Origin of the sequence: Streptomyces sp. WAC05374, from assembly GCF_004353505.1 — a bacterium.
In the GTDB taxonomy this organism is placed as follows: Bacteria; Actinomycetota; Actinomycetes; order Streptomycetales; family Streptomycetaceae; genus Streptomyces.
Genome location: NZ_SMNQ01000003.1, coordinates 284726 through 397027, shown reverse-complemented (window position 1 = coordinate 397027; position 112302 = coordinate 284726). Strand labels below are relative to the sequence as shown.

Annotated in this window: 104 protein-coding genes (2 of these 104 only partly in view); 57 read left to right on the top strand and 47 right to left on the bottom strand. The window is 73.8% G+C overall.

Annotation, left to right across the window (positions count from 1 at the left end):
* On the bottom strand, window positions 1-207 hold the beginning of the coding sequence (locus E2B92_RS09425; protein ID WP_235023744.1) for a helix-turn-helix domain-containing protein. 612 nt of this gene lie to the left of the window's left edge; 207 of the gene's 819 nt are visible here — the first part of the coding sequence; it begins with the start codon at window positions 205-207; its stop codon lies off the left edge, out of view.
* 82 nt (window positions 208-289) lie between these two features.
* Between E2B92_RS09425 and E2B92_RS09420 the strand changes: the two genes are divergently transcribed.
* On the top strand, window positions 290-700 hold the full coding sequence (locus tag E2B92_RS09420) for a hypothetical protein (RefSeq protein WP_126887394.1): 411 nt from the start codon (window positions 290-292) through the stop codon (window positions 698-700).
* 102 nt (window positions 701-802) lie between these two features.
* On the top strand, window positions 803-1705 hold the full coding sequence (locus E2B92_RS09415) for a hypothetical protein (RefSeq protein ID WP_126887395.1): 903 nt from the start codon (window positions 803-805) through the stop codon (window positions 1703-1705).
* Between the two features lie 12 nt (window positions 1706-1717).
* Here the strand turns inward: E2B92_RS09415 and E2B92_RS09410 are convergent, their stop codons facing one another.
* From E2B92_RS09410 to E2B92_RS09400, 3 genes are all read right to left on the bottom strand, one after another.
* Complete coding sequence (locus tag E2B92_RS09410; protein ID WP_126887396.1) at window positions 1718-3091, bottom strand: S41 family peptidase; 1374 nt, start codon at window positions 3089-3091, stop codon at window positions 1718-1720.
* Window positions 3092-3288: 197 nt separating this feature from the next.
* Window positions 3289-4833, bottom strand: coding sequence for a N,N-dimethylformamidase beta subunit family domain-containing protein (locus tag E2B92_RS09405; RefSeq protein ID WP_185923666.1), 1545 nt, complete (start codon window positions 4831-4833; stop codon window positions 3289-3291).
* A gap of 165 nt (window positions 4834-4998) precedes the next feature.
* The gene (locus tag E2B92_RS09400; protein ID WP_126887397.1) at window positions 4999-5685 is read right to left on the bottom strand and encodes a GDSL-type esterase/lipase family protein; all 687 of its coding nucleotides are present in this window, start codon (window positions 5683-5685) and stop codon (window positions 4999-5001) included.
* Window positions 5686-5744: 59 nt separating this feature from the next.
* On the opposite strand from E2B92_RS09400, the gene E2B92_RS09395 reads away from it, so the two are divergent.
* Window positions 5745-6746 (top strand): WD40 repeat domain-containing protein, encoded by a 1002-nt coding sequence (locus E2B92_RS09395; protein WP_126887411.1) that lies wholly within the window; start codon window positions 5745-5747, stop codon window positions 6744-6746.
* 57 nt (window positions 6747-6803) lie between these two features.
* On the opposite strand, the gene E2B92_RS09390 is transcribed toward E2B92_RS09395, so the two are convergent.
* On the bottom strand, window positions 6804-8309 hold the full coding sequence (locus tag E2B92_RS09390; protein WP_126887398.1) for an MFS transporter: 1506 nt from the start codon (window positions 8307-8309) through the stop codon (window positions 6804-6806).
* A gap of 139 nt (window positions 8310-8448) precedes the next feature.
* On the opposite strand from E2B92_RS09390, the gene E2B92_RS09385 reads away from it, so the two are divergent.
* The gene (locus E2B92_RS09385; protein WP_126887399.1) at window positions 8449-9171 is read left to right on the top strand and encodes a TetR/AcrR family transcriptional regulator C-terminal domain-containing protein; all 723 of its coding nucleotides are present in this window, start codon (window positions 8449-8451) and stop codon (window positions 9169-9171) included.
* On the opposite strand, the gene E2B92_RS09380 is transcribed toward E2B92_RS09385, so the two are convergent.
* Window positions 9168-10001, bottom strand: a complete 834-nt coding sequence (locus tag E2B92_RS09380; RefSeq protein WP_126887400.1) for a TetR/AcrR family transcriptional regulator — start codon at window positions 9999-10001, stop codon at window positions 9168-9170. The genes E2B92_RS09385 and E2B92_RS09380 overlap by 4 nt on opposite strands.
* Window positions 10002-10118: 117 nt before the next feature.
* On the opposite strand from E2B92_RS09380, the gene E2B92_RS09375 reads away from it, so the two are divergent.
* Window positions 10119-11066 (top strand): ATP-binding cassette domain-containing protein, encoded by a 948-nt coding sequence (locus tag E2B92_RS09375; protein WP_126887401.1) that lies wholly within the window; start codon window positions 10119-10121, stop codon window positions 11064-11066.
* A complete protein-coding gene (locus E2B92_RS09370; protein ID WP_126887402.1) occupies window positions 11063-11893 on the top strand; it encodes an ABC transporter permease in 831 nt (276 codons plus the stop codon). Before E2B92_RS09375 ends, E2B92_RS09370 begins: the two co-directional genes overlap by 4 nt.
* A 76-nt stretch (window positions 11894-11969) precedes the next feature.
* Here the strand turns inward: E2B92_RS09370 and E2B92_RS09365 are convergent, their stop codons facing one another.
* From E2B92_RS09365 to E2B92_RS09330, 8 genes are all read right to left on the bottom strand, one after another.
* Window positions 11970-12632 carry a DUF4360 domain-containing protein gene (locus tag E2B92_RS09365; RefSeq protein ID WP_126887403.1) on the bottom strand — a complete coding sequence of 221 codons (663 nt, stop codon included), beginning with the start codon at window positions 12630-12632 and terminating at the stop codon, window positions 11970-11972.
* A 201-nt stretch (window positions 12633-12833) separates the two neighbouring features.
* Window positions 12834-13952, bottom strand: coding sequence for a phosphoserine transaminase (gene serC / locus E2B92_RS09360; RefSeq protein WP_126887404.1), 1119 nt, complete (start codon window positions 13950-13952; stop codon window positions 12834-12836).
* An 81-nt stretch (window positions 13953-14033) separates the two neighbouring features.
* The gene (locus E2B92_RS09355) at window positions 14034-15254 is read right to left on the bottom strand and encodes a cytochrome P450 family protein (RefSeq protein ID WP_126887405.1); all 1221 of its coding nucleotides are present in this window, start codon (window positions 15252-15254) and stop codon (window positions 14034-14036) included.
* The gene (locus tag E2B92_RS09350) at window positions 15251-16468 is read right to left on the bottom strand and encodes a cytochrome P450 (RefSeq protein ID WP_126887406.1); all 1218 of its coding nucleotides are present in this window, start codon (window positions 16466-16468) and stop codon (window positions 15251-15253) included. The genes E2B92_RS09355 and E2B92_RS09350 overlap by 4 nt, the downstream gene beginning before the upstream one ends.
* Window positions 16465-17064: a GTP-binding protein gene (locus tag E2B92_RS09345; protein WP_126887407.1), complete on the bottom strand. Its 600-nt coding sequence runs from the start codon at window positions 17062-17064 to the stop codon at window positions 16465-16467. The genes E2B92_RS09350 and E2B92_RS09345 overlap by 4 nt, the downstream gene beginning before the upstream one ends.
* Window positions 17045-17413 (bottom strand): DUF742 domain-containing protein, encoded by a 369-nt coding sequence (locus tag E2B92_RS09340; protein WP_126887408.1) that lies wholly within the window; start codon window positions 17411-17413, stop codon window positions 17045-17047. The genes E2B92_RS09345 and E2B92_RS09340 overlap by 20 nt, the downstream gene beginning before the upstream one ends.
* Complete coding sequence (locus E2B92_RS09335; RefSeq protein ID WP_126887409.1) at window positions 17410-17817, bottom strand: roadblock/LC7 domain-containing protein; 408 nt, start codon at window positions 17815-17817, stop codon at window positions 17410-17412. Before E2B92_RS09335 ends, E2B92_RS09340 begins: the two co-directional genes overlap by 4 nt.
* On the bottom strand, window positions 17814-19310 hold the full coding sequence (locus E2B92_RS09330) for a sensor histidine kinase (protein WP_133087463.1): 1497 nt from the start codon (window positions 19308-19310) through the stop codon (window positions 17814-17816). The genes E2B92_RS09335 and E2B92_RS09330 overlap by 4 nt, the downstream gene beginning before the upstream one ends.
* Window positions 19311-19482: 172 nt before the next feature.
* On the opposite strand from E2B92_RS09330, the gene E2B92_RS09325 reads away from it, so the two are divergent.
* The 10 genes from E2B92_RS09325 to E2B92_RS09280 all read left to right on the top strand — a co-directional run bounded on the left by E2B92_RS09325 (window position 19483) and on the right by E2B92_RS09280 (window position 33591).
* On the top strand, window positions 19483-22272 hold the full coding sequence (locus E2B92_RS09325; protein ID WP_126884308.1) for an FAD-binding and (Fe-S)-binding domain-containing protein: 2790 nt from the start codon (window positions 19483-19485) through the stop codon (window positions 22270-22272).
* Window positions 22273-22382: 110 nt separating this feature from the next.
* Window positions 22383-23339, top strand: coding sequence for an EamA family transporter (locus E2B92_RS09320; protein WP_126884309.1), 957 nt, complete (start codon window positions 22383-22385; stop codon window positions 23337-23339).
* A gap of 78 nt (window positions 23340-23417) precedes the next feature.
* On the top strand, window positions 23418-24323 hold the full coding sequence (locus E2B92_RS09315; protein ID WP_133087462.1) for a TIGR03084 family metal-binding protein: 906 nt from the start codon (window positions 23418-23420) through the stop codon (window positions 24321-24323).
* The gene (locus tag E2B92_RS09310; RefSeq protein WP_126884310.1) at window positions 24320-25996 is read left to right on the top strand and encodes an acyclic terpene utilization AtuA family protein; all 1677 of its coding nucleotides are present in this window, start codon (window positions 24320-24322) and stop codon (window positions 25994-25996) included. The genes E2B92_RS09315 and E2B92_RS09310 overlap by 4 nt, the downstream gene beginning before the upstream one ends.
* Entirely contained in the window at window positions 25993-27591 is a 1599-nt protein-coding gene (locus E2B92_RS09305) for an acyl-CoA carboxylase subunit beta (RefSeq protein WP_126884311.1), read from the top strand. The genes E2B92_RS09310 and E2B92_RS09305 overlap by 4 nt, the downstream gene beginning before the upstream one ends.
* A 10-nt stretch (window positions 27592-27601) precedes the next feature.
* Window positions 27602-29500, top strand: coding sequence for an acetyl/propionyl/methylcrotonyl-CoA carboxylase subunit alpha (locus E2B92_RS09300; RefSeq protein ID WP_126884312.1), 1899 nt, complete (start codon window positions 27602-27604; stop codon window positions 29498-29500).
* Window positions 29497-30660, top strand: a complete 1164-nt coding sequence (locus E2B92_RS09295) for an acyl-CoA dehydrogenase family protein (RefSeq protein ID WP_126884313.1) — start codon at window positions 29497-29499, stop codon at window positions 30658-30660. The genes E2B92_RS09300 and E2B92_RS09295 overlap by 4 nt, the downstream gene beginning before the upstream one ends.
* 35 nt (window positions 30661-30695) lie before the next feature.
* Complete coding sequence (locus E2B92_RS09290; RefSeq protein WP_126884314.1) at window positions 30696-32273, top strand: 4-coumarate--CoA ligase family protein; 1578 nt, start codon at window positions 30696-30698, stop codon at window positions 32271-32273.
* Window positions 32270-33007, top strand: coding sequence for an enoyl-CoA hydratase family protein (locus tag E2B92_RS09285; RefSeq protein ID WP_126884315.1), 738 nt, complete (start codon window positions 32270-32272; stop codon window positions 33005-33007). Before E2B92_RS09290 ends, E2B92_RS09285 begins: the two co-directional genes overlap by 4 nt.
* A complete protein-coding gene (locus E2B92_RS09280; protein ID WP_126884316.1) occupies window positions 32995-33591 on the top strand; it encodes a TetR/AcrR family transcriptional regulator in 597 nt (198 codons plus the stop codon). Before E2B92_RS09285 ends, E2B92_RS09280 begins: the two co-directional genes overlap by 13 nt.
* Window positions 33592-33651: 60 nt before the next feature.
* Here the strand turns inward: E2B92_RS09280 and E2B92_RS09275 are convergent, their stop codons facing one another.
* Window positions 33652-34752, bottom strand: a complete 1101-nt coding sequence (locus E2B92_RS09275) for a citrate synthase 2 (protein ID WP_126884317.1) — start codon at window positions 34750-34752, stop codon at window positions 33652-33654.
* Window positions 34753-35022: 270 nt separating this feature from the next.
* On the opposite strand from E2B92_RS09275, the gene pdxH reads away from it, so the two are divergent.
* Window positions 35023-35649, top strand: a complete 627-nt coding sequence (gene pdxH / locus E2B92_RS09270; protein ID WP_126884341.1) for a pyridoxamine 5'-phosphate oxidase — start codon at window positions 35023-35025, stop codon at window positions 35647-35649.
* A 10-nt stretch (window positions 35650-35659) separates the two neighbouring features.
* On the opposite strand, the gene E2B92_RS09265 is transcribed toward pdxH, so the two are convergent.
* Window positions 35660-36013: a hypothetical protein gene (locus E2B92_RS09265; RefSeq protein WP_126884318.1), complete on the bottom strand. Its 354-nt coding sequence runs from the start codon at window positions 36011-36013 to the stop codon at window positions 35660-35662.
* Between the two features lie 433 nt (window positions 36014-36446).
* Between E2B92_RS09265 and E2B92_RS09260 the strand changes: the two genes are divergently transcribed.
* Window positions 36447-37766 (top strand): PAS domain-containing protein, encoded by a 1320-nt coding sequence (locus tag E2B92_RS09260; protein WP_126884319.1) that lies wholly within the window; start codon window positions 36447-36449, stop codon window positions 37764-37766.
* A gap of 19 nt (window positions 37767-37785) precedes the next feature.
* Here the strand turns inward: E2B92_RS09260 and E2B92_RS09255 are convergent, their stop codons facing one another.
* The gene (locus tag E2B92_RS09255) at window positions 37786-38541 is read right to left on the bottom strand and encodes an SIS domain-containing protein (protein ID WP_126884342.1); all 756 of its coding nucleotides are present in this window, start codon (window positions 38539-38541) and stop codon (window positions 37786-37788) included.
* A gap of 163 nt (window positions 38542-38704) precedes the next feature.
* Between E2B92_RS09255 and E2B92_RS09250 the strand changes: the two genes are divergently transcribed.
* Both E2B92_RS09250 and E2B92_RS09245 read left to right on the top strand, forming a co-directional pair.
* Complete coding sequence (locus E2B92_RS09250) at window positions 38705-39397, top strand: metal-dependent transcriptional regulator (RefSeq protein WP_126884320.1); 693 nt, start codon at window positions 38705-38707, stop codon at window positions 39395-39397.
* 390 nt (window positions 39398-39787) lie between these two features.
* On the top strand, window positions 39788-40651 hold the full coding sequence (locus tag E2B92_RS09245; RefSeq protein WP_126884321.1) for an alpha/beta fold hydrolase: 864 nt from the start codon (window positions 39788-39790) through the stop codon (window positions 40649-40651).
* Here the strand turns inward: E2B92_RS09245 and E2B92_RS09240 are convergent.
* The 3 genes from E2B92_RS09240 to E2B92_RS09230 all read right to left on the bottom strand — a co-directional run bounded on the left by E2B92_RS09240 (window position 40638) and on the right by E2B92_RS09230 (window position 43833).
* Window positions 40638-42248, bottom strand: a complete 1611-nt coding sequence (locus E2B92_RS09240) for a transporter (protein WP_126884343.1) — start codon at window positions 42246-42248, stop codon at window positions 40638-40640. The two genes, E2B92_RS09245 and E2B92_RS09240, sit on opposite strands and share 14 nt — an antisense overlap.
* Window positions 42227-43045, bottom strand: a complete 819-nt coding sequence (locus tag E2B92_RS09235) for an ABC transporter ATP-binding protein (RefSeq protein ID WP_126884322.1) — start codon at window positions 43043-43045, stop codon at window positions 42227-42229. The genes E2B92_RS09240 and E2B92_RS09235 overlap by 22 nt, the downstream gene beginning before the upstream one ends.
* Before the next feature lie 92 nt (window positions 43046-43137).
* Window positions 43138-43833 carry a bifunctional DNA primase/polymerase gene (locus E2B92_RS09230; RefSeq protein WP_126884323.1) on the bottom strand — a complete coding sequence of 232 codons (696 nt, stop codon included), beginning with the start codon at window positions 43831-43833 and terminating at the stop codon, window positions 43138-43140.
* Window positions 43834-44188: 355 nt separating this feature from the next.
* Here E2B92_RS09230 and E2B92_RS09225 point away from each other — a divergent pair, with 355 nt between their 5' ends.
* Complete coding sequence (locus tag E2B92_RS09225; protein WP_126884324.1) at window positions 44189-45571, top strand: transcriptional regulator; 1383 nt, start codon at window positions 44189-44191, stop codon at window positions 45569-45571.
* Window positions 45572-45710: 139 nt separating this feature from the next.
* Window positions 45711-47234, top strand: a complete 1524-nt coding sequence (locus tag E2B92_RS09220) for a hypothetical protein (protein ID WP_185923540.1) — start codon at window positions 45711-45713, stop codon at window positions 47232-47234.
* 16 nt (window positions 47235-47250) lie between these two features.
* On the opposite strand, the gene E2B92_RS09215 is transcribed toward E2B92_RS09220, so the two are convergent.
* A complete protein-coding gene (locus E2B92_RS09215) occupies window positions 47251-48522 on the bottom strand; it encodes an ABC transporter substrate-binding protein (RefSeq protein ID WP_399431179.1) in 1272 nt (423 codons plus the stop codon).
* 169 nt (window positions 48523-48691) lie between these two features.
* Here E2B92_RS09215 and E2B92_RS09210 point away from each other — a divergent pair, with 169 nt between their 5' ends.
* Together E2B92_RS09210 and purU are read left to right on the top strand one after the other, a co-directional pair.
* Window positions 48692-49138: an SCO4402 family protein gene (locus E2B92_RS09210; protein ID WP_126884345.1), complete on the top strand. Its 447-nt coding sequence runs from the start codon at window positions 48692-48694 to the stop codon at window positions 49136-49138.
* A gap of 46 nt (window positions 49139-49184) precedes the next feature.
* On the top strand, window positions 49185-50036 hold the full coding sequence (purU, locus tag E2B92_RS09205; protein ID WP_126884326.1) for a formyltetrahydrofolate deformylase: 852 nt from the start codon (window positions 49185-49187) through the stop codon (window positions 50034-50036).
* 69 nt (window positions 50037-50105) lie between these two features.
* Here the strand turns inward: purU and E2B92_RS09200 are convergent, their stop codons facing one another.
* Both E2B92_RS09200 and E2B92_RS09195 read right to left on the bottom strand, forming a co-directional pair.
* A complete protein-coding gene (locus E2B92_RS09200) occupies window positions 50106-51320 on the bottom strand; it encodes a zf-HC2 domain-containing protein (RefSeq protein WP_126884327.1) in 1215 nt (404 codons plus the stop codon).
* Window positions 51317-51880: a sigma-70 family RNA polymerase sigma factor gene (locus tag E2B92_RS09195; RefSeq protein WP_126884328.1), complete on the bottom strand. Its 564-nt coding sequence runs from the start codon at window positions 51878-51880 to the stop codon at window positions 51317-51319. Before E2B92_RS09195 ends, E2B92_RS09200 begins: the two co-directional genes overlap by 4 nt.
* A gap of 218 nt (window positions 51881-52098) precedes the next feature.
* Between E2B92_RS09195 and E2B92_RS09190 the strand changes: the two genes are divergently transcribed.
* Entirely contained in the window at window positions 52099-52473 is a 375-nt protein-coding gene (locus E2B92_RS09190) for an STAS domain-containing protein (protein WP_126884329.1), read from the top strand.
* A gap of 31 nt (window positions 52474-52504) precedes the next feature.
* Window positions 52505-53032, top strand: a complete 528-nt coding sequence (locus tag E2B92_RS09185; protein WP_126884330.1) for an EF-hand domain-containing protein — start codon at window positions 52505-52507, stop codon at window positions 53030-53032.
* On the opposite strand, the gene E2B92_RS09180 is transcribed toward E2B92_RS09185, so the two are convergent.
* Window positions 53020-54516, bottom strand: coding sequence for a class I adenylate-forming enzyme family protein (locus E2B92_RS09180; RefSeq protein ID WP_235023742.1), 1497 nt, complete (start codon window positions 54514-54516; stop codon window positions 53020-53022). The genes E2B92_RS09185 and E2B92_RS09180 overlap by 13 nt on opposite strands.
* Before the next feature lie 133 nt (window positions 54517-54649).
* Here E2B92_RS09180 and E2B92_RS09175 point away from each other — a divergent pair, with 133 nt between their 5' ends.
* The 4 genes from E2B92_RS09175 to E2B92_RS09160 all read left to right on the top strand — a co-directional run bounded on the left by E2B92_RS09175 (window position 54650) and on the right by E2B92_RS09160 (window position 58742).
* Window positions 54650-55840 (top strand): amidohydrolase family protein, encoded by a 1191-nt coding sequence (locus tag E2B92_RS09175; protein WP_126884332.1) that lies wholly within the window; start codon window positions 54650-54652, stop codon window positions 55838-55840.
* Complete coding sequence (locus E2B92_RS09170) at window positions 55840-56973, top strand: acyl-CoA dehydrogenase family protein (protein ID WP_126884333.1); 1134 nt, start codon at window positions 55840-55842, stop codon at window positions 56971-56973. Before E2B92_RS09175 ends, E2B92_RS09170 begins: the two co-directional genes overlap by 1 nt.
* Window positions 56974-56975: 2 nt before the next feature.
* Window positions 56976-57872: an acyl-CoA dehydrogenase family protein gene (locus tag E2B92_RS09165; protein ID WP_133087461.1), complete on the top strand. Its 897-nt coding sequence runs from the start codon at window positions 56976-56978 to the stop codon at window positions 57870-57872.
* A gap of 396 nt (window positions 57873-58268) precedes the next feature.
* On the top strand, window positions 58269-58742 hold the full coding sequence (locus E2B92_RS09160) for an ATP-binding protein (RefSeq protein ID WP_126884335.1): 474 nt from the start codon (window positions 58269-58271) through the stop codon (window positions 58740-58742).
* Window positions 58743-58993: 251 nt separating this feature from the next.
* Here E2B92_RS09160 and E2B92_RS09155 read toward each other — a convergent pair whose 3' ends face one another.
* Entirely contained in the window at window positions 58994-59920 is a 927-nt protein-coding gene (locus E2B92_RS09155) for a cyclase family protein (protein ID WP_126884336.1), read from the bottom strand.
* Window positions 59921-60020: 100 nt separating this feature from the next.
* On the opposite strand from E2B92_RS09155, the gene E2B92_RS09150 reads away from it, so the two are divergent.
* Genes E2B92_RS09150 through E2B92_RS09140 form a run of 3 tightly spaced genes read left to right on the top strand, consistent with a single transcriptional unit; the run spans window position 60021 to window position 63174 of the window.
* The gene (locus E2B92_RS09150; protein ID WP_126884337.1) at window positions 60021-60932 is read left to right on the top strand and encodes an SDR family oxidoreductase; all 912 of its coding nucleotides are present in this window, start codon (window positions 60021-60023) and stop codon (window positions 60930-60932) included.
* A gap of 8 nt (window positions 60933-60940) precedes the next feature.
* Window positions 60941-62068, top strand: coding sequence for an acyl-CoA dehydrogenase family protein (locus tag E2B92_RS09145; RefSeq protein ID WP_126884338.1), 1128 nt, complete (start codon window positions 60941-60943; stop codon window positions 62066-62068).
* Entirely contained in the window at window positions 62065-63174 is a 1110-nt protein-coding gene (locus E2B92_RS09140) for a Zn-dependent alcohol dehydrogenase (protein WP_126884339.1), read from the top strand. Before E2B92_RS09145 ends, E2B92_RS09140 begins: the two co-directional genes overlap by 4 nt.
* Here E2B92_RS09140 and E2B92_RS09135 read toward each other — a convergent pair.
* Window positions 63129-64121 carry a GlxA family transcriptional regulator gene (locus E2B92_RS09135; RefSeq protein WP_133087460.1) on the bottom strand — a complete coding sequence of 331 codons (993 nt, stop codon included), beginning with the start codon at window positions 64119-64121 and terminating at the stop codon, window positions 63129-63131. The two genes, E2B92_RS09140 and E2B92_RS09135, sit on opposite strands and share 46 nt — an antisense overlap.
* 59 nt (window positions 64122-64180) lie before the next feature.
* On the opposite strand from E2B92_RS09135, the gene E2B92_RS09130 reads away from it, so the two are divergent.
* Complete coding sequence (locus tag E2B92_RS09130; RefSeq protein ID WP_133087459.1) at window positions 64181-65506, top strand: MFS transporter; 1326 nt, start codon at window positions 64181-64183, stop codon at window positions 65504-65506.
* On the opposite strand, the gene E2B92_RS09125 is transcribed toward E2B92_RS09130, so the two are convergent.
* The 4 genes from E2B92_RS09125 to E2B92_RS09110 form a co-directional block, all read right to left on the bottom strand.
* Entirely contained in the window at window positions 65496-66080 is a 585-nt protein-coding gene (locus E2B92_RS09125; protein ID WP_126887753.1) for a flavin reductase family protein, read from the bottom strand. The two genes, E2B92_RS09130 and E2B92_RS09125, sit on opposite strands and share 11 nt — an antisense overlap.
* Window positions 66081-66099: 19 nt before the next feature.
* Window positions 66100-66897, bottom strand: a complete 798-nt coding sequence (locus tag E2B92_RS09120; RefSeq protein WP_126887751.1) for an enoyl-CoA hydratase/isomerase family protein — start codon at window positions 66895-66897, stop codon at window positions 66100-66102.
* Entirely contained in the window at window positions 66888-69110 is a 2223-nt protein-coding gene (locus tag E2B92_RS09115; protein WP_126887750.1) for an acetate--CoA ligase family protein, read from the bottom strand. Before E2B92_RS09115 ends, E2B92_RS09120 begins: the two co-directional genes overlap by 10 nt.
* Window positions 69111-69201: 91 nt before the next feature.
* A complete protein-coding gene (locus E2B92_RS09110; protein ID WP_126887749.1) occupies window positions 69202-69747 on the bottom strand; it encodes a hypothetical protein in 546 nt (181 codons plus the stop codon).
* Between the two features lie 117 nt (window positions 69748-69864).
* Here E2B92_RS09110 and E2B92_RS09105 point away from each other — a divergent pair, with 117 nt between their 5' ends.
* Entirely contained in the window at window positions 69865-70320 is a 456-nt protein-coding gene (locus E2B92_RS09105) for a DoxX family protein (protein WP_126887748.1), read from the top strand.
* On the top strand, window positions 70317-70739 hold the full coding sequence (locus E2B92_RS09100) for a Zn-ribbon domain-containing OB-fold protein (RefSeq protein WP_126887747.1): 423 nt from the start codon (window positions 70317-70319) through the stop codon (window positions 70737-70739). Before E2B92_RS09105 ends, E2B92_RS09100 begins: the two co-directional genes overlap by 4 nt.
* A 56-nt stretch (window positions 70740-70795) precedes the next feature.
* Here E2B92_RS09100 and E2B92_RS09095 read toward each other — a convergent pair whose 3' ends face one another.
* The 4 genes from E2B92_RS09095 to E2B92_RS09080 all read right to left on the bottom strand — a co-directional run bounded on the left by E2B92_RS09095 (window position 70796) and on the right by E2B92_RS09080 (window position 73431).
* The gene (locus tag E2B92_RS09095; RefSeq protein WP_126887746.1) at window positions 70796-71461 is read right to left on the bottom strand and encodes a hypothetical protein; all 666 of its coding nucleotides are present in this window, start codon (window positions 71459-71461) and stop codon (window positions 70796-70798) included.
* A gap of 59 nt (window positions 71462-71520) precedes the next feature.
* On the bottom strand, window positions 71521-71829 hold the full coding sequence (locus E2B92_RS09090; protein WP_126887745.1) for a hypothetical protein: 309 nt from the start codon (window positions 71827-71829) through the stop codon (window positions 71521-71523).
* A 21-nt stretch (window positions 71830-71850) separates the two neighbouring features.
* Complete coding sequence (locus E2B92_RS09085) at window positions 71851-72510, bottom strand: GOLPH3/VPS74 family protein (protein WP_126887744.1); 660 nt, start codon at window positions 72508-72510, stop codon at window positions 71851-71853.
* A gap of 69 nt (window positions 72511-72579) precedes the next feature.
* On the bottom strand, window positions 72580-73431 hold the full coding sequence (locus tag E2B92_RS09080; RefSeq protein WP_126887743.1) for a helix-turn-helix domain-containing protein: 852 nt from the start codon (window positions 73429-73431) through the stop codon (window positions 72580-72582).
* Between the two features lie 148 nt (window positions 73432-73579).
* On the opposite strand from E2B92_RS09080, the gene E2B92_RS09075 reads away from it, so the two are divergent.
* Window positions 73580-74182, top strand: a complete 603-nt coding sequence (locus tag E2B92_RS09075; RefSeq protein ID WP_126887742.1) for an NADPH-dependent FMN reductase — start codon at window positions 73580-73582, stop codon at window positions 74180-74182.
* Between the two features lie 9 nt (window positions 74183-74191).
* Here E2B92_RS09075 and E2B92_RS09070 read toward each other — a convergent pair whose 3' ends face one another.
* Together E2B92_RS09070 and E2B92_RS09065 are read right to left on the bottom strand one after the other, a co-directional pair.
* Window positions 74192-74848, bottom strand: coding sequence for a pyridoxine/pyridoxamine 5'-phosphate oxidase (locus E2B92_RS09070; protein ID WP_126887741.1), 657 nt, complete (start codon window positions 74846-74848; stop codon window positions 74192-74194).
* Window positions 74849-74855: 7 nt separating this feature from the next.
* The gene (locus E2B92_RS09065) at window positions 74856-75983 is read right to left on the bottom strand and encodes a thiolase C-terminal domain-containing protein (RefSeq protein ID WP_126887740.1); all 1128 of its coding nucleotides are present in this window, start codon (window positions 75981-75983) and stop codon (window positions 74856-74858) included.
* 291 nt (window positions 75984-76274) lie between these two features.
* On the opposite strand from E2B92_RS09065, the gene E2B92_RS09060 reads away from it, so the two are divergent.
* Both E2B92_RS09060 and E2B92_RS09055 read left to right on the top strand, forming a co-directional pair.
* Entirely contained in the window at window positions 76275-77432 is a 1158-nt protein-coding gene (locus E2B92_RS09060) for an acyl-CoA dehydrogenase family protein (protein WP_126887739.1), read from the top strand.
* On the top strand, window positions 77429-77968 hold the full coding sequence (locus E2B92_RS09055; RefSeq protein ID WP_185923687.1) for a nitroreductase family deazaflavin-dependent oxidoreductase: 540 nt from the start codon (window positions 77429-77431) through the stop codon (window positions 77966-77968). Before E2B92_RS09060 ends, E2B92_RS09055 begins: the two co-directional genes overlap by 4 nt.
* Before the next feature lie 22 nt (window positions 77969-77990).
* Here the strand turns inward: E2B92_RS09055 and E2B92_RS09050 are convergent, their stop codons facing one another.
* Window positions 77991-78638 (bottom strand): TetR family transcriptional regulator, encoded by a 648-nt coding sequence (locus E2B92_RS09050; RefSeq protein ID WP_126887738.1) that lies wholly within the window; start codon window positions 78636-78638, stop codon window positions 77991-77993.
* 356 nt (window positions 78639-78994) lie between these two features.
* On the opposite strand from E2B92_RS09050, the gene E2B92_RS09045 reads away from it, so the two are divergent.
* Both E2B92_RS09045 and E2B92_RS09040 read left to right on the top strand, forming a co-directional pair.
* On the top strand, window positions 78995-79777 hold the full coding sequence (locus E2B92_RS09045; protein ID WP_126887737.1) for a VOC family protein: 783 nt from the start codon (window positions 78995-78997) through the stop codon (window positions 79775-79777).
* A gap of 138 nt (window positions 79778-79915) precedes the next feature.
* A complete protein-coding gene (locus tag E2B92_RS09040) occupies window positions 79916-82315 on the top strand; it encodes an outer membrane protein assembly factor BamB family protein (RefSeq protein WP_133087458.1) in 2400 nt (799 codons plus the stop codon).
* A gap of 19 nt (window positions 82316-82334) precedes the next feature.
* On the opposite strand, the gene E2B92_RS09035 is transcribed toward E2B92_RS09040, so the two are convergent.
* Window positions 82335-83054, bottom strand: a complete 720-nt coding sequence (locus E2B92_RS09035; RefSeq protein ID WP_126884982.1) for a hypothetical protein — start codon at window positions 83052-83054, stop codon at window positions 82335-82337.
* 155 nt (window positions 83055-83209) lie between these two features.
* On the opposite strand from E2B92_RS09035, the gene E2B92_RS09030 reads away from it, so the two are divergent.
* The gene (locus tag E2B92_RS09030) at window positions 83210-83746 is read left to right on the top strand and encodes a hypothetical protein (RefSeq protein ID WP_126884981.1); all 537 of its coding nucleotides are present in this window, start codon (window positions 83210-83212) and stop codon (window positions 83744-83746) included.
* Window positions 83747-83770: 24 nt separating this feature from the next.
* On the opposite strand, the gene E2B92_RS09025 is transcribed toward E2B92_RS09030, so the two are convergent.
* Genes E2B92_RS09025 through E2B92_RS09015 form a run of 3 tightly spaced genes read right to left on the bottom strand, consistent with a single transcriptional unit; the run spans window position 83771 to window position 86127 of the window.
* Window positions 83771-84538, bottom strand: coding sequence for an enoyl-CoA hydratase/isomerase family protein (locus E2B92_RS09025; protein WP_126884980.1), 768 nt, complete (start codon window positions 84536-84538; stop codon window positions 83771-83773).
* Complete coding sequence (locus E2B92_RS09020) at window positions 84535-84951, bottom strand: Zn-ribbon domain-containing OB-fold protein (RefSeq protein WP_126884983.1); 417 nt, start codon at window positions 84949-84951, stop codon at window positions 84535-84537. Before E2B92_RS09020 ends, E2B92_RS09025 begins: the two co-directional genes overlap by 4 nt.
* Before the next feature lie 24 nt (window positions 84952-84975).
* A complete protein-coding gene (locus tag E2B92_RS09015; RefSeq protein ID WP_126884979.1) occupies window positions 84976-86127 on the bottom strand; it encodes a lipid-transfer protein in 1152 nt (383 codons plus the stop codon).
* A 54-nt stretch (window positions 86128-86181) separates the two neighbouring features.
* Here E2B92_RS09015 and E2B92_RS09010 point away from each other — a divergent pair, with 54 nt between their 5' ends.
* Window positions 86182-87741, top strand: coding sequence for a FadD3 family acyl-CoA ligase (locus E2B92_RS09010; RefSeq protein WP_126884978.1), 1560 nt, complete (start codon window positions 86182-86184; stop codon window positions 87739-87741).
* Between the two features lie 189 nt (window positions 87742-87930).
* On the opposite strand, the gene E2B92_RS09005 is transcribed toward E2B92_RS09010, so the two are convergent.
* A complete protein-coding gene (locus E2B92_RS09005) occupies window positions 87931-88209 on the bottom strand; it encodes a hypothetical protein (protein ID WP_235023741.1) in 279 nt (92 codons plus the stop codon).
* 177 nt (window positions 88210-88386) lie between these two features.
* Entirely contained in the window at window positions 88387-91344 is a 2958-nt protein-coding gene (locus E2B92_RS09000) for an AfsR/SARP family transcriptional regulator (RefSeq protein ID WP_126884977.1), read from the bottom strand.
* 144 nt (window positions 91345-91488) lie between these two features.
* Between E2B92_RS09000 and E2B92_RS08995 the strand changes: the two genes are divergently transcribed.
* The 10 genes from E2B92_RS08995 to E2B92_RS08950 all read left to right on the top strand — a co-directional run bounded on the left by E2B92_RS08995 (window position 91489) and on the right by E2B92_RS08950 (window position 102131).
* On the top strand, window positions 91489-92715 hold the full coding sequence (locus E2B92_RS08995; protein WP_126884976.1) for an amidohydrolase family protein: 1227 nt from the start codon (window positions 91489-91491) through the stop codon (window positions 92713-92715).
* A 111-nt stretch (window positions 92716-92826) separates the two neighbouring features.
* Window positions 92827-93123: a hypothetical protein gene (locus tag E2B92_RS08990; protein WP_126884975.1), complete on the top strand. Its 297-nt coding sequence runs from the start codon at window positions 92827-92829 to the stop codon at window positions 93121-93123.
* A gap of 57 nt (window positions 93124-93180) precedes the next feature.
* Window positions 93181-93594, top strand: coding sequence for a PaaI family thioesterase (locus E2B92_RS08985; protein WP_126884974.1), 414 nt, complete (start codon window positions 93181-93183; stop codon window positions 93592-93594).
* A gap of 85 nt (window positions 93595-93679) precedes the next feature.
* Window positions 93680-94600 (top strand): LLM class F420-dependent oxidoreductase, encoded by a 921-nt coding sequence (locus E2B92_RS08980; RefSeq protein WP_126884973.1) that lies wholly within the window; start codon window positions 93680-93682, stop codon window positions 94598-94600.
* Between the two features lie 10 nt (window positions 94601-94610).
* Window positions 94611-95372, top strand: coding sequence for an SDR family NAD(P)-dependent oxidoreductase (locus E2B92_RS08975; RefSeq protein ID WP_126884972.1), 762 nt, complete (start codon window positions 94611-94613; stop codon window positions 95370-95372).
* Window positions 95373-95467: 95 nt separating this feature from the next.
* Window positions 95468-96592 carry an LLM class flavin-dependent oxidoreductase gene (locus tag E2B92_RS08970; protein WP_126884971.1) on the top strand — a complete coding sequence of 375 codons (1125 nt, stop codon included), beginning with the start codon at window positions 95468-95470 and terminating at the stop codon, window positions 96590-96592.
* A gap of 161 nt (window positions 96593-96753) precedes the next feature.
* Window positions 96754-98484, top strand: coding sequence for an N-acyl-D-amino-acid deacylase family protein (locus E2B92_RS08965; RefSeq protein ID WP_126884970.1), 1731 nt, complete (start codon window positions 96754-96756; stop codon window positions 98482-98484).
* On the top strand, window positions 98481-99926 hold the full coding sequence (locus E2B92_RS08960; protein ID WP_126884969.1) for an aldehyde dehydrogenase family protein: 1446 nt from the start codon (window positions 98481-98483) through the stop codon (window positions 99924-99926). The genes E2B92_RS08965 and E2B92_RS08960 overlap by 4 nt, the downstream gene beginning before the upstream one ends.
* Before the next feature lie 215 nt (window positions 99927-100141).
* Complete coding sequence (locus tag E2B92_RS08955; protein ID WP_126884968.1) at window positions 100142-101713, top strand: APC family permease; 1572 nt, start codon at window positions 100142-100144, stop codon at window positions 101711-101713.
* A 100-nt stretch (window positions 101714-101813) separates the two neighbouring features.
* Window positions 101814-102131: a cupin gene (locus E2B92_RS08950; protein WP_126884967.1), complete on the top strand. Its 318-nt coding sequence runs from the start codon at window positions 101814-101816 to the stop codon at window positions 102129-102131.
* A gap of 6 nt (window positions 102132-102137) precedes the next feature.
* Here E2B92_RS08950 and E2B92_RS08945 read toward each other — a convergent pair whose 3' ends face one another.
* From E2B92_RS08945 to E2B92_RS08935, 3 genes are read right to left on the bottom strand one after another with little or no spacing between them, the layout of a single operon-like run.
* A complete protein-coding gene (locus E2B92_RS08945) occupies window positions 102138-102467 on the bottom strand; it encodes a putative quinol monooxygenase (protein WP_126884966.1) in 330 nt (109 codons plus the stop codon).
* Window positions 102468-102504: 37 nt separating this feature from the next.
* On the bottom strand, window positions 102505-103272 hold the full coding sequence (locus tag E2B92_RS08940) for an IclR family transcriptional regulator (RefSeq protein WP_133087457.1): 768 nt from the start codon (window positions 103270-103272) through the stop codon (window positions 102505-102507).
* Window positions 103273-103282: 10 nt separating this feature from the next.
* A complete protein-coding gene (locus E2B92_RS08935; RefSeq protein ID WP_126884964.1) occupies window positions 103283-104743 on the bottom strand; it encodes a CehA/McbA family metallohydrolase in 1461 nt (486 codons plus the stop codon).
* Between the two features lie 91 nt (window positions 104744-104834).
* Here E2B92_RS08935 and E2B92_RS08930 point away from each other — a divergent pair, with 91 nt between their 5' ends.
* The 4 genes from E2B92_RS08930 to E2B92_RS08915 all read left to right on the top strand — a co-directional run bounded on the left by E2B92_RS08930 (window position 104835) and on the right by E2B92_RS08915 (window position 111953).
* Window positions 104835-105662, top strand: coding sequence for a TIGR03619 family F420-dependent LLM class oxidoreductase (locus E2B92_RS08930; RefSeq protein WP_126884963.1), 828 nt, complete (start codon window positions 104835-104837; stop codon window positions 105660-105662).
* A 27-nt stretch (window positions 105663-105689) separates the two neighbouring features.
* Window positions 105690-108269, top strand: a complete 2580-nt coding sequence (locus E2B92_RS08925; RefSeq protein WP_185923570.1) for a bifunctional FO biosynthesis protein CofGH — start codon at window positions 105690-105692, stop codon at window positions 108267-108269.
* Window positions 108270-108288: 19 nt separating this feature from the next.
* On the top strand, window positions 108289-110724 hold the full coding sequence (locus E2B92_RS08920; protein WP_126884961.1) for a tetratricopeptide repeat protein: 2436 nt from the start codon (window positions 108289-108291) through the stop codon (window positions 110722-110724).
* 107 nt (window positions 110725-110831) lie between these two features.
* A complete protein-coding gene (locus E2B92_RS08915) occupies window positions 110832-111953 on the top strand; it encodes an ADP-ribosylglycohydrolase family protein (RefSeq protein ID WP_126884960.1) in 1122 nt (373 codons plus the stop codon).
* On the opposite strand, the gene E2B92_RS08910 is transcribed toward E2B92_RS08915, so the two are convergent.
* Window positions 111938-112302: the end of a sodium:solute symporter family protein gene (locus tag E2B92_RS08910; protein ID WP_126884959.1), read on the bottom strand. It continues 1159 nt past the right edge of the window; only the last 365 of its 1524 coding nucleotides appear in the window; the start codon falls outside the window, past its right edge; its stop codon occupies window positions 111938-111940. The genes E2B92_RS08915 and E2B92_RS08910 overlap by 16 nt on opposite strands.

The following is a 112302-nucleotide window of genomic DNA, read 5'->3' as shown; positions in this document are numbered from 1 at the left end:
CTGTGCACCCAGCAGAGAATCAGCGACCTCCACGAAGTTGCCCCTCGGCCTGCGCTCGCCGCGCTCGATCATGGCCACTTGGGACTTGGAGTATCCGGTCTCCCGGCCCAGGGCCTCCTGGGACACCCTGGCCCTCTCGCGGTGGAACCGCAGCAGCCTGCCGAACGCCTTGGCGGCGCCCGGAGTGCCGTTGTTTCCGATGTTCACGCCCGTCCTCCCCAGGTGCACAACGCGGCACAAACAGCTTGTGGCGCTGGTCACAGTAGAGCCGGGCCGCAAAGCTGGCCGCATGAATCCGCGCTTTTCACTTGACAGGGTTCCGTCCTGGATTCCCGCGTCCGGCCATGCCCTCCGGCACGCCGGTATCCACTTCGACGCGGTACGCGTCAGAGGGGTGCTCGGTGAGGAAGTGGCCTACCGGCTCATGGAGTTCACGGACTTCCAGGCCGGTCCGATCGTCCGGGAGCTGGCCGGGGAGCAGAACCTGTACTTCCTGGTGCCACCCCGGACGGCGGCGGGGTTCGCGTGGCCGGCGGGGGCGCGGGCGCTGAGCCGGGACGCGCGCAGTGCCGCGTTCGTGGGCATCCCGGCGCTCGACGGGCTGACGTGGCCGCTGGACTGGAGGTCGCGGCCCACGGACGAAGTCCCGTTCGTGGAACCGGACTTGTTGCACGAAATGGTCGAACATGCGGTACGGTGACCGCGTCATCACGCTCCGTGTGCACACATGGAGCGGTCCCCGGCGGTGCGCCAACACCGTCCGAGGACCTTCACCACCAGTGGAGCTAGAGGTCCACCAGAAATGCTTCGGCATGCTATCGCGCCCACTCGGCGCTTCACCAAGGTCTCGCACGATCTCGTACGGCACCGTCGCCTCGGCAGCGACGCGAAACTGCTGGTCATCTACGTGCAGGGGCTTCCCGAATCCGAGGCCGCCAAGCCGCTCGGCGAGCACGCCGACGCGCTGGGCATGAAGCCCCGGGCGTTTCAGCGGGCAAAGGAAGAGCTGCTCGCGAACGGGTTCTTCCACCACTGGCGGTGGCAGAGCGGCCGGGGTCTGTGGATCACCGACCAGTTGCTGTCCAACGTCACCCTCACGGGCGAGGAGGCGAGCCGTGTGCGTGACGGGGTGGCACCCGAGCCGCCCGCCCCGCCTGCCTCGCCCCCGCCTCCGCCGCCTCCGAGTGCCCCGAAACCGACGGTCGGTGATCCGGGGCCCCCGGTGGTCGTCGGCTCTCCTCCGGAAGAAGAAGACCGGGAGAAGAACACTCCCCACCCCCCACCCGAAGTGGTGCGGGCCGAGCGTGTGTTGCTGTCGCTGCGGCACACGAACCGGGACCTGTGGCTGGGAGTGCGGGAGGCCCGGGGCCTGGCCGACGCGGCGGCGGAGTGGCTGAGGCGCGGCTTCTCGACGGCGGACCTGCACCACGCGCTGACGACCGGTCTGCCACCGGGCGGTGTGCGCTCGGTGGTGGGCTTCCTCCGCCACCGGCTCGTCGAGAAGCTCCCCGTACCGCTGGAGCCCCGCCCCGCCGCACGGCCCCTCGTCGTCTGTGAGGGCCCGGGCGACGATCACGTCTTCCGCCCGGTCGGCGACGAGACCCACTGCGGCCCCTGCCGCCAGGCAGCCGCCGCCTCCCCACCCCCGACCCCGCGCACCGGTTCCTGGCGGACACTCGCCGAGCAGGTGTCGGTGTCGGCATAGCCGTCGCCGTCGTCAGTTCGCGGCGCCGTCGTTCCGCAGGACGTGCAGAGCCCTGTCGAAGGCCGAGTCCTTCTTCTTGTCGAACTCCTCCTTCGTGAAGACCGGCTCGGTGAGGTGCGGTGGAATGCCGGTGCCGTCGAAGGTCCTGCCCGACCGGGTCAGGAACTCCTCGTTCGGCAGCCAGGCCGACATGCCGTTGGGGAGCTTGCGCTGCATGACGTCCGAGAAGACGCCCTGTGTGGGCTGCCCGATCCGGACCGTCCTGCCGGGCCGGTCCATGAGGGCCTGGGCGAAGGTCTCCCCCGCGCTGACGGTCGAGCCGCCGGTCAGCACGGCGACCGGCCCGGTGTACCGCGGGCTCTGGGCGGGCGTGACGTGCACGGGCTGGGGGCGGGTGTGCCGGGTGGGGTCGGCGGGGTCGTTGCGGGCCCGCTTGGAGTAGGCGACGTAGGGGATGTCGGTGAGGCGCTCGGCGATGTGGATTCCCAGGGCGTCGGAGCCGCCGCCATTGATCCGGAGGTCGACGATCAGACCCTTCAGGCGCTGGACGCGCTCCTGGCTGAGGACCGTGCCCAGTGCCCTGTCGAGCTCGGCGAGCTGGGCGGCGTAGGGGGCGCCCTGGCCCGCGTATCCGCCGAAGCCGGAGATCCGCAGATAGCCCTGCCCGCCGGGCAGGTCGGCGTATGTGATCCGCCCGTTGGCGAAGTCGCTGAGGTTCCGGGCGCCCTTGAGGTCACGCTCCAGGACGAACTCCTTGACCTTGGTGTCCAGCTCCTCGGTGGGCGGAACGGTGCCGGGGCGAACCTGCGCGAAGACGCGGTCACCGTCCTGAACGGCGACATGGGAGTCGTGCAGCGGCCGCACCATCTCGCTGAAGAGGGCGAAGAGCTCGTCCTTGGTCGTCTTCGTGTGGACCCTGGGCCGGTATTGGTCGCGTACGGCGTGCCAGTCGACGCCCTTGGCGGAGAAGAAGGGGTAGTTCTCCTCGAAGGACTGCCAGAAGACGTCAAAGACGGCGAGCGGCCCCGTGGGGGCCGGACGCGTGCAGGCGTCGGGCAGCTCCTTCATCCGGCGCAGGTTCCGATCGCCGACGGAGCCGTCCGCCCGTATGGACCCGAGGTCGCCGCCTCCTCGGGTGCGCACGGTGAGGACAGTGCCGTCAGGCGTGGTGTAGGTGCCGGGACCGGTTCGCCGCGCGGAGTCGCCCTTGAGGCAGCTCACGGCGGTGGTCTGGTACTCCTGCAACGTTCCGTTCCGGATGGACAGCACGGTGCCGTAGCCGTCCATGCGCCACGTTCCATCGGTGCTCGGCTGCTGGGCGGTGGCTGCCGGCGCGGCTCCAGCGGCGAGGGTCAGTGCGACGGCGGTGGCCGTGACAATGCGCACGATCTGGCCTTCTCTGTAGGCGACTTGCTCGGGACAGTCCCACGGTCGCCGATAGGGCGTCGTCCCGGCCATCCGGCTGCCCGGTTGATCAGAGGTGGGGCCAGCCCCCCGGGCCACCGGCAGTCGTCCGAACGGCCGAGCCCCGCCACCCCGGGGGAGAGCGGCGGGCCGGCTGCCGCCGGCCTGAGCCGCCGCCGTCAGGTGCGGGGCGTGAGCATGCGGTCCAGGAGGTTCTTCGTCGCCCGCTGGACGCGGGGTTCCGCGTGGGCGGGGTCGCCCAGGGCGAGGCTCCAGTGGAAGGTGCCGGCGACGAAGACCAGGGTGCCGTCGGCGTGTTCGGTCAGGCTCGTGTTCTGGACGCGGCGGCCCCTGCCGCCTCCCTTGCCCCAGGTGTCGCCGTAGGGGGACTCCGACAGCAGGGTGCGGGAGGCGCCCCGGGGGCTGGGCATCTTCGGGTTGTGGCCGTCCGCCTCGACGCCGACCAGCCCGGCGATCTCCTCGCCGTCGCGCAGGCCGGTGCCCGACCAGAACCAGTGGGCCGGTTCGCGGACGACCAGGGGCGCGGGCTCGGCGAGGATGCCGTTGTACTGGACGCCCAGCAGGCCCTGTTCGGCCCGGCCGTGCTTCTCGCCGTGTTCGCCGGGGAGGTCGCGCCAGCGGGTGGTGGGGCCGTTCTCGTCGGCGTGCGGGTCGTGGTCCTGCTTGTGGCAGACGACCGCGCGGCAGGGGGTGCCGTGGGCGTCGTCGGCCAGGCGGACGTGGAAGTAGATGTTGTTGGCGGCGAGGAAGGCGACGTGGGTGCCCTGGTCCACGGCGCTCTCCACGACGTCCCGCATGGGCTTGGACCAGTACTCGTCGTGGCCGGGGAAGACCATGGCCGTGTACTGGGCCGGGTCGACGCGGCCCTCGTGCAGGTCGGTGCTGGTGGCGTAGGTGGCGTCGTACCCGTGCCGCTCCACCCAGCGGATGAACGCGAGGTCCAGCTCGGCCCAGCGGGGCAGGCCGTGGTCGGAGTAGGGGCGGTCGAAGGAGACGCGGAAGGCGCGGTGCTTGTTGTCGCCGACGACGCCGGGGCGGGCGTACCCCTTGTAGAGGTTCTTCCCGGTGCGGCCGTCCAGCGGCCACTGGTTGTACGCCTGGTAGGTGGCGAACGGCAGGACGACCAGCAGGTCGGAGGGGCGGGCGGGCTCGCGGACCACGAAGGGGGTGAGGCTGCGGTGGCCGTCCTCGGCGGTGAACACGGCGACGTAGGCGCCGGAGGTCCAGTCGTCCGGCACGGTCAGGGTCCAGGAGACCGGCCAGTCGCAGACGATGGCGCCGTTGTCCGGGTCGGGCTTCGGGGTGGGGCGCGGGGCGCCGGGCAGCTCAGGGCTGGTGACCATGGAGCGGCCGCCGGTGCCGCCGTAGTGGCCGATCCGGTGGACGGTGACGGTGAAGGGCTGGGCCTTGCGCAGGGAGACGTGGAAGGCGATCGTCTCGCCCCGGCCGACGGAGGTGGCGGAGGCGTAGCCCTGGATCTGGCCGAGCCGGTCCTTGGCGGTGTGCCTGCCGTCCGGGGGGACGTGCCAGCCGCCGGAGCCGGTCAGGGAGTTCTCGGCGGTGACGGGGTTGTTGCCGCTGGCGGCCTTCTTGCGGACGGGCGGCGTGGTGTCCGCGCACCCGGTGAGGCCGGCGACGCCCGCGGCTCCGAGGCCGAGCACCCCCAGGGCGGTGCGGCGGGACATGGGGGATGTCGGCGACATCGGGGCAGGACCTCCGGGGGCGGGGGCGGCGCTTGCTTACGCCGCTCGCTCGGAGGTGGGGGGCTGCCTGAGACGTCGAAGCCGTGCGAACGCACATTCGTGTGGGGGAAGGACGAATGAACGTTAAATGTGAGTTTTCTGTGAATCAAGCGGGTGTGGTGAAGATCATGGGGCCGGTGTGTAGGGGCCGCCGAGGCCCCAGGCCTGGTGCAGCGCCGTCGCGAAGGCCGCCGCCAGCTTGTGCTCGCCCGACGGGCCGGGGTGGGTGCCGTCGTAGGTGTCGGTACGGAGGTCGTACGCCTTCGGCGGTGACGCCAGCAGCAGCGGTGAGCCCGGCTCGTCGAGGTCGGCGACGGTCTTGGCGAGCAGCTCGTTGAAGCGGGCGCACTCGGCGGCGAACGGCGGCTCCTCCTCGGCCCGGACGTTGGGGATGACCGGGAGGACGACCGTCCGGACGCGGGGGTTGGCGGCGCGGGCGGCGCGGATGAAGGCACGGACGTTCTCGGACGTCTGGTCGCTGTTGGTGTAGAAGCCGAGGTCGATCAGGCCCAGGGCGACCAGCAGGACGTCCGCCCGGGCCGCGGTGACCGCCTCGCCGATCACCGGCGCCATGTGCAGCCAGCCCTCGCCCCAGCCGGCCAGGTGCCGGCGTGCGTCGGCGGGGAAGGCGGGGTCGGCGTACGCGTGCGAGACGGCGGCGCCGGCGGTCGCCTCGTACAGCTCCGTGCGCGGGCCGACGATCGCGTACGCCCCGCCGAGGGTCGCCTCGAGGTGCTGCCACATGCGGTAGCGCCAGGTGTGGTCGCCGGCGCTTCCGATGGTTTGGCTGTCGCCGACGAACATGAAACGCATGCGGGCCATCATCTCCGACCCCGTCCCGGAAGTGCGATGTGAGCATGGACACTGGGATCATGCGTTCGTTGCGTACGACCCTGGGGGCGGCCCTCGCCGTGGTGGCGCTCTCCGCCGGCCCGGCCGTGGCCGAGGACGGCGACTTCACCATGAAGGACCCGCGGATCACCGAGTCCAGCGGCCTGGCCGCCAGCCGTGCGCACCCGGGCGTCTACTGGACGCACAACGACCAGGACGGACCACGGGTGTTCGCCGTGGACTCCAGGACGGGGAAGACCGTCGCCACCGTCACCCTGCGGGGCGTGGGCACGCCCCGGGACATGGAGGCCGTCTCGGTCGGGGCGGACGGCGCGGTGTACGTCGGCGACATCGGGGACAACCTCGACGGCTCCTGGGACCACGTCTGGATCTACCGCTTCCCGGAGCCGGAGCGGCTGGGCGACCAGACCGTGGAGGCCACCCAGTACACGGTGCGGTACGCCGACGGAGCCCGCAACGCCGAGGCGTTGATGGTCCACCCCGTGACCGGGCGGGTCTACATCGCGTCCAAGAACGAGGACGGCGGCGGCCTGTACGAGGGTCCCGCGCAACTGTCGGCCGGCGGCCCGAACGTCTTCCGGCGGATCGGCGAGGTGCCGTGGGTCACCGACGGGGCGTTCTCGCCGGACGGGAGGGAGCTTGTGCTGCGCGGCTACTTCAGCGCGCGGGCGTACGCCTGGAAGGACGGTCGGCTCGGGGCCGAGAAGCGGCTGAGCGCGCCGCTCCAGCGGCAGTCGGAGTCGGTGACGTACACCGTGGACGGCTCGGCGCTGATGTTCGGCTCGGAGGGCGTGAACAGCACGGTGGTGCGGGTGCCGGTGGAGCGGGAGGCCGGGGAGCCGTCGGGGACGCCCGCGCCCGGTGGTTCGCCCGGGAGCGGTGCGCCGGGGACCGGTTCGCCCGGGACGGGCACGGGCGCGGGCGACGGCGGCGACGGCAACGCCACGCTCGGCGCGCTGGTCCTGGCGGGGATCGCCGTCGCCGCCCTGGTGTGGCGGCGCCTGCGGCGGCCCCGGGGCTGAGCGCGGCGGAAGGCCGGTGCCCCGTGGTGGGGTACCGGCCTTCGCCAGGGGCGAGCCTCAGGCGGCGAGCTCGGGCTCCTTCACCTCGCCCGTCGCCGGTGCGGCGGCGGGCTTGGTGTCGCGCATCACCAGGGTGGCCAGGAGGGCGGCGGCCAGGACGCCGATCGCGCTGATGGTGAAGGTGGTCGACATCGAGGTGGTGAAGGCCTCCCGGGCGGCCCGCACCAGCCCGGCGTCGCCCTGGGCCGCGGCCAGCGCGCCACCGATGGAGTGCTTCGCGGCCTCGGGTGCGTCGGCGGGCATCTGCCGGGCGAACCCGTTGGCGAGGAGCGAGCCGAGGATCGCGATGCCGAGCGCGGTACCGGCCTGCTGGATGGTGTCGTTCAGGGCGGAGCCGACGCCCGCCTTCTCCTCGGGGATGGTGCTCATCAGGGCGCCCACGGCGGCCGGCATCGCGAGGCCCGCGCCGAGGCCGAGGAGTCCGAGGGCGGTGGCCGGGACGGCGAAGCCGGTGTCGGCGGAGACGGTGGCCAGCAGGCCGAAGGAGGCGGCCATCAGGACCATGCCGGCGGCGATCAGCGGGCGGTTGCCGGTCCTGGCGGCGAGCCCGCCGCCCAGGCCGTTGCCGATGAGGGCGGCGACGGCGAGCGGCACGAAGGCGAGACCCGCCTCGATCGCCGAGTAGCCGAGCACGAACTGGAGGTATTGGGTGAGCACCAGCAGCAGGCCGCCGTTGCCGACCTGAACCAGGGTCAGGGACAGGGAACCGCCGCTGAAGTTGCGGTGCTTGAACAGGACCAGCGGGACCATCGGGGAGGGGGTGACGTTCTCCCAGACGACGAACCCGACGAGCGAGACGACGGCGACGATCAGCGTGATCACCGAGCGGCCCTCGAAGGCGCCGTGCTGCGGAATCTCGATGATCCACCAGATCAGGGCGGTCATGCCGGCCGCGGACAGCACCGCGCCGAGCGGGTCGGGCTTCTGCCAGGGGCCCTTGGACTCGGGCATGAGGGTGAGGGCGGCGACGATCGCGAGGGCGACGACCGGGACGTTGATCAGGAAGATCGCCTGCCAGGTGAAGTGGTCGATCAGGACGCCGCCGAGCACCGGGCTGCCGACCAGGCCGAGCATCGTCACCGAGCCCCAGGCCGCCATCGCCTTGCCGCGCTCGTCCTCGTCGAAGACGGTGATGAGGATCGACAGCGTCGACGGCATGATCAGCGCACCGCCGACACCCATCGCGACGCGCACGGCGATGACGTCACCCGGGCCGGCGCAGAAGGTGGCGGCCAGTGACGCCGCCCCGAAGAGCAGGAGGCCGATCAGCATCACCTTCCGGCGGCCGAAGCGGTCGCCGAGGCTTCCGGAGGTGAGCAGCAGACCGGCGAAGACCAGGATGTACGAGTCCAGGATCCACTGGGTGTCCTGGGCGCTCGCCCCGAGGTCCTCGGTCAGCGCGGGGACGGCGACGGTCAGCGCCATGCTGTCCACCACCAGCACCAGCGAGCTGAGGCACAGCACGACGAGGATCCACCAGCGGCGTGGATTGCGGGTTTCCATGGGTTTCCTTTCGGCTGCGCACACTGTTCGCTCCGTTGCGAACACTGTACGCATGACGGAACAGTGTGCGCAAGCGGCATGCGCTGTACGCTGGATGCGAACGATGTACGCCCCCTCTGCCGCCCTCCCGAGGAGAGCCATGGCCGCCAAGGAGAACCCGATTCCGTCCGTGTGGGCGCGGCAGCGCCGTGAGCCGGACCAGCCCGCGCTGAGCAGGGCCGCGATCGTGCGGGAGGCGATCGTGATGCTGGACGCCGACGGGATCGAGGCGCTCAGCATGCGCAAGCTCGGCGCCCGGCTGAACGCCGGCGCCACGTCCCTCTACCGGCACGTCGCCACCAAGGACGAGCTGATGGAACTGGCGGTGGACGAGGCCTTCTCCGAGATCGTCGTCCCGGACGCGGGGGGCGCCGACTGGCGGACCGCCGTCACCGGGGCCGCCGAGTCGTTCCGCGCGACGGCTCTGCGCCACCCCTGGCTTGCCTCGGTGCTGGGCCAGGCGGGCCTCGCCTACCTCGGGCCCAACCTCATGGCCTACTCGGAGCGGATCGCCGCCCTGTTCGTGGCCGCCGGGTTCCCCGAGCCGGAGCGGGCGATCGAGACCGTCCTGTCGTACGTCATCGGCGTGAGCACCACGGAGGCCGCCTGGCTCACCACGGTCGGCCGGTCCGGCGAGACCGAGGCCGACTTCATCGCCCGCCTGATGCCCGCCGCCGCACAGGCCGCGGCGGAGTACGACCACCTCGCCGGGCCGTACACCGCCGCGCAGGGCATCGACCCCGTGGAGATCCGCGACAGCAAGTTCCGCTACGGCCTGGACGTCGTCCTCGACGGCCTGGCGCTGCGGCTGCCGGGCGCCTAGTTCCCGCGCCGGGCGGCGTCCTCGTCCCCGCGCCGGGCGGCGTCCTCGTCCCCGCGCCGGGCGGCCCCGGCCACCATCGCCTCGAAGCCGTCCATCAGGGCCCGCAGGCCGAAGGCGAAGTGGTCGACGTCGGCCGAGAAGGCGTCCGGGGAGAGCGCCGCCAGCATGGGGTACGCGCCGGTGTGCATGGCGCGGTCCAGGAAGGGCTCCTGCCGTTTCCAGAACTCCTCGTCGCTGACGCCGGTCTCCTTGGCCGCCCAGGCCGTCTCGGCCTCCATGCGCACGATGCCCGTGACGAAGCTCTGCACGGCGATGATCACCGAAATGGTCTCCGGGTCCGTCAGGCCCATGCCCTTCAGCCCCAGCAGGGCGAGTTCGAGGCCCTTCAGGGCGCTCGGGCCGAGGACGGTACGGGCCTGGTTCACCTTGAGCAGCCAGGGGTGGCGGCGGTAGAGGGCGAGTTCGGCGCGGGCCAGGGCGTCGACGGCGGCGCGCCAGTCGCACGGCTCGGCCGGCCGGCCGTCGAGCATCAGGCCCCGTACCCGGTCGAGCATCAGGTCGAGCAGCTCGGCCTTGCCGGGGACGTACCGGTACAGCGACATCGTGCCGACGCCCAGGTCCGCGGAGAGCCGCCGCATCGAGACGGCGTCCAGGCCCTCAGCGTCGGCGACCTCGACGGCGGCGGTGACGATCCGGTCCAGACTCAGGCCGCGCTTGGGCCCCCGGCTGCCGGCCTCGCCGGTGCCCCAGAGCAGTTCCAGGCTGCGGTTGAGGTCGCCGCTGCCGCTCGTCGCCGTCGGTCCGGCGGGTCCCCTGTCGCTGCTGCTCATGGCGTCAGCGTAAATCACTGGCCAAAAACTGAGTACGCTGTACGCTCACTTGGGTACGGTGTACTCAGTTTCCGGGTGCCCGGCGTCGGGTGCGCGGTGTCGTGATGGGGAGGGCGCATGGAGGACTGGGCGGTACGGGCCGAGGGCCTGGAGAAGCGGTACGGGGAGAAGCGCGCGCTGGACGGGTTCGACCTCGCGGTGCGCCCGGGCACCGTCCACGGGCTGCTCGGGCCCAACGGGGCGGGCAAGACCACCGCCGTCCGCGTGCTGGCCACGCTGCGGCGCTTCGACGGCGGCCGCGCCGAGGTCGCCGGGGTGGACGTGGCGCGCGACCCCCGCCGCGTCCGCGCCCTGATCGGGCTCACCGGCCAGTACGCGGCCGTGGACGAGATCCTGACCGGCCGGCAGAACCTGGAGATGTTCGGCCGGCTCTTCCACCTCGGCGGCCGGCGGGCCCGCTCCCGCGCCGCCGAGCTGCTGGAGCGGTTCGGCCTGAGCGAGGCGGCCGACACCGGCGTCGAGGGCTACAGCGGCGGCATGCGGCGCCGCCTGGACCTGGCCGCCTCCATGATCCTCGCGCCCCGCGTGCTGTTCCTGGACGAGCCGACGACCGGGCTGGACCCGCGCGGCCGGGGCGAGGTCTGGGACGCGGTGCGGGCCCTGGTCGCGGCCGGCACCACCGTCCTGCTGACCACCCAGTACCTGGAGGAGGCCGACAAGCTGGCCGCCCGCGTCACCGTCATCGACCGGGGCCGGGCCATCGCCGACGACACCCCCGAGGCGCTGAAGAACCGCGTCGGCGGCGACCGGATCGAGGTGGTGGCCGCCGACGCGGCCGACCTGCCGCGCGTCGCCAAGACCGTCGCCCGCGTCTGCCTGGGCGAGCCGCACCTCGACGACACCGGGCGGCGGGTCCACGCGCCCGTCGCCGACCGGGTCACGGCGCTGACCGAGGTGGCCCGGACCCTCCAGGACGAGGGCGTACCGGTCGAGGACATCGGGCTGCGCAGGCCGAGCCTCGACGACGTGTTCCTGCGCCTGACCGGACAGGGGGTCGCGGCATGAGTGCCACCGTGGAACCGATCGCCGGGCGCGGACGGGCCTATTGGGCCCTCGCCGACTGCTGGAACGTCGTCCGCCGCACGCTGACGCACTACCGGCGCAAGCCCGTCTACATCGCCTGGCAGCTCGGCTTCCCCATCCTGTCGGTCCTGCTGTACGGGTACGTCTTCGGCGGCGCGATGAAGCCGCCGGGCGGCGGCGGGGCGGCGGACTACCGGGACTTCCTGATGCCGGGCATGTTCGTGATGACGATGGCCTTCGGGTTCATCAACACCGCCACGGCCGTGGTCACCGACGCCAACAAGGGCGTCATCGACCGGTTCCGCTCCATGCCCATGGCCCCCTCCGCGGTGGTCACCGGGCGCGGAGTCACCGACACGGTCGTCGCCTGCGCCGAGCTGACCATCCTGGCGACGACGGCGTTCGTGATGGGCTGGCGCTCGGACGGCGGCCTCCTCGCCACCGCGGCGGCCTTCGCCCTGCTGCTCCTGCTGCGCTACTGCCTGACGTGGGTGGGGATCTGGCTCGGGCTGCTGGTGCCCAACCCGGAGGCGGCGGGCGGGCTGTTCGCGGTGGCGTTCCCGCTGACCATGATCTCCAGCGTGTTCGTCCAGCCGGACACGATGCCGGGCTGGCTCGGCACCATCGCCGCCTGGAACCCGATCTCCTCCACCGCGGCGGCGACCCGGGAGCTCTTCGGCAACCCCGGCGCGGGCGGCGGCAACTGGGTGGAGCAGCACGCGGTGCTGATGGCGGTGGTGTGGCCGCTGGTGGTCACGGCGGTGTTCCTGCCGCTCGCGGTACGGCGCTTCCAGCGGCTGAGCCGGTAGCCGGTAGCCGGCAGCCGGTGGGGCGGGGGGTGGGCCCGCGGAGGGGGCGCGGGCCCACCCGGTCACCGGGAAGGGCTCACTTCGGCGGGCATTCCTTCCAGGCCAGCCGGTAGACGGTCCTGATGTCGCCGTCCGTGGAGTCCATGGCGATGAAGCTGTTGGTCTTCGTCGGGTCCGAGGTGCCCGCGGAGACCCGCAGCTCGGTGTTGATGTTGAAGTTCCGCTTCACCCCGCACGGCGCCCACACGAGCTGGCCCCAGTCGGTCTGGTCGGTCGCCTGCCAGTTGTTGTCGTACGGGCCCTTGTACGGGTGGCTCTTCTGCGCCGTGTCGGGCGAGCCCTGGAAGTAGTAGGACGCCTTCTGCACGGCGGTGGCGCCGGGCTCCAGCTTGGCGTAGCCGCGGTAGTCGGCACTGGCCACGGCGTAGGTGAAGCCGCCCGGGACGTGGACGATCAGGTTGAGCTGGCAGTTCTTGCGGAAGTCGGTCGGCTTGGAGCCCACACCCACCTGGGCGAGGTAGTCGCTGTACGTCACCGTGAAGGCGGTGTTGTCCGGGGCCACGGCGACGGCGGCCGTGCCCTGGGGGCAGCCCGAGCCGTTGACGGTCGCGATCTCGATGACGATCTTGTCGGGCGGGGCGACGATGCCCGCCGACGCGGGGGTCGGCGCGAGCACGGTGGACGCGAGGGCCGCCGCGACGGTCGTGCCGGCGAGCAGCGTGCGGGGTCTTGTGGACATGGAACTCCGATCGGTGGCCGGTGGGAGTGGGGGGTCCAACCGTGAATGTCGTGTACATGTCAACCACTCCGACGGGTGCGCCCCGGAGTGCTTCGGATGCTAGGGACTGGTGGTGCGGCTGGGTAGGGCGGTAATCGGCCGCATACGAAAGGGCCCCGACCGCCATGGGTCGGGGCCCTGTCCGTGTGTGCGTACCGCCGGCTACAGCTTCTCGATCACGTGGTCGACGCAGGCCGTCAGCGCCTCGACGTCCGCCGGGTCGATCGCCGGGAACATCGCGATCCGGAGCTGGTTGCGGCCCAGCTTGCGGTACGGCTCGGTGTCGACGATGCCGTTGGCGCGCAGCACCTTGGCGACCGCCGCGGCGTCGACCTCGTCCGAGAAGTCGATCGTGCCGATGACCTGCGACCGCTTCGCGGGGTCGGTCACGAACGGCGACGCGTACTTGGAGTCCTCCGCCCAGCCGTACAGCGTGCGCGCCGAGGTCGCGGTGCGGCGCACCGACCAGTCCAGGCCGCCCTGGCCGTTGATCCACTTGAGCTGCTCGTTGAGCAGGAAGAGGGTCGCCAGCGCCGGGGTGTTGTACGTCTGGTTCTTCAGCGAGTTGTCGATCGCGGTCGGCAGCGAGAAGAACTCGGGGACGTGGCGGCCCGAGGCGTGGACGCGCCGGGCGCGCTCGAGCGCGGCGGGCGAGAACACCGCGATCCACAGGCCGCCGTCGGCGGCGAACGACTTCTGCGGGGCGAAGTAGTAGACGTCCGACTCGGCGATGTCGACCGGCAGGCCGCCCGCGCCGGAGGTCGCGTCCACCAGGACCAGCGCGCCCTCGTCGGCGCCCTCGACGCGCCGGACGGGCGCGGCGACACCGGTGGAGGTCTCGTTGTGCGTGAGCGCGTACACGTCCACGCCCGCCTCGGCGTGCGGCTCGGGGTGCGTGCCCGGGTCGGAGGAGACGACGGTCGGCTCCGCCAGCCACGGCGCCAGCTTGGCGGCCTTGGCGAACTTGGAGGAGAACTCGCCGAAGGACAGGTGCTGCGACTTGTTCTCGATCAGCCCGTGGGTCGCGATGTCCCAGAAGGCGGTCGATCCGCCGTTGCCGAGGATCACCTCATAGCCCTCGGGCAGGGAGAACAGGTCGCGTACGCCCGCGCGGACCTCGCCGACCAGGTTCTTGACCGGGGCCTGGCGGTGGGACGTACCGAGGAGGGAGGTGCCGGTGGCGGCCAGGGCGTCCAGCGCCTCCGTACGCACCTTGGAGGGGCCCGCGCCGAAACGGCCGTCGGCGGGCTTGATGTCAGCGGGAATCCGGATCTCAGCCACGCATCGGAGCCTAGCCGTTCGGGGACACGGCCGAGGGCCGTGTCCGTCGGATGAGACGAGAAAATGAGACGTCAGCGCCGGTCAGCGCAGCCGTACGGGGAGTTCGAAAAGATCGTTCTGCGTGACGACCGGCTTGTTGCGGAGCTCCGTCGCGGGCACGGCGAGGGTGAGCCCGGGGAAGCGGGCGTACAGCGCGGGCAGGGCCACCCCCGCCTCCAGCCGGGACAGCGCGGCGCCGGGGCAGACGTGCGGGCCGTGGCCGAAGGAGATGTGCCGGTTGGGCGAGCGGGTGATGTCGAAGACGCCGGCGCTCGGGCCGTGCTGCTTCTCGTCCCGGCCGATCGCCCCGTACGACACGATCAGCGCCTCGCCCGCCGGCAGCGTGCGGTCGCCGACCCGGACGTCCTCGGTCGCGAACCGGATCAGCACGTGGGAGGTGGGCGTGGAGAAGCGGAGGGTCTCCTCGACCACCGCGTCCCAGTTGGCCTCGCCGGAGCGGACCAGGGCGAGCTGCTCGGGGTGGTTGGACAGGTTCACCACGGCGTTGACGATCAGCGAGATCGTCGTCTCGTGGCCCGCCGCCACCATGAGCTGGAGGGTGGAGACGATCTCCTCGTCGGTGAGGTGGTCGCCGCCCTCGGAGGCGGCGATCAGCGCGCTCGTCAGGTCGTCGCCCGGCTCCGCGCGCCGCGCGGCCACCACCTTCGCCATCATCTCCGCCAGCTCGCCGAGGGTCGCCACGACCTCCTCGGGCGGCGTCTGGGTGGAGAAGAACTTGTCGAACAGCACCTTCAGGCGCGGGTGGTCCGCCGGGTCCACACCCATCAGGTCGCTGATCACGAACATGGGCAGGGGGTGGGCGAAGGCGGCCTTGAGGTCGACGACCGCGCCCGGCTCGTACGCCACCAGGCCGTCCAGCAGGCCGTCGGTCAGCTCGGTGATCCGCGCCCGCATCCGCTCCACCCGGCGCGGGGTGAGCGCCTGCGCCACCAGCGCCCGCATCCGGCGGTGGTCCTCACCGTCCACGGTCAACATGGACCGGCCCGGATTGGCCAGGCCGATCAGCGGCCAGTCCGGGGGTATCTCGCCGCGCCGCCAGGCACCCCACACGTTGATGTCCTTGACGAGCCGCCGGTCGGTGAGCAGCTCGCGCGCCTCCGCGTGGTGCGTCACCGCCCACACCGGCACCCCGCCCGGCAGGACGACCCGGGCCAGCGGCCCGGCCGCGCGCAGCGCCGCGCTCTCCCCGTCGAGGTCGGTGACGAACGGGTCGAGGGGGATGGGTTCCTCTACGGGAATCACGGGGTGCCTCCCAGGGCGGGGGTCGGGGTGAACGTCACGGGCAGGTCCGTCAGGCCGCGCAGCCAGGGCGAAGGGCGCCGGGTGAGCGCGTCGGCCGGGACGGCCAGATCCAGGTCCGGCAGCCGGTCCAGCAGCACCTCGATCCCGGTGCGCGCGATGACCTCGGCGATCTCCTGGGCGGGGAACGGACAGCGGTGCTCGCCGTGCCCGAAGGAGAAGTGGGCGCTGTTGCCGCCGGTGAGGGCGGCGTTGTCGATGTGGACCTGCGGGTCGGCGTTGGCGGCGGCCAGGCCCAGCAGGATCAGGTCACCGGCCCTGATGTGCCGCCCGCCCAGGCGCGTGTCGCGCGAGGCCCACCGGCCGGCCACGTTCTGGGTCGGGGTGTCGGCCCACAGCACCTCGTTCATCGCCTCGGCGACGGAGTGCCGGCCGCCGGACAGGGACGCGGCGAACCGGTCGTCGGTCAGCATCAGGCGCAGCGAGTTGCCGATCCAGTCGGCCGTCGGCTGGTGCCCGGCCGCCATCATCACCATCAGGTCCTGCGCCATCTCCTCGACCGTGAAGCCGGAGGCGTCGGCCAGCATGCGGGAGGCCACGTCCTCACCCGGGTCGGCCCGCTTGGCGGTGAGCAGGCCGAATATCGCCTCGGCCAGGTGGCGCTGCCCGTCCAGGGCCCGCTCCCGGCCGTCGATCATGTCGTTGAGCGCGGTGACGAGCCCGGGGCCCTGCTCGTCGGGCACGCCGTAGATCTTCACCAGCACGCGGACCGGCAGCAGCATGGCGTACTGGGCGATCAGCTCCGCCTCGCCCGCGCCGCAGAACGCGTCGATGAGCCCGTCCGCGTACCCCTCGGCGTACCGGCGCAGGGTGAAGGGGTCGACGGACTCCAGCGCGTCGCCGATCATCGCGGCGCGCTCGCGGTGCCGCTCGCCGACCGTGTAGAGGATCGACGGCTGCTTGCGGCCGATCATCGGCAGCAGCGGCCAGTCACCGGGGATGCGGTCCCACTGGTTCCACAGCTCGGAGTCGCGGCTGAAGAGCACCGGGTCGCTGGTGACCTGGTGGAGCTCGCGGTAGTCGAGCACCAGCCAGGCGGGGACGTCCCCGTCGAGCACGACGGGGGCGACGGCTCCGTGCTCGCGCCGCATCTCCCGGTACAGCTCGGCGGGTTCGGCCTGGAACCGGGGGCCGGACAGGGGCACGGGGGCGGTCATGTTCTGGTCTCCCGTTGGGCGTGCAGGCGTTGGAGGTGGGTGACGAGCGTGATCAGTACGTATTTGCTGGACGACCGGTCGCGGGCGTCGCACTCCACCAGCGGCACGTCGTCGGCCAGGTCGAGCGCCTCGCGGATCTCCCGCTCGGTGTGGGCGGGGCCGCCGAAGTCGTTGCAGGCGACGATGAAGGGCATGCCGTGGTGCTCCAGGCGGTCGATCGCGTACCAGGAGTCGGCGAGGCGGCGGGTGTCGACGAGGACGACCGCGCCGAGGGTGCCGGAGAACAGCCGGTCCCACAGGAACCAGAAACGTTCCTGCCCCGGGGCGCCGAAGAGGTACAGGACGTTGTGCGCGTCCAGCGTGATCCGGCCGAAGTCGAAGGCGACGGTGGTGGACGTCTTGGTGCCCACCTGGGCGACGTCGTCGACGGCCTCGCCCGCGCGGGTCATCGTCTCCTCGGTGTTGAGGGGGCGGATCTCGCTGACCGAGCGCACGAGGGTGGTCTTGCCGACACCGAAGCCGCCCACGATCACGATCTTGAGACCGTTGTCGGCGGTGCTGGTGAGCGGTGTCCGTTCAGAGGTTGCGGAGTCCAACGAGCACCTGCTCCAGGATGTCGGGGTCGGGAAGGTGGTACGCGGAGCCGTGGCCGGCGCTGCGCGGGTGACGGGCGCTGATCCGGCCCGTGCCGAGCAGGTCGGCCAGCAGGATGCGCACGATGCCCACCGGCAGGGCGAGTTCGGCCGCCACCTCGACGACCGCCGTGGGGCGCCGGCACATGCGCAGGATCGCGGCGTGCTCGGACTGCATGCCGGGCACCGGCTCGGACTCGGCCACCACCAGGGTCACCAGGTCGAACGGCGTGTCCGGGGCGGACCGGGTGCGGCCACCGGTGAGGGTGTACAGCCGGTCCGGTGACTCGTCCCGGTGGCTGCCGGGGCTCACGGGGTGCGGGGCTCGGCGTGCAGGTGCTCGCCGAGCTGCTCGACGAGCTCGCTCATGTTGTGCCCGATCAGGCCGACGTCGGAGTCCTCGGCGGCGACGACCGCGAGGTGGGCGCCCTCCCCGGCCTCGACGATGAGCAGGACGCCGCCGTAGAACTCGGCCATCGCCGACCGCACACCGCCGGTCCCGTCGCCGAACTCCATGGACGCGCCGTGCGACAGGCTCTGGATGCCGGCCGCTATGGCGGCGAGCTGGTCGGCCTGGTCGACGGAGAGCTCGGGAGTACGGCACAGCTTGAGGCCGTCCCGGGACAGCACGAGCGCGTGGCGGGCGCCGGGCGTGCGCTGGAGCAGGCTCTCCAGGAGCCAGTTGAGCTTGTCGTCGGTCGTGGTGCCGGTGGTCATCGGGGGGTGCCTTCCGTGGTGGTGCGTACCGCTTGGCGGAAGCTGCTGAATCGGGCCGCCGACCGGGTCCGGGAGGCGGGTTCGGTGGGCTCGGCGGGGCTGGGGGGGGTGGGGGGGGTGCCTTCGGGGTGGGCGGCGGCGAGGGTCTGGCCCCTGCGGCGCTTGGGAAGCCGGGCGGGTGCGGGGGTGTCGGCGCCGGCGAAGGGGGAGGAGGGGCGCTCCTCGGCGGCACCGGGGGTGGTGGGGCCGGGGGTGGTGCGTGGGGTGGCGCCGGGCGTGTGGGCCGTGGTGCCGGGGGTGGTGGCGGGGGCGCGGTCGGCGGTGCCGGGGGTGGTGGCGGTGGCGGCCTGCGCGCGGGGGCGGGTGCCGGGGCGGACGCGGGTGATCAGCTCGTGCGGGATCATCATGAGCGCCCCGGTGCCGCCCCGGGCCGAGGGGCGGAAGGACACCGTCAGGCCGTGCTTGCGGGCCAGGCGGCCGACGACGGCGAGGCCGAGACGGGTGCCGGACAGACCGGTCAGGTCGGCCCCTTCGGCGGTGACGGCCCGCTCCGCGCGGCGGAGCTGGACGTCGCTCATGACCAGGCCGCTGTCCTCCACGGTGACGACGAGCCCGGCCGGGACCTCCTCGACGTACACATGGACCTCGGCGGTGGGCGGCGAGAAGTTCGCGGCGTTGTCGAGCAGTTCGGCCAGGGCGTGCATCACGCCCTCGGCGGCGTGGCCGGCGATGGCCGCGTCGCTGGTGGTGTGGAGCCGTACGCGCTGGTAGCCGCCGATGCGGCTCATGGCGCCGCGCAGGATGGACTCCATCACGATCGGCTTCGCCCAGCGGCGGCCCGAGCGGGCGCCGGTGAGCACGGCGATGGAGTCGGCGAGGCGGCCGGCCTGGGCGGTGCGGTGGTCGAGGTGGAGCAGGTCGGTCAGGACGTCCTCGTCCGTGTGCCGGTGCTCCATCTCGCGGAGGTCGGCCAGCATGCTGGTCGCCAGGGCCTGCATGCGGCCGGCGGCGTTGGCGCAGGCGGCCACGGCGGCGGCGCGGCCGGTCTCGCTGCGGGCGGCTTCGGCGCGGGCGCGGTCCGCCTCGGCGCGGGCCCCGGCGATGGCACGGTCGGCCTCGGCGCGGGCCGCCGCGACGGCCCGGTCCGCCTCGGCGCGGGCCTCGGCGACGGCACGGCCGGCGGTGGCGCGGGCGCGGTCGGCCTCGGCGCGGGCCCCGGCGACGGCACGGTCGGCCTCGGCGCGGGCCTCGGTGGCGGCGCGTTCCGCCTCCGTCCTCGCGCGGGCGGCTCTGCGGGCGGCGGCGAGCGCGTACGCGGCGGTGGTGACGGCGGCGGTCAGCAGGACGGCGGCGGTGGCCGAACCCCACGCCAGCGGGGTCCGCACGGAGCCGGGAGCGACGGCCACGGCCCCCGCGGACAGGAGGCCGGTGACGGCCGCCGAGATCAGCAGGGTCGGCGCGACCGGCCGGAGGGGCCGGAGGAAGGGGCGCAAATCGTCAGTCCTCTGGGCGTCGTGGGGGGCATCTGGAGCCGTCAATTCCCTAACAATTCCGGGTCACTATAAGAGACTTGACGATCACTTTGGGAAGTTCTTGTGCGCTTTCTTACGGACGCCTCGGCGAGGGACGGGCGGCCACCGGCCCGGCCGGGGGCATGCTGGCCGTATGGGTGATCAGCGTCGGACGGAGATCGCACGGGCCCTGCGCGCCGCCGTGCGTGGCGAGGTCGACTTCGGCGCGGCGGCCCGGGCGCTGCACACCATGGACGCGTCCAACTACCGTCGCGTCCCCGTCGGGGTCGTGGCCCCGCGCGACGCGGCGGACGTGGCGGCCGCCCTGGAGGTGTGCCGGGAGCACGGCGTGCCGGTCGTGCCGCGCGGGGCCGGAACCTCGATCGCCGGGCAGGCGACCGGGACCGGCGTCGTGCTGGACTTCACCCGCCACCTGCGCGGCATCGTCTCGGTGGACCCCGAGGCGCGGAGGGCCGTCGTCCAGCCGGGTGTGGTGCTCGACCGACTGCGCGAGGAGGTGCGCCGGCACGGGCTGACCTTCGGGCCCGACCCGTCCACGCACAGCCGCTGCACGCTCGGCGGGATGATCGGCAACAACGCGTGCGGGTCCCACTCGGTGGCGTGGGGCACGACCGCCGACAACGTCGAGCGGCTCTCGGTCGTGACGTACGGGGGCACCGAACTGTCCCTGGGGCGCGGCGGGCAGGGCGCACCGGAGGGGCTCACGGACCTGGTCGGGCGCCACCTCGCCGCCCTGCGCACCGGCTTCCCGCCCGGCCTTCCCCGCCGCATCTCCGGCTACGCCCTGGACGCCCTGCTCCCCGAGCGCGGCACCGACGTCGCCCGCGCCTTCTGCGGCAGCGAGGGCACCCTCGCCGTGCTGACCGAGGCGACCGTACGGCTCGTCGAGTCGCCGCCCGCCCGCGCCCTCGCCGTCCTCGGGTACGCCGACGAGGGCGCGGCCGCCGACGCGGCACCCGGCCTGCTGCCGCTGCGCCCCCTCACCGTGGAGGGCATGGCCGAGGACCTGGTCCGCGACCCGGCCGCCCGCGCCGCCCTGCCCCGGGGCGGCGCCTGGCTGTTCGCCGAGACCGGTGGTGCCACGCCCGCCGAGGCCGCCGCCCACGCGGCCCGGATCCTGCGCGCGGCCGGCGCCCTGGACGGCACCGTCGTCACCGACCCGGCCGGCCGGCGCGCGCTGTGGCGGGTCCGCGAGGACGCCGCCGGGACGGCCACGCGCACCGCCGGGGGCACCGAGGCATGGCCCGGCTGGGAGGACTGCGCGGTCCCGCCGGCCCGCCTGGGCGCGTACCTCCGCGACTTCCGCGCCCTGCTCGCCGAACACGGGCTGACCGGCGCGCCCTACGGCCACTTCGGGGACGGCTGCATCCACGTCCGCATCGACTTCGACCTCGTGTCGGACGCGGGAGTGGGGCGCTTCCGGCGGTTCTCGGAGGACGTCGCCGGACTCGTCGTCGCCCACGGCGGCTCGCTCTCCGGCGAACACGGCGACGGGCAGGCGCGCGCCGAGCTGCTGCCCAGGATGTACGGGGACGAGCTGGTCGCCCTCTTCGGCCGGTTCAAGGACCTGTGGGACCCGGCCGGCGGCATGAACCCCGGCATGCTCGCCCGGCCCGCCCGCCTCGACGAGAACCTCCGCTTCGCCGTCCTGCCGCGCGAGCGGGTGGACGTGGCGTTCGGCTACCCGCACGACGGCGGCGACTTCACCACCGCCGTGCGGCGCTGCGTGGGCGTCGCCAAGTGCCGGGTGGAAGGGCCGGAACAGGGCCCCGGCGTGATGTGCCCCTCCTTCCGGGCGACGGGGGAGGAGCGGCACTCCACACGCGGCCGCGCCCGGCTGCTGCACGAGATGCTGGCGGGCGAGGTGGTGACCGACGGCTGGCGGTCGCCGGAGGTGCGGGACGCGCTGGACCTGTGCCTGTCCTGCAAGGGCTGCCGCAGCGACTGCCCGGTCGGGGTCGACATGGCCACGTACAAGGCGGAGTTCCTGCACCACCACTACGCCGGGCGGCCGCGCCCGGCCGCCCACTACGCCATGGGCCGCCTGCCGTACTGGCTGCGGCTCGCCGCGCCCCTTGCCCGGCCGCTGAACGCCCTGCTGGGCGTGCGCCCGCTCGCGGCCCTGGCCAAGCGGGTGGCCGGCATCGCGCCGGAGCGGGACCTCCCGTCACTGGCGCCCGAGACCTTCCGCGCCTGGTTCGCCCGCCGGGGCGCGGAGGCGGGCGACCTGCTGCTGTGGCCGGACACGTTCACCGACCACCTGGCGCCCTCGGTGGGCCGCGCCGCCGTCACGGTCCTTCAGGCGGCGGGCCTGCGCCCGGCGCTGCCGCCCGGCCGGGTGTGCTGCGGCCTGACGTACGTCTCGACCGGCCAGCTCGACCACGCCCGCCGGGTCATGCGCCGCACCCTCGACACCATGGCCCCGGTCCTGGGGAGCCCCGTGGTGGTCCTCGAACCGAGCTGCGCCGCCGCCCTGCGCACCGACCTGCCCGAGCTGCTCCCCGACGACCCGCGCGCCCACCGCCTGGCCGCGTCGGTCCGCACCTTCGCCCAGGCACTGGAGGAGCACGCCCCCGACTGGCGGCCGCCCCGCCTGGACCGCCCGGTCGCCGGCCAGATCCACTGCCACCAGCACGCGGTCCTCGGCGACGCCGCCGAGCGCCGCCTGCTGGCCCGCGCGGGCCTCACGGGCGAGCTGAGCGGCGGCTGCTGCGGCCTGGCCGGGAACTTCGGCTTCGAGCGCGGCCACTACGGCGTCTCGGTCGCCTGCGCCGAGGACCGGCTCCTCCCCGCCGTGCGCGCCGCCGCCCCGGACGCCGAGCTGCTGGCGGACGGCTTCTCCTGCCGCACCCAGCTCGACCAGCTCGCGGGCCGGCGGGCCAGGCACCTGGCGGAGGTGCTGGCGGAGGGGCTGGAGGGCTGAGAGACGCCCCTTACGGTGGAGGGGTGGGCTCCGGGTCGTTGGTGCAGTACATTGAACCGTGAGTCCAGTGCACAGCACTTCGCTGAAGAGAAAGTCGTGAGGGTCCCGGTGTGAACGACGCCGCCCGTACGGATGTCGCCGCGCGTACCGCGGACGCCGCCGCCGTCGCGCTGCCCGAGGCGGCGGCCGCCCGTCCCGATGGGCCGCACCGGCGGCGCGCCGCGCTCGGGCCGGTCGCGCTGGTGGTGGCCGGCGGGCTGTCCGTGCAGTTCGGGTCGGCCGTCGCCGTGCTGCTCATGCCGCGTGCCGGGGCCCTCGGGGTCGTCACCCTCCGGCTGGTCCTCGCCGCCGTCGTGCTGCTGGCCCTGTGCCGGCCCAGGGTGCGCGGCTACACGCGGGCCGACTGGGGGACGGTGGTCGCCTTCGGTGCCGCCATGGCGGGCATGAACGTGCTGTTCTACCAGGCCGCCGACCGCATCCCGCTGGGCGCCGCCGTCACCCTGGAGGTGCTCGGGCCGCTCGCACTGTCGGTGATCGCCTCGCGGCGGCTGGTCAACCTGGTGTGGGCCGGGCTCGCCCTGGCGGGGGTGGTGCTGCTGAGCGGCGGCGGGTTCGACCGGCTCGACCCGGTGGGCGCGGCGTTCGCGCTGGCGGCGGGCGTGATGTGGGCGGCGTACATCGTCTTCAGTGCCCGCACCGGACGGCGCTTCCCGCAGGCTGACGGGCTGGCGCTGGCGATGGCGGTCGGCGCGGTGCTCACCGTGCCGCTGGGCGTCGCCGAGGCGGGGTCCAGGCTGCTGGTGCCCTCCACCGTCGGGCTGGGCCTGGCCGTCGCGCTGATGTCGTCGGTCCTCCCGTACACCCTCGAACTGCTCGCGCTGCGCCGCCTGCCCGCCCCGACCTTCGCGATCCTCATGAGCCTGGAGCCCGCGATCGCGGCGACGGCCGGTTTCCTCGTGCTGAGTCAAGCCCTGTCCGTCACCGACGCGTTGGCGATCGCGCTGGTCATCGCGGCGAGCATGGGCGCGGTGCGGTCGCAGATGCCGAAGCGGACGGCCGAGAAGTAAAGCAAGCATGCTTGCTTGTTTCCTGGGGCGCTGCCATGCTCCGGGGCACGCACTGCCGTGTCCCGGAGGGAGCGCACCGTGTCCGATGCCCTGCTGGCTGATCTGCGCGACGAGAGCGAGGAGCTCGACCACCTGGTCGCGGGCCTGAGAGCGGACGGCTGGGCCACCCCCACCCCCGCGCCCCGCTGGACCGTCGCCCACCAGATCGCCCACCTGGCCTGGACCGACGACGCGGCCCTGCTCGCCGTCACGGACGCGGACGCCTTCGCGGCCCACGTCCGGGAGGCGCTCGACGCACCCGCCACCTTCGTCGACGACGGGGCGGCCCAGGGCGCCACCGTGCCCCCGCACCGACTTCTCGCCCGCTGGCGCGACGGCCGCGCCCGGCTCCTCGACGCCCTCCGCGCCGCCCCCGCCGGCGCCCGCTTCCCCTGGTACGGGCCGCCCATGAGCGTCGCCTCCATGGCCACGGCCCGCCTGATGGAGACCTGGGCGCACGGCCAGGACGTCGCCGACGCCCTCGGCGCCGTACGCCCGCCGACCGCCCGGCTGCGGCACGTCGCCTGGATCGGTGTACGGGCCCGCGACTACGCCTACGCGGTACGCGGACTCACCCCGCCCGCCCAGCCCTTCCGCGTCGAGCTGACCGCGCCGGACGGCACCCTGTGGGCCTACGGCCCCGAGGACGCCCCCCAGAGGATCACCGGCCTCGCCCTGGACTTCTGCCTGCTGGTCACCCAGCGCGCCCACCGCGCCGACCTGGCCGTACGCGCCGAGGGCGCCGACGCCGACCGGTGGCTCGACATCGCCCAGGCCTTCGCCGGACCGGCCGGCCCCGGCCGCCCGCCCAAGGCCGGTCCCGGCCGCCCGCCCAAGGCCGGTCCCGGGAACGCGGCCACGGCGGGTCCCGGTCGCGCGGCCACGGCCGGTCCCGGGGACGCGGCCACGGCCGGCCCCGGGAACGCGGCCACGGCGGCGTCATGACGAGGGCCCTGCGGATCGGCAACGCCTCCGGCTTCTACGGCGACCGCTTCGACGCCGTGCGCGAGATGCTCACCGGCGGTGAACTGGACGTCCTGACCGGGGACTACCTCGCCGAGCTGACCATGCTCATCCTCGGCCGCGACCGCCTGAAGGACCCGCGCCTCGGCTACGCCAGGACCTTCCTGCGCCAGATGGAGGAGGGCCTCGGGCTCGCCCACGACCGGGGCGTGCGGATCGTGACCAACGCCGGGGGCCTCAACCCGGCCGGTCTCGCCGACGCGCTGCGCGCCCTCGCGGACCGCCTCGGGCTGCCACAGGTGCGCGTCGCCCACGTCGAGGGCGACCAGCTCCCCGTGCCGGAGGGCGCCCTGACGGCCAACGCCTACCTGGGCGGCGGCGGCATCACGGCGTGCCTGCGCGGCGGGGCCGACGTGGTGGTGACCGGGCGGGTCACGGACGCGGCGCTGGTCAGCGGGCCGGCGGCCTGGTGGTTCGGGTGGGGCCCCGACGAGTACGACCGGCTCGCCGGAGCCGTGGTCGCCGGGCACGTCCTGGAGTGCGGCACCCAGGCCACGGGCGGCAACTACGCCTTCTTCACCGGGCACGACGTGCGCCGCCCCGGCTTCCCGGTCGCCGAACTGCACGAGGACGGCACGTCCGTCATCACCAAGCAGGACGGCACGGGCGGCGTCGTGGACACCGGCACGGTCACCGCGCAGCTCCTGTACGAGACGGCGGGCGCCCGGTACGCGGGCCCCGACGTCACCGCCCGGCTCGACACCGTGCGCCTCGAGCCCGACGGCCCCGACCGGGTGCGGATCACCGGCGTGCGGGGCGAGGCACCGCCCCCGGCGCTGAAGGCCGGGCTGAACCGGCTCGGCGGCTGGCGCAACGAGGTCGTCTTCGTGCTGACGGGCCTCGACATCGAGGCCAAGGCGCGGCTGGTGCGCGGGCAACTGGAGGACGCCCTCGCCGTGAAGCCCGCCGAGGTGCGGTGGGAGCTGGCCCGCACCGACCGGCCGGACGCTTCCACCGAGGAGACCGCCAGCGCCCTGCTGCGGCTGGTCGTCCGGGACGCCGACCCGGACACGGTGGGCCGGGCCGTGAGCGGCGCGGCGGTCGAACTCGCCCTGTCCAGCTACCCCGGCTTCCACCTGACCGCCCCGCCCGGCAAGGGCGCGCCCTACGGGGTGTTCGAGGCGGTGTACGCCGACCCCGGAACCGTCACCCACACCGCCGTGCTCCCGGACGGGCGGCGCGAGGTGGTCCCGCCCCCGGCGCGCACCCGGACGCTGGAGCCCGTGCCGCCGCCGCCCCTGCCCGAACCGCTCCCGGACGGCCCCGTCCGGCGCGCCCCGCTCGGGCGGGTCGCCGGGGCGAGGAGCGGCGACAAGGGCGGCGACGCCAACATCGGCGTGTGGGTGCCCACGGACGAGGCGTGGCGGTGGCTCGCCCACGCCCTCACCGCCGACCGGCTGCGCGCACTGCTCCCGGAGGCCGCGCCCCTGGAGGTGGTCCGGCACGTCCTGCCGAACCTCCGCGCCCTGAACTTCACCGTCACCGGCCTGCTCGGCGAGGGCGTCGCCGCCCAGGCCCGGTTCGACCCGCAGGCCAAGGCGCTCGGCGAATGGCTGCGCGCCCGCCACCTCGACATCCCGGAGGCCCTCCTGTGACCGTCCTGGCCACCGCCCTCGACACGGCCGGCCCCGACTACGCCGCCCACCGCGAGGCCATGCTCGCCAAGCTCGCCGAACTGGCGGCCGAGCACGAAAAGGCCCTGGCCGGCGGGGGAGAGAAGTACACCGCCCGCCACCGGGGGCGCGGCAAGCTGTTGGCCCGCGAACGGATCGAGCTGCTCGTCGACCCCGACTCCCCGTTCCTCGAACTCTCCCCGCTGGCGGCCTGGGGCAGCGACTACCCCGTCGGCGCGTCGATCGTCACCGGCATCGGTGTCGTCGAGGGCGTCGAGTGCCTGATCACCGCCAACGACCCGACCGTACGCGGCGGCGCGTCCAACCCCTGGACGCTGAAGAAGGCGCTGCGGGCCAACGAGATCGCGTACGCCAACCGCCTGCCCTGCATCGCCCTCGTCGAGTCCGGCGGCGCGGACCTGCCCTCCCAGAAGGAGATCTTCATACCCGGCGGGGCGCTCTTCCGGGACATCACCCGGCTGTCCGCCGCCCGTATCCCCACCATCGCCGTCGTCTTCGGCAACTCGACGGCGGGCGGGGCCTACGTTCCCGGCATGTCCGACCACACCGTGATGATCAAGGAGCGGTCGAAGGTCTTCCTCGGCGGTCCGCCCCTGGTCAAGATGGCCACCGGCGAGGAGAGCGACGACGAGTCCCTCGGCGGCGCCGAGATGCACGCGCGCGTGTCCGGGCTCGCCGACCACTACGCCGTCGACGAGACCGACGCCATCCGCCAGGCCCGCCGGATCGTCGCCCGCCTCAACCACCGCAAGGCGCACCCCGATCCACCGGCCGCCGCACCGCCGACGTACGACCCGGAGGAACTGCTCGGGATCGTGCCGGGCGACCTCAAGACCCCCTTCGACCCGCACGAGGTCATCGCCCGGATCGTCGACGGCTCGGACTTCGACGCCTTCAAGCCGCTGTACGGGCCCTCCCTCGTGACGGGCTGGGCGAGTCTGCACGGCTACCCGGTCGGCATCCTCGCCAACGCCCAGGGCGTGCTGTTCTCCGCCGAGTCGCAGAAGGCGGCCCAGTTCATCCAGCTCGCCAACCAGCGCGACATCCCGCTGGTGTTCCTCCACAACACCACCGGATACATGGTCGGCAAGGAGTACGAGCAGGGCGGCATCATCAAGCACGGCGCGATGATGATCAACGCGGTGAGCAACTCCCGCGTCCCGCACCTGTCCGTGCTCATGGGCGCCTCGTACGGCGCCGGGCACTACGGCATGTGCGGCCGCGCCTACGACCCCCGCTTCCTGTTCGCCTGGCCCAGCGCCAAGTCCGCCGTCATGGGCCCGCAGCAGCTCGCCGGCGTCCTGTCGATCGTCGCCCGCGCGTCCGCCGCCGCCAAGGGGCAGCCGTACGACGACGAGGGCGACGCCGCGCTGCGCGCCATGGTGGAGCAGCAGATCGAGTCCGAGTCCCTGCCGATGTTCCTGTCGGGGCGGTTGTACGACGACGGGGTCATCGACCCGCGCGACACCCGTACCGTCCTCGGCCTGTGCCTGTCGGCGATCCACAACGCCCCGGTCGAAGGCGCCCGCGGCGGCTTCGGCGTCTTCCGGATGTGAGGCCACAGTGATGATCTCTTCCGTCCTCGTCGCCAACCGGGCCGAGATCGCCTGCCGCGTCTTCCGTACGTGCCGCTCGCTCGGCATCGGCACGGTCGCGGTGTACGCCGACCCGGACGCCACGGCGCTGCACGTGCGGGAGGCCGACGCGGCGGTACGCCTGCCGGGGGCGGCGCCCTCGGAGACGTACCTGCGCGGGGACCTGATCGTGAAGGCCGCGCTGGCGGCGGGCGCCGACGCGGTGCACCCGGGGTACGGGTTCCTGTCCGAGAACGCCGGCTTCGCGCGGGCGGTGACCGACGCGGGCCTGACGTGGATCGGCCCGCCGCCCGGGGCGATCGAGACCATGGCGTCCAAGACGCGGGCCAAGGAGCTGATGGCGGCGGCGGGCGTGCCGCTGCTCGCCCCGGTCGACCCCGCCACCGCCACGCACGCCGACCTGCCGCTGCTGCTCAAGGCGGCGGCGGGCGGCGGCGGCCGGGGCATGCGCGTCGTCCGGGACCTCGCCGCCCTGCCGGGCGAACTGGCGGCGGCCACCGCCGAGGCACGGTCGGCGTTCGGGGACGGCGAGGTGTTCGCCGAGCCGTACGTCGAGCGCGGCCGGCACGTCGAGGTCCAGGTCCTCGCCGACGCGCACGGCACGGTGTGGGCGCTCGGCACCCGGGACTGCTCGCTCCAGCGGCGGCACCAGAAGGTCATCGAGGAGGCCCCGGCACCCGGCCTGGGCCCTGCCCTGCGCGAGACCCTCCACGGCGCGGCCGTGGCCGCCGCGAAGGCGGTGGGGTACGTCGGCGCCGGGACGGTCGAGTTCCTGGTCGCCGGTGACGAGGCGTACTTCCTGGAGATGAACACCCGCCTCCAGGTCGAGCACCCGGTCACGGAAGCCGTCTTCGGCCTCGACCTGGTCGCCCTCCAGCTCCGCGTCGCCGAGGGCGCACCGCTGCCGCCCGAACCCCCGGCCGCCACCGGCCACGCCGTGGAGGCCCGGCTGTACGCGGAGGACCCCGCCCGGGACTGGGCGCCGCAGTCGGGCGTCCTGCACGCCCTGGACCTCCCCGCCGGCCCCGGGCTGCGCGTCGACGCCGGATACGCCGCCGGGGACACCGTGGGCGTCCACTACGACGCCATGCTCGCCAAGGTGATCGCCCACGCCCCGACCCGGGACGAGGCCGTCCGCGTGCTCGCCCACGCCCTGGAGCGCGCCCGGGTGCACGGGCCGGTCACCAACCGGGACCTGCTCGCCCGGTCGCTGCGGCACCCGGACTTCACGGCCGGGCGCCTCGACACCGGTTTCTACGAGCGGAACCTCGCCGGGCTCACCGCGCCCGCGCCGGGCGAGGAGTACGCGGCCGTCGCCGCCGCCCTCGCGGCCGCCGTCCGCCGCTCCGGCCGGTTCGGCGCCTTCCGCACCGTACCGTCACCGCCGCAGACAGCCCGCTACGGCGACCACGAGGTGCGCTACCGGCCCACCCGGGACGGCGGGTTCACCGTCGAGTCCCACCCGCACGCGCGCGTGGTGGACGCCACGCCCACCTGCGTACGCCTCGACGTGGACGGCGTCGTACGGCGCTGGGAGGTGGCCGACCACGGCGACGGCGTCGTCCATGTGAACGGCCACCGGCTGGCCGTCCACCCCCGGTTCACCGACCCCGCCGAGCGCACCGCGCCCGGCTCGCTGCTCGCGCCCATGCCCGGCACCGTCGTCCGGGTCGCCGACGTCGCGGCGGGTGCCCGCGTCGAGGCGGGAGCGCCGCTCGTCTGGCTGGAGGCCATGAAGATGGAGCACCGCGTCACCGCTCCCGCCTCCGGCACGCTCACCGCGCTCCACGCCGTCCCCGGCCGCCAGGTCGAGGTCGGTGCCCTGCTCGCCGTCGTGGAAGAGTCGTACGAAGAGGAGACAGAGCAATGAGCACCGTCATCGAGACCGAGGAGCACACCGCCCTCCGTGACGCCGTCGCCGCCCTCGGCCGCCGCCACGGACGCGAACACGACCGCGCGGCCCTGTGGGCGGAAGCGGGCAAGCTCGGCTACCTCGGCGTCAACCTGCCCGAGGAGTACGGCGGCGGAGGCGGCGGCATGGCCGAACTCTCCATCGTCCTGGAGGAACTGGGCGCCGCGGGCTGCCCGCTGCTGATGATGGTCGTCTCGCCCGCCATCTGCGGCACGGTCATCGCCCGCTTCGGCACCGACGAGCAGAAGCGCCACTGGCTGCCGGGCCTGGCGGACGGCACGCGCACCATGGCGTTCGGCATCACCGAGCCCGACGCGGGCTCCAACTCCCACCGGATCACCACGACCGCCCGCCGGGACGGCGACGACTGGGTGCTGACCGGCCGCAAGGTGTTCATCTCCGGCGTCGACATCGCCGACGCGACCCTCATCGTGGGACGGACCGAGGACGCCCGGACCGGGAAGCTCAAGCCCTGCCTGTTCGTCGTCCCCCGCGACGCGCCCGGCTTCGGGCGGCGGCGCATCGACATGGAACTGCACGCCCACGAGAAGCAGTTCGAGCTGACCCTCGACGACGTACGCCTCCCGGCCGACGCGCTGGTGGGTGGGGGTACCTCCCAGGCCGAGGGCCGAGGGGGAGAGGACGCCGGGCTGCTCCAGCTCTTCGCCGGGCTCAACCCCGAGCGCATCATGACCGCCGCGTTCGCCCTCGGCATGGGCCGCTACGCGCTGGCGAAGGCGGTCGCGTACGCACGGGACCGGCAGGTGTGGAAGGCCCCCATCGGCGCCCACCAGGCCATCGCCCACCCCCTCGCGCAGGCCCACATCGAGCTGGAACTGGCCCGCCTGATGACCCGGAAGGCCGCCCACCTCTACGACGCGGGCGACGACCTCGGCGCCGGAGAGGCCGCCAACATGGCCAAGTACGCCGCCGCCGAGGCGTGCGTGAAGGCCGTCGACCAGTCCGTGCACACCCTCGGCGGCAACGGACTCACCCACGAGTTCGGGCTCGCCTCGCTCATCACCGCCTCACGAGTGGCACGCATCGCTCCGGTAAGCCGGGAAATGATTCTGAACTACGTGTCCCACCAGACCCTGGGCCTGCCCAAGTCGTACTGACTCCAGTACGGACAGCCGCACCGACAGGAGCCGTGATGGTGTTCCACAGCGAGTACGCGGACGTCCCCACCGTCTCCCTCCCCATCCACGACGCGGTACTGGCCCGGTCGGCCGCCGCGTACGCCGACGAGGTCGCCCTCGTCGACGGGGCGGGCGACCTGAGCCTCACGTACGGCCAGATCGACACCTACCACCGGCGGGTGGCCGCCGCGCTGGCCGGCGCGGGGCTGCGCAAGGGGGACGTCCTGGCGCTGCACAGCCCCAACACGGTCGCCTACCCGGTCGTCTTCTACGGCGCCACGCGCGCCGGGGCGGCCGTCACCACCGTCCACCCCCTGTCCACGGCGGAGGAGTTCGCCAAGCAGCTCCGCGACTCCTCCGCCCGCTGGATCGTCACCGTCTCCCCGCTGCTCGCCACCGCGCGCCGGGCGGCCGAACTGGCCGGCGGCGTGGCCGAGATCCTCGTCTGCGACGCGGCCGAGGGGCACCGCTCGATCCTCGACATGGTGGCCTCGACCGACCCCGAACCGGCCGTCGCCATCGACCCGGCCGAGGACCTCGCAGCCCTGCCGTACTCCTCCGGCACCACCGGCGTCCCCAAAGGCGTCATGCTCACGCACCGCTCCATCGCCACCAACCTGGCCCAGCTCGAGCCGCTGATACCGATGCGCCGGGGCGACCGCGTCCTGGCCGTCCTGCCGTTCTTCCACATATACGGGCTCACCGCCCTGATGAACGCCCCCCTGCGGCAGGGCGCCACCGTCGTCGTCCTGCCCCGCTTCGACCTGGACACCTTCCTCGCGGCGATCGAGAAGCACCGCATCAACGCCCTGTACGTCGCCCCGCCGATCGTGCTGGCCCTCGCCAAGCACCCGGCCGTCACCCGCTACGACCTGTCCAGCCTGGAGTACGTGGTCAGCGCCGCCGCCCCGCTCGACGCGCGGCTCGCCGAGGCGTGCTCGGCCCGCCTCGGGCTGCCGCCGGTGCGGCAGGCGTACGGGATGACGGAGCTGTCGCCCGCCACGCACGCCGTGCCGCTGTCCGCGCCCAACCCGCCGCCGGGCGCGGTCGGCAAGCTCCTGCCGGGCACCGAGATGCGGCTGCTGTCCCTGGACGACCCGGCCGAGGACGCCGCCCCCGGCGAGGACGGCGAGATCGCCGTGCGGGGACCGCAGGTGATGAAGGGCTACCTGGGCCGCCCCGACGCCACCGCCGCGATGATCGACCCCGACGGCTGGGTGCACACCGGGGACATCGGCAGGGTCGACGCGGACGGCTGGCTGTTCGTGGTCGACCGGGTCAAGGAACTGATCAAGTACAAGGGCTTCCAGGTCGCCCCGGCCGAGCTGGAGGCGCTGCTGCTGACCCACGAGGGCGTCGCGGACGCGGCGGTGATCGGCGTGTACGACGAGGACGGCAACGAGGTCCCCAAGGCGTACGTCGTCCGGCAGCCGCACGCGACCGGGTTGACGGGCGACGACATCATCGCCTTCGTGGCAGGGAAGGTCGCCCCGTACAAGAAGGTCCGGCGCGTCGAGTTCGTCGACGGCGTGCCGAGGGCGGCGTCGGGGAAAATCCTCCGGCGCGAACTGAGGGAGCGAGAAGGCGCATGACGAGTCTCGTCACCACCGCGCACGAGCGGGGCATCACCACCCTGACGCTGGATTCCCCCGACAACCGCAACGCCCTGTCGGCGCGGCTCGTCGGCGAGCTGGCGGCGGCGCTGGAGAGCTGCGGCAAGGACCCGGCGGTACGGGCGGTGGTCCTCACCCACGCCGGGTCCACGTTCAGCGCCGGCGCCGACCTGAAGGCGCCGCCCAGCCCGTACACCTTCGTGGCGCTGCTGCGGTCGATCGTGGAGCTGCCCAAGCCGGTGGTGGCCCGGGTCCACGGGCACGTCCGGGCCGGCGGACTGGGGCTGCTGGGCGCGTGCGACATCGTGGCGGTGCAGACGGGCTCGGACTTCGCGCTGACGGAGGTGCGGATCGGGGTGGCCCCGTCGGTGATCTCCCTGTCGCTGCTGCCCCGCCTCGACCCGCGGGCGGCCGCCCGCTACTACCTCACCGGTGAGGGGTTCGACGCCGCCGAGGCGGCCCGGATCGGCCTGGCGACGGTGGTCGGGGACGACGTGGACGCGGTGCTCGCCCCCGTGCTGGACGGGCTGCGCCGGGCGTCGCCCCAGGGGCTGGCTGAGGCCAAGAGGCTGGTCACGGCTAGGGTGCTGGAGATGTTCGAGCGCGACGCGGAGGACTTCGTCCAGCGCTCGGCCTCGCTCTTCGCCTCGGCGGAGGCACGCGAGGGAATGACGGCCTTCCTCGAACGACGGGACCCCGCATGGGTGTGGTGACGACCACCTCCGCTCCGAAGGCGCCGAAGCAGGACCGCAGCCGGGCCACCCGGCAGCGGCTCCTGGCGGCGGCCGTGGCGTGCCTCGCGGAGCACGGCTGGGCGGGCTCGACGGTCTCCGTCGTCGCCGAACGGGCCGGGGTCTCGCGGGGCGCGGCGCAGCACCACTTCCCCACCCGGGAGGACCTGTTCACGGCGGCGGTCGAGTACGTCGCCGAGGAACGCTCCCAGGCACTGCGCGCCCTGCCCGTGCAGGACCGCGCCTCGGTCGTCGCCGCCCTGGTCGCCCTCTACACCGGCCCGCTGTTCCGGGCGGCCCTGCACCTGTGGGTGGCCGCCTCCAACGAGGAGCAGCTCCGGCCCCGGGTCACGGAGCTGGAGGCGCGGGTCGGCCGCGAGACCCACCGCATCGCGGTCGAGCTGCTGGGCGCCGACGAGTCCCGGCCCGGTGTGCGCGAGACGGTGCAGGGCCTGCTGGACATGGCCCGCGGCCTGGGCCTGGCGAACCTGCTCACGGACGACACGGCCCGCCGCGAGCGCGTGGTGGCCCAGTGGGCGGCGCTGCTGGACGACGTCCTGGGCTGAGCGCGGCACGCGAACGGCGCCGCCCCGGTGCGGGGCGGCGCCGTCGCGGTGGTGCGTGCGTCAGCCGGTGATGTCCTCGTAACCGCCGATCTCGCGCGGGCTGCGCGGGCCGGGGCCCACGTAGCGCGCCGAGGGGCGGACCAGGCGCCCGGTGCGCTTCTGCTCCAGGATGTGCGCCGACCAGCCGGCCGTGCGGGCACAGGTGAACATGGACGTGAACATGTGCGCCGGGACCTCCGCGAAGTCCAGCACGATCGCCGCCCAGAACTCCACGTTCGTCGCCAGGACCCGGTCCGGGCGACGGTTGTGCAGCTCCTCCAGGGCGGCCTTCTCCAGCGCCTCCGCGACCTCGAACCGCGGCGCGCCCAGCTCCCTGGCGGTGCGGCGCAGCACGCGGGCGCGCGGGTCCTCGGCGCGGTAGACGCGGTGGCCGAAGCCCATCAGGCGCTCGCCCTTGTCGAGGGCCTGGCGGACGTAGGCGCCGGCGTCACCGGTGCGCTCGATCTCCTCGATCATGCCCAGCACGCGGGAGGGCGCCCCGCCGTGCAGCGGGCCGGACATGGCGCCGACGGCACCCGACAGGGCCGCGGCGACGTCCGCGCCCGTGGAGGCGATGACGCGGGCGGTGAAGGTGGAGGCGTTCATGCCGTGCTCGGCGGCGGACGTCCAGTAGGCGTCCACGGCCTTGACGTGCTTGGGGTCCGGCTCGCCGCGCCAGCGGATCATGAACCGCTCGACGACCGACTGCGCCTTGTCGATCTCGCTCTGCGGGACCATCGGCAGGCCCTGGCCGCGCGCCGACTGGGCGACGTACGACAGCGCCATGACCGCGGCCCGCGCCAGGTCGTCACGGGCCTGCTCCTCGTCGATGTCGAGCAGCGGACGCAGGCCCCACACCGGCGCCAGCATGGCCAGCGCCGACTGCACGTCCACGCGGATGTCGCCGGAGTGCACGGGGATCGGGAACGGCTCGGCGGGCGGCAGGCCGGGGTTGAACGCCCCGTCGACCAGCAGGCCCCAGACGTTGCCGAAGGAGACGTGGCCGACCAGGTCCTCGATGTCGACGCCGCGGTACCGGAGCGCGCCGCCCTCCTTGTCCGGTTCGGCGATCTCCGTCTCGAACGCGACGACTCCTTCGAGTCCGGGTACGAAGTCGGACATCAGGCGGCTCCTCGTCAGGTGAGTCTTTCCAGTGGTGCGGTGATGCCCCGTACGGCCGGTGGTCATCCGGCACCGTCGTAGGGAGGGGACAGTGACCCAGCGCATGAGTCTGTCGGGTTCCTCCGATGCGGGGAAGCGTGACATCCGGCACACTCCGCCGAACCGGTCAGGGAGGATTAGTGGCACGCGGTGCCGGGCAGACTGGGTCGCTACGGCAGGATGGCCCTTGTGACAGACGCTCTCGACCCAGCAGCTCTCGATCCCGCCGACATGCGCGAGCAGTACCGCACCGCCGCATTCCTGGAGGCGGACCTCGCGGACGGGCCGATGGACCAGTTCGCCCGCTGGTTCGCGCAGGCCGTCGACAGCGACGCCGTCGTCGAGCCCAACGCCATGGTGCTCTCGACGGCCACGCCCGACGGGCGGCCCTCGTCCCGGACGGTGCTCCTGAAGCACTTCGACGCCCGGGGCTTCGTCTTCTTCACCAACTACGGCTCCCGCAAGGGCCTGGAGCTGGACACCAATCCGTACGTCTCGCTCCTGTTCCCCTGGCACCCGGTCGCCCGCCAGGTGCTCGTGACGGGCACGGCGTGCCGCGTCGGGCGCGACGAGACGGCCGCCTACTTCCGCACCCGCCCGCACGGCTCGCAGCTCGGTGCCTGGGCGAGCGAGCAGTCCTCGGTGATCGCCTCGCGGGCCGAGCTGCTGGCCCGGTACGAGGAGCTGGCGGCCCGCTACCCGGAGGGCGAGCAGGTGCCCGTGCCGCCGCACTGGGGCGGCTTCCGGATCGAACCCGAGGCGGTCGAGTTCTGGCAGGGCCACGAGAACCGGCTGCACGACCGGCTGCGGTACGTCCGGGAGGGCGAGGGCTGGCGGGTGGAGCGGCTGTCGCCCTGACGCGCCCGCTCTACGCGAGGTCGACCGCCGCCAGCAGCGGCGCGGCCACGGCCAGCGCGTACTGCGCCAGGACCGCCCCGCACCGCACCCGGTGGCCGACCGCGTCACGGGGTATGCCCAGCGCCCACAGGCCGACCAGCCCGGACAGGCCCAGCGACCACAGGGCGAGGTCGGCCAGCGGGCCGGGGACGCCGTCGCCGGCGTAGGCCTGGCGCAGCAGGACGACGAGGGTGCCGACGCACGTGACCGCGAGCACCAGCAGCCCGATCCCGGCGAAAACGCGTACGGCCCGGACGTCCGGCGCGAAGGGGTCCCGGGCGGAGCCGTCCCGCGCGGCGGGGGCCTGTGAGTCGGTGGTGTTCATGCCCGCCATCCTGCGTGCCGGGCCGCGGGCCGGGCATCGGGGCGGGTACTCAGAGGCGCGCGTCGCGGCTACTCAGCCGGTGGCAAGCAGAAACCCGCGGGCTCTGGCTCTCCTGACGGAGAGGCCGGCCGGATGTGCCGGCGAGCCCGCGGGTCGGTGACTGCTTGGGATTGCGGCAGGAGGCCTGCCGACATTGCACAGAGTGCGACAACAGGCCTCAGCCCGCAGTCACCTCACGCATCCGAAAAGAAACCACTTCCGGATCACCTCCTTTCTTCGTGTGCTCCACACCCTAGGAACCGCCCCGGCGCACCACAACCGGTTTTTTCGCGCCGGGTGATTTCCGGGAACCGGCTGTGTTCTGAGTCACGTTCCAGTTGAATGACCGGGCGTGCACGTGCACGCGAGTACACGTCCTGCAGGGGGTGCCGGGATGAGTGCGTCCAGGAGCGAGATCCAGGGGCGAGCCGCGACCGGGGCGGATCTGCTCGCCGCGCTGCTCGACGGGATGGACGCCGCGCTGTGCGCGTTCGACGCCGACGGGGTGCTCACCCACTGGAACCGTGAGGCCGAACGGATCCTCGGGTGGAGCGCCGAGGAGGCCGTCGGACGGCCCGGGTTCGCCGGGTGGGCCGTGCGCAGCGCGGACGCCGACGACGTCCACCGGCGGCTGATGTCGGTCATGGAGGCGCCCGGCCGCCAGGTCCACGAGTTCGCCCTGCTGCGCAAGGACGGCGGGCGGGTGCTCGTGCGGACGCAGTCGGCCGGGGTGCGGGGCGCGGACGGCCGGCCCGCCGGGGTCTACTGCGCCTTCAGCGAGGTGCACGCCCAGATCGACCTGGAGCGCTCCATCGCCCTGAGCGAGGCGCTGTTCGACGACGCCTCCTGGGGCGTGGTCCTGGTCGACGTGGACCTGCGCCCCACCGTGGTGAACGCCCACGCGGCGCGGGCGCTGGGCGCCGGACGGACGACGCTGCTCGGCCGCCCGCTGGGCGAGGTGGTCGTGCAGGGCGTGGAGGAGCTGGAGGGCGCGCTGCACCACGTCCTGGCGGAGGGCCCGCCCCGGGCGCCGGTCGAGCTGTGGGTGACGCTGCGGACGCCGGAGGGGGAGCGGCGGCGCTGCTGGCGCAGCGGCTTCCTGCGGCTGGCGTCGCCGCTCGCGGAGGAGCCGGTGCCGCTGGGCGTCGGCTGGCTGTTCCAGGACGTGACGGAGGCGAGGCTGGCGGAGCAGGAGGCCGACCGGCTGCGGTTCCGGTGCAGCCAGCTCCACCGGGCGGGCGGCGCGGCCGCCGAGTGCGAGGACCCGATGGAGGCGGCGGTCACCTACCTGGACTTCGCGCTGGCGGGCTTCGCGGACCACGCGCTGGTGGACCTGTTCCAGGGCGACCGGCTGGTGCGGGCCGCCGCGTCCCCGGTGGGGGCGCCCGGCCCGGTCGCCCGCCTCACGGGCGCGGGCATCCCGGTGCGGTACGAGGCGGGGCACCCGGCGTTGCAGGCGGTGGACCGGACGGGGCCGGTGCGGGCGAGTGCCGGACCCGCCGACGAGCGGTGGGCGGGGGAGCGGCAGTGGCCCCGGGACGCGGTGCACGCGCTGTGCGCGGTGCTGCGCAGCCGGGGCCGGACGCTGGGTGTGGTCACCTTCCTGCGCTCGGGCACCCGCCCGGCGTTCGAGCGCCCGGACGCGGTGTACGCGGAGAGCGTCGCCGTCCGCGTCGCCTCCGCGGTGGACCTGGCGGCGACGCTGGAGGGGTGACGGCCCGTCCGTACGGTCCTCAGTGGCGGAAGAAGATCCGGTCCGCGTACTCGCTCATCACACGGCCGTTCCACTCGTGGCCGCCGTCGACGTTGCCGGAGCGCAGCAGGGGCGGTTCGACGCCGCGCGCCACCATGGCCTCGGTCGCGGCCGCCATCACGGCCTGCATCAGGGCGCTGGTGACGACCGTGGACGCCGGCGCGAACGGGGCGTCGACCCCCTCGTGGGTGAGCTCCGCGTCCCCCACGGCGATCTTGGAGTCCAGCACGATGTCGCAGTGGTCCTTGAGGAAGGTGCCCGACACGTGGCGGGACTTCGTCTCCGTCGCGTAGGCCACCGAGGTCACCCCGATCACCTTCAGGCCGAGGGCGCGGGCGTTCATGGCCATCTCGACGGGCAGCGCGTTGCGGCCGGAGAGCGAGACGATGAACAGGAGGTCCCCGGCCCGGGCGGGCGAGGAGTCGAGGACCGCGCCGGCCAGGCCGTCCACCCGCTCCAGGGCGGAGCCGAGCGTCGCGGGCATGACGTCGACGCCGACGGCGCCCGGTACGGCGAGCAGGTTCACCAGCGCCAGGCCGCCCGCCCGGTAGACCACGTCCTGGGCGGCGAGCGAGGAGTGGCCCGCGCCGAAGGCGAACAGCCGCCCGCCTCCGGCGACCGCGGTGGCCACGGCCGCGCCCGCGGCGGCGATGTTCTCCGCCTCCTCGTCCCGCACCCGCTGGAGCAGGCCGATCGCGGCGTCGAAGAATCGACCGGCCAGCTTGCTCTCGCCGATGGCGTCAGGCATCGTCGGGCCCCTTCTCTCCGTGTCGCGGATCACGTTGCGGTCTGGACCATTGCTCTGTCAATACCGGGCTTGTCCCCGGGGCGGCACGGTTGTCGGCGTGATGCGCAAGAATTGAGTCAGGGCCAGCGCACGAATCTTTCGAGGGGCACGTATGTCCGGACTGATCGACACCACGGAGATGTATCTCCGCACCATCCTCGAGCTCGAAGAGGAAGGTGTGGTGCCCATGCGCGCCCGCATCGCCGAGCGGCTGGACCAGAGCGGGCCGACCGTCAGCCAGACGGTCGCGCGGATGGAGCGGGACGGTCTGGTGACCGTCGCGGGCGACCGGCACCTGGAGCTGACCGACGAGGGCCGCCGCCTGGCCACCCGCGTGATGCGCAAGCACCGGCTCGCCGAGTGCCTGCTGGTCGACGTGATCGGCCTGGAGTGGGAGCAGGTCCACGCCGAGGCGTGCCGCTGGGAGCACGTGATGAGCGAGGCGGTGGAGCGCCGCGTGCTGGAGCTGCTGCGCCACCCGACCGAGTCTCCGTACGGCAACCCGATCCCGGGCCTGGAGGAGCTGGGCGAGAAGGCGGAGACCGAGGCGTTCCTCGACGAGGGCATGGTGTCGCTGGCCGAGCTGGACCCGGGCACCGAGGGCAAGACCGTGGTGGTGCGCCGGATCGGCGAGCCGATCCAGACGGACGCCCAGCTCATGTACACGCTGCGCCGCGCCGGTGTGCAGCCCGGCTCGGTGGTCAGCGTGACCGACTCGGCGGGCGGCGTGCTGGTCGGCAGCAGCGGCGAGGCCGCGGAGCTGGGCGCGGACGTCGCCGCGCACGTGTTCGTCGCCAAGCGCTGAGGGGCCGCCCCTCCGGGGCCGCGCGGGAAGTGGCCGGAACGGCAGCGCCCGCGCGCGGCGCGTGCCAGTCTTGGGCTCGGGGCATATGACCTGAGCGCGCGGGGAGGGAGCCGGCTTGACGCGGCCGTCATACATGGAGAGCCCCGGCGCCCATCGGCGCCGGGGCCTCACCTCCCCTGTGTCGACCCGGAGCCCCGAGCTCTCAGGGTCGTCCCCCTCGGACCGTTTTCCCCGAGCGGCCCGCCTCCCGATGAAGATCTCCCCTCGGCGGCGGCCGTCAATCCTTGAGTCGGGTCACTCGAACGAGCGGTGTTGCGAGCGAGAGCCCCGTTTTCGAATGCAAGTTCGATAGTCTGGCTGCGCACGTGACAGAAGGGGGTGTCAGGACACATGGTGCGACGCATCGACCTGACCGGAGCCGATGGCTTACGCCTCGCCGCCTGGGAGTTCGCCGAGCCGCCCAAGGGCCGGGCGACCGGTGACGAGGTGCCCGGGGTGCTCCTCCTGCACGGGCTGATGGGCCGCGCCGCGCACTGGGCCCCCACCGCCCGCTGGCTCGCCGAGCGGCACCGGGCGGTCGCGCTCGACCAGCGCGGGCACGGGCGCAGCGACAAGCCCGCCGAGGGCCCCTTCACCCGCGAGGCGTACGTGGCCGACGCCGCCGCCGCGGTCGAGCAGCTCGGCATCGGCCCCGCGATCCTCATCGGCCACTCCATGGGCGCGCTGACCGCCTGGCAGCTCGCCGCCGAGCGCCCCGACCTGGTGCGGGCGCTCGTCATCTGCGACATGCGGGCCTCCGCACTGGGCGCCGCGTCCCAGCGCGAGTGGGAAGAATGGTTCCGCTCCTGGCCGCTGCCCTTCGCCACGCTCGCCGACGTCCGCAAGTGGTTCGGCGAGGACGACCCCCGGGTGGAGCGGCCCAGCCCCGCGCGCGGTGAGTTCTTCGCCGAGGTTATGTCCGAGGGCCCCGACGGCTGGCGCCCCGTCTTCTCCCGGCGCCAGATGCTCACCTCCCGCGAGACGTGGGTCTACGACGCCCACTGGGACTCCCTGGCGCAGGTCCGCTGCCCCACGCTCGTCGTCCGCGGCCTCGACGGCGAGCTGGGCCGGGCGGAGGCCCAGGAGATGGTCCGCGTCCTCCCGCACGGCCGGTACGCCGAGGTGCCCGACGCCGGCCACCTCGTCCACCACGACCAGCCGGACGCCTGGCGCGCGGCCGTCACACCCTTCCTGGAGGACGTCAGCCCTTGCTGACCGCCGTCAGGATCTCCGGCAGCCGGTCCGCCGTGCGCGCGGCGGCCGGCCGCAGGCCCGCCCAGGCCAGCAGCGCGCCCCACCCCGAGCCCAGGGTGAGCAGGAACAGCCCCGCGGCCGTGCCGGACCCGTCCAGCCGGACCGTCAGGGCGATCAGCGGGGCGCACAGCAGAGCCGCCGTCACCATGCCGCCCAGGATGGAGATCCACGCCAGCCCCGCCTGACCCGGCGCCGCGTTCTTGAACGCGCCGTCCTGCGGGATCGAGTACGGGAAGCGGGCCGACGCCACCGCGCCCGTCCCCAGCATCGCGCCCAGCACCCCGAACGCCAGGCCCAGCGCCGCCGGGAACGTCTCCCAGTCACCCAGCACCCCCGCCGTCAGGGCGGTCACCGCGGTCACGTACGGAAGGGTGATCAGCAGCAGCGCCAGCGCCCGCGCCCGCAGCTCCTCGTAGGCGTCCCGGGCCGAGGAGATCGTCATCGCGACCATCCAGAAGGCCGAGGTGTCCTGGCCGAACTGGTTGTACATCTGCACACCGAGCATCCCGGCCGCGAAGCTCGCGAGGTACACCGACCCCGTGCCCTGCACGGCGTTGAACAGCGGCACGATCAGACCGATCGCCAGGGACGTCACCCACGCCGCCTTCGTCTTCGGGTCCCGCGCCACGTACCGCAGACTCCGGCCCATCACCGTGCCCGCACGGCCCTCGGGCCACAGCCGGCCGACGAGACCGGCGGAGGACGCCGACACGCGGCGCGAGGGCCGCGACGCCGCCGCCAGGGTCGAACCGTCCGGAGCGGTCATCAGCCGCCCCAGGCTGCGCCGCCACGCGTACAGCAGCGCCGCCAGCGCGGCCCCCGACAGCGCCAGCCCCGCCACCGCCCGACCGTACGCCCCCTCACCCGCCGACTCCACGGCGGCCAGCGCCGACGCGGGCGGCACCCACCGCACCACCTCCGCCGCCGGGTCCAGCGCCGACAGCCCGCCCGCCCGACCGAGCCGCTGGGCGCCGAAGTTGACGAACTGGATGCCCACCGCGATCACCAGACCGCTCAGCACCGCCAGGTCCCTGCCCCGGCGGGACGTCAGCAGCCGGACGTTCGCCGCCGCGACCGCCCGCGCCAGCGCCACGCACACCAGCAGCACCAGCGGCACGGCGACCACCGCCACCGCCACCGCGAACGCCCCGCGCGCCAGCGCCACCGCCGACCCGACCGCCAGGCACAGCGTGAACAACGGCCCGATGCCCACCAGCGACGAGACCAGCAACGCCCGCACCAGGGGCCCCGGCCGCAGCGGCAGCATCACCAGCCGCGTCGGATCGAGCGTCTCGTCACCGCTCGGGAAGAACAGCGGCATCACCGCCCACCCCAGCGCCAGCAGCCCCGTCAGCAACATCACCACCGTGCCCGCGTGCTCACTGCCCCGCAGCAGCACCAGCCCCAGCAACTGCCCCGCCGCGAACAGCAGCGCCAGCACGGCGGAAGTGACGTACGCCGCCGTACGCCCCGCCGACTGGCGCAGCCCATTGCGCACCAGGGACAGCTTGAGCCGTACGAACACCCCCGTGAGCGTCACCGCGCACCGCCCAGCCAGTCCAGCGACTCGCCCGCGTCGTCCCGCCCCCGCGCGCCCACCAGTTCCAGGAACGCCGCCTGCAACGACGGCGCACCGCCGCGCACCTCCGCCAGCGTGCCGTGCGCCCGGATGCGCCCCGCCGCCATCACCGCGACCCAGTCGCACAGCGACTCCACCAGCTCCATCACATGGCTGGAGAAGACCACTGTGGCGCCCGAGCCGGTGTACCGCTCCAGAACGCCCCGGATCGTCTGGGCCGACACCGGGTCCACGCCCTCGAACGGCTCGTCCAGGAACAGCACTTCGGGGTTGTGGAGCAGGGCGGCGGCCAGCCCGATCTTCTTGCGCATGCCCGTCGAGTAGTCGACGACCAGCTTGTGCTGGGCACCCGCCAGGTCGAGCACCTCCAGGAGCTGGGTGGCCCGCTTGTCGACCTCGGTGCCGGGCAGCCCCCGCAGCCGCCCGGTGTACGCGAGGAGCTCCCGCCCCGACAGCCGCTCGAACAGCCGCAGCCCCTCCGGCAGGACCCCGATCCGAGCCTTCACCCCGGCCGGGTCGCGCCACACGTCGTGGCCCACGACCTCGACCCGCCCCCGGTCGGGCCGCAGCAGCCCGGTCACCATCGAAAGCGTCGTCGTCTTGCCCGCCCCGTTGGGACCCACGAGGCCGATGAACCGGCCCGCGGGCAGCGCCAGGTCGATCCCGGCGACGGCGACCTGCTCGCCGAACCGCTTCCACAGCCCCTCGACACGAACGGCGGGCGGCGCCGTCCCCGGCACTCCACCCGCCACGTCCTCAACCGTCCCGTCCGGCATGGTCACTGCCCTCCGCGTCCCCGTCGATACGGGAACCACCCTACGGACGGGCCGGGACGCCCGCAGGGGCGCCGACCGGCAGCCCGGGCCGGTCAGCCCTGCCGGGCGCGGGCAGCGGCGGCCTCCCTGGCCGTCGCCGCCTCGCGGGCGCACGCGTACGCCAGCGGGCAGATCAGTTCCTCGACGTCCGGCAGCCACCGGTTCGCCGGCGTGGGGCGGCGCGCCCACTGCACCGCCCCGTGCCCGCCCACCCGGGTCGGGGGCGCCGCGACGTAGTGGCCCTCGCCGCGAGCCACCAGGTCGATGCCGGTCGGCGACCAGCCCAGCTTGCGCACCAGGTCCGGCACCTTGGCGGCGGCGCCGGGCAGGACGAAGAACATCATCCGGCGGTCGGGGGTGCAGGTGACCGGGCCGAGGGTCAGGTCCATCCGCTCCATCCGCGCCAGCGCCAGGAAGCCCGCCGCCTCGGGCACGTCCAGCGCGTCGAAGGTGCGGCCCGTCGGCAGCAGGATCGACGCCTTCGGCTGCTTCCCCCACAGCCGGCGCGCCACCACCGCGCTGCCCGTCGCCTGGGTCGCCCAGTCCGGCCGGGCGGGGTGCGCACCCGCCGCGGGGCAGGCGGTGTCGCCGCACGAGCACCGCTCCATGCCGTCGACCGCCTCCAGCCAGGTGCCGGGGAACACGTCCCAGTGCCGCTCTTCCGCGTACCGCACGGCGCTGTCCAGCAACTGCTCGCCTCGCTGCTTGGGGATCGGTGCGGCTTCCGTGACTCCGATGGTCTCTTCCACGGTCAGCTCAACTACCGGCCCCACCGGGGGTTACGGGGCGCGGGAAGGGAGGCCGAGGCGCATCGATTCGGCATCCGGGGCGCATGGATGCACGGACGGGGGCGCGCATGGGGACCGGGAGCGGTGGCCGGGTAGCCACTGTCGGGGAGGTGACCGGTCTACCGATATCGCATGACGTATCAGCCTTCATCGGCCCTTGATGCACGACACGCTCTTCCCGCTCTTCCGTAACTGTCCGTGCCCTTCTGCGCTCTTCCTCGGTTTCGTCAGTATTCGCAGGTCAACTTCTGCATTCTCCGTATATCAGCCGGGCAGTGATCAGCGGGACTGATCACCGCGGCAACAGGGGGTAGTCATGGCAGCGAGGCCGCTCGTCGCCCGTCAGCCGAACGAACGGTTGCAGGCTCTCATCCAGGAAGCAGGGTGCTCCAACGCCGGGCTCGCCCGCCGCGTCAACATGGTCGGGCAGGAGCGCGGGCTCGATCTCCGCTACGACAAGACCTCCGTGGCCCGCTGGCTGCGCGGCCAGCAGCCGCGCGGGCGGGCCCCGGGGATCATCGCCGAGGCACTCGGCCGCAAGCTGGGGCGCACGGTCACCATCGACGAGATCGGCATGGCCAACGGCAAGAACCTGGCCTCCGGGGTGGGGCTCCAGTTCTCCCCGACCGTGCTCGGGGCCATCGAGCAGGTCTGCGAGCTGTGGCGCAGCGACGTGGGGCGGCGGGACTTCCTGTCCGGTTCGACGGTGGCCGCGTCCGCGCTCGTCGAGCCCAGCCGGGACTGGCTGATCACGGCCGCCGACCCGCAGGTGGCGCGGCAGGCCGGGGCCCGGGTGGGGATGGCGGACGTCGAGGCGGTACGGGCGATGACGGCCGCGCTGGTCGACCTGGACCACCGGTTCGGCAGCGGCCATGTGCGGCCCGTGGTGGTGCACTACCTGAACAGCGTCGTCTCCGGGCTGCTGTCGGGGTCGTACCGGGACACCGTGGGCCGTCAACTCTTCGCCGCCGTCGCGCGCCTGACGGAGCTGGCCGGGTACATGGCGGTGGACACGGGGCAGCCGGGGCTGGCGCAGCGGTACTACATCCAGGCCCTGCGGCTGGCCCAGGCGGCCGGGGACCGCGGGTACGGCGGGTACGTCCTGGCCGCGTCCATGAGCCACTTGGCGGCGCAGCTCGGAAACCCGCGCGAGATCGCCCAGTTGGCGCGGGCCGCGCAGGAAGGGGCGCGGGGCCACGTGCCGCCGAGGGCGGAGGCGATGTTCCTGGCGGCCGAGGCGCGGGGGCACGCCCTGCTGGGTGACGCGCACGTGTGCCAGGAGGTGGCGGCCCGGGCGGTGGCCGCGATGGACCGGGCGGACCCCGGGTCGGGCGACGACCCGGCGTGGATCGCCCACTTCGACCAGGCGTACCTGGCCGACGAACTGGCCCACTGCTACCGGGATCTGGGGCGGCCCGACGAGGCGGCGCGGGCGGCCGCCGAGTCGCTGGACGGCCACCCCGAGACCCGGGCGCGGCGCCGGGCGATCGGCCTCGTCCTGCTGGCCACGGCGCAGGTCCAGCAGCGCGAGGTGGAGGAGGCCTGCCACACCGGCGCGCGGGCGGCGGAACTGCTCGGCACGCTGCGCTCGTCGAGGGGTGCGGAGTACCTGGACGACCTGCGGCAGCGCCTGGAGCCGTACGCGGACGAGCCGGCCGTCCGGGAATTCGGCGCGCGCCTCGAGCTCCAGGCCGCCTGAGGCGTCCGCGGCTCCGCGTAACAGCGTCTTCGGGGAGGGATGTGTTACTGGCGCCACACACGTGTGCGCGGGCTCCGTGTCACCCGGTAGCGTGAGCCGACGCTTCCGTAGGTTTACAGGTTTACACGTAGGAGTCCCGGTGACGCAGAGCGGACAGGGTCAGGAGCCGCACCTTCCCGCGGCGCGGCCCGCGCACGAAGGTGTCGTGCTGCCCGCCGAGGGCAGTGAGACCTGGGGCGGCGCGGCCGGCGCCGGGCCGGCCGGAGGGCAGCCGTGGGGCGGCCAGTGGGGACCGCCGGACGGGCAGCAGCAGCCCCTGCCGCCCCAGCAGCCGCACGCGCCGCAGCCCGGTGCGTACGGCCAGCAGGCCGGGGCGTACCAGCAGTACCCGCAACCCCAGCACCCGCAGGCGCACCAGCAGCACCAGGCACCCCACCAGCAGCCTCAGCCACCCCAGCAGCACCAGGCGCCCCAGCAGCACCAGGCACCCCACCAGCAGCACCAGGCGCACCAGCAGCACCAGCCGCCCCACCAGCAGCCGCCCCATCAGCCCCAGCACCAGGACGCCTACGGGACGGTCGCCCAGCCGCTGCCGCCCGAGGTTCCGGCGGGCGCGGGCGACGCGGACGCGACCCAGTACCTCCCTCCGGTCGCCGCCCATGGCGCCGGAGCCGTGCCCGGGCCGATGCCCCTGCCCGCGGAGAGCCCCGCCGAGTCGACGCAGTTCCTCGGCACCCGCCCGGCGGCCCCCGCCGACGCGGACGCCACCCAGTACCTGCCGCCCGTCCCGCCCCAGCCGTCCGGCGCGCCCTACGGCATCCGGCCCGGGGCGCCCGGCGACCGGCAGCCCCCGGCCGAGTTCGACAGCCTCTTCCGTGACGACGCGGCCGCCACCCAGCACATACCCGCCTACGGCGCCGGGGCCCAGGCGGCCCCGCACCGGCAGCCCCAGCAGCCGTACCGGGCCCCGCAGGCCGCACAGCCCGCTCCGCCGTACGAGGACGCCCACCGGGAGCCCGAGCGCCGCCGCTCGTCGAAGCTGCCGCTGATCGCCGCCGTCGTCGTCGGCTGCACCGTCCTCGGGCTCGGCGCCGGCGCGCTGCTCAGCGGTGGCGACGACCAGAAGAAGGGCACGCCCGACAACACCGGGGTCGCCGCCGCCAGCTCGCCCACCCCGGGCGCCACCGCCTCCGAGGCCGCGCCCGACCCGGCCCGTACGCAGGCCGAGGCGCTCGACAAGCTTCTCGCGGACAGCAACAACAGCCGTGACTCGGTGATCCGTTCCGTCGAGAACATCAAGAAGTGCCAGAACCTCGACCAGGCCGCCACCGACCTCCAGGCCGCCGCCGGGCAGCGCCGGCAGCTCGTGACCCGGCTCCAGGGCCTGGCCGTCGACAAGCTGCCGAACCACGGGGCGCTCACCACCGCGCTGACCCAGGCGTGGCAGGCGTCCGCCTCGGCCGACGACCACTACGCGGCCTGGGCCGGCGAGGTGAAGGGCAAGAAGGGCTGCAAGGGCGGCACGGCGCGCAGCACCACGCACTTCGCCCAGGGCAACCGGGCCAGCGGTGAGGCGACGACCGCCAAGCGCAAGGCGTCCGAGCTGTGGAACGGCATCGCGGGAACCTACGGTCTGACCCCGCGCCAGCCGGCCCAGCTCTGACCCGCCGGGACGTGGCCTAGAGGGCGGCGGCCTTGCGGAGCGTGGGGCCGACGTCCACGAACCCGTCCTTCTGGGCCACCAGCCGTCCCTCGCGGACGACTTGGAACGTGACCTGGTGATTCACTATCCGCGGCAGGTCCGGCGTGCCGAGCATGTCCTCGTAGCGCCAGCGCAGCGGCGGTGTCAGCCCGCCGGTGTCGACCTCGACCCCGCGGTCGAGCGCCTGGCCGATGCGGCCGGGGGTCACCTCCTCGTCGCCGAGGGCCTCGACCACCCTGGCCAGCACCGTGTAGGCGATCCAGGTGGTCTGGACGCCGGCGTCGGCCGGGTCGATCCGGTTGTCGCCGAAGGCGTGCTCGCGGATCACCTGCTTCATCGGGGCCCAGCGCTCGTCGCCCGCCTCCGGGTACCAGCCGGTGATGTAGGCGCCCTCGAAGGGGCCGTTCGCGCCGCCGGTGCGGTCGACGAGCGGCTGGTCGACGCTGCCGAGGACCGAGGACACCTTGATGTCCCGGCCGTCGGACGGGAGGCGGCGGAAGGAGTCGAAGAAGGTCGCCGTGTGCTCGCCGAGCGCGGCGGTGACGCAGCCGCCCTCCTCACCGACCCGCTTGCGGGACTGCCGGGCCTCCTCGGTGTACTCGCCGGCGTCGTCGGCGGCCGGGATGTCGGCGGCCGTGCGGTGGTGGCCCTGCGCGAGGCCCGAGTTGAGGATGTAGGGCAGGTCGGCGCCGGTGAGGGAGTCGGGCCGTACCAGGGAGACGCGGTCGCACGAGTCGGCGAGCTGTATGCCGTTGCCGGCCAGCAGCGCGGCCTGGCCGCCGTTGACCGGGTAGGAGACGGGGCTGCGGAACTCGTCGTCCGTGAGCCCGTAACCGCCGATGTACGGGATGCCGGCGGCCTCCAGCGGCGGCATGAAGGCGCGGCCCTCGTGGCTGTACGAGCCGACGACGGCGGCCACGCCCTCCTGGACGGCGCGCCGGGCGCAGGCGGCGGCGGTCGCGGGCTCGTTGCCCGCGTTGCAGGTCAGGACGCGCAGTTCGCGGCCGTTGATGCCGCCGCGGGCGTTGACCCAGCGGGCGAACGCCTGCCCCATGGCGGGCATACCCGGCATATTGGTCGCGCGGGTGTTCTCGGGCGCCCAGGTCATGACGGTGAGGGTGTCCCCGGCGCCCCCCGTGGCGCCAGGGATCACTCCACACCCGGCCAGGAGGCACGCCGAGCCGATTGCCGCCGCGGTCCGGGCGAGGGAGAGGGTGGTCGAAGAGCGTCGCCTGCCGTTACCGGTCATGGGCATGCACAATTCCGCCCCATGGGTAACGCGGGAGTGAGGCCCGTTCAACGCATGGTGACATCGAGGTGAATTGCGGGGGCCGGTCCATCCGGTGTGCGGGGGAACGTACGATCGAAACGTGTCAGCTTCCGTGAACTCTTCCCGTCGCGGCCGTCGCTCCTCCACCATGGGCGGCATGCCGCTCAACGACATGCCGTGGTGGCGCTGGCGCGCGAACGTGCGCTCGGCGCTGCACATGCTCTCGGACCCCGTCTTCCACCAGGAGTGCTGGCTGGCGGGCCTGGAGGGGTACGGGGACGTCACCGACGCCGTGTACCGGCTGGTCGAGGACACGTGGCTGGACAACTGGTCGGCCGAGAAGTACGTCGGCACGATCTTCCGCGACTCGGGCGAGGCCGCGCTGGTCGACGTCGCGGTGCTGCGGGTGCTGCGGATCATGCACCAGGTCGGCCCGGACGCCCCCGTCTCCGCCTACATGGGGCACCACGGCTGGCCGGAGGCGGTGCGGGCGGCCCGGGACGCGCACGTGCGGCTGGCCGTCAACGACGGTGAGGACCCGGACGCGCCGCCGCGGTCGCTGGACGTGCTGCGGATCATGACGAGGTCCGCGTGACGGACCGCGGTCCGGCCGCCCCTCCCGGATGTGGCATCCTGCCAGGATGACCGACCAGTACGTCCTCACGCTCTCCTGCCCGGACAAGCAGGGCATCGTGCACGCCGTTTCGAGTTACCTCTTCATCACCGGCTGCAACATCGAGGACAGTCAGCAGTTCGGAGACCGGGACACCGGCCTGTTCTTCATGCGGGTCCACTTCTCGGCCGAGGCGCCGGTGACGGTGGACAAGCTGCGCGCGAGCTTCGCGGCGGTCGGTGACTCCTTCGCGATGGACTGGCAGATCCACCGTGCCGACGAGCGCATGCGGGTCGTGCTCATGGTGTCGAAGTTCGGCCACTGCCTGAACGACCTGCTGTTCCGCTCGCGGATCGGCGCACTGCCGGTGGAGATCGTGGCGGTGGTGTCCAACCACACCGACTTCGCCGAGCTCGTCGCCTCGTACGACATTCCGTTCCACCACATTCCGGTCACCAAGGACACCAAGTCGCAGGCGGAGGCCGAGCTGCTGGAGCTGGTGCGCGCGGAGAACGTCGAGCTGGTGGTCCTGGCCCGGTACATGCAGGTCCTGTCGGACGACCTGTGCAAGGAACTGAGCGGCCGGATCATCAACATCCACCACTCGTTCCTGCCGAGCTTCAAGGGCGCCAAGCCGTACCACCAGGCGCACGCGCGCGGCGTGAAGCTGATCGGCGCGACGGCCCACTACGTGACGGCCGACCTCGACGAGGGCCCGATCATCGAGCAGGAGGTCGAGCGGGTCGGCCACGACGTCACGCCGGAGCAGCTCGTCGCGATCGGGCGGGACGTGGAGTGCCAGGCGCTGGCGCGGGCGGTCAAGTGGCACGCGGAGCGCCGCATCCTGCTGAACGGCCGCCGCACGGTCGTCTTCGCGTAGGACCCCTTGCCGGGGCGCGCCCGCCGGGGACGACGCCCCAGGCTGCCTCCCGCCGCTCCCCGAGCCGGGCTACAGGCGGCTCAGGGAGGCGGCGGCGAAGAGGACGTCACGGATGGCCTCGCGGTCGCCGTCCTGGCCGGCCGCCGCTTCCTCCGGCGCGATGTGGCCCGCCACCAACTGGCAGAACTCCACGCCGTCCAGCGCCACTTGCGCGACCTTGCGGTCCGGGGAGGCGATCGCCGCCGGGGAGTCCAGGGCGATGTACCAGTCGCCGCCGCCCGATCCCTCGACCTCCAGGTGGAGCGAGCGGCCGGGCGCGCCGGCCGTGACGAGGTGCCGGGCCGGGGCGGCGAGCCCCGCGCGGCGGCGCTCGGCGAGGGCGGCCGGCAGCAACCGGGCGGCCAGGTCGATCATGTCGTGCAGGTGGGCGGCGCCGGGCGGCTCGTACGGGTAGTCGACCGCCGTCGCGATGTCGTCCGCGTGCACCCAGCACTCGAAGGCCCGGTCCAGCAGCGCGTCGCGCAGCGGCAGGGAGAAGTCGCCGTACGACACCGACAGTTCGGCCACACCGCGGCCCGCGAAGGAGACCGTGCGGATCAGGGTGTGCGCCTGGTCGCGCCAGGGCTCGCGGACGGATCTGGTGGGCGGGTGGTGGGCACCCCGCCAGAACGCCTCGGTGCGCTCGGCCGGGGTCTTCGCCGCGAGGGAGTCGTCCAGGCCGATCGCCGTCGCCACGAGGCCGTCGACCGCCTGGAGGTGGCCGATCACCCCCGCGACGGTGGTCCGGCGGCTGACCGGCCGGTCGCGCTCGAACCACTTGAGCCGCACCGGCGCGTGCCACTCGGAGTCGCCGATGTCCCGCAGCAGTGCGTCGAGCCGGGCGGTCTCCGCGTCGTACGGCCCGGCCCAGTCGGGCAGCGGGATGCGCGCGGGGCGGCGGCCCAGGCAGTTCTCCAGCACCCGGGAGCGCAGCAGCGGGTCCAGGTCGAGGTCCCGCTCGTGGTGCAGCAGGCCGACCGCGTCACGCAGCCGCAGGGCCTCCTCCGCGCACGGGGCGCACTCGGTCAGGTGCTCCTCGACGGCGGTCGTCTCCTCGGCCGAGCAGGCCGAGAGCGCCCACGCGCCGAGCAGCGACTGGAGGACCTTGTGCGGCAGGGGCGGTGCGGGCGGGGCGGGCAGCGCCTCGTAGTTGTCGGCGGCCCGCCTGGGGGACGGTATGCGCGGCACGCCGCCCACCTCCTCCCGGCCGTCGTCGTGGCCACCGCCGTCCAGCGGTCCCGTCATGGCGTCCGTCCGTCCAGGGGCCGGCTGTTCGCGGTGGACAGCAACTGGAGCCCGAGCCGCAGCCGGCGCCGCGCCTCGTCCTCGGTCACCCCGAGGTCGGCGGCGGTCTGGCGGTAGTCCCGGCGCTGGAAATAGGCCAACTCCAGTGCGGCGCGCAGCGGCGCGGGCATGGACTGGACGATGAAGTCCGCGCGGGCCGACACCGCCGCGCGGCGCACCTTCTGCTCCAGTTCCTCCGTGGAACCGCCGCCGCGCTCCGCGTACGCCTTCGCCTCGGCCTGGCGCAGCCGGTGCACGGCCTGGCGGCGGGTCAGCTTCGCTATCCAGGAGCGCATGGACCCCTCGCGCCTGGGGTCGTACGCGTCCGGGTTCTCCCACACGTACCCGAACACCTCGCGCGTGACCTGGTCGGCCGCCGACTCGTCGTCGAGGACGCGGTGCGCCGTGTTGTGCACCAGGGAGGCGAACCGGTCGTAGAGCTCACCGAGCGCGGCGGCCTCGCCGCGCGCCAGCCGCTGCTGCATCTTGCGGTCCCAGCGCGGGGGTGTGTCCTTCGCCATGGGGGAGCCCTCCAGACCCGACTCCTCCCGAATGTAACGGCCCGCGCCGACAATGCGCCCCCTCTTTGTGGCAAGTGCCTCGCGCGCCGTTCCGGGATGGTAAGGAAACCGTCACCATCGGTGGATCGTGTTTCATGAGGGGAGGACGGGGCAGCAGGGGCCCAAAGGAAGCTCGGCTTCCGGTTCATTTCCCGGTGGTATCGGCGGAGGGTAGGCGCGTGACGCTCACGGTGGACGAAGCCGGGCACGGGGCATGGACCGTGCTCAGCGTCCAGGGCGAACTGGACCTGGTCTCCTCACCCGTCGTCCGCAGGCGCGTGCACGACGCGGTCGCCGAGGGCAGGCGGGACCTCGTCCTGGACCTGTCCGGGGTGCAGTTCTGCGACTCCAGCGGCGTCGGCGTGCTGATCGCCTCGCGTCGGCTGCTGCACTCCTGCCGGGGCAGGCTGCGGCTGATCCTGCCGGCCCGGGGGGCCGTCGAGGGCTCGCACGTCAACCGGGTCCTGGCGGCCCTCGGCGTACGGCGCCTGTTCTCGGTGTACGCGGACGTCGCGGCCGCCACCGGCGAGGAGGACGAACAGCTCTCCGCGTGACGGCGCACCCTTCGCGTCGTACCCTCCCGGCATGGACGCAGAGGAGTTGTACCAGCGCCGGATCGCCTCGCGGTTCGCCGCCTTCGACCAGGACGGCAACGGCTATATCTCCCGTGAGGACTTCACCACGGCGGCCGGCCGGCTGCTGGAGGAGTTCGGCACGTCGTTCCGTTCGGACAAGGGCCAGGCGCTGGCCGGTGGCGCGGAGGCCTTCTGGCAGGGCCTGGCCGGCATCGCGGACGTGGACGGCGACCAGCGGGTGACCCGGGGGGAGTTCGTGAGCGGCGCGGTGAAGCGGCTGCGCGACAACCCCGACCGGTTCGCCGAGATCGCCCGCCCCTTCGTCCGCGCCCTGCTCGCCGTCGCCGACCGGGACGGTGACGGGAAGGCCGGCACGGCGGAGCTGGAGCGCGCCCTGCGGGTGCTGGGCGTCGACCCGCACGCGGCGGCGCTCGCGGCCGAGTCGATGGACCTGGACCGCAGCGGGCTGGTCGACGAGGAGGAGGCCGTCACGGCCTTCGCCCGGTACTTCATGACCCAGGAGCCTCAGGCCGAGTAGCGCTCGCGCAGCTTGTACTTGAGCACCTTGCGCAGGGTGTCGTTGCGCGGCAGGGCGTCCACGACCTCCAGCCGCTCGGGCAGTTTGTGCACGGCCAGGCCCTCGTCGCGGAGGAACGCGGTCACGTTGCCGAGCGTCAGCGCCGCGGTGGCCTCGACGACCGCGCAGACCCGTTCCCCGCGTTCTGGGTCGGGCAGGCCGATGACGGCCGCGTCCCGGACCGCGGGGTGCCGGTGCAGCAGGTCCTCGACCTCTTTGGCCGAAATGTTCTCGCCCTTCCGGATGATGACGTCCTTGACACGTCCGGTGAGCACCAGGTGGCCGGAGTCCGTGAGGTACCCGAGGTCCCCGGTCCGCAGGAAGCCGTCCTCGTCGAACGCCCCGGCGGTCTGCGCGGGGTCCAGGTAGCCCCGGCACACCGCCTCGCCGCGCAGCCGCACCTCGCCGTCGACGACGCGTATCTCCATGCCCTCCGGCGGCCTGCCCTCGGTGCCGGCGAGGTTCTCGTCGGTGTCGTCCGGGGACCCCATGGTGATCATCGGCACCTCGGTCATGCCGTAGCCGTGGGTGAGGCGGCAGCCCATCTCCCGGACGACCGCGTGGTACAGCTCCGGCGGCTTGGGGGCGCCGCCGCCCGCGAGCAGCCGGAGGGTGGGGACGAGCTTCTCGCCCGGCTGTTTGCGCTGTTCGGCGAGGAACATCGCGTAGAAGGCGGTGGAGCCTCCGGCCGTGGTCACCCCGTGCGCCCGGTAGGTCTCCAGCGCCTCCGGCAGGGCGAACGTCTCGAACAGGACGGCCGGGAACCCGTACAGCAGCAGCATGACGAGGTAGTCGAGGCCGCCGATGTGCGCGAAGGGGAAGGCGATCGACCCGACGTCGCCGGGCGTCAGGCGCAGCGCGTGGGCGAGGCAGGCCCCGCCCGCGATCAGAGAACGGTCGGTGTGCAGGACGCCCTTGGGGTCGGACGTCGTGCCGGACGTCCAGTAGATCCATCGCACGTCCGTGCCGGAGGCGGGCGGGGGCGGCAGGGTGGCCGGGTCGGCGTCGGGGAGGCCGTCGTACGCCTCGAACACGCCGCGCGCCCCGAGGCGGTGCGCCAGGGCGGTGTGGTCGAAGCCGCGCCAGGTGCCCGGGACGGCGAAGAAGCCGGCCCTGGACTCGCGCAGCGCGAAGCCCACCTCGCGCTCCCGGTAGAAGGGGATGACGGGGGACTGCACGGCGCCGAGGCGGGCGAGGGCGACGCTCAGGACGACGGTCTCGACGCGGGTGGGCAGTTGCCAGGCGACGACCGAGCCGGGCCGTACGCCCATGGCCGCCAGTCCGGCCGCCGTGCGCTCGGCGCGGTCGCACAGGGCGCCGAAGGTGAGGCGCCGGTCGTCCTGGAGGAGGGCGGGGCGGTCCGGGGTGAGGCGGGCGCGGCGTTCCACGAGCTCCCACAGGGTGCGGGAGGCGCCCAGGGCGTGTGCGGTGTCGGTGTCCGGCACGGTGCGCTCCTCGTTTGCTGACGGACAGTCAGATCGTGCGGTGAGCGTAGGGCGGTGCGCCTTGTCGGTCCAGGGGTGCGGGGCTAGCCTGCCGGACAGGAGCTGACGGAGTGTCAGAAAAGTGGGAGGCGTCATGACGGAACTGCCTCGGATCATCAGCGTCGACGACCATGTGATCGAACCGGCGCACCTCTTCGAGACCTGGCTCCCGGCCGCCTACCGCGACCGGGGGCCCAAGCCGCTGACCTGCGGGATCGGCGAGCTGGAGTACGTGGGCGGGAAGTACCGGATCACGATGGACCCCGACGGGCCGCCGGCCGACTGGTGGATCTACGAGGACCTCAGGTTCCCGTACAAGCGCAACATCGCCGCCGTCGGCTTCGACCGTGACGACATGACCCTCGAGGGCATCACCCGGGCGGAGATGCGGCCCGGCTGCTGGGACCCCGCCGAACGGCTCAAGGACATGGACCTCAACCACGTCGAGGCGTCCCTGTGCTTCCCCACCTTCCCCCGCTTCTGCGGGCAGACCTTCGCCGAGGCCAGGGACAAGGAGGTGGCCCTGGCCTGCGTCCGCGCCTACAACGACTGGATGGTGGAGGAGTGGTGCGGCGACAGCGGCGGACGGCTGATCCCGCTGTGCCTGATCCCGCTGTGGGACATCGGCCTCGCCGTCGCCGAGATCCGGCGCAACGCGGCCCGGGGCGTGCGGGCGGTCACCTTCAGCGAGATCCCCACGTACCTCGGCCTGCCGTCGATCCACTCCGGCTACTGGGACCCCTTCTTCGCGGTCTGCCAGGAGACCGGGACGGTCGTCAACATGCACATCGGGTCGTCCTCGCAGATGCCGGCCGCCTCCCCCGACGCCCCGCCCGCCGTCCAGGCCTCGCTGTCCTTCAACAACGCGATGGCGTCCCTCATGGACTTCCTCTTCTCCGGCGTCCTGGTGCGCTTCCCCGCCCTGAAGCTCGCCTACAGCGAGGGCCAGATGGGCTGGATCCCCTACGCGCTGGAGCGGGCCGACGACGTGTGGGAGGAGCACCGCGCCTGGGGCGGGGTCCGCGACCTGATCCCCGAGCCCCCGTCCACGTACTACTACCGGCAGGTCTTCTGCTGCTTCTTCCGCGACAAGCACGGCATCGCCTCGCTCGACGTGGTCGGCCGCGACAACGCCACCTTCGAGACCGACTACCCGCACGTCGACTCCACCTTCCCGCACACCAAAGAGGTCGCCCTCGACCACGTCAAGGGCCTGGACGACGAGACGACGTACAAGCTGATGCGCGGCAACGCCATCCGGATGCTCGGCCTGGACCTGGTCTGATGGACCTGGACACCAGCGAGGAGGACGAGGACTTCCGCGCCCGGCTGCGCACCTGGCTCGCCGCCGTGCTGCCCGGCCTGCCGCCCCCGCCCCACCCCGCCGACTGGCCGGGCCGCCGGGCCTACGACACGGCCTGGCAGCGCACGCTGTACGACGCCGGGTACGGCGACCCGCCCTGGGCCACCTCGCCCACCCGGCGGCTGGTCTTCCTGGAGGAGACCGAACTGGCCGGCGCGCCCTATGTGGGCGCCAACTTCGTCGGCCTGCTGCACGCGGGCCCCACCGTCGCCGCCGAGGGCACCCCCGGGCAGCGCGAGCGGTGGCTGGAGCCGATCCTGAGGGGCGAGGAGGTGTGGTGCCAGGGCTTCAGCGAGCCGGACGCGGGCTCCGACCTGGCCTCCCTGCGCACCCGGGCGGTCCGGGACGGCGACCGCTACCTGGTCACCGGCCAGAAGATCTGGACCTCCCACGCCGAGGTCGCCGACTGGTGCGAACTGCTGGTGCGCACCGACCCGAAGGCCCCCAGGCACCGGGGCCTGACCTGGCTGGCCATGCCCATGGACGCCCCAGGCGTCACCGTACGGCCGCTGCGGACCCTGACCGGGACGGCGGAGTTCGCCGAACTGTTCCTGGACGAGGTCCCCGTGCCCGTCGCCAACCGGGTGGGGGAGGAGAACGACGGCTGGCGGGTCACCATGGTCACCCTGTCGTACGAGCGCGGCACGGCGTTCGCCGGCGAGGTGGTGGCCTGCCGCCGGGTGCTCGGCGAGCTGGCGCGCGAGGCCCGCCGGAGCGGCCGCTGGGACGACCCCGTGCTCCGGCGCCGCCTGGGGCGGCTGGGCGCCGAGTTCCGCGCCCTGTGGCGGCTGGTGCGCTGGAACGTGAGCGAGGCGGAGGCGACCGGCTCGGCGCCCGGGACGGGCGGGTCGGTGTTCAAGCTGCGGTACTCGCACGCGCGCCAGGAGCTGTACGACGCCGCCGCCGAGGTGCTCGGCCCGGACGCACTGGACCTGGACCGGCGGTGGACCCACGACCGGCTGTCGTCGCTCTCGTACACCATCGCCGCCGGGACCTCGCAGATCCAGCGCGGCATCGTCGCCGAGCGCGTCCTCGGCCTGCCGAAGGGGCGATGAGGATGGCTTTCCGGCTCGACGACGACCGGCGGGCGCTGCGGCGGGGCGTGCGGGAACTGCTGCGGGGGCGGTTCGGGCGGGACGCCCTGCGCGAGGCCGTGGACACGGGCACGCTGGACCGGGCGCTGTGGCGGGAGCTGGGCGCGGCCGGGTTCTTCGCGCTGCGGCTGCCGGAGGAGGACGGCGGGGCGGGGCTGGGGCTGCCGGAGGCGGTGCTGGCGTTCGAGGAGGCCGGGCGGGCGCTGCTGCCCGGGCCGCTGGTCACCACCCACCTGGCGGCGGGGCACGTCGAGGGGGCGGCGGAGGGGGACGTGGTCGTCACCGCCGTGGACGGGACGCTGGTGGAGTGGCTGGACGCGGCCGACACCGTGCGGGGCGGCGGCGCGGAGGGTGCCCGGCCGGTGAGGTCTCTCGACCCGCTCACGCCGCTGCACCGGGTGCCGGGGGGCGGGGCGGTGGCGGCCGGCCCGGAGGCGGTCCTGCTCACGGCCGCCGAGCAGCTCGGGAGCGCCGGGCGCACGACGGAGATGGCGGCCCGGTACGCGCGGGAGCGCGAACAGTTCGGCCGGCCCATCGGCGCCTTCCAGGCGGTGGCCCACCTGTGCGCGGGCATGCTGGAGCGCACGGAGCTGGCGCGCGTGGCGGTGTACGCGGCCGCCGTCACCCGTGACCCGGTGGACGTCGCCGCCGCCAAGCTGCTGGCCGACGAGGCGGCGGTGCGCGGCGCCCGGGACTGCCTCCAGGTGTACGGCGGGATGGGCTTCACCTGGGAGGCCGAGGTGCACCTGCACCTGAAGCGGGCGTGGGTGCGGGAGCGGCGGTGGATGGGGACGGCGGAGGCGGAGGAGGTGTGCGCGGCGGCGCTTGCCACGGAGGGTGAGGCGTTCCCTCAAGGGTGAAGCGGTCACGCAGCGTTGATATCGGGTTGTTGCCTTGCGAGTACTCGTCACGGCCTGGAGTCGGCGCGTGGCTCCGGTACGCTCCGTGGGATGCGAGTGGTTCAGAGGCTGGGGCGTCCCGGTGTTGCCCGTGCGGCAGCCCCGCGCCCGGGAATGCCCGCCGCTCGTACCCCTCGGTGGCGCGGTGCGCCCCCCTGTTCGACTACCCGCAGTGTGCGTCGCACAGTATGCAGCACGCGTACTCCTTCGCGCTGGAATATGCCCGAAGCGCTTGTTGCGGTGACTGTACGTCAACCATGCTGTCCCACAAGGAAATCACGTTCAGTGACGACTGTTACTGCTGTGGTCACTGTGAGGCGCGAGGCGATGTGTCCGCCGGTTCGGATGGTGTGAGCGGTGCAGGTGCTTCAGGTGCAGTTGGAGATCGGCCCCGACCCAGCAGAGGTCGGTCGGGCCAGGAGATGGGCGCGATCACGGCTCGCCGGTTCCGGGATAGGGGATGACGAGCCACTGGCCGAGACGCTGGTGCTGCTCATCTCGGAGCTCGTCACCAACGCCGTGGTGCACACCGGGTGTCCGGCCGTGCTGCGGATGCTCTTCGGCGCGGGCGCGGCCGAGGCGGGAACGGTGCGGGTGGAGGTCGCCGACGCCAGTGCCCGCCCGCCGCGCCCTCGTCACGCCGACGGTGACGACACCAACGGCCGCGGCCTGGAGCTGGTCGACGGGCTCGCCGACCGGTGGGGCTGGCAGCGGGAGGGGGCCGGCAAGAGCATCTGGTGCGAGGTGGACAGGGGCGCACCGGTGGTGACAGGGGTGGTGCGTGAGCCGGGAGCATATGCGCCGTCGTGCGCTGTCACAAATCGGGCATAACGGGCCTATCCCTGAATAGGTGTTGACGGCTCGTATCCGTCTGATCACCCTTGGAGCAGCGATTCGTGGCGAGGGGACGCCGAGGGCTTGACGCCCTCGGCGAGTGCGGGTCGCGGCTCGGCGACGGCTCCTGATCAGGGCACTCGGGGTGATCGCGCCGGAGCCGGGTGGCGGCCGCCGTGCCGTGCTCGGGGTGCGCATGCGTGCGCCGCCACCCGGAGAAGACGCCGCAGCGCGCCCGACCGTGACCGTCACAGCACCGCCACCGGAGCCACCGGGGCTCCCGTGGCGCCCACGAAGGGCTCGGGTGTCGCGGACAGCAGGAACGCGTACCTCCGTTCCTGTGCACAGGCTGTGGACAGTTCCTCCAGGTTCCAGTTCTGACCCTGGAGCATGCCCATCTCCACCAGGTGCAGCGCGTGCACCGGCAGCCACAGGTCCCCGTGCTCGGGCGGGAAGACCTCGAAGGTGAGCGTGTCGTTGGCGACGGCCGCCACGTCGTGGGCGTGGAACCACTCCGGCGTACGCACCGACAGTCCCGGTGACGGGTGCCCGTACGCCTGCCGGTCGCCCGCCAGGTACACCTGGACCTGCCCCGTCCGGACGAGCACGATGTCTCCCGCCCGGACGTCCACCCCGCCGAACTCCGCCGCCTCGTCCAGGTCCTCCGGCGTCACGGCGTGGCCGCCCGGCAGCCGCTCGGCGCCCTTGGCGCGGGCCACGTCCAGCAGGACCCCGCGCGAGACGACGTGCCGTGCCGTGCCGATGCCGCTGAACGCGCTGCCCCCGTGCGGGGTGACCGAGGAGGCGGGCCGGCCGTTGTAGAGCACGCCCGAGTGCGAGACGTGGGTGAGCGCGTCCCAGTGGGTGCCCGCCTGGAGCCCGAGCGTCACCACGTCGTCGCTGGTCGCGACCGTACCGGGGCCGAACAGCTCCTGGTTGATCTGCGTCATGGCGTGCAGCGGGTTGACCCGGCCCGGTATCAGGCCCGTCTGGACCCCGTCCTGGCGCAGCTCCAGCGCCAGCGGCACGCGCCGCCCGGTGCGCACGGTCCGGGCGGCCTCCCGTACGGCCTCGTCGGTGATCAGGTTGAGCGTGCCCCGCTCGTCGTCCCCGCCCCAGCGGCCCCAGTTGTTGACGCGCGCGGCGATCTCGTGGAACGCGGCCGGCAGTGACATGGGGGCCTCCCGGGTCTTGTGCTCGCGTGTCTGACGGACCATAAAATCTAACGACCCGTCAGATATGGCGGAAGTGGTGGGCGCCGAAGGGGAGCCGGGCATGGGGAACTTCGTGGCAGGCAAGGTCGTCGCCGTGACCGGCGCCGGGCGGGGCATCGGCCGGGCCGTCGCCCTGGCCTGCGCCGCCGAGGGGGCACGGGTCGTCGTCAACGACTACGGCGTGTCCGTCGAGGGCGCGGAGCCCACCTCGCGGGTCGCGGCGGACGTCGTCGAGGAAATCGTCGCCGCGGGCGGCGAGGCCGTCGCCGTCGCCGACGACATCTCCACCATGGCGGGCGGGCAGCGCGTCGTGGACACCGCGCTCGCCGAGTACGGCCGGATCGACGGGGCCGTGTGCGTCGCCGGCATCCTGCGCGAACGGATGCTGTTCAACATGTCCGAGGACGAGTGGGACCCCGTCCTCGCCACCCACCTCAAGGGCACGTTCACCGTCTTCCGCGCCGCCTCCGCGGTGATGCGCAAGCAGGGCGGGGGCACCCTGATCGGGTTCACCAGCGGCAACCACCAGGGCTCGGTGTCCCAGGCCAACTACTCCGCCGCCAAGGGCGGGATCATCTCGCTGGTCCGCAGCGCCGCCCTCGGCCTGCACAAGTACGGCGTCACGGCCAACGCCGTCGCCCCCGTCGCCCGGACCCGCATGTCGGCGGGCGTGCCCATGGAGCTCAAGGAGATCGGTGACCCCGAGGACGTCGCCGCGCTCGTCGTCTACCTGCTCTCCGACCGGGCCCGCGCCGAGCGGATCACCGGGCAGGTCTACACGGTCGCCGGGCCCAAGATCGCGGTGTGGGCGCAGCCGCGCGAGCTGAGGGCGGCGTACGCCCACGAGCCGTGGACGCCCGAGCGGATCGCCGACGTCCTGCCCGGGACGGTCGGCACCGACCCCATGCCGCTGCTGGAGCGACTGGAGCAGATGGCCAGGGCGGCGGCCGCGGGCGCCCGCCCGAACGCGTAGGGCCGGACATGGACTTCGCGTTCGGGGCGGAGGACGAGGACTTCCGGGCCGAGGCCCGGCGGTGGCTGGAGGCGCATCCCGCCGGGGAGGGCGGCCGGGCCTGGGAACGCAAGCTGGGCGCGGACGGCTGGATCGGGCTCGGGTGGGGGTCCGGCGGGTACGGCAACCGGACGGCCACGCTCACCCAGCAGGTCGTGTGGGCCGAGGAGTACGCCCGCGCGGGGGCGCCCGGCCGGACCGGGCACATCGGGGAGAAGCTCCTCGCGCCCACCCTGCTGGCGTACGGGGACGAGGAGCAGAAGGACCGGTTCCTGCCCGCCGTCGCCCGGGGCGAGGAACTGTGGTGCCAGGGCTACAGCGAGCCGGGCGCCGGGTCGGACCTGGCGGCGCTGCGCACCCGTGCCGAGCGGGACGGGCGCGGCCACCGGGTCAGCGGCCACAAGATCTGGACCTCCCTCGCGCACGAGGCCGACTGGTGCTTCGTGCTGGCCAGGACGGAGGCGGGCACACGGCGCCACCACGGGCTGTCCTTCCTGCTGGTGCCGATGGACCAGCCGGGCCGGATCGAGGTGCGGCCCATCCGCCAGATGACCGGGACCAGCGAGTTCAACGAGGTCTTCTTCGACGGGGCGAAGGCCCCCCACGTCGTGGGCGGGGAGGGGAACGGCTGGCGGGTCGCCATGGGGCTGCTGGCCGTGGAGCGGGGCGTGTCCACGCTGGTGCAGCAGATCGGTTTCGAGGCGGAGCTGGGGCGGGTGCTGCGGCTGGCCGTGGAGAGCGGGGCGGTCACCGATCCCGTACTGAGGGACGCCCTGGTGCGGCAGTGGGCGGAGCTGCGCGTCATGCGGTGGAACGCGCTGCGGACGCTGGGGGACGCCGGTGACGCGGGCGCGCCCAGCGTGGCCAAGCTGCTGTGGGGCCGCTGGCACCAGCGGCTGGGCGAGCTGGCGATGGCCGTGCGGGGCGCGGCGGGCGCGACCGGGCCGGGGGAGTGGTCGCCGGGCGCGTACGCCCTCGACGACCTCCAGCGCATGTTCCTGTTCAGCCGGGCCGACACCATCTACGGCGGCTCGGACGAGATCCAGCGCACCATCATCGCCGAGCGGGTGCTCGGCCTGCCCAAGGAGCCGATGTGAAGGGTGTCGTGTTCGACGGTGAGCGGGCGCGGGTCGTCGACGACCTGACCGTGCGCGACCCCGGGCCGGGCGAGGTGCTGGTGGCGATCGCGGCGGCCGGGCTGTGCCACAGCGACCTGTCGGTGATCGACGGGACGATCCCCTTCCCGGCGCCGGTGGTCCTCGGGCACGAGGGCGCGGGCGTCGTGGAGGCCGTGGGGGCGGGCGTGACGCATGTGGCGCCGGGCGACCACGTGGCCCTGTCGACGCTGGCGAACTGCGGGGCGTGCGCCGACTGCGACCGGGGGAGGCCGACGATGTGCCGAATGGCGATCGGCCGGCCGGGGACACCGTTCGCACGGCGCGGGCGGCCGGTGTACCAGTTCGCGTCCGCCTCGGTCTTCGCGGAGCGGACCGTGGTCAAGGCCGTGCAGGCGGTACGGATACCGAAGGACGTGCCGCTCGGCTCCGCCGCGCTCCTCGGTTGCGCGGTGCTCACCGGTGTCGGGGCCGTGCTGAACCGTGCCCGGGTCGGGCGCGGCGAGAGCGTCGTCGTCATCGGCACCGGCGGGATCGGCCTCAACGTGCTCCAGGGCGCGCGGCTCGCGGGCGCCGCCGTGATCGTGGCGGTCGACGTGCGGGCCGACAAGGAAGCGGTGGCGCGGAGGTTCGGGGCCACCCACTTCCTGGACGACGTGCACACCGTGCGCGGGGTGCTGCCCGGCGGCGCCGACCACGTCTTCGAGTGCGTCGGCCACCCCGGGCTCGTCCGCGAGGCGATCGGCCTCCTCGACCGGCACGGGCAGGCCGTCCTCCTCGGCATGACCGCCCCCACCGACGAGGCCTCCTTCCCGCCCGCCGCGATGTTCCTCGACAAAGCGGTCCTCGGCTGCCGGTACGGCAGTTCCCGGCCCCAGCACGACATCCCCCTGTACGCGGGGCTGTACGAACGGGGCGCGCTGCTGCTCGACGAGCTGGTGACACGGACGTACCCGCTGGAGGACTTCGCCGGGGCGGCGGACGACGCCCACCACGGGCGGGTGGCGCGGGCGGTGCTCATCTTCGGGCAGGCCGGCGGGGCTCAGCCCGTCCCGTTCCGCGCGGCGGTGCGGAAGGTGCGGCGGTAGACGGTGGGCGGCACGCCCAGGGTGGCCTGCAGGTGCTGGCGCATCGACTGGGCGGTGCCGAACCCGGCGTCCCGGGCCACCTGGTCGACCGGCAGGTCCGTGGACTCCAGCAGGTGCCGGGCGCGCTCCACCCGCTGCTGGGTGAGCCACTGGCCGGGGCTGATGCCCACCTCCTCGCGGAACCGGCGCGTGAACGTCCGCACGCTCATCGCCTCCCTGCGCGCCATGTCCCGGAGCTGGATCGGCTCGTGGAGGCGCTCCAGCGCCCAGGCGCGAGCCGTGGTGGTGGTCGCGAACTGGGGGTCCGGGACGGGGCGGTGGACGTACTGGGCCTGGCCGCCGTCCCGGTACGGCGGTACGACGGTGCGGCGCGCGACCTCGTTGGCGACGGCCGCCCCGTGGTCGCGGCGCACGATGTGCAGGCACAGGTCGATGCCGGCGGCGACCCCGGCGGAGGTGAGCACGTCGCCGTCGTCGATGAACAGGACGTCCGCGTCGACCCTGATGGACGGGAACAGCCGCTGGAAGTGCTCGGCGGAGGACCAGTGGGTCGTCGCCGGGCGCCCGTCGAGGAAACCGGCGGCGGCCAGGACGTACCCGCCGGTGCAGATGGACACCAGCCGGGTGCCGGGCCGGACGTGGTCGAGCGCGGCGGCCAGCTCGTCGGTGAGCCTGCCCTCCGCGTACACCGGGCCGAGCTCGTACGAGGCGGGCACGACGACCGTGTCGGCGGTGGCGAGGGCCTCGGGGCCGTGGTCGACGGAGATGAGGAAGTCCGCGTCGGTTGCGACCGGTCCCGCGGCCACGCCACAGGTCACGATCTCGTACAGCGGGTGCCCCTCGGAGTCCTTGGCCCGGCCGAAGATGCGGTGCGGTATGCCCAGCTCAAAGGGGAGGAGCCCGTCGAGGGCGAGAACGACGACGCGGTGCGGGACAGGCTGGTCCATGGCCCGATCCTAGCGAACGGTGTCATCCGGGCCACTGGTACGGTGCCGGGCCGCTCGCGATGCTGTCGGACGTGACCCAGACGAGCCCCGCCCCCGTCCCGGCCGCGCCGGCCCCCGGCACGCCGCCCGCCCGCACGCCCCGTGTCCACCGCGCCTGGTACGTCGCCGCCGTCACGTTCGTGACGATCATCGGCGCGGCCGCCTTCGTCTCCCTGCCGGGGCTGCTGATCGAGCCGTTGCACCGGGAGTTCGACTGGTCGCGCGGCACCATCGGCTTCGCCGTCTCGGTCAACCTCGCCCTGTACGGACTGACGGCGCCGTTCGCCGCCGCCCTGATGGACCGGTTCGGCATCCGGCGGGTCGTGGCGCTGGCGCTGACGGTCATCGCGACCGGCTCGCTGCTCACCGTGTGGATGACGGCGGCCTGGCAGCTCGTCCTGTACTGGGGCGTCCTCGTCGGGCTCGGCGGCGGCTCCATGGCGCTGGCCTTCGCGGCGACGGTCACCAACCGGTGGTTCAGCGCCCGGCGCGGGCTGGTGACCGGCATCCTCACCGCCGCGGGCGCCTCCGGGCAGCTCGTCTTCCTGCCGCTGCTGTCCTGGCTCGTCACGCACCACGGCTGGCGCCCGGCCGCCGTCACGGTCGCCCTGTCCGCGCTCGCCGTCGTCCCGTTCGTCTGGCTCCTGCTGCGCGACCACCCCGCCGACGTGGGGCTGAAGCCGTACGGTGCCACCGACTTCGTCCCCAGGCCCGCGCCCGCGCCGGGCGCCGCGCGCCGCGCGGTCACCGTGCTGCTCTCCGCCGCCCGCACCGGGCCCTTCTGGCTGCTCGCCGGCACCTTCGCCATCTGCGGCGCCTCCACCAACGGCCTGGTCAAGACCCACTTCGTGCCCGCCGCCCACGACCACGGGATGCCCATGACGGCCGCCGCGTCGCTCCTCGCGGTGATCGGGGTCTTCGACGTCGTCGGCACCATCGCCTCCGGCTGGTTCACCGACCGCTTCGAGGCCCGGCGGCTGCTCGCCGTGTACTACGCGCTGCGCGGCGTCTCGCTGCTCTTCCTGCCGATGCTGCTGGCGCCGTCGGTGCACCCGCCGATGATCTTCTTCATCGTCTTCTACGGGCTCGACTGGGTCGCCACCGTGCCCCCGACGATCGCCCTGTGCCGCGAGCACTACGGGGACGACTCGGCGATCGTCTTCGGCTGGGTGCTCGCCTCCCACCAGGTGGGCGCGGCCGTGGTCGCCTTCGCGGGCGGCGTGGCCCGGGACGCCTTCGGCTCCTACGACGTCGTCTGGTACGCCTCGGGCGCCCTGTGCGCGGCCGCCGCCCTGATGGCCCTGGTGATCAGGAGGCGCCGGCCCGTCACGTCGCTCATTCCGTGAACCGGCCGAACCTGCCCCGGTGGAACAGCAGCGGCGCGACCTCGTCCGAGGCGCCCAGCGCCCGGACCCGGCCCACCACGATCAGGTGGTCGCCGCCCGTGTGCACCGCGTGGACGGCGCAGTCCACCCACGCCGGGACGCCCACCAGGCGCGGCGAACCGGTCGCCGGTGCCGCCTCGTACGCGACACCGGCGAACTTGTCCGCCCCCGTCGCCCCGCTGACCGCGAACCCCCGGCACAGGTCCGCCTGGCCGGCGCCCAGGACGTTCACGCAGAACGCGCCGGCCCGCGCGATGCGGGGCCAGGTCGACGACGTACGCCCCACCATGAAGGCGACCAGGGGCGGGTCGAGCGACAGGGAGGCGAAGGACTGGCAGGCGAAGCCCGTGGGGCCCTCGCCGTCGTGCGCCGCGACCACGGTGACCCCGGACGCGAAGTGCCCGAGGACGCGGCGGAACTCGGCCGGGTCGACGGACCGCCGCTCGTCGTCGCGCACCGCCCGCAGCAGCGGCGGTGCCGTCCCCGCGGTGGGCGCCCCGGCCGAACGGAGGTAGCGGACGGCGGTGGCGGCCATCCCGGCGTGACCCATCACGTCAGTTCCCCCTGAAGCGGGGCGTGCGGCGGGCCACGAAGCCCGCCACGCCCTCGTTGGCGTCGTGCGTGGTCATGGTGATCTCCTGTGCGGCCGCCTCGGCGGCGAACGCGGTGGCCCGGTCGGTGTCCAGCGAGGCGTTGACGAGCTGCTTGGTGAGGGCGAGGGCGCGGGTCGGGCCGGTGGCGAGACGTTCCGCCCAGGCGCGGGCGGTCTTCTCCAGCTCGTCGTCGGGCACGACCCGGTTCACCAGCCCCATCCGCTCGGCGTCCCGCGCCGGCACCGCGTCGCCGAAGAACATCAGCTCCTTCGCCCGCTGCGGCCCGACCAGGCGCGGCAGCAGATACGCGCCCCCGCCGTCCGGGACCAGGCCCCGGCGGACGAACACCTCGATGAACCGCGCGGATTCGGCCGCCAGCACCAGGTCGCACGCGAACGCCAGATGCGCGCCGATCCCGGCGGCCGTGCCGTTCACCGCCGCGATCACCGGCTTCTCGCAGTCGAGCACGGCGGCGATCAGGCGCTGCGCCCCCAGCCGGACGGTCCTCGCCACGTCCCCCGCGACCCGCTCGGCGCCCGTGGCCGCGGCGGCCCGCAGGTCGGCACCGGCGCAGAAGCCCTTCCCGGTGGCGGTGAGGACCACGGCCCGTACGCCGGGGTCGGCGGACGCCCCGTCGAGCAGCGCGACGAGCCGGTCCCGCTGGTCCGGCGTGAGCGCGTTCAGCGCCTCGGGCCGGTTGAGCGTGATCCACGAGACCCCGCCGCCCACGGTGTGGAGCACCGGCCCGGTCACCGGCACACCGCCAGGGCGTCCAGCGCCACCGCGCCCTGTCCCCGCTCCAGCACCACCAGCGGGTTGATGTCCAGCTCCGCCAGCGCACCGCCCAGTTCCAGCGCCATCCGCTGCACCCGCAGCACCACTTCCACGAGCGCGTCCACGTCCCTCGGCGGCGCCCCCCGCACCCCGTCCAGCAGGGCCCGCCCGCGCAGTTCCCCGAGCATGGCCCGTGCCTGGTCCTCGCCGAAGGGCGGTACGCGCACGGCGGTGTCCCCCAGCACCTCCACCAGCACACCGCCCAGTCCCACGGTGACGGTCGGGCCGAACACCTCGTCGTGCGTCACCCCCACCATCATCTCGACGCCCGGGTCGACGAGCTGGCAGACCAGGACGCCGTCCAGCTCGGCGCCTTCGCAGCGGGCGATGTCGGTCAGCTCGCGGTAGGTGTCGCGGACCTGGCTCGCGGACGTCAGCCCGAGCCTGACCAGGCCCAGTTCGGTCTTGTGGGCGAGCTGGGGGGCGGACGCCTTCATCACCACCGGGTACCCCACCAGGCTCGCCGCCCGTACGGCCGCCGCCGCGCTGGTCACGAGCTGCTCGCGCGGGACGCGGATGCCGTACGCCCGCAGGAGCTGCTTGGCCGCGTGCTCGCTCAGGCGGTGGCCGGGGCGCAGCAGCGCCTGCGCCTTGCGGTACGAGGGGGAGGGGGTGCGCGGCGCCTCGTCGAAGGGCGAGCGGTAGGCCCGGGTGAAACGGTGGTGGTCCAGGTAGGCCCGGACGGCGGTGACGCAGTTGCCGAAGGTGCGGAAGGTGGCGACCCGGGAGGAGCCGAGGAGCGTGTCGCGGTAGGCGGACTCGGTGCCGACGGGCGAGCCCCACACCACGCACACCAGCTTGTCCGTCTCCTCGGCCGCGTCCACCAGGTCCCGCGCCAGCCTGTCGCTCATGGGCGGGAAGGGGCCGGTGATCGGGCAGATCAGGACGCCGACGTCCGGGTCGGCGAGCAGGGCGTCGATGATCTTCCGGCCGCGTGCGTCGCCGACCGGGTGGCCGCCGTTGTCGACCGGGTTGGAGACGTTCAGGTCGCCGGGTATCCACTGGTGCAGCTCGTCCTGCCGGGCCTGCGACAGCCGTGGCAGCCGGAGCCCGGCCGCCGTGGCGAGGTCCGCGAAGTGGGCGCCCGTGCCGCCGGAGATCGCGTACACCACCACGCCGTCGGTGACCGGCGGGCGGGCCCGCGCGAGGAGGGTGGCGGTGTCCTGGAGTTCATCGAGGGCGTCGACCCTGATCACGCCGGACTGCCGCAGGGCCGCGTCCACCACCCGGTCCGACCCGGTCAGCTTGCCCGTGTGGGAGGCGGCCGACCGGGCGCCGGCAGCGGTGCGGCCGACCTTGACGGCGACGACGGGCACCCCGCGCCGGGCTGCCCGGTCGGCGGCGAGCAGGAAGGCGCGCCCGTCCCTGATGCCCTCCAGGTAGCAGGCGACGGCGCCCACTTCGGGGCGCTCGGCGAAGTAGGAGAGGAAGTCGGCGGCCTCCAGGTCGGCCTCGTTGCCGGTGGGCGCCCAGTGGGAGAGGCGTACGCCCAGCTCCTGGAGGGCGTACAGCGGGCGGCCCTGGTGGCCGGACTGGGTGATCAGGGCGATCGCGGGCCCCTCGAGGTCCTCGCGGAACTCCTCGAAGGCGTTCAGGTTGGTGTTGGGCCCCAGCAGCCGTACCCCGGCGCGCTCGGCGGCGGCCGCGAGCCGGTCCTGGGCGGCGGCGCCCGCCGTGCCGGTCTCGGCGAAACCGGAGGCGAAGGCCACGGCGAACCGCGCCTTGGCGGCGCCGAGCCGCTCGACGACCGGCAGCGGGTCGGCGACCAGGAGCACGGCGACGTCGACCGGTTCGGGCAGGTCGGCCACGGAGGGCACGCAGGGCAGCCCGAAGACCGTCCGGCGGCCGGGGTGCACCGGGTACAGGTGGGCGCCGACCCGCTGGGACCAGCGCAGGAGCTGCCGGGTGATCCCGGCGTTGGGGCGGCCTTCGGTGTCCGACGCCCCGACGACGGCGACGGACTCGGGCCGGAAGAGCCGGTCCAGGTCCGGCACGGGGGCGTGCAGGGGGCGGCCGCTGACGTCCACGTCGCCCTCGACGGCGGCGCTGCCGTGGACGGCGCCGCCGGTGGCCGGCCCGCAGGCCACCACGCGGGCGCGGAGATCGGTGGTGAGGGTGCCGTGGGTCGATCCAAGCATCGTTCCGCCGCTCCTGCTCCGTGGGGGCTGTGATCTGACGCACTGTCAGATTAGCGAACCGGCGCCCGGTCAGGAACGGCCCGAACGGTGCTCAATCCACCTCGGCCCGCTCCCAGGCCCGCGGCCAGTTGCCCGGCGGCGGCGGGGGCCCCGCGATGCCGAGGTCCCGCCGCGCGCGGGCGTAGAAGGCGTCGCGCGCCCGGCTCACCCGCTGCACGGCCTCCGCCCAGCCCTCGGGGTCGTCCTTCAGCCCGCGCGCGTACAGCTCCACGTTCCACACGGCCTCGTGCCAGGTGCGGGCCGCGCCGATGGTCTCGGCGTCCCCGACCAGCAGGACCGACTCCCACTCCGCCGCCCGCCGCGACTCCGCCTCCGCGAGCTGGGGCAGCCCCTCCTCGGGCGGCAGCGGGTCCGTGACGTGCTCGAAGCCCCGGTCGGCGCCGATGCGCTGCGCGATGCGTATCTGCGCCTTCAGGGTGTTCGCGTAGCTCGCGTACGTCTGGAACCTCTGCGCGTCCCAGCGTTCCGCCCGCGCCCGCCGCCAGCGGCTGCGCTCCGTGAGGCTCGCGGCCACATAGGAGCCGACGGCTCCCACGACCACGCCGATCAGAGCCGGGGCCTGATCCCAGAAAGCCATCCATCCCCCTGTGTCGCGTACGTGCCGGTCCAGGAGCACGATGCCGGGCCCCCTTGCGCACCGTCCACGGAACCGCTGAACTGACGTACCGTCAGATACTCGCGGGAGGGGTCCCGAATGCAGACCGTCTGGCTCAGCGGCGCCGAATGGCTCGCCGTCCTGCGCATCGGCCTCGGCCTGTGGTGGCTGGAGAGCTGGCGCCACAAGGACAGGAAGGGCTGGTTCGAGCGCGGCACGGGCATCGCCTGGGCGGCCGACGTCGCCGGCAAGCACCGCTGGGCGGTGGTGCGCACCGGCTTCGACAGGGTCGTCGCACCCCGGCCCCGGCTGATGGCCCACGTCGTCGTGTACGCCGAACTCGCCCTCGGTCTCGGGCTGGTCACCGGCTTCCTCACCCCGGTCGCCCTGATCGGCGGACTCGTCCTCAACCTCCTGTACCTCACGCTCATGATCCACGACTGGGCCGAGCAGGGGCAGAACGCGATGATGGCCCTGATCTCGCTCGTCGCCCTGTTCGCGGTGGCGTGGCAGACCTGGTCCCTCGACCACGCCATCGGCTGGCTGGGCGCATGAACCCCGCCCGGCCCGACATCGACGCCTTCACCCGCCCCTACTGGGACGCCGCGGCCGAGGGCCGGCTCCTGATCCGGCGGTGCGGCGCCTGCGGACGGCCCCACCACTACCCGCGCGAATTCTGCCCGCACTGCTGGAGCGACGACGTCACCTGGGAGCGTGCGAGCGGCCGCGCCACGCTCTACACCTGGTCGGTCGTCCACCGCAACGACCTGGCCCCCTTCGCCGGGCGTACGCCCTACACGGCGGCCGTCGTCGACCTCGCCGAGGGCCCGCGCATGATGACCGAGGTCGTCGACTGCCCGGAGGCGGACCTGCGCATCGGCATGGCCCTCACGGTCGCCTTCCGCGCGGAGCCGGACGGCGAGGTCATCGTGCCGGTCTTCATCCCCCGCGCGCCACGCACGACTGCGCCATGACCACCTCGTGCAGCGGCACCGGGTCGACGAACTCGCCCACCACTGAACCGGCGGCGTCAGCCGCAGTCGCGGACCGGGCAGAGGTCGACGCGGGTGACGCCCGGGAGGCTCTCGATCTCCCGCTTCAGGGCCGCCCGCCGCTCCTCGGGGAGGCCGTCGGGGAAGCGGACGTCCAGGTAGTGCTCGTCCTCGTGCGCGGTGCCCGTCACGCTGGTCGCCCCGTACCGCTTCAGGTGTGCGTCGTGGTTCCCGAGCTCGTCGTAGAACGCGTCGGGATCGGTCACCGCCCGGTAGGTGTGGGGTTCCGCCATGGCGGGGGCGGCGTGGATGCGCCAGACGAACAGGCCGGTGGCGGTGAGGAGCCCCGCCATCACCAGCCCGCCCGCCGTGCCCAGGACCTTCGCGGTGACCGGCCGTCTGCGCGGATCGGCGAAGGCGGCCAGGAGCAGGAGCAGGGCGGACGGCCAGAAGACGAACATGCCGGCCAGGAAGCCCAGAAGTCCCCACGCCAGGAGGAACAGTCCCGTGATCGCGCAGGCGCGGGTGAAGGCCGTGGGGCGGCGCGGCAGGAACAGGGGGACCATCACGGACAGGGCCGTCAGGATGTGCAGCGGGAAGACGTAGCTGGTCAGCGTCAGCAGAAGACCCGGCAGGGTGGCGATCACCGCGCCCGCCGCGAGCGCGCGCCGGAGCCCGTGCACGCGCGTACTCACTGGCCCCATGGGAACCCTCCTGGCTTGAACGCGTTCAATTGAACGCGTTCAAGCTATCCCATGGCCGGTCAGCGTTCGAGGTCCGGGTATCCCCAGTCGAGGGTGAGCTTCGCCTCGGGTGCGACCTCGTCGACCGCGAACTTCACATAGCTCTCGAATTGCGGCTGCCAGAGATGGAAGCGGGTGATGCTCAGCGGGAAGTCGGTCTCGCCCGACACGAAGGCCGTCCCGTCCTCGTCCCAGGCGACGCCGAGGTTCACCTGGTCCTGGACGCGCTCGTCCTCCATGACCTCGTCCAGGGACCGCACCACCTCCCGCGCCTGTGCCTCGTCCTTCAAGCCGGTGACGGCGAGCGTAAAAGTGATGTTGACGGACATGGCTGAAGCGTACGAGGCGGCTCAGAGCACCGTGACGGTGGTGGCCACCGTGACCGCCACCATCGCGGCCTGCATGTTCCGGATGGCCTCGCGCACGCCGTCACCCGCCCACTGGCCGTCGGCGATCTTCGCCATGCGGGGCGCGACCAGTTTGCGGGGAACGTCCGGGAATGCCAGCCGGTACAGCTTGGCGGCGTGCAGCAGGGCGACCAGCCCGGAGGTGCGGTCGTCCGGCTCCATGCCGTGCACGACCACCGACGTCAGCCGGGCCCGCAGCTCGCGCTCCACCGAACCGTCCGCCTCGGGGTAGCGGCGCACCGGGAAGAGCCCGAGCACCTTGCCGCGCTCCTCCGTGACGAGGCCCCGCGCGCACAGGCTCTCCACCGTCGCGGCGACCGCCTTGGACTGGTCCTTGGTCAGCCAGTCGGCCACCTTGCGCCGGCTCTTGCGCCGCGTCCACTCCTCGAGCCGCTCGAGGCGGCCGTCCAGCAGGGCGGTGCCGGTGGGCGTCGTGTCGGTCACCTCCAGGCGGCCGTCGGCCACGGTCACCCGCCCCGCCATGGCCAGCTCCAGCAGGATGCCGCCCGCCACCGCCCAGCCGGCCGACTGCCGTTCCTTCGCGGCGCCCGACTCGTCGTCCAGCGACAGCAGTGCGATGTCCTCGGCCAGCGTGACGGTCATGCCTTCTCCCCCTGCTCGGTGTGCGGTCATACCTGTCGACGCGCGGACGGCCCGCGGGGTTCCGCCCGGTCAGCCCGACACCGCGCGCAGGGCGCCCGGGCGGCGCCCGGTCAGCCCGTCCAGGGCCGAGGCGGTGGCATCGTCGGCGGGCAGGTGGACGATCAGCCGCTGGTCGTCGTCGGCGGGCAGCTCCAGCGTCTCGTACGCCAGCCGCAGCGCCCCCGCCTCCGGGTGCGCGAACCGGGTGATGCCCGTCGCCGCCGGGAGCCCCGGCAGCCGCTCCACCCGGCCGGTGAACTCCGCACCGGCCGTCACGGTCAACTCGTCCGCCAGCGCCGCCACATGCGGGTCAACCCGGAACGGGCCCTGCTTCAGCGCGGCGACCTGCTCGTCGGCGACCCGGTCCCAGTCGGGGAAGGTGGCACGCGCCCGCTCGTCGCCGAAGACGAACCGGGCGAGATTCGGCGGGGTGCCGTCCAGCAGCCCCACGGGCCGGGCGAGCCGGTCGTACCCGTCCGTCCAGGCCAGCAGGTCGCCGATCCGGTTCACCAGCACCGCCGGGGCCGGCTCCAGGCGGTCCAGCAGGGCCCGTACGGTCGGCCGCACCGTCAGCGCCGGTGCCGCCCCGCCCGTGCAGAGCCCTCCGCCCTGGTTCTTGGTCAGCCGGTGCAGGTGTATCCGCTCGCTCGCCGTCAGCCGCAGCGCCTCCGCCAGCGCGGCCACGACCTGTGGCGACGGGTGCCGGTCGCGGCCCTGTTCCAGACGGGTCACGTACTCGACGCTCACCCCGGCCAGGGTGGCCAGCTCCGCCCGGCGCAGTCCCGGGGTGCGGCGGCGCGACCCGGCCGGCAGGCCCACCTCGGCGGGCGTGACCGCCTCGCGGCGCGTACGCAGGAACAGCCCCAGTTCGTTGTCGCTCACCCGGCCGACGCTAGCAGCGGGCGCGGCCGCGGATCGTGGCCCCGTCACTACCAGTCTCGGCCCGGCCTTCCTGGTACCCGCCCGCCCCGGCAGGTTGGAGGACGTGACCGCGCCGGTCACCCCACCGAACCTTCCGAGGAGCCCCGCCATGTCTTCCCAGCCCCTCCGCCTCGCGGTCGTCATCGGCAGCGTCCGGGAGAGCCGCTTCGGCCCGGTCGTCACCGGCTGGTTCGCCGAACAGGCCCGGGCGCACGGCCGGTTCGACGTCGACGTCATCGACCTGGCCGACGCCGATCTGCCGCTCGCCCTTCCTCCCGTCCCCCCGGCCATGGACCCCGGCATGCCGCGCCCCGCCGGCATGGCCGGCCTGACCCGCCGGCTCGGGGAGGCGGACGCCGTGGTGGTCGTCACGCCCGACTACAACCGCAGCTTCCCCGCCTCCCTCAAGGCCGCCATCGACTGGCACTACACGGAATGGCAGGCCAAGCCCGTCGGCTTCGTCGGCTACAGCGGCGCCAGCGGGGGGCTGCTCGCCATCGAGCAGCTCAAGCAGGTCTTCGGCGAGCTGCACGCCCACACCGTCCGCGACTACGTCAGCTTCCCGCGCTACTACCTGCTGTTCGACGAGGAGGGGAACCTGAAGGACCCCGACGAGCACGCGACCGCCGCGACGGTGATGCTCGACGAACTCGACTGGTGGGGCTCGGTCCTCCGGGACGCCCGCCGCGACCGCCCGTACGCCACCCGGTAGGGGTGGTCCTCACGGCCACAGCAGGCCGCGCTCCCAGTCGCCCGCGGGGGTGCGGCGGTAGCGGAGCCGGAGGTGGCGGCGGCGGGCGTCGCCCTGGAAGAACTCCACCTCGTACGGTTCGAGGATGTAGAGCGTCCAGGTCTCCACGTCCGCGTCCGGTTCCGCCTCGGCGCGTTCCCAGGCCGCCTCGCCGGCCCGTGCCAGCTCGGCCGTCGAGCCGAGGACCTCGCTCTGCCGGCCCACCAGGGCGGCGGCCAGGGCGCCCGTCGAGCGGGCGTGCAGGTCGTCGTACGCCTCCTGCGGCGTGCCGGTCACGACCTGGCCCCGCACCCGGACCTGGCGGCCCTGCACCGGCCAGTAGAAGCCGAGGGCCGCGTGCGGAGCGGCGGCCAGTTGACGCCCCTTCGCGCTGGTGGCGTGCGAGGCGAAGTGCCAGCCGCGCGCGTCGGCGTCGTGCAGCATCACCGTCCGCACGTCGGGGCGTCCCTCCGCGTCGACGGTGGCCAGCGCCATGGTGTGCGGCTCGGCCTGCCCGGCCCGTGCCGCCGCCACGAGCCACTGATGGAAGAGCGGCAGGGGAGCGGCGGGCGCGGAGTCCGGGTCGAAGGCGGGCAACTCGGTGTCCCAGACGCGCAGGGACCGGAGGGTGTCGTGGAAGTCGGTCATGGGGACATCATGCGCGCCCCAGGACCACCGTCCCCGACGAGCAGAACCAGCCGCCCGTCCCCGACACCACCCCGAGCCGGGCGCCCTCGACCTGGCGGCCGGGCGCCTCGCCGCGGAGCTGGCGGACCGCCTCCACCAGCAGGAACAGGCCGCGCATGCCGGGGTGGCAGGCGGACAGGCCGCCGCCGTCGGTGTTGACCGGCAGGGTGCCCTGCTCGACGTAGGGGCCGCCCTCGCCCTTGGCGCAGAAGCCGAGGTCCTCCAGGGTCACCAGCGTCATGTAGGTGAAGGCGTCGTAGACCTGGGCGAAGTCCATGTCGGCCGGAGTGAGGCCCGCCCGCCGGAAGGCGAGCCGGCCGCTGACCGCCGCCGGGGAGACGGTGAAGTCGTCCCACTCCGACATGGTGGTGTGCGAGACGTGCTCGCCGGTGCCCAGCACCCACACCGGGGCCTTGGCGGTGTCGGGGACGTACTCCCGCGCCGCCAGCAGGACCGCGCAGCCGCCGTCGCTGCGGAGGCAGCAGTGCAGTTTGGTGAAGGGGTCGGCGATCAGCGGGCCAGACAGCACGTCGTCCACCGTGATCGGGTCGCGGAACATGGCCTCCGGGTTGAGGGCGGCGTTCTCCCGCGCCCGGACGGCCACCGTCGCCAGTTGCTCGGGCGTGGTGCCGTACTGGTGCATGTGGCGGCGGGCGGCCATCGCGTACTTGGCGACCAGCGTGTGCCCGTACGGAACCTCGAACTGGAGCGGGCCACGGGCGCCGAAGGCGAGGTTCGCCGTGCGGCGCCCGGCCCTGATGTCGGCGCGGGCGGTGGAGCCGTAGACGAGCAGGACGGCCTCGGCGTGCCCGGCGGCGATGGCGTCCGCCGCGTGCGCGGCCATGACCTCCCAGGTGGCCCCGCCCACGGAGGTGGAGTCCACCCACCGGGGCCGCAGCCCCAGGTACTCGGCCACCTCGACCGGGGCGAGGGTGCCCAGCCCGGCGGAGGCGAGCCCGTCCACGACGGACCGGTCGAGCCCGGAGTCGGCGAGCGCCCGCCGGGCGGCCTGGGCGTGCAGCGCGTAGGGGGTGGCCGTGTCGACGCGTCCGCAGTCCGAGAGGGCCACACCCACGATGGCGACGGGACGACGCATGTTTCTGACGGTACATCAGATGCGGGCTCCGGGCACCCCCGTGGCACGGCTCCGGGCGTCCCCAGGTGCGCTCCGGGCATTCACCGCCGAACGGCTCCGGGCGTCCCCCGGGTGCGCTCCGGGCATCCACCGGTGCGCTCCGCAGCATCCCCCGCGGATCGGCTCAGGGCCCCCCTGCGGATCGGCTCCGGGCATCCGGCGCCGCACGGCTCCGGCATCCCGCGCCGAACGGCTCTGGGCATCCTTCACCGTTCGCCCTAGCATGACGGCCCGTCAGAAAAGGGGGCCCTCATGGACACCGCCTTCACCGCCGAGCAGGACGAGATCCGCCGCACCCTGCGTGACCTGCTCGCCACGCACTGCGGCCCCGCACAGGTCCGCGCCGCCGCCGGTACGGACACCGGGCACGACCCGCACCTGTGGGCCCTGCTCGCCCGGCGGCTCGGGCTGCCGGGGCTGGCGCTGCCCGAGGTGTACGGAGGCGTCGGCTGCTCCCTCACCGAACTCGCCCTCGCCTGTGAGGAGACCGGCCGCGCCCTGGCGCCCTCGCCGCTCCTCGGCACCGCCGTGCTCGCCGCCCCGCTGATCGCCCGGCTCGGCACCGGGGCGCAGCGGGCGGCGCTGCTGCCGCGCCTCGCGGACGGCTCGCTGACCGCCGCGCTCGCCGCCGCGCCCCTGGCCCGCGCCCTCGCCCTGACCGGCGACAACCGGGCCGGTGAGTGGGCCGGGGGCGGCCGGGCCGGCGGCGTGCAGGCGCGGGTGGCCGCCGACGGGACGTGGAAGCTGTACGGGGAGGTGGGGCAGGTCCTGGACGGGCACAGTGCCGGCCTGCTGGTGGTGGCCGCGCACACGGGCGGCTACCCCGCGGCACGGACGCTGCTCTTCCTCGTCCGCGCGGAGGCGGCCGGCCTCGCCCGCGTACGCCTGCCGTCGCTGGACGGGACACGACCCCTGGCGCGCGTGCAACTGCGTGAGGTGACGGGGGAGTTGCTCGGCGAGGACGGGGCGGACGTGCCGGGGGCCCTCGCCGCCACCGGGCGGGACGCGGCGGCCGTGCTCGCGGCGGAGGCGGCCGGGGCGGCGGCCCGGGTCCTGGAGGGGACGGTGGAGTACGCGCGGGCACGGGAGCAGTTCGGGCGGGCGATCGGCTCGTTCCAGGCGGTCAAGCACCGGCTGGCCGACCTGTACGTGCGGGTGCAGGCAGCACGGTCGGCGGCGTACTACGCGGCCTGGGACCCGTCGGCGGGGGGACTGGCGCTCGCCCAGGGCCTGGAGGCGCTGGGCGCCGCCGCAGCCGAGGGCGTCCAGTTGCACGGCGGCATCGGGTTCACCTGGGAGCACGAGGCCCACCTGTACGTGAAGCGGGCGACCGCCGACGAACTGCTCTTCGGCCCCGTCCACCGGCTGCGCTCCCACGCGGCCGAGACGGCGGGGGTGCTCGCCCGGTGAGCGGGCCGTCACCGGCGCTGCGGCTGGTCCGGAGGGTCTCCTCGACCCGTACGTTCGCGAGGATCGCCCCGCACGTGGTCCCCGCCTTCGACCGCGCGGTCCACCGGCTCACCGGGGGGAGGGTGCTGCCCAGTGCCCGGATGCTGCCGGGGCTGGTGCTCGTCACGCGCGGCGCCCGCTCCGGCCTGGAGCGCCGCACGCCCCTGGCGTGTGTGCCGGAGGACCCGGCGGCGACCACCTGGGTGCTGGTCGGCTCCAACTTCGGCCGCCCCGCGCACCCCGCCTGGACGGCGAACCTGCTGGCCCACCCGGACGCGGAGGTGCACTGGCGCGGCCGGACCGTCCCCGTGCGCGCCCGGCTGCTGAAGGGCGAGGACCGGCAGGTGGCGTGGGAGAAGGCGCTGCGGCTGTGGCCGCCGTACGCCGCGTACCAGGCGAGGGTCGATCGCGAGATCCGCCTCTTCCGCCTGACCCGGCGCGGGGAGGGGATACGGGAACGCCGATGGCGGTCGGGTGAAGGACCGCCATCGGCGTGACAGGACGTGTGAGGGTGGGGTGTTACTTCGTCGGCTTCTTGCCCGTGATGCCGAGGTGGACCAACAGCGCCAGGTTCGGCTTCAGTTCGGCCTGCTTGACGCCCCAGGTGGTGAAGCCCTTCTGGTGCGAGGCGACCGCCGCCAGCATCGCGACCAGGGAACCCGCCATGGCGGCCGGGTTGACGTCCTTGTCGACCTTGTTCTTGGCCTGGAGCTCCTTGACCGCGTCCGTCAGGGAGTTGGTGACCGAGTTCAGAATCTTCATGCGGATCTTGTAGAACCGCTTGTCGCCCTCGGCGGCACCCAGGTCGACCACGCGGAGGATGGCGTCGTTCTTGCGCCAGAAGTCGAGGAAGCCCTCGACCAGTTCCTCCGCGGCCTGCCAGGCGGACTTGCCCACCCAGGTGCGGCCGGAGACCAGTTCGGTCAACCCGGCGCCCTCCTTGGCCATTTCTTCCGCGATCTCGAGGACCGCGCCCTCGACGTCCGGGAAGTACTGGTAGAACGTCGCCGGGGAAGTGCCCGCCTTCCGGGCCACGTCGATGACTTTGACGTCCCGGTACGGCGAGGAGCTGAGCATCTCGCTGAGGCAGTCGAGCAGCTTCTGCCGCGTCGCCTGTCCGCGTCGACCGGCCACGCGGCCGTCGACGGTGCGTACTTGTCCTGTCATGCCGTCAGCTTACCGAGGGGTGATCTGCGCGCGATTCGGCCGACTGCAAATGGGGTCACACCCCTCCGTCACGGCCCCCGCCGGGGCCTCCCCGCTGGGCCGGGACGCCCGGGGCGGCCCTGTCCGGCACCACGGTTTTCGGCCACCTCGAAGCCCCGCACTGCCCCGATAGGATTATCAACAGCCTGTGGACAACTTTGGTGGACAACCCGTGCGGACACCGGGCCGCGCGGCCCTCGTATCGCCACAATTGCACCTATGTTCGATTTCTTCCCCTGCGGCGGACGCCCGGCGCCATTAGCGTGACCGTGACGGGCGCCACACTCCCGGCCCGTACACGGAAAGGGATCAGGTCCATGGCCGCATTCACAGAGGGCACGCCGTGCTGGGCGGATGCGATGCTCCCCGACCTCGAAGCCGGCAAGCGGTTCTACGGTGAGCTCTTCGGCTGGACGTTCGACGAGGGCGACGAGGCGTACGGCAACTACACCAACGCCTTCAGCGAGGGGAAGCGCGTCGCCGGCCTCGCGCCCAAGCGGGACGGCCGGATGCCCACCGTCTGGGGCGTCTACTTCTCCACCCCCGACGCCGTCGCCACCACCCGCCGCATCCGCGAGGCGGGCGGCCAGATGGTGATGGACCCCATGCCGGTCGGCTCCTTCGGCACCATGGCCCAGGCCGCCGACCCGGGCGGCGCGGTCTTCGGGCTGTGGGAGGCCGGTGAGCACACCGGCTTCGAGAAGCAGGGCGAGCCGTGCTCCTTCTGCTGGACCGAGGTCTACACCAGGGACAAGGACGCCGTGGACGCCTTCTACGAGACCGTCTTCGGCTTCCAGGTGCGCGACCTCGACGACGCCTCGATCGACTTCCGGGTCTGGTCGCCCGCCGGGACGCAGGCCGGCGACGATACCGCCATCGGCGGCCGCAGCGTGATCACCGACGCCTTTCCGGCCGCCATGCCCGCCCACTTCCTCATCTACTTCGCCGTCGAGGACTGCGACGACACCGCCGCCGTCGCCACCCGCCTCGGCGGGCGCGTCACCGAGGAGCCGTTCGACACGCCGTACGGCAGGATCGCCCTCATCGCCGACAACCAGGGTGCCGTCTTCGCCGTGCTGGCGGAGCCGAAAGCCGCCTGAGAACCCCCGTGAGGGTGTCCGGATCGGGGTGAGACACCCCGATCCGCCCCCGGGTTCGCAACCACCGCCCCGGACAGGAACAATCAGGGGGCGACTGGGGCCGTACTTTCATGGCCCCTACGGGGAGGTGGCAGGCAAGTGGAACAGCTCACGCAGCACGACCCGAGACGGATCGGCCCCTTCGAGGTGCTGGGCCGGCTCGGTGCCGGAGGCATGGGCCTGGTCTATCTCGCGCGGTCGGCCTCGGGGCGGCGCGTGGCGATCAAGACCGTACGGACCGAGCTCGCCGAGGACCAGTTGTTCCGCGTCCGCTTCACGCGCGAGGTGGAGGCCGCACGGGCGGTGTCCGGCTTCTACACGGCGGCCGTGGTGGACGCCGACCCGCGGGCCGCGGTGCCGTGGCTGGCGACCGCGTACGTCCCGGCGCCCTCCCTCGAGGAGATAGTGAATGAGTGCGGGCCCCTGCCGGCCCAGGCGGTGCGCTGGCTCGCCGCCGGGATCGCCGAGGCGCTCCAGTCCATCCACGGCGCCGGACTGGTCCACCGCGACCTCAAGCCGTCCAACGTCCTCGTCGTGGAGGACGGGCCGCGCGTCATCGACTTCGGCATCGCGTCCGGCGTCTCCAACACCCGGCTGACGATGACCAACGTCGCCGTGGGCACCCCCGCCTACATGTCACCCGAACAGGCGAAGGACTCCCGCAGCGTGACCGGCGCGAGCGACGTCTTCTCGCTCGGCTCCACGCTGGTCTTCGCCGCCACCGGGCACGCCCCCTACCACGGGGCCAACCCGGTGGAGACCGTCTTCATGCTGCTGCGCGAGGGCCCCGACCTGGAGGGGCTGCCCGACGAGCTGCGGCCGCTGATCGAGTCCTGCATGCAGATGGAGGCCGGGCTGCGGCCCTCGCCGGCCGACCTCCAGGCGCAGCTCGCCCCGCACCTGTTCTCCGGGAGCGACGACAGCGGTACGGCCTCGGCCTGGCTGCCGTCCCGGGCCACCGCGATGATCGAGGCCCGCCGGGGCGGCCGCCCCACCCCGCCGCCCCCGCCCGCGCCCCCGTCCGCCCCCGCCCCGGTGCCCGGCCCCGGACACGGCGCCGAGTGGAACCCGCCCCGGCCCGGCGGCACCGGTGACCCCCGCACGGGGCACGCGGCACCCGCCGCCCCGGTCCGGCTGCCCGGCGCCCCCCTGCCCATCGGCCCGGGGCCGCGCGTCGCCGACACGCGCGCCGCCCTGGCGGTGGACGCCGGGCCCGCCACCGGGTGGATCCGCCGCCCCGCCGGGGGCCCGCACGGCGCCGACCCGTCCCCGTCCGCCCCGGCGCCCGCCCCGGCGCACCCGCCGCACCCCGCATCCCCGCCGGCCGCCGGGCCCCCGGCCGCGCCGGAACCGGCGGGCCCCGGGCACTGGCGGCCGTGGCGGTTCCGGATGTCCAACGACGTCTGGGGCACCCCGGTCGTCTCGGGCGACCTGCTCTACGTCACGTCCTTCGAGGTGCACGCGCTGGACGTCGGCACCGGCCGGCGCCAGTTCAAGACCCGGGACGTCGCCTGGACCATGGCCGTGTCGGGGGGCCGTATCCACGCCTCCGACGGCCCCTCGCTGTACGCGCTCGACGCGCTCGACGGCAGCGAGCGGTGGCGGCTCCAGACGGACGCCTGGGCGTACTCGCTCAAGGTCGACCGCGGCACCGTGGTCACCGGCACGCGCGGCGGCGGCGTCCAGGGCTGGGAGGCGTCCAACGGCGAGAAGCTGTGGGAGATCACCGGGGCCCAGACCGACTTCGAGACCCCGGACGCCGGACCCGCGCTGTTCGGCGACACCGTCTACGTCTGGCGGAACGCCCGGCTCCAGGCCCTGGACGCGCGTACCGGCACGGAACGCTGGTCGTACCCGATCGGCGACGCCGCCTCCTGCGGCGGTGTACCCGTGCGCGTCGCCCCGGCGGAGGACGGCCATGTGTACGTCGCCGCCGGAACCCGCGTGCTCTCCGTCGACATCATGTCCGGCCACGTCCGGTGGCACTTCGAGGCCCCGGCGGTCTTCCTCTCGCCGCCCGCCTTCGCGCCCGGCCCGGCCGTCACGGGCGGCGGGGTGTACCTCGCGGACTACCTCGGCACGGTGTACGCGCTCGACGCCACCACCGGCAAGGACCGCTGGCGCATCGCCACCGAGTCCCGCCACTCCAGCGAGCCCGTGCTGGTCGCCGACGGCAACATCCACGTGGGCAGCGGCAGCGCGGTCTACACCCTGGACGCGGTGACCGGCACCCCGAAGTGGCGCTTCCCGGCCGGCGGCCCGATCATCGGCGCCCCGGTCGTGGCGGACGGCCGTCTGCACTTCGGCTCGGCCGACCACGTGCTGTACACGCTGGACGCGAGCGGCGGGCAGCTCCGCTGGAAGCTCACCACGGGCGGGGAGATCACCGGCTCGCTGGTCGCACGCGCGGGCGTGGTCTACGCGTGCAGCAAGGACCGGTGCGTGTACGCGCTGGACGCGGTGAAGGGCACGGCCACCGGCAGGAGCGGCGGGCGCTGACGGCGCGCGCCGCCCGGGGTCAGCCGCGGTGCGGGGGACCGGGCCGGTACGGCTCGTCCGGGCCGGGGCCCGGTTCGCCGGGTCCGTAGCCCTCGTCCGGGCGGCCGGCGGGCCGGTCGCCGTACCGGTCGTCGTACCGGCCGTCCTGCCGGGGGTACTCGGCGGTGGGCGCGTCGCCCGCGTACGGCTGCCGTCGCGGCTCGGCGTAGGGCTCGTCGTAGGGCTCGGCGTACGGGTCCTGGTAGGGCTCGGTGTGCCCGCGCCGGTGGTGCCCGTGCCCGCGTCCCCAGCCGCCGTGCGCGGCCGGCTCGTGCGCCTCGCGCGCCCGTGCCCGTCCGCTCATCACCGCGGCACCGAGCAGCAGGAGCAGTCCGCCGCCCGCCGCCAGGGCGACCCCCGGGCCGAGGCCCGAGCCGTCCGACTCGACGCTCAGGCTGCCGGCGGCCTGTCCCTGGCGGACCATCCACAGGACCGCGAAGGCCAGCACGACCAGTCCGGCGAGGGCGACCAGCAGCCGGGACCGCAGCACCACGCCCACCAGCGTCAGCACCGCCGCGAAAACGAACGGCAGCAGGAGCGAGGTCCACAGGTCGGCGCGCGTCGCGCTGATGCCGCCGAAGAGGTCGGCGACGCGGATGTCGCGTCCGGGACGGCCGTCGTACCAGGCACGGAAGGGGCTCCAGACGGCGGCCGTCGCTCCGGCGAGAGCAAGGATCGAGCCGATGACGTTACGGACCATCCTCGGCCTCCCTGGGTCGGCTCTCGATCACGACGCTACGCCGCCCGCGGGCGGGGCGCCACACGGCGGCGGGGAGGCGCCCGCCGCGCTGCTAGGGTGACGTGTGCCCGTCAAGATCGGGCTCCACTCACTCGCACTTTCAACGGGGGTTGAACGTGAAGCTCCGCCATGTCCGTGCCATCGCCGTCTTCGGCGTCGCGCTCGTCGCACTCACCGGAGCCCGTGGCTCCGGGGGCGGCTGCAGCAGCAACAGCGGCAGCAACAGCAGCAGCCACAGCTCCGACAGCGGTACCACCGGCGGGAGCACCACCGGTGACAGCACCACCGGCGGCAGCGACAGCTCCAGCAGCGGCTCGGGCGGCGTCTCCGTCCCCGGCGGCTCCGGCGGCGGCGACAAGGCCGCCCGCGACATCAGGATCGACGAGTGCCGGATGGACGACGCGGGCAAGAACCTCGTCGCCCGGATCACGGTCACCAACGACGGTTCGCTGGACCAGACGTACAACATCACGATGAAATTCCGCGGTGACGCCGGCTCCGGCGCGACCACCGTGCGGGCCAACGTGACCGGGCTGACCGTCAAGGGCGGCGAGTCCCGGCAGGCCGAGGCCACGACCGCGTACACCGGTACCGGCACCGGCAGCGAGTACAAGGAGTGCGTCGTCGACACGGCGACGAAGACGGCCCTCTGACGACCCTCCGACGCCCCGGGCCGCTCACCGCAGGCGGTACCCGCCCCGGCCCCGCCCCTCGAACAGCGCGGCCTGCCGCTCCGGCGGCAGGTTGCCCAGCGCGATCAGGTGCGGGGCCTGGGCGAGCGCGTGGGTCCTGGCCGCCTCCCGGGCCGCCCACACCGCGCGGACCGTGCCCTGCACGGCCTCGGTCGGGTGGGCGGCGATGACGTCCGCCGCCTCGCGTGCCGCGGCCAGCGCGCCGCCCGGCTCCGTCAGCTCCGACACCAGGCCCGTCTCGTACGCCCGCCGCGCCGACACCCGTTCGGCCGTGCCCATCAGGGACATCCGGGCGACCTCCCCGTACGGCATGCGCTGCGCCATGAGGACGGCCTCGTACGCGCTGACCATGCCGTACGTCGTGTGGGGGTCGAAGAAGCTCGCCTCTCGCGACGCCACCACGAACTCGCACTCGCCGAGCAGGTAGAACGCCCCGCCGCAGGCCATCCCCTCCACGGCCGCGATCACGGGTTTCCACAGGTCGTTGGCCTTGGGGCCGATGGCCAGGAGCGGGTCGTCGGCGCTGTACGGGGAGGCCGGCTGCGGGACGTCCACCGCCCGGTCGATGCCGGTGCTGAACGCCTTCCCGCCCGCCCCGGTGAGGACAGCCGCGCGGACGCCGTCGTGGTACCGCAACTCCCGCCACACGGCGGCCAGCCGGGCGGCCGTGCCGAGGTCGATAGCGTTGTGCCGGGCGGGCCGGTCGAGGGTGACGACCGCGACGCCCCCCGCCCTCTCGACGCGTACGGTCACGGCCGCTCCAGCACCCAGCGCGGGAGCCCGCCGTCGAACGCCACCCGCACGGCCGCCCCGATGCGCAGCCTGGCCGGCTCCACCGAGTCGAGCGGCGCGCCCGGCGCGGCGACCACGTTGCCGACGAGCCGGATGCGCGGGGCGTCGGCGAGCTCGACGACGGCGACGTTGTAGCGCGGGGCGAGGGCGGCGTACGCGGGCAGGAGGGGCGGATGGGGGACGACGTACGACCAGAGGCGGCCGCGTCCGCTCATCGGGCGCCACTCGCTGTCGAAGGACCGGCAGTGCGGACAGCAGGGGCGGGGCGGGAAGCGCAGTTCGCCGCAGCGGGCGCAGCCCTGCACACGCAGTTCGCCCCGGGCGGCGTACTCCCAGAAGGGGGCGCCGTCCTCGTCGGTGACGGGTGCGAGCATCGCCCCGGTGGGTTCGGGCATCTCTCAGCTCCTCAGCAGCAGCGCGGACGTGGGGACCCCTTCGCCGGCGGTGACCAGGCAGGTCGCGGCCCCGGGCACCTGGGCGGTGCTGGTGCCGCGGAGCTGCTTCACGCCCTCGGTGATGAGGTTGAAGCCGTGGACGTACGCCTCGCTGAGCCCGCCGCCGCCGGTGTTGACGGGCAGCCGTCCGCCGATCTCCAGGGCGCCGCCCTCGGTGAAGGCGCCGCCCTCCCCCCGCCCGCAGAAGCCGTACCCCTCCAGGGAGAGGGGGACGAGCGGGGTGAACGCGTCGTAGATCTGCGCCACGTCGACGTCCTCGGGGCCGAAGTCGGCCCGCTTCCACAGGTGCCGGGCGGCGGTCCAGGCGGGACCGGTGAGCGGGTCGTCGTTCCAGTAGTTGACCATCCCGTGGTGCTGGGCGGGCAGCCCCTGGGCGGTGGAGTGGACGTAGACGGGCGGGCGGCGGCAGTCGCGGGCGCGCTCGGCGCCCACGATCACGCAGGCGAGGGCGCCGTCGGTCTCCAGGCAGTTGTCGAACAGGCAGAGCGGCTCGCTGATCCAGCGGGAGGTCATGTACATCTCGCGCGTCAGGGGGCGCTCGTACATGATCGCGGCCGGGTTCTGGTTGGCCCTGTTCCGGCAGGCCAGGGCGACGTTGAAGAAGTGGTCGCGGGTGGCGCCGTACTCGTGCATGTAGCGGCGGGCGAGCATGCCGATCTCGTCGGCGGGGCGCAGCAGCCCGTACGGGCGGGTCCACTGCGCGGGCGTGGGGAGCTGGACGGCCGTGCTGGTCCAGGGCCGGGGGCCGGAGCCGCGCTTCCTGGACCGCCAGGCGACGCCGACGGTGGCCTGGCCGGTGGCTATGGCGGCGGCGAGGTGGGCGACGGTGGCGCACGATCCGCCGCCGCCGTACCCCACCCTGGAGAAGAAGGTGGCGTCCCCCGCCCCGATGGCCTTGGCGAGCTCGACCTCATCGGTCTCCTCCATGGTGTACGAGGCGAAGGCGTCGACCTCGGCGGGGGCGATGCCCGCGTCGGCGAGGGCGGCCAGGACGGCGCGGCACGCCAGCGTCTTCTCCGGCTCGGCCAGTCGCCTGGCGAAGCGCGTCTCCCCGATCCCGACGATGGCCGTCGCGTCCTTCAGCGCATCTGTCATGGCCGCCACCGTAGCGCTAATCTGACGGACAGTCAGCTAGAGGGAGGGCGGGAGATGCGCGGACGACGCGGCGACCTGGAATGGGGCTCGATCCCCCAACTGGTGCGGTCGGCGGCCGAGGGGTACGGGCCCCGGGAGGCGGTCGTGGAGGGCCGGCACCGGGTCACCTACGCCGAGCTGGGCGAGCGCGTCGAACGCGCGGCCGCCGCGTGCCTGGCGGCGGGCGTGGAACCGGGCGACCGGGTCGCGGTGTGGGCGCCCAACACCCTCGACTGGATCGTCTCCGCCCTCGGCGCCGTGACGGCGGGCGCGGTGCTGGTGCCGCTGAACACCCGCTTCAAGGGCGCCGAGGCCGCGTACGTCCTGGAGCGCAGCCGCAGCAAGCTGCTGTTCGTCACCGGGACGTTCCTGGGCACGTCCTACGTGGCGTCGCTGCGGCGGGCCGGCGCCGTGCTGCCGCACCTGGAGCAGGTCGTGGTCCTGGCGGACAGCGCGCCCGAGGACTTCCGCACCTGGAAGGAGTTCCTCGCGGGCGGTGACGCGACACCCGCCCGGGAGGTCCGCGCCCGCGCCGACGCCATCGCCCCGACCGACCCCTCCGACATCATCTTCACCTCCGGCACGACGGGCCGCCCCAAGGGCGCGGTGATCAGCCACGCGCAGACCCTGCGCTGCTACGAGACGTGGGCGGACCTGGCGGGGCTGGCCGAGGGCGACCGCTACCTGATCGTGAACCCCTTCTTCCACACCTTCGGCTACAAGGCGGGGATCATCGCCTGCCTGACCCGCGGGGCGGTGATGGTGCCGCAGCCCGTGTCCGGCGTCGACACGGTGCTCGCCAACGTCGCGGCGGAACGCGTCACCGTCCTGCCCGGCCCGCCCACGCTCCTGCAGTCCCTGCTGGACCACCCCGCCCGCGCGGCGCACGACCTGTCCTCGCTGCGGCTGGTGGTGACCGGCGCGGCGGTGGTGCCGCTGCGCCTGGTGGAACGGCTGCGCACCGAGCTGGGGGTGGGCACCGTCCTCACGGCGTACGGGCTGTCCGAGGCGAGCGGCATCGTCACCATGTGCCGCCGGGGCGACCCGCCCGAGACGATCGCCACCACCTCGGGCCGCCCCATCCCCGGCACGGAGGTCCGCCTCGACCCCTCGGGCGAGGTGCTGGTGCGCGGCCACAACGTGATGAGCGGCTACGACGACGACCCGGCCGCGACCGCGGAGGTCCTGGACGCCGACGGCTGGCTGCGCACCGGGGACGTGGGCGTCCTGGACGCGGAGGGCAACCTGCGCATCACCGACCGGATCAAGGACATGTTCATCGTCGGCGGCTTCAACGCCTACCCCGCCGAGATCGAGCAGCTCCTCGCCGCCCACCCCGAGCTGACCGACGTCGCCGTCGTCGGTGTCCCCGACAGCCGCCTCGGCGAGGTCGCCGGGGCCTTCGCGGTCCGCCGCCCCGGCTCCACCCTCACGGCCGACGACCTGATCGCCTGGGCGCGCCGCGAGATGGCCAACTACAAGGTGCCCCGCCACGTGGAGTTCGTCCCGGAGCTGCCGAGGAACGCGAGCGGCAAGGTGCTGAAGGGCGAGCTGCGGGCGCGGTCCGCGGGCTGAGCGCGGCGCGCACGGCGAAGGGGGCGGACCGGCTCAGGTCCGCCCCCTTCGTGGGGCCGTGCCGTCCGTGCGCGAAGGGTGGGGCTCCGCGTGGTGGACGGCGGGATGCACCGACCGTGGAGTGCCGCGGCCGCGGCGGCTCCCCCTCCGCGCCGCCGCGGCCGCACCCCGTGGTGAAGGACGTTCCGGTCAGCTCGCCGGCGGAGCCGGCGTGTGGTGGTCGCCCAGGGTGGTGACGGTGTCCTGGGCCGGCGGTGCGGGCGTGTGGTGGTCGCCCATCGTGGTGATGGTGTCCTGGGCGGGAGGCGCGGGCGTGTGGTGGTCGCCCATCGTGGTGATGGTGTCCTGGGCGGGCGGTGCGGGCGTGTGGTGGTCGCCCATGGTGATGAGGTCCTGGGCGGGCGGTGCGGGCGTGTGGTGGTCGCCCAGGGTGGTGACGTTGTCGAGCTTCTTCGTCGACTCGCTCATGAATCTGTCCCCCGTGAGGTGCTGTTGTGGTGTTGAGTGCCTTCTGACCGGCGGCTCCCCCGAGGGTCGCCGGGCAGAAGGCTAGTGGACCCGCGTGCCCCCCGACGCGGCGGATCGACTGCTATGGAGCATGCCGGGTGGGCATAAACAATCGATGAACGCCCTGTTCCGGGGGCGTCAGGCCGCCGTCAGCGGCGACAGCAGCCCCCGGGCCTCCTCCGCCTCCGCCGTCGCACCCGACTCCTCGTGCAGGGCCAGCGCCTCGCGCCAGCAGGCCCGCGCACGGCCCGACTGCCCGAGGCGGTCCAGCGCCTTGCCCAGCGTGATCAGCACATTGCCCCGGATGCGGTCACCCCCGATGCAGCCTATGGCCAGCGCCTGTTCGGCGTGCTGGGCGGCCCGGGCGGGGTGCTGGGCGGACAGGTGCGTCTGCGCGATGCGGAAGTGCGTCGTACCGGCCCACAGCCGCTGCCGGTTCGTCTCGAACCGGTGCAGCGCCTGGGCCAGTTGTTCCAGCGCCTCGGCGTGGCGGCGGGCATGGGTGAGGGCGACGCCCAGCGCGTACTGCGCGTTGGCCAGGCGCAGGGTGTGCCCTATGCGCTCGTACAGCTCCACGCCCTGCTCGGCGAGCGAGATGGCCTGCGCCACCCGCCCCATGGACAGGTGGATGCGCGACAGGTTGCACAGGGCGCTCGCCTCGCCCGGCCGGTTGTCGTCGGCGTGCGAGCCCTCCATGGCCTTGAAGAGGTACCGCTCGGCGTCCGCGTACCGGCCCTGGTTGAAGGCGATGATGCCCCGGTCGTTGTCCGCCCAGTAGACCGGTGCGGGGTCCCCGGCCGCCGTCGCCAGCCGCGACGCCTGCTCGGCCTCGCGGTCCGCCTCCCCGTACCGGCCGGCGACCAGGTGGACATTGGTCATGGACGTCCGCGCCCGCCCCTCGATGCGGGCGTCGCCCGAGGCACGGGCCGCCTCGAGGGCGGACAGCGCGGCCGCCTCGTACAGCTTGGAGTTCGCGCCGGACTCCGCCAGGTCCTGGGCGGCCCACAGCAGGTCCACCGCCGTGCGCAGCCGCGGCCCCTTCGCCGCCTGCCGGGCGCACGCCAGCAGGCAGTTCGCCTCCGTGTACAGCCAGTCCAGCGCCGCCCGGCGGTCGGCGAAGTCGAGCCCCTCGTACGCCGTCGGCGCCAGGTGGGCCACCAGGCGGTCGCCCGGCCGCTCCATGGCGAAGACGCGGGCGGCGGTCGCCAGGTAGAAGTCCAGCAGGCGGGAGAGGGCCAGCTCGCGCTCGGCCGGGGGCTGTTCGTCGCGGTCGGCGCACGCACGCGCGTAGAGCCGGACCAGGTCGTGGAAGCGGTAGCGGCCGGGGGCGGCGGATTCCAGCAGTGAGGTGTCGACCAGGGACTCCAGCAGGTCCTCCGCGTCATGGAGGGGGAGGTCCAGGACCGCCGCCGCGGCCGCCAGGGAGATGTCCGGGCCGTCGGCCAGGCCCAGCAGGCGGAACGCCCGGGCCTGGGCGGGCTCGAGCTGGCCGTAGCCGAGTTCGAAGGTGGCCTTCACGGCGAGGTCGCCCGCCTGGAGCTCGTCCAGACGGCGCCGCTCGTCGGCCAGCTTGGCCGCGAGGACCGACACCGTCCAGGTGCGGCGCGCCGCCAGGCGGGAGGCGGCGACACGGATCGCCAGGGGCAGGAAGCCGCACGCGGCCACCACGTCCAGGGCCGCCTCGCGCTCCGACTGCACCCGCTCGGCGCCCACGATCCTGGTGAAGAGCTGGAGCGCCTCCTCCGGCGACATCACGTCCAGGTCCACCAGGTGCGCACCGGCCAGGTCGACCATCCGCACCCGGCTGGTGACCAGGGCGGCGCACCCCTCCGTGCCCGGCAGCAGCGGCCGCACCTGGGCGGCGTCCCGGGCGTTGTCCAGCAGGACCAGCACCCGCCGCCCGGCGAGCGTCGACCGGTAGAGCGCGGCGCGCTCGTCGAGGGTGTCGGGGATGGCGGAGTCCGGGGCGCCCAGCGCCCGCAGGAAGGCCCCGAGCACCGTCTCCGGCTCGGCCGCCCGCGCCCCCGCGCCCTGGAGGTCCACATAGAGCTGCCCGTCCGGGAAGTGCGGGCGCGCGGCGTGCGCCACGTGCACGGCGAGCGTCGTCTTGCCCACCCCGCCGATGCCCGCGAGGGCCGACACGGCCATCACCGAGCCGTCGGCGGTCGCCAGTTGGTCGCCCAGCTCCCGCACGAACGCCGCCCGGCCGGTGAAGTCCGGCACCGTGGCCGGCAACTGCGCCGGGCGGGAGACGGCCGGGGCGCGGGACGGCTCCTCCACCGGGCGGGCCAGCTCCGCGTCCGCCCGGAGGATGCGCTGCTGGAGCCGGGCCAGCTCGGGGCGCGGGTCGACGCCCAGCTCGTCGGCGAGGAGCCGGCGCGTGTCGGCGTACACCGCGAGCGCCTCCGCCTGCCGGCCGCTGCGGTACAGCGCCAGCATCAGCAGTTCCCGCAGCCGCTCGCGCAGCGGGTGCGCGGCGGTCAGCGCGGTCAGCTCCGACACGGCCTCCGCGTGGTGCCCGCACTCCAGGTCCAGGTCCAGCCGGGTCTCCAGCAGGGTCAGCCGCCACTCCTCCAGGCGGGCGCGCTGGGTCTCGGCGTAGGGGCCGGGCACGCCCGCGAGGGGCTCGCCGTCCCACAGGCCCAGCGACTTGTCGATCAGCGCCCGGGCCTGGTTGCGGTCGCCGCCCGCGCGGGCCTTCTCCGCCCCGGCGGCCAGCTCCTGCGCCACGTTCAGGTCGAGGGCGTCGGCGCGGCCCCGGATCGCGTACCCGCCCGACTCGCTGACCACCACGCCCGCCGGGAGGACCTTGCGCAGCCGGGAGGCGTACGTCCGTACCGCCGCCAGGGCCTGCGAGGGCGGCTCGTCGCCCCAGATCGCGTCGATCAGCTCGGCGGCCGTCGCCGTGCGCCCGTCGCGCAGCAGCAGTGCGGCGAGCAGGGCGCGCTGCTGCGGCGAGCCGGACGGCAGGGCCTCGCCGTCGCGCCAGGCGCGTACCGGGCCGAGCACGCCGAAGCGCAGGTCGCCGCCGTCCCCGGCAGGACCCGGCTGCGGAGCGCGCTGCTCCGGCACTCGCGGCCCGTCTTCACGGTCCATAGCTCCCCCTGCCCGTACCGCTGGTTTCGCCCCCGACAGTCTGCCTTGTCGATGGCGTTTGCGTCAGCAGTGGGTGACGCTCTGCACAAGCTCCCCCCACCGATTAGCTGACGGGTCGTCAGTTCAGCGCTACCGTGCTGAAGCATGGAGACCTTCCCCAAGATCATCTCGGTGGACGACCACACGGTGGAGCCGCCCCACGTCTGGCGGGACCGCCTCCCGGCGAAGTACCGCGACACCGGCCCGCGCATCGTCCGGGCACCCCTGAAGGACATGACCTTCCTGGGCGGGAGGTTCGCCCCCGTGATGGGCGAGAAGGGCGACGACGGCCCCGTCGGGGACTGGTGGGTGTACGAGGACCTCCACCGCCCCCTCACCCGGCTCGACACCGCCGTCGGCTGCGACCGCGACGAGATACGGCTCGAAGTGATCACGTACGAGCAGATGCGCCCCGGCTCGTACAGCGTCCCCGACCGCCTCGCCGACATGGACGTCAACCACGTCCAGTCCGCGCTCTGCTTCCCCACCTTCCCGCGCTTCTGCGGCCAGACCTTCACCGAGGCCGCCGACCGCGAGCTGGGGCTGCTGGGCATCCGGGCGTACAACGACTGGATGGTGGAGGAGTGGTGCGGCCCGGAGGCGCACGGCCGTCTCATCCCGCTGACCCTGATCCCGCTCTGGGACGCCGGGCTCGCCGCCGCCGAGGTGCGCCGCAACGCCGCCCGGGGGGTGCGGGCCGTCGCCTTCTCCGAGATCCCGCCGCACCTGGGGCTGCCCTCCATCCACACCGACGCCTGGGACCCCTTCCTCGCGGCCTGCGACGAGACGGGCACGGTCATCGCCATGCACATCGGCTCGTCCTCGCGGATGCCGTCGACCTCGGCGGACGCCCCGCCGGCGGTCGGCTCCACCATCACCTTCGCCAACTGCTGCTTCTCGATGACCGACTGGCTGATGAGCGGCAAGCTGGAGCGGTTCCCGGGCGTGCGGATCATGTACGCGGAGGGGCAGATCGGCTGGATTCCGTACATCCTGGAGCGGGCGGACGTGGTGTGGGAGGAGAACCGCGGCTGGGGCGGCGTGGCCGACAAGGTCCGCCGGCCGCCCTCGGAGGTCTTCGCCGAGCACGTGTACGGCTGCTTCTTCGACGACGCCTTCGGGCTCAGGAACCTGGACGCGATCGGCGTCGGGAACGTCCTGTACGAGACGGACTACCCGCACTCCGACTCGACGTGGCCGAAGTCGCGCGAGGTCGGCGAGGCGCAGATGGCCCACCTGGACCCGGAGGTGGTCGAGCGGATCGTCCGCGGCAACGCCATCGACCTGCTCGGGCTGACGGACGAGGGCCTGTGGCCGGGGGCCGGCGCCTGACGCGGCCGCCGGGCGCCGCCACCCGGATGGGCCCGCTCGGATGCGGCGCCCGGTCCGCCCCGTGAACACTGGCCCCGAAGGGGGCGACGGCGACCGGGAAGAGGGCGGCTCATGCGCACGATGATGATGTGCCAGATGGACACGGAGAAGACGAACGAGGCGATCAACGGCGACCGGCTCGACGCCATCCTCCGGTCCCTCATGGACCGTGTCCGGCCGGAGGCCGCGTACTTCGGGGCGATGGACGGGATGCGCACCGCCTTCGTCGTCTTCGACATGGAGGACCCCGCCCAGGTGCCGGTGATCTGCGAGCCGCTGTTCATGGAGCTCAACGCCAGGATCACGCTGATCCCCGTGATGAACGGCGACGACGTCCGGACGGGCGTGGGGCGCTTCCTGTCCTCCTGACACCCCGGGGCCGGCCGGGCGGGTTTCGCCGCACCGGCGCGGCGGGAGCATCCGGGCATGACTCTCACACTCGCCGAGGCCGACAAGATCCTCGCCGACAACTTCGCGCCCTGGGTGCTGGAGCTCGGCCTGTCCGTCGTGGAGGCGGGTGAGGCGCACGCCGTCCTGCGGTTGCCGTGGGACGGGCGCCTCGCCCGGGAGGGCGGCGGGCTGTCGGGCCAGGCGCTGATGGCGGCCGCCGACACGGCCACCGTGATCGCGGTCTCCTCCGCCCGCGGGGCCTTCGTCCCCATGACCACGGTGCAGCAGTCCACCAGCTTCATGCGCGCGGTGACCGGCGCCGACGTCCTGGTGGACGCGCGGATCACCAAGCTGGGCAGGCGGATGGCGTTCGCCGACATCACGATGACCGCCGAGGGGGAGGCGGAGCCGGCGGCCCGGGCCTCCACGGTGTACGCGCTGCTGGGGTGAGCGGCAGTCTTGTCGTCTGATGGAGCGTCAGGTACGACTGGGGACCGGTCGTTGCTGACGTGTCGTCAGATCTGGGGGTGCGGGCGTGGTCTCGTACGGGATGCAGTTGCCGGTCCAGTCGCAGAGCGCCCTCTACGCCGAGCCGTGGGAGGCGGCCGCCGGTGTGGAGGACCTCGTCGAGATCGCCCGCACCGCCGACCGCGGCGGGTTCGCCTACATCGCGGTCTGCGACCACGTGGCGATCCCGCGCAGGCTCGCCGGGGCGATGAGCACCGTCTGGTACGACCCGGTCGCCACCCTCGCCCACCTCGCCGCCGTCACCCGGCGCGTACGGCTGCTGAGCCATGTGGCCGTCGTCGGGCTGCGGCACCCCCTGATCACGGCCAAGGCGTACGCCACCCTCGACCACCTCAGCGGCGGGCGGCTGATCCTCGGCGTCGGTGCCGGTCACGTGCGCGAGGAGTTCGACGCCCTGGGGGCCGACTTCCGGCGGCGCGGCGCCCTGCTGGACGAGGTGATCGACGCGCTGAGGGCGGCGCTGGGGCGGGACGAGTACCCCTCCTTCCGGGGTGAGTTCTTCTCCTTCGCGGACCTCGGGCAGCGTCCCCGGCCCGCCCAGGCCCGGGTGCCGCTCTGGGTCGGCGGGTCGTCGCCCGCCGCCGTGCGCCGCGCCGCGCTCAGGGGCGACGGCTGGCTGCCCCAGGGCGACCCCCGCGACCGGCTGCCCGCGCAGATCGGCCGGCTGCGCGGGCTGCGCGAGGAGGCCGGGATCGAGGAGCCGGCCGTCATCGGGGCGATCACCGAGGCGCTGTACGTCGGCGGTGCCACCTGGGACGTCGGGCGGCGCACCCTCAGCGGCGGGCCGGACGCGCTCGCCGAGTCGCTGCGCGCGTACGGGGCGATGGGCGTGGACCAGATACAGGTGCGGTTCCGATCCCGGAGCCGTACGGAACTCACCGACCAGATGGCGGCCTTCGCCGCCGGGGTGGCACCGCATCTGGGCTGAGGAGGCCGGTATGGGCAAGCTGGACGGGCGGGTCGTGCTCATCACGGGCGCGGCGCGCGGCCAGGGCGAGCAGGAGGCCCGGCTCTTCGCGGCGGAGGGGGCGAGGGTCGTCCTCGCGGACGTGCTCGACGGGCCCGGGGCCGCGCTCGCCGAGGAGCTGGGGGAGGAGCGGGCGCGGTACGTCCACCTCGACGTGGGGTGCGAGGACGACTGGGTCCGGGCGGTCGCCGCCGGGAAGGAGGCGTTCGGCGCCATCGACGGGCTGGTCAACAACGCGGGTGTGCTGCGCTTCAACGAGCTCACCGCCACGCCGCTGGAGGAGTTCATGGAGGTGGTCCGGGTCAACCAGGTGGGGTGCTTCCTGGGGATGCGGACGCTCGCGCCGGAGATCGAGGCCGCCGGGGGCGGCACGATCGTCAACACCGCCTCGTACACCGCCCTGACGGGCATGGCGTACGTCGGCGCCTACGCGGCCACCAAGCACGCCGTCCTCGGGCTCACCCGGGTCGCGGCGGTGGAGCTGGGCGGCCGGGGCATCCGGGTCAACGCCGTGTGTCCGGGGGCCGTGGACACCCCCATGTCCAACCCCCGGGGCGCCGACCCGGCCGCGCTGGACGAGATGTACCGCAAGCTCGTGCCGCTGGGACGGGTGGGGCGGCCGGAGGAGGTGGCCGCGCTGGCCCTCTTCCTGACCGGCGCGGACTCCGCGTACATCACGGGGCAGCCCTTCGTCATCGACGGGGGATGGCTGGCGGGGGTCAACGTTTTCTGATGGACCGTCAGGTATTGACGGTGCGGGTGGGCGGTGGAACAGTCGGGCTCGGAACTGACGGTACGTCAGAAATAACGTTGGGACGGTGAACCCCCTTGGAATTCGGGATCTTCGTACAGGGATACGTTCCGGCCAAGCGGGCACAGGCCGACCCCGAGGCCGAGCACAAGGCGCTGATGGAGGAGACCGAGTACGTCATCCAGGCGGACAGGTCCGGGTTCAAGTACGCCTGGGCCTCCGAGCACCACTTCCTGGAGGAGTACTCGCACCTGTCGGCCAACGACGTGTTCCTCGGCTACCTGGCGCACGCCACCGAGCGCATCCACCTCGGCTCCGGGATCTTCAACCCGCTCGCCCCCGTCAACCACCCGGTCAAGGTCGCCGAGAAGGTCGCCATGCTCGACCACCTCTCGCGCGGCCGCTTCGAGTTCGGCTCCGGACGCGGCGCCGGGTCCCACGAGATCCTCGGGTTCCTGCCGGGCATCACCGACATGAACCACACCAAGGAGATCTGGGAGGAGACCATCGCGGAGTTCCCCAGGATGTGGCTCCAGGACGAGTACGAGGGCTTCCGGGGCAAGCACTGGTCCCTGCCGCCGCGCAAGGTCCTGCCCAAGCCGTACGGCAGGGCCCACCCGGCCATGTGGTACGCGGCCGGATCACCGTCCTCCTACGCCATGGCGGGGAAGAAGGGCCTGGGCGTGCTCGGCTTCAGCGTCCAGAAGGTCTCCGACATGGAGTGGGTCGTCGACGCGTACAAGACGGCCGTGAAGGACGCCGAGCCCGTCGGGGCGTTCGTCAACGACAACGTGATGGTGACGTCGACGGCCATCTGCGCCGAGACCCACGCGGAGGCGGTCGCGATCGCGGTGGGCGGAGGGCTGAACTACCTGCAGTCGCTGCTCTTCCGGTACCACGACACCTTCCCCCGGCCGGAGGGGATACCCGAGTGGCCGGAGCTGCTGCCCGAGTACACCGAGGAGATCGTCGAGCTCCTGATCGCCGAGGAGCTGATGATCTGCGGCGACCCGGACGAGGTGCTGCGCCAGTGCCGGCGCTGGGAGCGGGCGGGCGCGGACCAGCTCTCGTTCGGGCTGCCGATCGGGGTGTCGTACGAGGACACGATGACGACGATCCGGCTGATCGGGGAGCACGTGATCCCCGCGATCGACACGGACCCGGTGCACCGCACGACCCGCCTGCGCGAGGCGTCGGGCTGACGGCCCGGGGAAGCGGGCTCGGGGGCGGCGCCCCCGTGGACGCGGGGCGGTGGCATCCCGGGCCGCCGGCCCCGTACCGCCCCGGGCGGGGCACCGTGGCCGCGGCCGGCCACGGCGGCCCGGCCCGGGGCGCACACGCGACGCAGCGAGAAGGGGACGTCATGCTCGATCACCTGATCAAGGGCGCCGACCTCGTCGACGGCACCGGGGCGCCCGCCCGCAAGGCCGACGTCGGGATACGGGACGGGCGCATCGCGGTCGTCGCGGCGGCCGGGACCGTCACGGGGGCGGCCCGGAGCACCGAGGACGCCGACGGGCTGGTCCTGGCACCCGGGTTCGTCGATCCGCACACCCACTACGACGCCCAGTTGTTCTGGGACCCGTATGCCACGCCCTCCATGAACCACGGGGTCACCACCGTGGTCGGCGGGAACTGCGGGTTCACGCTGGCCCCGCTGCGGCCCGAGGACGCCGACTACACGCGGCGCATGATGTCCAAGGTGGAGGGGATGGCGCTGGCCGCCCTGGAGGAGGGTGTCGACTGGGGCTGGCAGGGCTTCGGCGAGTACCTCGACGCCCTCGAGGGGCGCACCGCCGTGAACGCCGGGTTCATGGTGGGGCACTGCGCCCTGCGGCGGTACGTGATGGGGGCGGACGCCATCGGGGGGCGGCCGACGGAGGAGCAGCTCGCCCGGATGGTGCGGCTGCTGCACGAGGCCATGGACGCGGGCGCCTGGGGGCTGTCGACCACGCAGTCGTCCACCCACTCCGACGGCGACGGGAACCCCGTGGCGTCCCGGCACGCCGGGCCCGGGGAACTGCTCGCGCTGTCCAGGGCGGTCGGGGAGCACGAGGGCACGCAGATCGAGGCCATCGTCGCCGGGTGCCTGGACCAGTTCGCGGACGCGGAGATCGAGCTGCTGGTGGACATGAGCGTCGCCGCCGGCCGGCCGCTGAACTGGAACGTGCTGACGGTCGACGCGGCCGTGCCCGAGCGGGTGCCCCGGCAACTGCTGGCGAGCGAGCGGGCCCGGAAGGCGGGCGGCAGGATCGTGGCGCTGACCATGCCGATACTGACGCCGATGAACATGTCGCTGGGGACGTTCTGCGCGCTCAACCTCATCCCCGGCTGGGGCGAGGTGCTGGGGCTGCCCGTCCAGGAGCGGATCGCCCGGCTGCGCGACCCGGCCGTGCGGGCGGAGATGCTGCGGCGCGCCGACTCCAAGGAGGCCGGCGTCTTCCGCCGGCTCGCCGACTTCGGGCGGTACGTCATCGGCGACACGTACAGCCCGCGCAACGAGGGCCTGACCGGGCGGGTCGTGCGCGACATCGCGCGGGAGCGGGGGCAGGACCCGTTCGCGTGCCTGGTGGAGATCTGCGCGCACGACGGGCTGCGTACGGTGCTGTGGCCCATGCCGCCCGACAACGACCCGGCCTCCTGGGCGCTGCGCCGCGAGACGTGGGAGCACGAGGACGTGCTGCTCGGCGGCTCGGACGCGGGGGCGCACCTGGACCGGATGTGCGGGGCCCCGTACACCACGCGGTTCCTCGGCGACTGCCTGCGGGGGCGCCGGCTCGTGGGGCTGGAGCGGGCGGTGCGGATGCTCAGCGACGATCCGGCCCGGCTCTTCGGGCTGCGGGAGCGGGGGCGGGTGGTGGAGGGCCACCACGCGGACCTGGTGCTGTTCGACCCGGAGCGGATCGACGCCGGTCCGGCGACGCTGGTGCACGACCTGCCGGGGGACAGTCCGCGGCTGGACTCGCGGGCGGTGGGGATCGTGTCGGTGCGGGTCAACGGCGTGGAGACCGTGCGGGACGACCGGGTGACGGGCGCGGTGCCGGGCAGGGTGCTGCGTTCGGGGCGCGACACGAGCACGGTGCCGACGCGGTGAGGCTGTTCATCGGGGGCGAGTGGGCCGAGCCCGAGGGCGGGCACTACGAGGTGGTCGACCCGGCCACGGAGGAGGTCGTGGGCCTCGCGCCCGAGGCGAGCCGGCGCCAGGTGCACGAGGCGGCCGCCGCGGCGAGGGCGGCCTTCGCGGGCTGGTCGGCCACCCGCCCGGAGGAGCGGGCGGCCGTGCTGGACCGGGCCGCGGGCATCATGGCCCGGGACGCGGAGGCGCACGCCCGACTGGCGCGGGCGGAGAGCGGCGCGACGGCCGCCACGGCACGCGCCATGCAGGTCGGGGTCGGGATCGCGCGGTTCCGCCGGTACGCCAGGGGCGCCCTGGAACCGGTGGAGCGGCCGCTGCCGCCGCAGATCAGCGGGGCGGGCCCGATGGGGCCGGCCTCCGTGCTGGGGGCGGTCGCGGTGCGCCGCCCGGTCGGCGTGGTCACGTGCGTCACCTCGTACAACAACCCGTGGGCCAACCCGGCCGGGAAGATCGCGCCGGCGCTCGCCATGGGCAACACCGTGGTGGTGAAGCCCGCGCCGCAGGACCCGCTGTCGGTGTACGCGATGGCGCGGGCGCTCCAGGAGGCGGGGGTGCCGCCGGGAGTGGTGAACGTCGTCTCCGGGTCGGGGGCGGAGGCGGGGGAGGCGGCGGTCGACTCGCCGGACGTCGACATGGTCAGCTTCACCGGGTCCACGGCGGTGGGGCGGCGCATCGGCGAGGTGTGCGGGCGCGAGCTGAAGCGGCAGCTCATGGAGCTGGGCGGCAAGGGGGCGGCGCTGGTGTTCGACGACGCCGACCTGGGGGCGGCCGTCCGGGGCGTCGGCACCACCTTCTCCTTCTACAGCGGCCAGATCTGTACGGCTCCGACGCGGGTCCTGGCGCAGCGCGGGGTGTACGAGCGGCTGGTGGAGGGGCTGGCCGGGTACGCGCGGCGGCTGACGGTGGGGGACCCTGCCGACCCGGGGACGGTGGTGGGGCCGGTCGTCTCGGCCGCCCACCGCGACCGGGTGGAGGGGTACGTGGAGCTGGGGCGCGAGGAGGGGGCCCGGGTGGTGGTGGGCGGTGAGCGGCCCGCCCTCGACCGGGGCTTCTACGTGGCCCCGGCCCTGCTGGCCGACTGCACCAGCCGGATGCGGGTGGTCCGGGAGGAGATCTTCGGGCCGGTCGTGGTGGTGGTGCCCTTCGACGACGAGGAGGAGGGCGTCGCGCTGGCCAACGACACGGACTACGGGCTGATCGACTACGTCTGGTCCGGCGACGTGGCCCGCGCCTTCCGCGTGGCGGGCAGGCTGCGGGCCGGCGGGGTCGGCGTGAACACGATCGGACGCAACATGGAGGCGCCGTTCGGCGGGTTCAAGCAGAGCGGTGTGGGGCGGGATTGCGGGTCCTGGGCCCTGCACGCGTACAGCGAGACGCAAGCGGTCGTGTGGCCCGGCTGAAAACAGCGCGGGAAAATTTGGAATCGGGCAATTCGGTCACGCCTGCGGTTCCCGCATATCGAACGGTGCAGTTTTCACCTACCAATCGGTCTGTGGCGGGTGGGAGCGATCTTGTTTTCCTTGCCGAGGTGGCGTTCTGCTCCTGGTAATGCAAGGCAAAGATCGCGGAGCGCCTTCTTCCGGATGTGGAAACCGCAGCACCTAACGTCCTCTGCATGACTCAGGTAGATGCGCGGCCCCAGGCCGGAGACACGGTAAGGGGCGTCACCATGTCGGGTGGCACCGCTGACGTACGCAGCAAGGGGCTCGGCGGGAACTCCGTCGGGCTGATGGGCAGTGCCGTCATCGGCATCTCGACCGTCGCCCCCGTCTACTGTCTGACCTCGACGCTCGGCTCCACCGCCGGCGAGGTCGGACTCCAGATGCCGGCCGTCTTCCTGGCCGGATTCCTGCCCATGCTCCTGGTGGCCTTCGCCTACCGCGAGCTCAACCGGGCGATGCCCGACTGCGGCACCTCCTTCACCTGGACGGTGAAGGCCTTCGGCCCCAAGGTGGGCTGGATGTGCGGCTGGGGCCTCGTCATCGCGACGATCATCGTCCTGTCCAACCTGGCGGGCGTCGCGACCTCCTACTTCTGGCTCCTCGCCGGTGAGATCAGCGGCAACCCGGACATCGCCGCCCTGGACGACAACAAGGGCGTCCACATCCTCACCACCCTGATCCTCATCGCCATCGCGACCGCCATCAGCTACCGCGGCATGACCGCGACCAAGAGCGTCCAGTACACGCTCGTCGGCCTCCAGCTCGTCGTCCTCGCCGTCTTCGTGGTCATGGCCTTCTCCAAGGTCGGCAGCGCCGAGTTCCCCACCGGCACCGGCTTCTCCTGGAACTGGCTGAACCCCTTCGCCGTCGAGTCCTTCTCCGCCTTCACCGCCGGCCTCTCCCTGGCGATCTTCATCTACTGGGGCTGGGACGCCTGCATGGCGACCAACGAGGAGACCACCGGGTCCGCCAAGACCCCGGGCCGTGCCGCGCTCATCACGATGATCGTCCTCATCGGCTCCTACCTCGCCACCGGCATCGCCGCCCAGATGATCGTCGGCTCCGGCGACCAGGGCCTCGGCCTGGCCAACCCCGACACCTCGGACAACGTCTTCGCCGCCCTCGCCGGGCCGGTCATGGGCGGCGTCCTCGGCGTCACCCTCTTCGTCGCCGTCTTCGCCTCCGCCACCGCGAGCCTCCAGACCACCTTCATCCCGGTGGCGCGCACGGTCCTCGCGATGTCGACGTACGAGGCCCTGCCGCACTCCTTCACCAAGGTCCACCCGAAGTTCAAGACGCCGGGCCTGGCCACGGTCGTCGCCGGTGTCGCCACCGGTGTCTTCTACGCGGTGATGACCCTGGTCAGCGAGAACGTCCTGGTCGACACGATCTACGCGCTCGGCCTGATGATCTGCTTCTACTACGCGCTGACCGCCTTCGCCTGCGTGTGGTTCTTCCGCAAGGAGCTGACGGACTCCGTCAAGGACGCGCTCTTCAAGGGTGTCCTCCCGGCCCTCGGCGGCCTGATGCTCACCGCCGTCTTCGCCAAGACGCTGTACGACATGTGGGACCCCGCCTACGGCTCCGGCTCCTCCGTCCTGGGCATGGGCTCCGTCTTCGTGATCGGCGTCGGCCTGCTGCTCCTCGGCGTGGTGATCATGCTGGTGATGCGGTTCCGCAGCCCCGCCTTCTTCCGGGGCGAGGTACTGAAGAAGGAGACCCCCTCGCTGGTCGTGGCCGACTGACACAGCGCAACACCTGAGCCGGAAGGGCGGGCACCGTGGGACGGCACGGCGCCCGCCCTTCCGTATGCGTACGTTCCGGCAGCGGGGCAAGGTGGACGGTATGTATGACCTCAACGCCATCGCAGAGGAACACCTCGTCGCCGCCCACGCCGACGAGCACGGCCGCAGCGCCAACCTGATCCTGCGGGACCCGCCGCTGCGGCAGAGCGTCATCGCGCTCACCGCCGGCACCTCGCTCGACGAGCACAACACCCCGCCCGCCGCCTCCCTCCAGGTGCTGCGGGGCGTGGTGAAGGTGACGGCCCAGTCCGGCGACACGGAGCTGACCATGGGCGCCCTCTACCTGCTGCCGCCCGAGCGGCACGGGGTGACGGCGGTGACGGACGCGGCCGTCCTGCTCACCGCCGTCAACGACTGAGCGGACTCAGGCGCGGGGAGTCAGCTCCGCCATGGCGTCCCAGCCGCGGCGGTCCGGCAGGTCCACGTTGATGATCTCCGGCGTGGTGGCGATCGCGCCGGCCATCGCCTCCAGACCGGCCCTGAAGTGGTCGGAGCCCACGTGCGCGGCGCCCGCCTCCGCGTCCGCGAAGGCCTCCAGCAGGACGAAGCGGTCCGGGTCGTCGACGTCACGCGACCAGTCGTAGAACAGGTTGCCGGGCTCCGCGCGCGTGGCACGGGTGAAGTCGTCGACCAGCGTGAGCCACCGGTCGCTGTACTCGGGGCGGACGGTGAACCTGACAGCGATGAAGATCATGCCGCCACGGTGCTCCGCGCCCGGCCCGCCGTCCAGCTCACGCGCCCGTGTTTCCGGCACCGCCGGAAAACCCGCGCACACACTCCGCCACCGCCGCCCGCACCCTCGCGTGCCGGCGCCGGAACTCCGCCGTGGGCAGCGACACCGACAGGGCGTGCAGCACCCCCTCACCACCACCGGGCACCACCATCGCCACACAGGTGTACGCCGGGTCCGCCTCCCCCACCGACACGGCGAACCCCTGCCCCCGCACCCGCGCCAGCTCCGCCTCGAACCGCTCCGCCGTGGTGATCGTCCGGTCGGTGAACCGAGCCATCCCGTGCTCGGCCAGATACCGCCGCCGCACCCCCCGCTCCACCCCCGCCAGCAGCACCTTGCCGTGTGCGGTGGCGTGCGCCCGCACCTCCGGCCCCGGCACGAACGGGTGGTCCGGGTCCGTGACGGGCGCCGTGCTGTCGACCACCGTGATCCGCCCGTCCCGGTACGCCGTGAAGTACGCCTCGGCCCCGCTCGCCCGCCGCAGCTTCGCCAGCACCTCACCCACCCCCGGCCCGGCCCCCACGTGCCGCTGGAACGACCGGTGCAGTGCCGCCACCCGGGGCCCGGGCGCATACCCCCCGCCCCGCGCCCGCACCAGGTGCCCGCGCGCCGTCAGGGGCCCGAGCAGGTGGTACACCGTCGACAGCGAGCACCCCAGCCGCCGCGCCATCGCCTTCGCCCCGACCGGCCCGCCCGCGTCCGCCACGAGATCAAGGATCTCCAGGGCACGCTCGACGGACTGCGGGCCGGGGGTCGTGCTGCTCATGCGGACGAGCCTACGTGCCGTCCCCCAGGAACACCGGGTTCGTGAACGCCGCCAGCGCCCCCGGCAGACCCGGGACCGTCGCCGGGTGGCGGACCTCCGCACGGACGTACGCGGCGTACGCGGGGGTCGTCGTCCACTCGACCGTGCCCGCGCCCGACGCGGGGAGGCCGGCGGTGTGCAGGACGCCCTGGTCCGTGACGAACCGGACCGCGCAGCCGGGCGCGCCCGTGACCTCGAGCCGCACCGTCACCGGCGTGCCGGACGGGACGGCGAGCCGTTCCCCGATGCCCGCGTGGGCGCCGCGCCCCCCGGCCGCGGAGAACGCCAGCGACACGGCCGCCGACTCGGCCACGTAACTGCGGCCCGCACGCAGCCCCGCCAGGATCGCCTCCCGGCTCAGGTCGTCGGCGAGGACCACCGTCTGCGGCTCGCCCACCTTCTGCGGCTCCCGGTGCGCGTCGCTGGCGCCCATGGCCGGAACCCAGCGGCGCCCGGTGGCCAGCGTGCTGTCCCAGTCGGCCAGCGTGACCTCGTCGTCCGGGGTGTACGGGCCGTTCCACACCTCCACCACGTCCGCGTCGGCGAAGCCGAACTTCCAGTTGCAGCCGATGCACGTGGCGTGCGGGTGCGCCGGGACGACCAGACCGCCGGCCCGGCGCACCGCGCGGGCGACGTGCCCGAACCGGTTGTCCCGCGCCCGGTAGCGCCAGTCCACGAAGGTGCCGGGGTCCACGCCGACCGCGACGACGTGACCGTTGCGGGTGGTGACCTCCTCGCCCGTGAGGATCAGCAGGTCGTCGCCCCACAGGCCCTCCCAGGCCCGGTGCGCGGCGTGCGTGTTGTGCTCGGAGGTGTTGAGGAAGTCCAGTCCGGCCTCGCGAGCCGCGGCCGCCACCTCGGCGGGGGTGCGCCGCCCGTCGGAGTACACCGAGTGCACGTGGCAGTCGCCCCGGTACCAGGCACGGCCCCGCCCCGCGGCCCGCTCCGGCGGGTACACCGGCCTGGGCGTACGGCCGGACGGCCCGTACGCGAGGCGGACCGTCACCGTGTACGCCAAACCCTGCGGGGCCACCGTGTACGGGCCCAGCGCGATGTGCCAGGTGCCCGCGCGGACCGGCCCCGGCAGGTAGCCGGGGGTGGCGTCGTCGGCACGGAGGAAGAACTCGCTGCGGGCGCCCCCCGACCAGCCCCGGAAGCCGCGCCCGCCCGGCTCGGTGCCGCGCTCGTCGAAGATGCCGATGTCCAGGGCGTTGCCCTGCGTCCCGGGCGGCACGGGGGGCCGCTCGTACGCGTACGACACCCGGAGCTCCCGCACCCCGCGCGGCACCTCGACCGGGACGTACACGTAGTCGGGCGCACCGGGCGGCAGGGTGCCGCGCAGCACCCGCTCGGTCTGCCCGGGGCCGAAGCTCAGGCCCGGCGCCGCGAAGATCCCCGCCGCGCCCGTCACGAATCCTCGTCTGCCCATCATGGGCACCACCCTCCTCGCGGCCGGTGAATTTCCCGCCAACCCGAGGCGACGGTCTCGGAATCCGGCGCGAAGCGCCATACGTTGGGCCGTCATGCGCATCGCGACGACGATTTTCCTCACGGACCAGACGATCTCCCCGGTACGCCTCGCCCGCGAGCTGGAGCAGCGCGGCTTCGCGGGCCTCTACCTGCCGGAGCACACCCACATCCCCGTCGAACGCACCAGCCCCTACCCGGCGGGCGGCGACCTGCCGCCCGAGTACGGCCGGATCCTCGACCCCTTCGTCGCCCTCGGCCAGGCCGCCGCCGTCACCGAACGGCTGGAACTCGGCACCGGCATCACGCTCGTCGCCCAGCACGACCCGATCGACCTGGCCAAGCAGGTCGCCACCCTCGACCACCTCTCGGGCGGCCGGTTCACCCTCGGCGTCGGCTACGGCTGGAACCGGGAGGAGGCGGAGGACCACGGCGTCGACTGGCGCAGCCGCCGCGAACGCACCCGCGACCGGATGGCCCTGATGCGCGCCCTGTGGGCCGCCGAACCCACCGCGTACCAGGGCGCCACGGCCTCCGTGCGCGCCTCCCACGCCTTCCCCAAGCCCGCGGGCGGCGCCCCCCGCACGCTGATCGGCGGCGCGGCCGGCCCACGCCTGTTCGCCCACATCGCCGAGTACGCCGACGGCTGGCTGCCCATCGGCGGCCGGGGCCTCACCGAGACGCTCCCCGTCCTGCGCGAGACGTGGGAGAAGGCGGGCCGCGACCCCGCGACCCTCCAGGTCGTGCCCTACGCCGTCCACCCGACCGAGGGCAAGCTCGCCCGCTTCGCCGGCCTGGGCATCACCGAGACCGTCGTGCAACTGCCGCCGGGCGACGAGGCCGAGGTGCTGCGCACGCTCGACGCGTACGCGCGGTACGTGTAGGGATACGGCACTCGTATGCTCGGGTCCATGACGGATGACCAGGCCGGACGCCCCACCCCCAACGCCATGCGACGTGCCCTGAAGCGGGCCAGGGACGGTGTGGCGCTGGACGTCACGGAGGCCGCCGTCCTGCTGCGGGCACGCGGCGCCGACCTGGAGGACCTGGCCGCGTCGGCGGCCCGGGTGCGCGACGCCGGGCTCGCGGCGGCGGGGCGGGCCGGGATCATCACGTACTCCAAGAGCGTGTTCGTCCCCCTCACCCGGCTGTGCCGCGACAAGTGCCACTACTGCACGTTCGCGACCGTGCCCGGCAAGCTGCGGCGGGCCGGGCACGGGATGTACATGTCGCCCGACGAGGTGCTCGGCATCGCCCGCAAGGGTGCCGAACTGGGCTGCAAGGAAGCGCTGATCACGCTCGGCGACAAGCCCGAGGACCGCTGGCCCGAGGCGCGCGAGTGGCTGGACGCGCACGGCTACGACGACACCATCGCCTACGTACGCGCCATGGCCATCCGCATCCTGGAGGAGACCGGACTGCTGCCGCACCTCAACCCGGGTGTCATGTCGTGGACCGACTTCCAGCGCCTGAAGCCGGTGGCGCCGTCCATGGGCATGATGCTGGAGACCACGGCGACCCGGCTGTGGTCCGAGCCCGGCGGCCCGCACCACGGCTCCCCCGACAAGGAACCGGCCGTCCGGCTGCGCGTGCTGGAGGACGCGGGCCGCTCGTCCGTGCCGTTCACCAGCGGGCTGCTCATCGGCATCGGCGAGACGTACGAGGAACGGGCGGAGTCGCTGTTCGCGCTGCGGCGCGTGGCGCGGGCGTACCACGGCATCCAGGAACTGATCATCCAGAACTTCCGCGCCAAGCCGGACACGGCGATGCGCGGCATGCCGGACGCCGAGCTGGACGAGCTGGTCGCCACCGTCGCCGTCGCCCGGCACATCATGGGCCCCTCGGCCTGCCTGCAGGCCCCGCCCAACCTCGTGGACGGGGAGTACGGGCGGCTCATCCGGGCGGGCATCGACGACTGGGGCGGGGTGTCGCCGGTCACCATCGACCACGTCAACCCCGAGCGCCCCTGGCCGCGGATCGACGCGCTCACCGAGAAGTCGGCGGCCGAGGGCTTCTCGCTGCGCGAACGCCTCTGCGTGTACCCCGAGTTCGTCACCCGCGGCGAGCCCTGGCTCGACCCGCGCCTGCTGCCGCACGTCCGCGCGCTCGCCGACCCGGAGACGGGGCTCGCGAACCCGGACGCGGAGGTGCGCGGCCTGCCCTGGCAGGAGCCCGACGAGGGCTTCACCGCCACGGGCCGCACCGACCTGCACCGCACCATCGACACCACCGGCCGCACCGCCGACCGGCGCGACGACTTCGACGAGGTGTACGGCGACTGGGAGGCGCTGCGCGAGGCGGCGGCACCCGGCATGGCGCCGCAGCGCATCGACACCGACATACGCGAGGCCCTCGCCGTCGCCGCCGACGACCCCACGCGCCTCACCGACGACCAGGCCCTCGCCCTGCTCCACGCGGACGGCCCGGCCCTGGACGCGCTGTGCCGCACCGCCGACGACATCCGCCGTGACGCGGTCGGCGACGACGTCACCTACATCGTCACCCGCAACATCAACTTCACCAACGTCTGCTACACCGGCTGCCGTTTCTGCGCCTTCGCCCAGCGCCGCACGGACGCCGACGCGTACACCCTGTCCCTGGACCAGGTCGCCGACCGCGCCCAGCAGGCGTGGGACGTGGGCGCGGTCGAGGTGTGCATGCAGGGCGGCATCCACCCGGACCTGCCGGGCACGGCGTACTTCGACATCGCCCGCGCCGTGAAGCAGCGCGTCCCCGGCATGCACGTCCACGCCTTCTCGCCCATGGAGGTCGTCAACGGCGCCACCCGGACGGGCATGTCGATCCGCGAATGGCTCACGGCGGCCAAGGAAGCCGGGCTGGACTCCATCCCCGGCACGGCCGCCGAGATCCTCGACGACGAGGTGCGCTGGGTCCTCACCAAGGGCAAGCTCCCGGCGGCCACCTGGATCGAGGTCGTCACCACCGCGCACGAACTCGGCATCCGGTCGAGCTCCACGATGATGTACGGGCACGTCGACCAGCCCCGCCACTGGCTGGGCCACTTCCGCACCCTGGCCCGCATCCAGCAGCAGACCGGGGGGTTCACCGAGTTCGTCACCCTCCCCTTCATCCACACCAACGCCCCCGTCTACCTCGCCGGCATCGCCCGCCCCGGCCCCACCACCCGCGACAACCGGGCCGTCACCGCCATGGCGCGGGTCCTGCTCCACCCGTACATCCCCCACATCCAGACGAGCTGGGTCAAACTCGGCGCCGACGGGGCCGCCGAGATGCTCCGCTCCGGCGCGAACGACCTCGGCGGCACGCTCATGGAGGAGACCATCTCCCGCATGGCGGGCTCCTCCTACGGCTCCTACAAGTCCGTCCAGGACCTCGTCGCCATCGCCGAAGCGGCCGGCCGTCCCGCCCGCCCCCGTACGACCCTGTACGGGGAGGTCCCGGAGGAACGCCGGAGGGCGGCGGAGGCGTCCGACGGGCACCTCCCGGAACTGCTGCCCGTGCTGGAGTGACTTTTGCGAGACTGGCCGCATGGCCAGGACCTCCAGATCCAGACCGTCGATGCCGGAACTGCTCACGCAGCACAAGCGTGCCGGGTTCATCGGCCGCCGGCGAGAACTGGACCTGTTCGGGCGGAACTTGGAGACCGCACCGGACGACGCACGGCACCGGTTCGTCTTCCATGTGCGGGGCATGGCGGGCGTCGGCAAGACCACGCTGCTGCGGGAACTGGAGGACGTCGCCCGCGAGCACGGCGCGCTGACCGGGTACGTCGACGAGGGCGTGAACAGCGTCCCCGAAACGATGGCGGCGATCAGCGACTGCCTGGACCGGCAGGGCCACCCGCTCAAAGCCCTGGACCGGCAGCTCGCCGCGTACCACCGGTACCGCCACGAGGCCGAGATGGCCGCCGCGGTCGGCGCGGAGGAGGGACCGCGCGGGCCTTCCGGCACCGCCCCTTCGCCGGGCGGCCTGGCCGCGGCACAGGCGGGGCTGATCGGCGCGGGCATGCTGCCGGTCGTCGGCGCCTTCGCCGGAGCGGTCGACCCGGCGCAAGTGGCCAGGGGCGCCGACCGGCTGCGCGAGAGGCTCGGAGCCCGCGCCCGGGACGCCGACGACGCACGGCTCGCGCGTGACCCCGTCACCGTGCTGAGCCCGCTCCTGGTGGCCGAACTGGACCGGGTCGCCGCGCACGTCCCCTGGATCGCGCTCTTCTTCGACACCTACGAACGCACCGGGCCGTTCCTCGACACCTGGCTGCGCGACCTGCTCGCGGGGACGCGGTACGGACCCCTGCCCGGCAACGTCGTCCTCACCCTGGCCGGACGCTCACGCCTGGACCCCGTCCGCTGGTCGGGGCTGTCCCACGCCGTCCAGGACCTGCCGCTGGAGCCGTTCACCGAGCCCGAGACACGGCGCCTGCTGTCGGTGCGGGGCATCGTGGACGAGCCGGTCGTCCAGGACGTGCTGCGCCTCTCCGGCGGGCTCCCCGTCCTCGTCTCGACCCTGGCGCAGCACCCGGGTGAGCCGAACACCGCGGGCGCCACGGCCGTCGACCGGTTCCTCAAGTGGGAGGACGACCCCGCCCGCCGCGCCACCGCCCTGGCGTGCGCGCTGCCGCGCCGGCTGAACGAGGACGTGTTCGCGGTGGCCCTCGCCGACGGCACGGGCTCGGCGGAGCTGTACGGATGGCTGCGCGCCCTGCCGTTCGTCGGCGAGCGCGACGACCACGCCCAGTACCACGACGTCGTCCGCGCCTCCATGCTGCGCCTCCAGCGGACCGGCTCCCCGCAGCGCTGGCGCGAGGCCCACACCAGGCTGGCGGACGCCTACGCCGCGTGGGCGGACACGGCCGGGCACGACATCCTCCCCTACGAGCGGTGGGAGCACGAGCACTGGCGCGCGCTGCGGCTGGAGGAGCTGTACCACCGGCTGTGCGCCGGGCCGCGCACGGCACTGGCGGGCACGCTGCACGACGGGATCGGGGCGTGCGCCGAGGGACCGGTGCAGGCCCGCCGCTGGGCGCGGGTTCTGGCCGAGGCGGGCGAGGACACGGACGACGAGGCCGTACGGCGTCTCGGCACCGCCTGCCTGGAGGCGCTGGACGACCCGGCCCGGTCGGTGGTCGGCGCCCTGGACCTGCTGGTCGCCCGGGCCGGCCCCGAGGACCGCGCCTACGCCCTGCAATCGCGGGGCCGGGCCCTGTACGACGCGAAGCGGTACGACGAGGCGCTCGCCGACTTCGACCGGTCCGTCGAGCTCCGGCCGGGCGTCCCCAGGGCGTACACCGGGCGGGCCCTGGTCCACCGCGCGCGGGGCGCCTTCGACGCGGCCCTGGAGGACCACGACCGGGCCCTCGCGGTGGCCACGCGCGGGACGCGACCCCTGGCCCACCGCGGGGAGACCTACCGGAGGATGGGCCGCCACGACGAGGCGCTCGCGGACTTCGACCGCGTGGTCGAGCTCGACCCGGCCTGGGTGTGGCCCCGGGCGAGCCGCGCCCAGGTGAAGCACGCCCTGGGCCGGCCGGCCGAGGCGCTGGCCGACCTGGACGTCGCGCTGAGCATCGACCCCGACCACCGCTGGAGCCTGGTGCGCCGCGCCCAGGTCCGCCGCGCGCTGGGCGACGTCCCGGGCGCCCTGCGCGACCTGGACCGCGCGGAGGCGGTGGCCCCCGGGGACCCCTGGGTCCTCGGCGAGCGCGGCGAGGCCCTGCGGGCGGCGGACCGCCACGCGGACGCGGTGGCCGCGTACACCAGGGCGCTGGAGCTCGACCCGGGTTACGCCTGGGCGCTCGGCAGCCGCGCCCTGGCGCACGAGGCGCTGGGCGACACCGGGGCGGCGCTGGCCGACCTGGAGCGGGCGCTGGCCCTGGACCCGGAGTACGCCTGGGCCGCCGCGCAGCGCGAACGCCTCACCGGGAACAACCCGGAACCGGTGCCGAACAGCGAGCAAAACCCCACCTGACGGGCTTCCGTACCCATAACCCTCCAGGCCCTGACCCCCCGGTTCCCTTCGATTACAGTGCTGCGCGCCGGACGTTGGCGGAGGGGCGACGGGAGGGGGGACGCGAGGTGAGCGCAGCAGCCGCGGCTGTCTGGGGCCGGGCCGAGCAGCAGGACTTCCGCGCCCGGGTGCGGGGGTGCCTCCTGGGTGCCGCCATCGGCGACGCCCTCGGGGCGGGCGTCGCCGGGCTGTCGGTCGAGGCGATCCGCGCGGCCCACGGGCCCGACGGGCTCGCCGACCTGGCGCCCGCGTACGGGCGGCGCGGTGCCGTGACGTCCGCGACCCAGCTCACGCTGTTCACCGTGGACGGTCTGATACGCGCCCAGGTACGCCGCGACACCGGCGCCTGGCACCCGCCCACCGACGTCCACCGCGCCCATCTGCGCTGGGCGGCCACCCAGCGGGACTGGGGTCCCGACGAGCGCCGCAAGGACAACGGCTGGCTGGCGTGCGAGGAGTGGCTGTACGTTCGCCGCGACCCCGCGCCCGCCACCCTCACCGGACTGGGCGACGACATACTCGGCACGCTCGACAAGCCCAAGAACCCCGCCGCCCGCGACGCCGGCGCCCTCGTGCGCTCCGCGCCGTACGGGCTGCTCGTGGGGTGGGAGCCGCAACTGGTGTGCCAGCTCGCCGTCGAGTGCGCCGTGCAGACCCACGGCCACCCCGCCGCCGCCCTGTCGGCCGGGGCGTTCGCCGTCGTCGTGCACGGCCTGGCCCGGGGCGAGAGCGTCGACGGCTCCGTCCAGCGGGCGCTGGCGCAGCTCGCGCCCCGCCCCGGCCACGAGCCGGTCAGCGAGGCGCTGAAGCACGCGCTGGGCGCCGTACGCCAGGGCATCCCCGGCCCGGCCAGGATCTCCTCGCTGGGTGACACCGACGGCGAGCACGCCGAGGACGCCCTGGCCATCGCGGTCTACTGCGCGCTCGTCGCCGAGGACGTCCGCCACGGGCTGCGCCTCGCCGTCAACCACGACGGCCCCTCGCACATCACCGGCGCCCTCACCGGCGCGCTGCTGGGCGCCCTGCACGGCGAGACCGCCCTCCCGCCGGCCTGGCTGGCCGAGCTGGAAGGGCGGCCGACGCTCCTCCAGATCGCGGACGACTTCTCCATGGAGATGACGCAGGGCCCGGCCCTGCACGGCCCGGCCGCCTCGGCGCCGGGCTGGCTGGCCCGCTACCCGAGGGGCTGATGTTTCGTGGCCGCCCGGGCGGGGCTGCCGTCGTCGGAGTGGAGCTTGTCGAGCACGGCGTCCCGCTCGGGGGTGTCCTCCGGCTTGACGAGGCCGATGAGCACGTACAGCACCAGGGAGGTGGCGAGCGGCGAGACGATCTGGATCTGGAGCTCGACGCCGTCGAGCCCGTAGTTCGTCAGCCAGAACACGAACAGGCCGGCCGCCCAGGAGACCAGCGCCGCCGTCGGCCCGGACCTGCGGAAGGAGCGCAGCAGCCCGAGCATGAACGGGATCGCGATCGGCCCCATCAGACCCGCCACCCACTTGATGACGACGGTGATGATGTCCTTGAAGGTGGGGGAGTTGA

Bases quoted from the DNA above. Each gene is read 5' to 3' on its own strand.
- E2B92_RS09005 (WP_235023741.1), bottom strand. From the start codon at position 88,209: ATGAGCGAGTCGACGAAGAAGCTCGACAACGTCACCACCCTGGGCGAC.
- E2B92_RS09265 (WP_126884318.1), bottom strand. From the start codon at position 36,013: ATGAACACCACCGACTCACAGGCCCCCGCCGCGCGGGACGGCTCCGCC.
- E2B92_RS08955 (WP_126884968.1), top strand. From the start codon at position 100,142: ATGACTCAGGTAGATGCGCGGCCCCAGGCCGGAGACACGGTAAGGGGC.
- E2B92_RS09070 (WP_126887741.1), bottom strand. From the start codon at position 74,848: ATGACCGACTTCCACGACACCCTCCGGTCCCTGCGCGTCTGGGACACC.
- E2B92_RS09260 (WP_126884319.1), top strand. From the start codon at position 36,447: ATGAGTGCGTCCAGGAGCGAGATCCAGGGGCGAGCCGCGACCGGGGCG.
- purU (WP_126884326.1), top strand. From the start codon at position 49,185: ATGACCGACCAGTACGTCCTCACGCTCTCCTGCCCGGACAAGCAGGGC.
- E2B92_RS08990 (WP_126884975.1), top strand. From the start codon at position 92,827: ATGCGCACGATGATGATGTGCCAGATGGACACGGAGAAGACGAACGAG.
- E2B92_RS09100 (WP_126887747.1), top strand. From the start codon at position 70,317: ATGAACCCCGCCCGGCCCGACATCGACGCCTTCACCCGCCCCTACTGG.
- E2B92_RS08985 (WP_126884974.1), top strand. From the start codon at position 93,181: ATGACTCTCACACTCGCCGAGGCCGACAAGATCCTCGCCGACAACTTC.
- E2B92_RS09020 (WP_126884983.1), bottom strand. From the start codon at position 84,951: ATGCTCGCACCCGTCACCGACGAGGACGGCGCCCCCTTCTGGGAGTAC.
- E2B92_RS09175 (WP_126884332.1), top strand. From the start codon at position 54,650: ATGACGGAACTGCCTCGGATCATCAGCGTCGACGACCATGTGATCGAA.
- E2B92_RS09280 (WP_126884316.1), top strand. From the start codon at position 32,995: ATGGGTGTGGTGACGACCACCTCCGCTCCGAAGGCGCCGAAGCAGGAC.
- E2B92_RS09250 (WP_126884320.1), top strand. From the start codon at position 38,705: ATGTCCGGACTGATCGACACCACGGAGATGTATCTCCGCACCATCCTC.
- E2B92_RS09185 (WP_126884330.1), top strand. From the start codon at position 52,505: ATGGACGCAGAGGAGTTGTACCAGCGCCGGATCGCCTCGCGGTTCGCC.
- E2B92_RS08940 (WP_133087457.1), bottom strand. From the start codon at position 103,272: ATGAGCAGCACGACCCCCGGCCCGCAGTCCGTCGAGCGTGCCCTGGAG.
- E2B92_RS09295 (WP_126884313.1), top strand. From the start codon at position 29,497: ATGAGCACCGTCATCGAGACCGAGGAGCACACCGCCCTCCGTGACGCC.
- E2B92_RS09385 (WP_126887399.1), top strand. From the start codon at position 8,449: ATGGCCGCCAAGGAGAACCCGATTCCGTCCGTGTGGGCGCGGCAGCGC.
- E2B92_RS08965 (WP_126884970.1), top strand. From the start codon at position 96,754: ATGCTCGATCACCTGATCAAGGGCGCCGACCTCGTCGACGGCACCGGG.
- E2B92_RS09390 (WP_126887398.1), bottom strand. From the start codon at position 8,309: ATGGAAACCCGCAATCCACGCCGCTGGTGGATCCTCGTCGTGCTGTGC.
- E2B92_RS09150 (WP_126884337.1), top strand. From the start codon at position 60,021: ATGGGGAACTTCGTGGCAGGCAAGGTCGTCGCCGTGACCGGCGCCGGG.
- E2B92_RS08950 (WP_126884967.1), top strand. From the start codon at position 101,814: ATGTATGACCTCAACGCCATCGCAGAGGAACACCTCGTCGCCGCCCAC.
- E2B92_RS09015 (WP_126884979.1), bottom strand. From the start codon at position 86,127: ATGACAGATGCGCTGAAGGACGCGACGGCCATCGTCGGGATCGGGGAG.
- E2B92_RS09155 (WP_126884336.1), bottom strand. From the start codon at position 59,920: ATGTCACTGCCGGCCGCGTTCCACGAGATCGCCGCGCGCGTCAACAAC.
- E2B92_RS09200 (WP_126884327.1), bottom strand. From the start codon at position 51,320: ATGACGGGACCGCTGGACGGCGGTGGCCACGACGACGGCCGGGAGGAG.
- E2B92_RS09060 (WP_126887739.1), top strand. From the start codon at position 76,275: ATGGACACCGCCTTCACCGCCGAGCAGGACGAGATCCGCCGCACCCTG.
- E2B92_RS09290 (WP_126884314.1), top strand. From the start codon at position 30,696: ATGGTGTTCCACAGCGAGTACGCGGACGTCCCCACCGTCTCCCTCCCC.
- E2B92_RS09420 (WP_126887394.1), top strand. From the start codon at position 290: ATGAATCCGCGCTTTTCACTTGACAGGGTTCCGTCCTGGATTCCCGCG.
- E2B92_RS09035 (WP_126884982.1), bottom strand. From the start codon at position 83,054: ATGGTCCGTAACGTCATCGGCTCGATCCTTGCTCTCGCCGGAGCGACG.
- E2B92_RS09325 (WP_126884308.1), top strand. From the start codon at position 19,483: ATGGGTGATCAGCGTCGGACGGAGATCGCACGGGCCCTGCGCGCCGCC.
- E2B92_RS09310 (WP_126884310.1), top strand. From the start codon at position 24,320: ATGACGAGGGCCCTGCGGATCGGCAACGCCTCCGGCTTCTACGGCGAC.
- E2B92_RS09300 (WP_126884312.1), top strand. From the start codon at position 27,602: ATGATCTCTTCCGTCCTCGTCGCCAACCGGGCCGAGATCGCCTGCCGC.
- E2B92_RS09195 (WP_126884328.1), bottom strand. From the start codon at position 51,880: ATGGCGAAGGACACACCCCCGCGCTGGGACCGCAAGATGCAGCAGCGG.
- E2B92_RS09210 (WP_126884345.1), top strand. From the start codon at position 48,692: ATGGGCGGCATGCCGCTCAACGACATGCCGTGGTGGCGCTGGCGCGCG.
- E2B92_RS09245 (WP_126884321.1), top strand. From the start codon at position 39,788: ATGGTGCGACGCATCGACCTGACCGGAGCCGATGGCTTACGCCTCGCC.
- E2B92_RS09010 (WP_126884978.1), top strand. From the start codon at position 86,182: ATGCGCGGACGACGCGGCGACCTGGAATGGGGCTCGATCCCCCAACTG.
- E2B92_RS09165 (WP_133087461.1), top strand. From the start codon at position 56,976: ATGGCTTTCCGGCTCGACGACGACCGGCGGGCGCTGCGGCGGGGCGTG.
- E2B92_RS08975 (WP_126884972.1), top strand. From the start codon at position 94,611: ATGGGCAAGCTGGACGGGCGGGTCGTGCTCATCACGGGCGCGGCGCGC.
- E2B92_RS08930 (WP_126884963.1), top strand. From the start codon at position 104,835: ATGCGCATCGCGACGACGATTTTCCTCACGGACCAGACGATCTCCCCG.
- E2B92_RS09090 (WP_126887745.1), bottom strand. From the start codon at position 71,829: ATGTCCGTCAACATCACTTTTACGCTCGCCGTCACCGGCTTGAAGGAC.
- E2B92_RS09215 (WP_399431179.1), bottom strand. From the start codon at position 48,522: ATGACCGGTAACGGCAGGCGACGCTCTTCGACCACCCTCTCCCTCGCC.
- E2B92_RS09235 (WP_126884322.1), bottom strand. From the start codon at position 43,045: ATGCCGGACGGGACGGTTGAGGACGTGGCGGGTGGAGTGCCGGGGACG.
- E2B92_RS09335 (WP_126887409.1), bottom strand. From the start codon at position 17,817: ATGACCACCGGCACCACGACCGACGACAAGCTCAACTGGCTCCTGGAG.
- E2B92_RS09075 (WP_126887742.1), top strand. From the start codon at position 73,580: ATGTCTTCCCAGCCCCTCCGCCTCGCGGTCGTCATCGGCAGCGTCCGG.
- E2B92_RS09050 (WP_126887738.1), bottom strand. From the start codon at position 78,638: ATGACAGGACAAGTACGCACCGTCGACGGCCGCGTGGCCGGTCGACGC.
- E2B92_RS09110 (WP_126887749.1), bottom strand. From the start codon at position 69,747: ATGGCTTTCTGGGATCAGGCCCCGGCTCTGATCGGCGTGGTCGTGGGA.
- E2B92_RS09400 (WP_126887397.1), bottom strand. From the start codon at position 5,685: ATGCGTTTCATGTTCGTCGGCGACAGCCAAACCATCGGAAGCGCCGGC.
- E2B92_RS09370 (WP_126887402.1), top strand. From the start codon at position 11,063: ATGAGTGCCACCGTGGAACCGATCGCCGGGCGCGGACGGGCCTATTGG.
- E2B92_RS09145 (WP_126884338.1), top strand. From the start codon at position 60,941: ATGGACTTCGCGTTCGGGGCGGAGGACGAGGACTTCCGGGCCGAGGCC.
- E2B92_RS09285 (WP_126884315.1), top strand. From the start codon at position 32,270: ATGACGAGTCTCGTCACCACCGCGCACGAGCGGGGCATCACCACCCTG.
- E2B92_RS09045 (WP_126887737.1), top strand. From the start codon at position 78,995: ATGGCCGCATTCACAGAGGGCACGCCGTGCTGGGCGGATGCGATGCTC.
- E2B92_RS09105 (WP_126887748.1), top strand. From the start codon at position 69,865: ATGCAGACCGTCTGGCTCAGCGGCGCCGAATGGCTCGCCGTCCTGCGC.
- E2B92_RS09085 (WP_126887744.1), bottom strand. From the start codon at position 72,510: ATGACCGTCACGCTGGCCGAGGACATCGCACTGCTGTCGCTGGACGAC.
- E2B92_RS09225 (WP_126884324.1), top strand. From the start codon at position 44,189: ATGGCAGCGAGGCCGCTCGTCGCCCGTCAGCCGAACGAACGGTTGCAG.
- E2B92_RS09115 (WP_126887750.1), bottom strand. From the start codon at position 69,110: ATGCTTGGATCGACCCACGGCACCCTCACCACCGATCTCCGCGCCCGC.
- E2B92_RS09405 (WP_185923666.1), bottom strand. From the start codon at position 4,833: ATGTCGCCGACATCCCCCATGTCCCGCCGCACCGCCCTGGGGGTGCTC.
- E2B92_RS08995 (WP_126884976.1), top strand. From the start codon at position 91,489: ATGGAGACCTTCCCCAAGATCATCTCGGTGGACGACCACACGGTGGAG.
- E2B92_RS09125 (WP_126887753.1), bottom strand. From the start codon at position 66,080: ATGGCCGCCACCGCCGTCCGCTACCTCCGTTCGGCCGGGGCGCCCACC.
- E2B92_RS08935 (WP_126884964.1), bottom strand. From the start codon at position 104,743: ATGATGGGCAGACGAGGATTCGTGACGGGCGCGGCGGGGATCTTCGCG.
- E2B92_RS09375 (WP_126887401.1), top strand. From the start codon at position 10,119: ATGGAGGACTGGGCGGTACGGGCCGAGGGCCTGGAGAAGCGGTACGGG.
- E2B92_RS09380 (WP_126887400.1), bottom strand. From the start codon at position 10,001: ATGAGCAGCAGCGACAGGGGACCCGCCGGACCGACGGCGACGAGCGGC.
- E2B92_RS09000 (WP_126884977.1), bottom strand. From the start codon at position 91,344: ATGGACCGTGAAGACGGGCCGCGAGTGCCGGAGCAGCGCGCTCCGCAG.
- E2B92_RS08920 (WP_126884961.1), top strand. From the start codon at position 108,289: ATGGCCAGGACCTCCAGATCCAGACCGTCGATGCCGGAACTGCTCACG.
- E2B92_RS09415 (WP_126887395.1), top strand. From the start codon at position 803: ATGCTTCGGCATGCTATCGCGCCCACTCGGCGCTTCACCAAGGTCTCG.
- E2B92_RS08945 (WP_126884966.1), bottom strand. From the start codon at position 102,467: ATGATCTTCATCGCTGTCAGGTTCACCGTCCGCCCCGAGTACAGCGAC.
- E2B92_RS09135 (WP_133087460.1), bottom strand. From the start codon at position 64,121: ATGGACCAGCCTGTCCCGCACCGCGTCGTCGTTCTCGCCCTCGACGGG.
- E2B92_RS08925 (WP_185923570.1), top strand. From the start codon at position 105,690: ATGACGGATGACCAGGCCGGACGCCCCACCCCCAACGCCATGCGACGT.
- E2B92_RS09130 (WP_133087459.1), top strand. From the start codon at position 64,181: ATGCTGTCGGACGTGACCCAGACGAGCCCCGCCCCCGTCCCGGCCGCG.
- pdxH (WP_126884341.1), top strand. From the start codon at position 35,023: ATGCGCGAGCAGTACCGCACCGCCGCATTCCTGGAGGCGGACCTCGCG.
- E2B92_RS09350 (WP_126887406.1), bottom strand. From the start codon at position 16,468: ATGACCGCCCCCGTGCCCCTGTCCGGCCCCCGGTTCCAGGCCGAACCC.
- E2B92_RS09170 (WP_126884333.1), top strand. From the start codon at position 55,840: ATGGACCTGGACACCAGCGAGGAGGACGAGGACTTCCGCGCCCGGCTG.
- E2B92_RS09095 (WP_126887746.1), bottom strand. From the start codon at position 71,461: ATGGGGCCAGTGAGTACGCGCGTGCACGGGCTCCGGCGCGCGCTCGCG.
- E2B92_RS09395 (WP_126887411.1), top strand. From the start codon at position 5,745: ATGCGTTCGTTGCGTACGACCCTGGGGGCGGCCCTCGCCGTGGTGGCG.
- E2B92_RS09275 (WP_126884317.1), bottom strand. From the start codon at position 34,752: ATGTCCGACTTCGTACCCGGACTCGAAGGAGTCGTCGCGTTCGAGACG.
- E2B92_RS09065 (WP_126887740.1), bottom strand. From the start codon at position 75,983: ATGCGTCGTCCCGTCGCCATCGTGGGTGTGGCCCTCTCGGACTGCGGA.
- E2B92_RS09365 (WP_126887403.1), bottom strand. From the start codon at position 12,632: ATGTCCACAAGACCCCGCACGCTGCTCGCCGGCACGACCGTCGCGGCG.